Genomic DNA, 112,683 nt, shown 5'->3' with positions numbered 1-112,683 from the left:
CGGGACATCCTCGCTCGTCACGCTCAGGGCCGTACGGGCAACTCCGGGCCGGCGCCGGCCGGTCTCACGACGGCCGCAGGGCGGCTCGTCTCCTGCGGTGTCGTGGCCGTTCGGGGTGTCAGGCGGCCGTGTGCTGCCCAGTCCGGTCGTGGCACGCGCCCGACTGTGCCGCCCGGGCCAGTGAGCGGCGGTCGGGGTGGCTGCCTGCGGGGACGGGTTCCGGGACCTCCACCTCGGCCACCAGGCCGCGCGCCGACACGACCCGCCATACCGAGGCGAGCAGAGAGTCGTCGCCGATGAAGGCCGGTGCCGTGCTCGCCCCGCCCTCGACGAGGCGGTAGCGCAGGCTCACCGGCTGGACGGGCACCCCGGCGTCCAGGGCCGCCTGGAACACCGCGCGTCGGAACTCCCCCTGGGCGCGGCCGCACCAGGTGCTCCCCTCGGGAAAGACAGCGACCGCGGCCCCTTCACGCAGCGCTTCGGCGATGCGGGCGACCGTGTCCGGGAGGGCACGCAGCCGGTCCCGCTCGATGAACAGCGCGCCACTACAGGCCGTGAGCCGGCCCGCCACGGGCCAGTGCCGGATCTCGGACTTGGCGACCATCCGGGCGGGGCGTACAGCGGCGAGCAGCGGGATGTCCAACCAGGAGATGTGGTTGGCGACCAGGAGCACACCGCCCGCGGGCGCGGTGGCGCCGGTCATGCGGACCCGGACCCCCGAGGCACGCACCACGGTCCGGCACCACCACCGGACCGCGCCGGCCGGGACCCACCGGCCGGCCGGCAAGAGCGCGATCCCGGCGAGCAGCACCGCCGTGACCGCCACCAGCCGCAGCACGGCACGGGGTACGGCCGTGGCGGATCCCGCCGGTCCCACGCACGCGCCCGGGGTGCAGGGCGCGCTGGGCAGCCAGACGCTCATCCGGCCGGGGCGAGCGAGAGGAAGTGCCGCAGATAGCGGGCGTTGACCCGGCGCATCGACAGCAGCACGAACATGTCGGCGACCCCGAAGTCCGGGTCGTGGGCGGGCGGGCCGCACACCCAGGCGCCGAGACGGAGGTAGCCGCGCAGCAGCGGGGGCAGTTCGGTGTGGGCGGCGGGCATCCCGGTCCCGGGCTCCCAGGGCAGCAGGGGTCGTACCCGGAACTCCTCGGGAGCCAGGTACTTGGTGCGGACGCGGTCCCAGGTGCCCGCTGCGAGCGTCCCGCCGTCGGCGAGCGGGATCGAGCAGCAGCCAGCCAGCCAGTCGTGGCCGCGGTCCACCATGTAGCGGGCGATCCCGGCCCAGATGAGGCCGATGACGGCCCCGTCGCGGTGGTCGGGGTGGACGCAGGAGCGGCCGACCTCGACGAGGCCCGGGCGGAGGGCGGCGAGGGGCGCGAGGTCGAACTCGCTCTCCGAGTACAGGCGTCCGGCCACCGCGGCGCGCTCCGGGGGCAGCAGCCGGTACGTGCCGACGACCTGGCCGGTCATGTTGTCGCGGACGAGCAGGTGATCGCAGTGGGCGTCGAAGCCGTCGACGTCGAGGCCGGGTGCCGAGGTGGTCAGGAGGGCACCCATCTCGCCGGCGAACACGTCGTGCCGCAGCCGCTGCGCGGCACGTACGTCGTCCTCGTCGCGGGCCAGGGTGACGGTGTAGCGGGTGGGGGCAAGGCTCTGCGGGGGACGGTCGAGGGTGGAAACGCCGGTCATGGCACTCTCCAGGTCTCATACGGAGGCGGCGAGCGGTGCCGCCCTCCCTGTTGTGCCGATGCAGGTTGGCGTGTACGTGACCGGTTCCGAGAGCGCGGATGTGCGGCTGCTGAACGGCTCGGACAAGGTGTCCGGGGCCTCCGACTCCGCCGACCGGCCGGTGTCGGGCCGGTGGCCGCAGGGAGCCGGCCCTTGTGCCGGACCGCCGAGTGACCTTGGTGGGGCCGGACCTGAGCACCATGTCCGGCCCCACCCGTCCGCACTGGTCGGCGAACGTTCATTGCAGCGCCCCGCAGTCAACGCCCGCGCAAGGGCGCGGGGATCACGCGACCTGCCGCGACGCGGCGGCTACCGCTTCCCCACCTTGCGCGTGGCCCGCAGCCATTCCCTGTTCATGCTCGTGATGGACACCAGCGGAATCCCCTTGGGGCAGGCGGTCGCGCACTCGCCCGCCAGGGTGCACCCTCCGAAGCCCTCGTCGTCCATCTGCGCCACCATGTCCAGCACCCGCGTCTCCCGTTCGGGCGCGCCCTGCGGCAGCACGTTCAGGTGGTTGACCTTGGCCGAGGTGAAGAGCATCGCCGCCCCGTTGGGGCACGCGGCCACACATGCCCCGCATCCGATGCACTCGGCATGCTCGAAGGCGAAGTCGGCGTCCGGTTTCGGCACCGGCGTGGCATGCGCCTCCGGAGCCGCCCCGGTGGGCGCGGTGACGTAGCCACCGGCCTGGATGATCCGGTCGAAGGCCGACCGGTCGACGACCAGGTCCTTGATCACCGGGAACGCGGAGGCCCGCCACGGCTCGATGTCGATCGTGTCGCCGTCCGAGAAGGACCGCATGTGCAACTGGCAGGTGGTGGTGCGTTCGGGCCCGTGCGCGTCCCCGTTGATCACCAGCGAACACGCGCCGCAGATGCCCTCACGGCAGTCGTGGTCGAAGGCGACGGGGTCCTCACCGCGCAGGATGAGCTCCTCGTTGAGGGTGTCCAGCATCTCCAGGAAGGACATGTCGGACGAGATGCCGTCCACCTCGTACGTGGACATCGCGCCGTCGGCGTCGGCGTGGCGCTGTCGCCAGACGCGCAGGGTGAGCTTCATGCGTAGCTCCGCTGAGTGGGGTGGACATACTCGAAGACCAGGTCTTCCCTGTGCAGGACGGGAGCTTGGCCGGTGCCGGTGAACTCCCAGGCGGCCGCGTAGGTGAACTCCTCGTCCCTGCGGGCGGCTTCACCATCGGGTGTCTGGGACTCCTCGCGGAAGTGGCCCCCGCAGGACTCGGCGCGGTGCAGCGCGTCGAGGCACATCAGCTCGGCGAGCTCCAGGTAGTCGACGACGCGATTCGCCTTCTCCAGCGACTGGTTGAACTCCTCGCCGGTGCCCGGGACCTTGATGCGGCGCCAGAACTCCTCGCGGATCTGCGGGATGCGTTCAAGTGCCTTGCGCAGACCGGAGTCGGTGCGTGCCATCCCGCAGAACTCCCACATGAGTTCACCGAGTTCACGGTGGAAGGAGTCGGGGGTGCGGTCGCCGTCGACGGCGAGGAGCAGGTTGAGCCGGTCCTCGGTCTCCGCCAACACCTCCTGCACGGCGGGGTGTTCGCCGTTCACCGTGTCCTGGTGCGGGTTGCGGGCGAGGTAGTCGTTGATGGTCGCAGGCAGCACGAAGTAGCCGTCGGCGAGGCCCTGCATCAGTGCGGAGGCGCCCAGGCGGTTCGCCCCGTGGTCGGAGAAGTTGGCCTCGCCGATCGCGAACAGGCCGGGGACGGTGGTCTGGAGGTCGTAGTCGACCCACAGTCCGCCCATCGTGTAGTGCACGGCGGGATAGATCCGCATCGGCACCTCGTACGGATCCTCGTCGGTGATCCGCTGGTACATGTCGAAGAGGTTGCCGTACTTCGCCTCCACGGCCCCCCGGCCCATCCGCTCGATGGCGTCGGCGAAGTCGAGGTAGACGCCCTGTCCGCCGGGGCCGACGCCCCTGCCCTCGTCGCAGACGTTCTTGGCTGCGCGGGAGGCGATGTCGCGTGGGACCAGGTTGCCGAAGGACGGGTAGATGCGTTCCAGGTAGTAGTCGCGCTCGTCCTCGGGGATCCTGTTCGGCGGACGGTCGTCGCCCCTGGCCTTCGGCACCCAGATCCGGCCGTCGTTGCGCAGCGACTCGCTCATCAGGGTGAGCTTGGACTGGTGCTCGCCGGTGCGCGGGATGCACGTCGGATGGATCTGTGTGAAGCAGGGGTTGGCGAAGTGGGCGCCGCGGCGATGGGCCCGCCACACGGCCGTCGCGTTGGAGTTCATGGCGTTGGTCGAGAGGTAGAAGACGTTGCCGTAGCCGCCGGAGGCCAGCACCACCGCGTCCGCGAAGTAGGTGTCGATGCTCCCGGTGACCAGATCGCGCGCCACGATCCCGCGGGCCCGTCCGTCGACGACGATCAGGTCGAGCATCTCGGTGCGCGGGTGCATCTCGATGTTCCCGGCGGCAATCTGCCTGCTGAGTGCCTGGTAGGCGCCGAGCAGGAGCTGCTGACCCGTCTGGCCGCGGGCGTAGAAGGTCCGGGATACCTGCACTCCGCCGAAGGAACGGGTGTCGAGCAGACCGCCGTACTCCCGGGCGAAGGGCACGCCCTGTGCCACGCACTGGTCGATGATCTCCACCGAGATCTGCGCCAGGCGGTGCACGTTGGACTCCCGCGCCCTGAAGTCGCCGCCCTTGACGGTGTCGTAGAACAGCCGGTGGATCGAGTCGCCGTCGTTGCGGTAGTTCTTGGCCGCGTTGATGCCGCCCTGCGCGGCGATGGAGTGGGCCCGGCGCGGGGAGTCCTGGTAGCAGAACTGGACGACGTGGTAGCCCTGTTCGGCGAGCGTGGCCCCGGCGGAGCCGCCCGCCAGACCCGTCCCGACGACGATCACGGTGTGCTTGCGGCGGTTGGCGGGGTTGACCAGCTTCGCCTCGAAACGGCGCTTGTCCCAGCGCTCGTTGACGGGCCCGGCGGGTGCCTTGTCGTCTGTCAGCGCCGAGCCGGTCGTGTAGTCGACGTAGGTCATGTTCAGCTCACCACTCCGGTCATCACGCCCACGGGTACGGCGATGAAGCCGGCCGTGAGCAGCAGTGCGAGGGCGTCGGCGATCGCCCTCAGGGCGCGGTCGCGGGTGCGGCTGCCGACGCCGAGGGTCTGGGCGGCACTCCAGAAGCCGTGCCGGACGTGCAGGCCGAGAGCGAGCATCGCGACGATGTAGACGACGTTGCCGTACCAGGTGGAGAAGGTGTCCACGACGTTCTGGTAGGGGTGGCCCTCCTGGAAGCCGCCGGAGTGCACGGTGCCGGTCGTCAGGTCGAGGATGTGCCACACGATGAACAGGGCGAGGATGATGCCGCCCCAGCGCATGGTGCGGGTCGCGTAGCTCGCCCGCGGCTTCTTGTGCACGTACTTCCCGGGCCGCGCCCTGATGTCGCGGCGATTGAGCTGGTACGCCGAGGTGGCGTGGGCGACGACGGCGGCCACCAGCAGGATCCGGATGATCCAGAGCGTCCACTCGTAGTGCATGAACGGTTCGCCGACGGTGCGCAGCCAGTGCGCGTAGTGGTTGAACTCGCCCGCGCCGAAGAAGATCTTCAGATTGCCGATCATGTGGACGACCAGGTACAGCAGCATGATCAGGCCGCTGACAGCCATCACGGTCTTCTTTCCGACGGTGCTGTCCCACACGGTGCGTGCCATGGACGGCCGTCGGTCCGTCCGCGTTGCCAGAGCCATGGGTCAAGACGCTAGAGCCGAGGGACCCGATCGGTCCAAGACATGGTCCGGCTCGTTTCCATAGGGAACAGCTATCGTCAGGGGATGCAGTTCCAGCAGCTCCAGTACTTCGTGGCGGTCGCCGAGGCCCGTCACTTCACCCGCGCCGCCGACCTGGTCCACGTCGCGCAGCCGTCCCTCTCCCAGCAGATCAAGGCACTGGAGCGGGAGCTCGGGGCCGATCTGTTCCTGCGGGCGCGCGGCAACATCACCCTCACCGACGCGGGCGAGGCCCTGCTGCCGCTGGCCCGTCGCATCCTGGCCGACGCGGACACCGCCCGGCACGAGGTGCAGGAGCTGGTGCAGCTGCGCAGCGGCCGGATCCGGCTGGGCGCGACCCCGAGCCTGTGCACCGGCCTGCTGCCGGACGTGCTGCGGGGCTTCCACGACCGCTATCCCGGTATCCGGCTGATGATCGAGGAGGGCGGCTCCCACGATCTCGTACGGGAACTCGCGCGCGGCGCCCTCGACCTGGCTCTGGTGGTCCTCCCGCTGCCCACGCCGTCCCCGGCGCTGACGACGGTGGAGCTGCTGCGCGAGGACCTGGTCGTCGTCTCGTCGCCGGAGTCGCCCGCCCCCGGCGGTCCCGGCCGGCGCACCGTGCGCATCGCCGACCTGGAGAGCGAGCCCCTGGTGATGTTCCGGCACGGCTACGACCTCCGCGAACTGACCGTGGCCGCATGCCGCGCCGAGGGCTTCGAGCCGGACTTCGCGGTGGAGGGCGGGGAGATGGACGCGGTGCTGGGCTTCGTGCGGGCGGGCCTGGGGGTGGCCGTCGTACCGCGCATGGTCGCCACCCGCACGGGACGGGGACTGCGGGTCACCCCGCTCGCCCGGCCCGGTCTGCACCGGACGATCGCGCTGGCGCACCGCAGCGATGTGGCTCCGCCGCGGGCGGCACGGGAGTTGCAACGGATGTTGCTGGAGCGTTGAGCGGTCGTAGCATGAGGTTTTCGCGGACGGGGGTGGGCGGGGATGAAGCGGCGGATCGTCGCGGTGGGCGCGGCCTTGCTGGTGCTGGTGGGATGCGCGGGGAACACAGCGTCCGGCGGACCGAAGAGCCCGGCGGTCTCGTCGCCGTCCGGCGCCTCGGGGCCGACGGTGGAGACGACCTCGACGTCTGTCTCGGGCCCGTGGCGGGCGTGGACGGCGTCTCTCTCCAGCCAGGAGGCCCACGGCAGTTGCGGCGCGACGGCGCACCAGGTGGTGTGCGCGACCGACTCCGGCGGATTCGTGGGGCGTTCGCGGGCCGACGGCCGTGTCACCTGGACCGTGCCCGCAGGCGACCGCGGCGACAGCGCCGGACTCGTCGTCGACGCGGCCGACGAACGGGCCGTGACCGGGGTCGCGGGCAGGCTCCGTGCGGCGAACCTGCGCACGGGTGCGCAGGCGTGGACCCGTCGACTGCCCACCGGCCGCGGCCACTTCGCCCTCGGCGCCGCGGACGGGGTCGTCTACGCTCTCCACGCACCGGATCCCCTCACCGGCACCGGCGCCGCCCTCGACGCCGTTCGCGCGTCCGACGGCACAGCCCTGTGGCACCGGACCGTCGGCTGGAGCACGGGCGAACCCCTTGCCGCCTTCCGGGGCCGCGTCTACACGACCGACGGCACCCGGGTCACCGCCCGCGACGCCCGCACCGGCGACACGGTGGCGACCACCCCCACGGGCGTCGCGTGCCCGCACCTCGTCACCGGCGGCCACTACCTGGTCTGCACCGGCAGCCCGTTCTCCGCCGAGGACACCTTCCCGCCCATGCACCGCCTGGATCCGGCGACACTGAGGCCACTGCCGACCCCGCGCAACACGATCAACAAGCCCGTGCACGGGGTGATCTCCGACGACGGGGTCCTGGTGCTGTACGAGGCCGGCGCCGAGGACACGAGTGCGGGCGACTGGTTCGCGTACGACCTCGAGCACGACCGCAGACTGTGGAGCACGTACGCCACCGAGGCGGACGCCACCGTGACCGCCGGCCGGTTGGTGACCTTCACTCCCGTCAACGACCGCGCCACGCGGGGGCGCCTGATCACGATCGACCTGCACGCCGGTCCGCGAGGGACCGGAAGCGCCGCGCCGCGCATGTCACCGGCCTACGCGCAGACGAGGGGCGGCGAATACCCGGTGGTCGTCGTGCCGGGCGGGGACACGGGCCACGTCCTCGTCATGGCCCGCACCCACGGTTCCCTGCGCTCGATCCCGCTGCCTTAGTCCGAGGCGGGCCTCAGCCCGTCGCGTCCGTCAGTGCCAGTTCGTGCAGCCGGTCCGGCGGGCCCGGGCGGGCGTAGTACCAGCCCTGGGCCGTGTCGCAGCCCAGTATCCGCAACTGCTCGGCCTGGGCGCCGGTTTCGACGCCCTCGACCGTCACCGCGAGGTCGAGGCTGTGGGCGAGCGAGACGATCCCCTCGACGATCTTGAGGTCGACGGGATCGGCGGGGAACTGCTGCATGCTCTGGGTGAAGGAGCGGTCCAGCTTGAGGACGCCGACCGGGAGGCGGCGAAGGTTCGCCAGGTTCGAGTAGCCGGTGCCGAAGTCGTCGAGGGCGATGTCCACGCCCATCTCGGCGAGTTGGCGCAACGGCTTGAGGAGGTCGTCGTCGGCGCCGATGAGGGCCGACTCGGTCACCTCCAGGCAGAGCGCCTCCGGTTCGACTCCGGTGCGCTCCAGGATGTCCACGGTTTCCTGGACCAGGCCGGGGTGGGTGAGCTGGCACGGCGAGAGGTTGACGTTGATACGGAGAGGGCCGTTCACCTCGTCCGCACCGTAGCGTTCTCGCCACTCGCGGACCTGCCGCACCGACTGCTCCAGGACCCAGCGGCCCAGCGGCACGATCAGTCCGGTGTGCTCGGCGAGCGGGATGAACCGGTCCGGGCCGAGGACCCCGTGCTGCGGGTGCAGCCAGCGCACCAGCGCCTCGGCGCCCCGCACGCTGCCGTCACCGAGGTGCACCAGCGGCTGGTACTCGATGAAGAACTCGCCGCGCTCCAGGGCCGCGGGCAGCGCAGTGGTCAGCCCGTGCCGGGTGATGGCGCTGGCGTCGGCCTCCGGGTCGGCCAGCTCGAAGCGGTTGCCGCCCGCCGACTTGGCCCGGTACATCGTGATGTCGGCGCTGCGCAGCACCTCCGCGGGGCCGCGCTCCCCCGCCGGGCCCTCGACGATGCCGATGCTGCCGCGCACGGTCAGGTCCCGGCCCTCGATGCGGACCGGGGCGATCAGCACGTTCATGATGCGCGCCGCGAGTTCGTCGACCTCGGCCTCGGTGTCCGGGCCCGTGGTCAGCGCCACGAACTCGTCGCCGCCGAGCCGGGCGACCATCTCGCCGGGCGCGGTCGCGCAGGACTGGAGCCGGTCGGCGACCTCGACGAGGAGCCGGTCGCCGGCGGCGTGGCCCAGGCTGTCGTTGATGGTCTTGAAGCCGTCGAGGTCGAGGTAGCACAGGCCGAACCGCTGGCCCTCGCCGGCGCTGACCGCCTTCTCCAGTCGCTCGAAGAACAGCGTCCGGTTGGGCAGTCCGGTGAGGGCGTCGTGGGTGGCCTCGTAGCGCAGCCGGAGGTTGAGCAGCCGGCGCTCGGTGGTGTCCTCCATGAGGGCGAGCTGGTACTGCGGAATCCCGTCGGCGTCACGCAGCAGGGAGACCGTCAGGTTGGTCCACAGGACCGTACCGTCCGGACGGTAGAAGGCCTTTTCGAGGTGAAAGTGCTCGCGGTCGCCGCGCACGAGCTCGTCGTAGAGCGTCCAGGTCTGGGGTGCGTCGTCGGGGTGGGTCCACTCCTGGACCCGGCGCCCGCGCATCGCCCGGTCGGTGAGGCCGAACATGCGCAGCAGCGCTCCGTTGACCTGGAGGACGTTGCCGTCCAGGTCGGCGATGCCGATCCCTATGGCCGCGCCCTCGAAGACCGCCCGGAAGCGCGCCTCGGTCGCGTGCAGCGCCTGCGCCACGACGCCCTGCGCCTCCAACGCGGCCTGCGCGATGGCCTCCTGCTCGGCCAGCGTCCGCTCCCGCAGTGCCTGCGCGAACCCGGCGGCCATGGCGTGCTGGAGCCGCGCTGACCGGCTGCGCAGGTCCTCGGGGTCGCCGTCGCCGCCGCAGTAGAGCACCAGATAGGCGTCGACGCAGTCCAGGGAGCGGGTCAGCGCGTCCGGGTCCGTGCAGTGCGCGGCGACGAGGGCGGTGCCGACCGCCCGGCCCTCGTCCGTGTCGGGGATCCTGGCCCGCAGTGCCTCGCTCAACCGGCGGGCCAGCGGAAGCAGTTGCTCCTCGAACTCCGGGCGGGTCGCGGACGTCGACGTCACCGGGAACACGGCCCGGCTCCAGATCGTCACGAACCGGCGCAGTCTGTCCTCCGAGCTGTCCGGCTCCGCGCTCACGCCGTGCGTCCCACGCCGGCGAACCCGGTGAAGGCCCACGGATCCTCGTCGTCGGGGTCCCAGGTCGCCGACTCGGGCCGCCACCTCGGCGGCGACACCAGTCCCGGTTCCACCATGTCGTACCCCTCGAAGAACCGCGCGATCTCGTCGCGCGAGCGCATGATCAGCGGGTTGCGGATGTCCTTGTACACGTCCACCGCGCCCTCGGCCCGCTCGGGCGGAAGGGGCATTCCCTCGTACGAGGCATGGGTGAGCACCAGGAGGCTGCCCGGCGCGAGCGCGTCGCGCAACTCGGCCACCGCTCCGTACGGGTCGTCCGCGTCTTCCACGAAGTGCAGTATGGCAACGAGAAGCAGCGCCACCGGCCGGTTCAGGTCGATGAGGCGCTGCACCTCGGGGCTCGCGAGGATCTCCCCGGGCTTGCGGAGATCGGCGGCCACGACTCCCGCGTCCGCGTTGCCTGCGAGGACCGCCTGGCTGTGCGCGACGGCCACCGGGTCGTGGTCGACGTAGACGACACGGGCGCCGGGGCTCACACCCTGGGCGACCTCGTGGACGCTGCCGAAGGTGGGGATGCCCGAGCCGATGTCGAGGAACTGGGTGAGGCCCTGGTCGGCTGCGAACCGCACCGCCCGCCGCAGGAACGCCCGGTTGGCCTGCATGGTCTTCGGCAGTCCCGGCGCGAACTCCATGGCCCTGCGGGCGGCTTCCCGGTCGACCTCGAAGTTGTGCGAACCGCCCAGGTAGAAGTCGTAGATACGAGAGACACTCGGCACCGAGATGTCGATGTTCCGGGGAGCCCAGGCGGGACGCTCCATCTATCTCTCCAAGGCGTAGGCGATCCGGTGTTCGAGCTGAGGCTACTGATCGCCCGCCAATGGAGCGAGCGGAAACGGAAATTGACCGTCCGTTCCCGGTCACTGCCTGCGGCACGTGCCGCTGTGACGCCGCTGCGCAATCTCTACGAACAGTAGGCGCCGCACTGCGGAGAGTTCCGAAGTGGGCGCCGACTCGCGGGGAGTTGGGGGGAATGACGACAAACCGGTCCGACCCCTCCGTGCGGCGCGGAGAGGTCGGACCGGTGGATCGGTGAGGCCGGTGTCACTTGTCGGAGATGCCGACCATGTCTCCGTTGGGGCGGACGGCGTACCAGGTGCCGCCGACGCCCTGCCCGTTGGTGTCCCCGGCCGCCTTGTCACCCGCGAAGGTGTAGATCGGCGAGCAGTTGACCGTCTGCTGCTTGACGCCGTCGGAGCGGGTGAAGCTCATCAGGCCCTTCTTCTGTACGTCCTTGGTGTCGTTCGCCGACACGGGGCCCACGACCGGCCACTTCTCCAGGCAGGCGCCCGTGCAGTTGGAGACCGGCTCGGGCCAGGCCTTGTCCTTGGCGAAGCGGTAGACCGTCATGCCGTTCTTGTCGACGACGATCTCGCCCAAGTTGGGGTCGTTGCGCGTGGACAGTCCGGGCAGGCTGGCGAGCGTCGCCTTCTTGCCGGTGGGCGCCAGCGCGTACCACTTGCCACCCACGCCCTGGCCGGTCAGGTCGCCGGCCTTGGTGTCCTTCGCATAGCGGTAGGCCGGCCAGCCACCGATGGTCAGCTGCTTGGTGCCGTCGGTGCGGGTCACCTCACCGAGCAGCGCCTTGTCGATACCGGCTCCCGCCGAGGCGTCGTCCGCGGGCACCGGAGGCCAGGTGGTGGCGCAGGTGCCGTCGCAGTTGGACTTCGGCGGCTCCGCGGTGTCCTCGTCGAACCGGTAGAGGCTGAGGCCGTTGCTGTCGGTCAGCACCTTCCCGAGCTCGGCGTTCGCGGAAACCTCGAGCTTGCCGGCCGAGGCCGACTGGGCTCCCAGGTTTCCCTGGCCGATCGAGGTCGAACTCGCACTGGGGCTGGTCTCGGTCCCGAGACCGGAACCCACGCCGCCGTAGCCGCCCGCCGCCGCAGTGGCGCCGACATTCTGGCTGCCCACCGACGAGGTGCCGCCTTCCTGGCCACACGCCGTCGTCAGCGCCAGCACGACCGCAGCACTCGCCACGAGTGAGGCGTTCCGCCAGGAGGTCTTCATCGTCAACTCCCCATATTTCTTAAGGGTGTTGCAGCGCCCGTCTGCGCCGCCGCACGACCATGGATACGCACCGGAGCAGGGGTTGTGTTCAACCGCCCCGCATATTTCTTTTCGGAGACTGTGACCACACCCGCCTCAGGCCGCACACATGTACGCCTCTTCGAGGAACGAATGCCCGGGATTCAAACATCGCGCGACGGTTTATCCCTCCTTCGGAGCAATCTCTTCGCGCCCGCGCGTGAGACGGCGTGACAGGCCTCATGATCGCCGTCGTGCATCGACCCGAGTCACCTCAAGCCGCCTCCGCCATACGAGTGTTGGCCCTGTTGGCGTTGACGTGGGCGCTCGTCGGTCCGACGGCCGGGGTCGCCGAGGCGGACGCCTGCGCCTACGCCTCGGTCGGTCCCGAAGGCACCGAGGCCGTCGCGGCCGCCGGGAGCCTCACCTGGCCCACTGTGCCGCCGTGCCCGAAGCCGAAGCCCACACCCATCCCGACACCCACTCCACCCGAGCCGCCTTGCACTCCGACGCCCTCCCCCGACCTCACGCCGACGCCGCGCCCGACGCCGAGGCCCACGAAGCCGAAGCCGACGCCGACCCCGGAGCCACCGCCCGCACCCCCGCCCCCCGCACCGGCACCCCAGCCGCCGGCACCACGGGCGCGACCAACGCCGCCCTCCACGCCCACCCCGACCCCGACCCCGACGCCGACCCCCACCCGGACGCCCCCGCCCAAGCCGGCCCCCGGCCCCTCCGCGTCCCCGGTGACCTATCCGGCCTACCACCACGCGAAGGCGCCGGACCGGCCCACGCACAGCACGACCTCGCCCGTGATCTACGTCCTGCTCATCACCGCGCCCGCGGTGGTCGCCGTGGCCGCCCTGCGGCCCCGCTAATGCCGATCCTGGAGGCATCCCTTGCCGGAATGGCTTGTTCTCGTCCTCGCGATGGTGGCCGTCTGCGCCGTGGTCGTCACCATCACCCTCGTCCGTCACAAGACGGCCGCCGTGGACGAGGATCCCAACGAGACCCCGGACGTCATCGAGTACATGACGATGTGGATCGGGGTGGTCTACGCCATCGTCCTGGGCCTGGCCATCGCGGGCGTCTGGGAGGCGCGCAGCGCCGCTCAGGACCACGTACAGGCGGAGGCCCAGGCGCTGCACGAGATCTCGGAGCGGGTACAGGTCTATCCGGCCGACGTCCGTGACCGCATTAGGGCCGATGTCAACGCCTATGTCGGACACGTCGTCACCGTGGAGTGGAAGGAGATGTCCGACCACGACCGGACGACCGAACGCGGCGCCGAGCTCCTCGACCGGATCCGCACGGACGTCACCTCCTACCAGCCCAAGTCGGACTTCGAGGCGCAGGCCTACCAGCCGCTCGTCGACCAGGTGGCGGCCGTGGACCAGGCGCGCAACGCCCGCGCCGACTCGGTCTCGCCGACGATGCCCGGGGTCGTGTGGTTCGGTCTGCTGGGCGGCGGCGTCATCACCATCGGGATGATCTTCGCCCTGCAGATCCGGCGGACACCGCGCGAGCTGATCCTCGCCGCCCTGTTCTCCTCGCTGATCGCGTTCCTGCTCTTCCTGATCTGGGACTTCGACGCCCCCTACAGCCGTGGCATCACGGCCTCGGCGGAGCCGTTCCTCTCGCTCTTCCCGGGCATCAAGGGCTGACGGCGTCTCACCACGGGCACCTTCGGGGGACGTCCGGCGTCCGACACGCCGCCGGCGTCCCCTGAGCGGCCCACACGTGTGCCCCATTCGGCGCGACTGCGATCGCGCGGACGTACACCTGTTCCTAGCGTTTCGGTCATCGAGGTGCATTTCCGACGTAGGCGGAAAAGGTCCGCAGTTGCTCCTCGGGGACCGGAGGAACCACCATGCGCGCGATACGCGTCGCTTCGGCCGCACTGCTGGGCATCGCCGCCCTGACCTTCTCCGCACCGGCCGCCGTGGCCAAGAGCGGCAACATCACGCCCTTCGGTTTCAGTGTCCTGCCCTCGACCATCGCCGCAGGCGGACAGGTGACGCTGCGCCTGGAGCGGGACCACGGCGGCTGCAAGGGATCGGCGACGGTCACCTCGGCGGTCTTCGACACCATCACCATCCCGTCGAACAGGAACCAGGCCACGGCCGTCGTCGACTGGGACGCCAGACCCGGCGCGGCGTACCAGGTGACGTTCACCTGTGACGGCGTGAGCGGGTCCACAGGTCTGACCATCGCCGGCGGCCGCCCGGTCGGCCCCACACCGGTGCCGCTCCAGCCCGGCCGCGGTGTGCACGCCGGTGAGGGCGGCAGCCTCGCCGGGTTCGACCTCAAGGAGATCGGCATGGGTGCCGCGCTGATCGTGGGCTCGGTCGGGGCGGCGTACCACTTCTCCCGTCGCCGGACCGGCGAGGACGGCGGCTGACCGCGGCAACCACGACGGGCGTCCGCCCCGGCCCCTTTCGGAAACCGGGGCGGACGCCCGTGTCACGTGCGCTCGGAGCTCTCCGAGGGGGCGGAGATCAGATGTGCCGCTCGGACCGGCGACGCATCCAGAAGACCCCTCCGCCGATGACCGCCAGCGCCACGAGACCGCCGCCGATGGCCATGTCGGTCGGGGTGGCCCCGGTGGTGCTGCTGCCGCCGAGACCACCGCGGACACCACCGATGACGGTGAAGGCCGTGGGGTTGATCACGGTGCCGTTCCCACACAGGACGCTGATGCTGTGCGACCCCGTTGCGGCGTTCGTGTTGACCGTGGCGGTTCCCGTCGCCAGGTTGTTGGTGCCGGTCTTCAGCTTGGCCGCCGGGAAGGCGTCCGAGCTCGCGGTGGCGTCGCCGGTGCAGTTGTTGACGGTGATGGTCAGTTGACCGCCCCGGGCGATGACGCTGGGCAGGGCGACGGCATTGCTCGGGCTCAGGTTCATGCCGTCCCGCGCGACGGCCGTGGGAACGGCGAGTCCGAGCACGGCGACCGCGGCGCCGGCGGCCGCCAGGGCACGAGTAGTACGCATGTGATCCTCCGCGGAAGACGCCCCGGGAACTGTCCCCGGTTGATCGGCGAGAAAGCGCCTCCCAGACAGACCCTCAGATGCCTTGCGCCGGCCCGCATTTCGACACTGGTCCGTCCCGGTGAGAGGACACGCCGAGCGATTAGCCCACAATCGGATATCTCCGCAGGTCACGGACCGTCAGAAAATTCCTGTTCACGGCAACTCGGATGGCGCACCACGCGCATTCGGGGCCACCCGTTCGCGCCGGCCCCGTCGCCGCTTTCCCGCGCGGGACTTAGCGTTCTTGCATGCGCGCATGACGTGGCGACGGCCGTGTCGAGAGGGGAAGTCAATGTCTGCGTCCGAGCTGGCCGGTCTGGCCGAAGAGGAGGAGCAGCGCAAGAAGCGCGCTCCCTGGGGCGTGATAGCGCTTGTTCTGCTGACCGGCCTCGCACTCATCCGGAACGGCTCGGGGGAGTTCGACGTCGGGCCGCCGCAGCCCGCGTCGGCGGCCGCGGCGGACAGCCGGGTGGCGCCCGGCAGCACCTTCGGCAACTCCCCCGCTCCCTTGCCGTTCGCCGTGCCCGACCGGGTCTCCATCCCGGCGATCCGGGTCGACGCGCCGGTGACGCCGGTCGGACTGGACCCGGACGGCTGGGTCGGCGCGCCGCCGCCGGAGGACCCGAACCTGGCCGGCTGGTTCACCGGCGCGGTCTCCCCCGGCGAGAAGGGCACCGCCGTCGTCGTCGGCCATGTCGACAACAAACAGGGCCCCGCCGTGTTCTACGGACTCGGAGCCCTGAAGAAGGGAAATCGCATCGAGGTACGGCGCAAGGACGGAAAGACGGCGGTCTTCGAGATCTACGGCATCGAGGTCTTCGAGAAGAACGATTTCCCGGGCGACCGTGTCTACGGCTCGAAGGGCGCGCCCGAATTGCGGGTCATCACCTGCGGGGGCGGCTTTTCCAAGCAGAGCGGTTACGCCGGGAACGTCGTGGTCTTCGCCCGCCTGGCCGAGGTCCGCTGAGCGTTCCCCGGCCCGGCCGGCGTGTTCCGGTTATGCGTAATGCCGTCGCGGCACGGTGATGTGGTAGCCGGAATCGAGAAGCTGCGGAAGATAGTCGCGCAGCGCCCGGACACTCTGGGAACGGTTGCCCCCGGCGTCGTGCGAGAGCACCACGACGCCGGGGGCGGCGCCGTTCTCCACCCTGCCGACGATGGTGCGGGTGCCGGGGGTGGTCCAGTCGAGGGTGTCGACCGACCAGGCGAGGGGCTCCATGCCGAGTTCGGCGCCGAGTTGGAACGCCGCCCGGTTCCAGGCGCCGTAGGGGGCGCGGAACCACTCGGGCCGCTCGCCGTAGGCGTCCTCGATGACGTCGGAGGTACGTTCCATCTCGGAGCGCATGCGGGAGCGGGTGAGCCGGGTGAGCAGCGGGTGGGACCAGGTGTGGTTGCCGACGATGTGTCCCTCGTCCGCCATCCGGGCCAGCAGGTCCTGGTTGTCGACGGCCATCTCGCCGCACACGAAGAACATCGCGCGTACGTCGTACTCGGCGAGGGTGTCCAGGATGTGCGGGGTGTAGCGCGGGTCTGGTCCGTCGTCGAAGGTCAGCACCATGGTCCGGCCGCGTCCGGAGATCTTCAGGAACGGCTCGTGGCGTACGAGGGTCTTGTGGGGGGCGGCGGCGGGCGGCCCGTATCCGGTCAGGGGCTGGAGGCGGTAGGCCGAGGGCTTGGCCAGGCGGTGGGCCGGGGGGCCTGCGGCGGGGAGGGCCGGCCGGACCGGCTCCTCGCCGGTGACCGCCGCGAGCACACCGGCCGTGCCGGCGGACGCGACGGCGACCGTGCCGGCCAGCAGGGCCCGACGCCGTGTGAGCACCGCTGCCGCCTTCGACGACAGCCGTGTGAACAACTGATCCTTCGTCATGACTCATCAGTCGCCCGGCGGACGGCCGACGCACCTCAGCAACACCGGTGCGGCGGCACCAATACACCCGCCCGGCCCAGCGCGGGCGTTCCGCGCCGGTCGTGTGCGGCGCATGACGGGACCTCAGGACGACGTCGTACGAGGCCGTTCGGTGGTCGGCGCCCGGCCTCGTCCCCTCCGTCGGGGCCGGGCGCCGACGGGCTGCTGCGGACGTCGGTGACGGCCCGCTCGCGGCCCGCGCTTCGAGTGCCCCGTTCCGCCGACCTTGCGCCTCCCCGTTCGACGGGGGCCCGTATGCCGTCCGGACCTGCGGCTTCCGATAGCCTCACAGCCGTGACGGAACAGCACTCGCACCAGTTCGAGCGGGGCACGGACGGGCCCAAGGTGATCGTCGTCGGCGTGGACGGCTCCGACTCCTCGCTCCGCGCCGCCGCGTACGCCGGAGGTCTGGCCCGGCGACAGCACGCGCTGCTCGCCGTGGTGTACGTCCAGCCGGTGCTCGCCGCCGGCGCCGCGCTCGGCGCGCCGGTCGCGGAGACCACGGACGAGATCGCCGAGGACCTGGTCGCCCAGATCCGGCGCGCGACCGAGCAGAACAAGGGGATATTCGATGTGCGCTGGGAGTTCCACACCTTCCGCGGCGACCCCTACAGCGGTCTGACGAAGGCGGCGGACGAACTCAAGGCGGACGCGGTCGTGGTGGGCGCCTCGGAGCAGGCGGGTCACCGGATCGTCGGCTCCGTGGCGGTTCGGCTGGTCAAGGCCGGGCGGTGGCCGGTGACGGTGGTGCCGTAACCCCGGGCGGGCTCCGACGAGTACCACGGGCGCCCACAGGGGCCCGACGCCGCGTGTTCAGAGCCCGCGCAGGAACTCCAGGACGAGCGCGTTGAATTCCTCGGGCCTCTCCAGGTTCGGGAAGTGCGAGGTGCCCTCCACCAGGACCGAGCGGCCGTCGCGGGCGGTGCGTGCGAAGCGTTCCGCGTCGGCGAGCAGGTCCGGTGAGTCGAGCGAGCCGTTGACGGTGAGCACCGGGACGTCGATCTTCGGGACCCGGGCCCAGGTGTCGGTCATGGGTACGTGCCAGTTCCGCTCGCCCGGTGTGTGCTTGGCGATGGTGTGCAGGGCCATGTCGCGCAGGTGGTCCAGGATGCGCGGGTCGAGCTCGTCGGGCGAGCGGAACGGTCCGGCGGCGGACCCGAGGAAGACCTTCAGCCAGCCCTCGATGTCGCCCGATTCCAGGGCCCGTCGGGATTCCGCGACGACCTTCCGGGTCGCCTCGTGGGTGTACTGGAAGTCGCTGACGGAGGCACCGCTCAGGACGATCCCCCGGACCAGTTCCGGATACTCGATCGCCATGTCACCGGCGATGGCTCCGCCCATCGAGACACCGGCCACGACCGCGGGGCCCACGTCGAGGTGGCGCAGCAGGTCGGCGAGGTCGTCGGCCCAGCGGAACGGCTTGGTGGCGTTGGCGGTCCAGCCGTGGCCCCGGATGTCCACGGCGAGGACGCGGTGGTCGGCGGCGAGGACCGGCGTCTGGGCCGCGTAGAGGCGGTGGTCGATGTAGCCGGCGTGCAGGAGGACCACGGGGTCCCCGGTTCCGGCGTCGAGATAGGCGATCTCCCCGTCGGCAGATGCGAAGAAGCTCAGTTCCGAAGCAGCTGTCATGACAACCAAGGTGTCATCATCGCCCAAGTTTGGCAACCAAGGTGTCATAACTCGGCTGTCATGATGGCCGGGTGAACGACATCGACGAGCCGCTGCCACCGGACGATCTCGGCCACCGGGTCAGTGAGGTGTTCGACCTGATCGGCGCGCTCTACCGGCGCGGCCTTCGCAAGCTCGAACAGGGCCAGGACATCGAGGGGGTGTCCGTCGGCGTGCGCTCCGTTCTGGTCCTGCTGCACAGGTACGGGCCCATGACGGTGCCTCAGATGGGCCGGATCATGGCACTGACCCGGCAGTTCGTGCAGCGCATGGTGAACGACACCCTGGACCGGGACTGGGCGGAGACCACCCCCAACCCCGCGCACCAGCGGTCCTCGCTGATCCGGATCACACCGCAGGGCGAGGCCGTCATCACCGCGGTCCTCGCGCGGGAGCACGCCCTGAACCGGCAGGTCGGCGGCGGCGAGCTGACCGACACTGAGCTTCGGGCGTGCACTCGCGTACTCAAGGAGATGCTGCGGACGTTCGATCACGTGGACGTGGACTGACCCGGGCTACCGCCCCATGGTGAGCCCGTCCTTGCCCGCGCCCCGGCTCAGCACGACCTCCCGGATGCGGTCGCGCACGCCGTCCAGGTCCGCGCCCTGCGCGATCGCCCGGTTGAGGTTCACCACCCGGCCGGCGTCCAGGTCGAACATCTGGGGTACGAACTCCGCTTTCGTCACCCGCCAGCGCTCCCCGGGTCGGGCGGGCGGGGCAAAGGTGAAGCGGCCGAGGGTGGACTGGTTGCCGCGCGGGTCCTGGGCGCCCTCGTGGTTGAACATCTCACCGGCGATCTGGTCACCCATGCCGTAGACGACCCAGGTGCCGTTGACCTTCTCGTACGCCTGCGGGACATGGGCGTGGGTGCCGAGGATCAGGTCGATGTCGGGGCGGGAGCCGGTGCGGGCGGCGGTGAGGTCGCGGGCCAGCGCCATCTGCTGCTCGTCGGGCGCGTCCTGCCATTCCGTGCCCCAGTGCAGCGACACGACAACCACGTCCGCGCCCGCTTTCCGGGCGGCCCGGGCGTCCGCAAGGATCCTTTTCTCGTCCATCAGGCCGACCGCCCAGGGCTGCCCCTGGGGCAGCGGGAAGCCATTGGTGTCGTAGGTGTAGGCGAGGTGGGCCACCTTCGCCGCGCCCGCGCGCAGGACCGTGGCCGTGCGTGCCTCCTGCTCGGTGCGGGCCGATCCGGCGTGCCGTACGCCCGCGCGGTCGAGGGCGTCGAGGGTGCGGCGGATGCCGTCGGCGCCGTCGTCGAGGCTGTGGTTGGAGGCGGTGGAACAGCCGTCGTAGCCGGTGTCGGCGAGGGCCCGGGCCACCTCGGGCGGCGACTTGAAGGTGGGATAGCCGGTGTAGTCCCCGTTCGCGCCGTAGACGGTCTCCATGTGACACAGCGCCAGATCCGCGCGGGAGACGACGGATCGGATCCCGGCCAGCATCGGGCGGAAGTCGTAGCCGTTGCCGCCCGCGTCGAAGCGGGCCCGGTCGATGATCGAGCTGTGCGGCAGGACGTCCCCGGAGGCGACGAGCGTGAAACCGCGTGGCGCGGCGGCGGACGGGGCCGGATGCCCGGGCGTCTTGTGGTCGTGCGCCTGGCAGGCGGCCCCTCCGGCGAGAAGTGCCGTGAGGGCCAGGGCAATCTGCCGTCTGCGTGCAATCATCAGCTCACCCCACTGTGGTCATATTTACTGACGAATAGGTATGAGCTTCTCCGGATCCGCAAACGGCCCGGACGACTACTTGACCCGTCCGGGGCGGAAGCAACCGTTCACCGAACCGTTCGTCGACGCGATCGACCGTCCGCCGCAGATCCTTGTGCGGGCCCTGTCCCCCGGCCCCGGCCTGAGGTGCCATACGGCCATGACGGCCGGAACCACCCTCACGAACGGGACGACCGCCGAGCACGAGCTCGCCGCGCTTCAGCGGGAGCACGGCCGGCCCCTCTTCGCACTCCTGCTCCGGCTCAGTGACGGTGACCGGCAGCGCGCCGAGGACCTCGTACAGGAGACCCTCGTCCGCGCCTGGCAGCATCCCGAGGCGCTGCGCGCCGACGACTTCGACTCCGTACGGCCGTGGCTGCTGACCGTGGGACGGCGGCTCGCGATCGACGCGCGGCGGGCCCGGCAGGCACGTCCCGCGGAGGTCGGCGACGCGGTTCTCGAGAACGCGCGGGTGTGTGCCGATCACGCCGAACGGGCGGCCGCCACCCTCGATGTGCGCGAGGCTGTGAAGACACTCACTCCGGAGCACCGTGAAGTCCTGGTGCTGGTGTATTTCCAGGGGGCGAGTGTGGCGGAGGCCGCGGAAGTACTGGGGATTCCGCCCGGTACCGTGAAGTCCCGCGCGTACTACGCGCTGCGCGCCCTGCGCCGGGTGCTTCCGGGATACGCGGCCGACCTGCGGTGAAACCAATGGGAAAGTCAAACCTCCGTAAAGTGCCTTGCCGCGGACCCCTGTTGAGTAATCGGCTGTCCTCATCCGTTTTCCGGATGGGGCCCGGCGACGGGCGACGCGCACGCACCGGAGGAAGGCAGGAAGGGATGCTGCACAGAGGTCAAGAGAGCACGGACGGGGGCGAACTCGTCGTCCCCATGGCCTGGTTGTACGCCGAGTACATCGCCGACGAGCTGCTGCGTTCCGGCGATCTGATGCCGCCGACGTCCTTCGAGTTCCGCGCCGGACGCGACGCGCTCGCGCTGACCGTCTTCCTCGCCGACATCGAGGGCGAACTCTCCGGCATCCAGGTCGTCTCCCAGCTGGAGAACTGGCTGTCCCTGACGGCGTACGACCAGCCGTGGCAGGACTGGGTGTGCGAGCGGATGGCCGCGCTCACCGCCGAGGCGGTCGTCTCCGGCGAGCCCGTGCCGGATCTCGAACTCGCGGCGGAGGCCTGGCGTTGGCTGGAGGAGACGGAGCTGCTCGCACCCGATCTGAACGCCGTGCCGGGCGGCGGCTCGGGGCTCGGTGAGGACGAGGGTCCGAAGGTGTGGACCCCCGCGTGGCAGCTGGGTCTGCCGCTCGGCCACCTCGCCATCCACCTGTTCTAGATTTCTTTCGATTCGGACCAATCCGCGGGACCGCCCGCTCCGAATCCCATGGTCACGATTCTGTGCATGCCTTGAGTGATTCGGCGGGCTGGTGCGTACCGGTGGGAGCAAGGAGTAACACCACCCACACTCAACGGCACGAGGTTTCCGCATGAGGTCCTTGGAAAGGCATCGCGACGTCGGCGCGTACGCGCTCGGCGTGCTGGACGAGGCGGAGTCCTTCCGTTTCGAGGACCACCTCATGGAGTGCCCCAAGTGCGCGGCACACGTGACGGAGTTCGGTCCTGTGACCCGTCAGATGATGTTGTACCGACGGGCCACGCCCCGCGTGGTGCATCCCATGGCCCAGCCGGGCCCCCAGCTCCTGAACCGCCTCCTCGGCGAGGTCGCGGTCCGGCACCGGGCGCGCCGCAGGCGGGTGCTGTACGCCGTGGCCGCCTCGGTGGTCCTGGCGGTGGGCGGTCCCACGCTCGCGTTGACGGCGGGCGGCGACTCGGCGCCGGCCGCCAGTGTCGAGGCCACCGACGCCCGGTCCGGGGTGTGGGCGCAGGTCACCACCGAGGACGAGGACTGGGGCACCCAGGTGGAACTCAAGGTCAAGGACGAGGCCGGCCCTCGTGCCTGTCACCTCGTCGCGGTCGGCCGCGACGGCAAGGAGGAGACCGTCACCGGCTGGAACGCCACAGGCCACGCCACCGGCGACGACACCATGATGGGCAGCTCCACCTTCCACGCCGACCAGATCGACCACTACGAGGTCAGGACAGCGGGCGGGGAGCATCTGGTGACGCTGGACCCGAGCTGAGAGCGCCGGATCACTTGAGCAGTCTCGACATCCTCCGGTCCGCCAGTGGCTTGCCCCCCGTCTGGCAGGTGGGGCAGTACTGGAGCGAGGAGTCACTGAAGGAGACCTCGCGGATCGTGTCACCGCAGACGGGACAGCTCTCGCCGGTACGGCCGTGGACGCGCAGGCCGGACCTTTTCTCCGCCTTCAGGCGGCCCGCGGCCACCCCCCTGGAGCGCTCCACCGCCTCGGTGAGTGTCGTGCGCAGGGCCCCGTAGAGGGTGTGCATCTCCTCGGGCGTCAGGGACGCCGCCAGCTTGAAGGGGGACATTCTCGCCGCGTGCAGGATCTCGTCGCTGTACGCGTTGCCGACGCCGGCGATCAGTCCCTGGTCCCGCAGCGCGCCCTTCAGCTGCCGTCGCTCCTTCGCCAGAAGCGCAGTCAGGCGGGCCTCGTCGAAGTCGTCGGCCAGGGGATCCGGGCCGAGGCGCGCCACACCCGGGACCTCCAGCGGGTCCCGCACCACGTAGACCGCGAGGCGCTTTTGCGTACCGGCCTCCGTGAGGTCGAAACCCGCGCCGGTCTCCAGCGCTACCCGTAGGGCGAGGGGGCCCTTGCCGGGGCGGGGCGGGCCGTCGGGGAGACGGTCCTTCCAGTGGAGCCAGCCCGCCCGGGCCAGGTGGGTGACGAAACGGGGGCCGTCGGCGGTCTCCAGGTCCAGGAACTTGCCGTGCCGGTGCACGGCGACGACCTCGCGGCCCTCCATCGCGGCGAGCGGGGGGTCGTACGTCTTCAGAACGCTGATGGCCACCGGCAGTGCGCGCACGATCTCGTGGCCGACCAGGTTGTCGGTGAGGAAGTCCTTGAGTGCTTCCACCTCGGGGAGTTCCGGCATACGTCCAGAGTGCCACCGGGGACGGCCGTGGTCAGTTCCGATCCGGTACGACGAACTCGCACCACACGCATTTCCCGCCGCCCCGCGCCTCCACGCCCCACCTCTCGGACATCAGGTCGACCAGGAGCAGACCCCGGCCGGAGACCCCCGACTCCCCCGCCTCCCTGCGGCGCGGCAGGGCGCTGGAGGAGTCCTCGACCTCGACACGCATCCGCCGGTCGGTGCCGGTCAGGACCCGCAGGGTGACGATCGCGGGGCCCTCGGTGTGCATCAGGGCGTTGGTGATCAGCTCGTCGGCGACCAGTTCGATCTCGTCGGAGCGCCTTCGCGCGCCCCACGCGACGACCGCGGCCCTGATCATGTGCCGGGCCTGGGTGAGGGCCTCGGGGTCGCCGGGCGCCACGTGCTGCCTGAGACGGCCGCCGCTCTGCGGTGAGTCCAGTCCGCGGCGGCGCAGCAGGAGCAGCGCCACGTCGTCGTCGCCGCTGCGCTCCTCGGCCACGTCGATGAGCCGGTCGGCGAGTTCCCATACGTCGGCGGGGCCGGTGGCGACGAGGGCCGTGAGGGTCTGCACACCGTCGTCGAGGTCCGCGCCGGGCTGTTCGACCAGGCCGTCGGTGCACAGCAGCAGGGTGTCCCCGGGGTCGAGCTCGAGGGTGCTGACGGGATATTCGAGCTCCCCGAACTCCGCGGACAGCCCCAGCGGCAGCCCGCCGTCCACGGTCACCCGGTGACAGCTCCCGTCGGCCCGCCGGACCAGCGGGTCGATATGGCCCGCCCTCACCACCTGGACGACTCCGGTGGTCAGGTCGGCCTGCGCGTACAGGCAGGTCGCGAAGCGGGCGGTGTCGAGCTCGTGCAGGAACACGGAGGCCCGGGCCATCACGGTGGCCGGCGGGTGGCCCTCGGCGGCGTAGGCCCTCAGGACGATCCGCAGCTGGCCCATGACGGCCGCGGCGTGGGTGTCGTGGCCCTGGACGTCTCCGATGACGGCGCCGACGCGACCTCCCCCGGAGGGGGTACCACCGGGCAGCGGGATCAGGTCGTACCAGTCGCCGCCGATGTCCCGGCCCAGCGCGCCCTCGGTGGTGGCGGCCCGGTAGCGGACGGCGACGTCGGCGCCGGGCACGCTGGGGATGCTGCGGGGCAGCATGGCCTGCTGGAGGCCGGTGGCGAGGTCCTTCTCCTGCTCGTACAGCATGGCCCGCTGAAGGCTCTGGGCGATGCTGCTGCCGAGGGCGATGAGGACGTTGCGGTCCTCGGGGGTGAAGCCGTGCCGGTCGCTGTAGAGCAGGCCCATGGCGCCGATCGGGCGGGCCTCGGCGATGAGCGGGAGGTAGGCGGCGGAGGTGATGTTGAGGCCGGTGAGGTGGGGCCACAGGACCGGGTAGCGCTCCGCGAACTCGTCCGGTGACTCGATGAACCGCGGGCTGAGCGTGCGCACGGCCTCGCTCATCGGGTACGGCTCGTCGATCCGGGTGATGTCGGTGCCAGGCACGAAACTGCCCGCGGGGCCCTCGGCGATCAGCCTGATCCGGCCGGCCTCGACCAGGCCCATGACGAGGCTGGTGGCGCCGAGGTGGGTGAGTCCGTGGGTGTCCTTGAGGACGTCGATGACGTCCTGGACGGTCCGGGCGTGGGCGAGGGCGGCCGTGGTGAGCTGTACGACATTGGTCTGCCGACGCTGCGCCTCGTCCTGGGCCGCCTGCTCCCGGCGGCCGTCCAGCTCGCTCATCTCCTGGGTGGCGTCACGGACGATGCCGATGATCCGGCGCGGGCGGCCCGTCCCGTCGCGGCGGATGTAGCCCTGGGTGTGGGTCCAGCGCAGGCTGCCGTCGCGGCAGCGCAGGCGGAAGTAGGTGCCGTAGTTCTCGCTGCCGTCCTTCATGGCCTGGGCGACCAGGGCGTCGAGCCGGTGGGCCTCGCTGGTCGGGAACCGGAGGGCGAGGCTCGTGGGGTGTCCGTCGTATTCGTCGGGGCGCACGTCGAAGACCTCGTGGGCCTGGGCGTCCATGTGGAACAGACCGGTGTCCAGGTCCCAGTCGAAGCTGCCCATGCGGTTGAGCGCCAGGATCGGATCCGGGTGGGCGGGCCAGTCGTCCGGGAGTGACAGGGCGCTCGCTCCCCGATCAACCATGGGGCCACCTTGCCAGGATTTGTCCGATTCCTCGACCGGGAACGGGTACGCGGGGAGCCCGCACGCTCACCCGGGTTACGCAAGCGAGAGTGAGGTACACGGAGAGTCACGTGGGGTTCCGGCGTGACGATGGAGGCAGGAGCGCACGGCTGTGGACTGGTTCACCGCACCCGACTACTGGCTGAGCCGGCTGGTCTTCCAGCGGGCTCTGGCGGTGCTGTACGTCGTCGCGTTCCTGACGGCGGCCCTCCAGTTCAGGGCCCTGCTCGGAGAGCGCGGGATGCTGCCGGTCCCGCGGTTCGTGGCGCGGGTACCGTTCCGGCGGGCCCCGAGCCTCTTCCAACTCCACTACTCGGACCGCTTTTTCGCGGCATGCGCGTGGACGGGCTGTGCGGTGGCCGTGGCGCTGGCGGCGGGCCTCGACTCCCGGCTGCCGCTGTGGGGCGCGATGCTGCTGTGGCTGGTGCCGTGGCTGCTGTATCTGTCGATCGTCAACGTGGGCCAGACCTGGTACGGCTTCGGCTGGGAGTCCCTGCTGCTGGAGGTCGGCTTCCTCGCGGTGTTCCTCGGCAACGACGACGTGGCCCCGCCCGTCGTGGTGCTGTTCCTCCTGCGCTGGATCCTCTTCCGGGTCGAGTTCGGCGCGGGGCTCATCAAGATGCGGGGCGACGCCTGCTGGCGCAAGCTCACCTGCCTCTACCACCACCACGAGACACAGCCGATGCCAGGTCCGCTGAGCCGGTACTTCCACCATCTGCCCCGGCCGGTGCACCGGGTGGAGGCGGCCGCGAACCACGTCACCCAACTCGTCGTGCCCTTCCTGCTGTTCGCCCCGCAGCCGATCGCCTCGACGGCCGCGTCATTGATGATCGTCACGCAGCTGTGGCTGGTCCTCTCGGGCAACTTCGCCTGGCTGAACTGGATCACGATCGTGCTGGCGGTCCCGGCGCTTCGACTCCCCGGCGACGCACCGGACCTGTCCGCCACCCCGCTCTGGTACGAGGTCCTGGTCCTCACCGTCGCCGCGCTCCTCCTCGGCTTGAGCCGCCGCCCGGTCCGCAACATGCTCTCCCGCCGCCAGGTCATGAACCGCTCCTTCGACCCGCTCCATCTCGTCAACACCTACGGCGCGTTCGGCAGCGTCAGCCGGATCCGCTACGAGGTGGTCGTCGAGGGAACGGCGGACGACGTGCCGCGCGGGGACGCCGAGTGGAAGGAGTACGAGTTCAAGGGCAAGCCGGGTGATCCGCGGCGCAGACCACGCCAGTTCGCGCCCTACCATCTGCGCCTGGACTGGATGATGTGGTTCGCCGCCCTGTCCCCGGCGTACGCCGAGGCGTGGTTCGCCACGATGGTCGAACGGCTCCTGGAGAACGACCCCGCCACGCTGAAGCTGTTGCGCCGCTCCCCGTTCCCGCCGCACGCGCCGCCCCGCCATGTCCGCGCCCGCCTCTTCCGGTACCGGTACACGACGCGGCGGGAGCTGCGGGAGACGGGCGCGTGCTGGGAACGGACGTATGTGCGGGAGTTCTGGCCACCGACACGGTTGGCGCGAGAGGCGCAGCGGTCGTGACGCGGTGGCGGACGTTCCCGGGGCGACGGTCGGCGCACATCCGGACGACACGGAAGTCGGCTGCGGAGGCGCCTTGTCGCGCCATGCCGTCCAGGGCAGCGGCGGGGCTCGCCTCCCGACCGGCGGCGTCGACGTTCGGCGGTTCACGCCGCAGTGGTCGGCCGAACTTCCAGACCGTACGTCCGGATCGCGTTGTCACCGAAGACCGCCGCCCGTTCGTGCGAGGACAGTGGTCCCGTCAACTCACTTGCTGTTTCGACGACTTGCGCGTAGGTCGCCGCGAGCCTGCACACCGGCCAGTCCGAGCCGAACAGCAGGCGGTCCGGGCCGAAGGCGTCCAGGACCGTGTCGGCGTACGGGCGCAGGTCGTCGGGGGTCCAGGACGCGAGGTCCGCCTCGGTGACCATGCCGGAGAGTTTGCAGACGGTGTTGGGGAGGGCGGCGAGGGCGCGGACGTCCGTCGCCCAGGGTTCCAGGCCCTGGGAGGCGATGGGGGGCTTGCCCAGGTGGTCGAGGACGAACGTGAGATGCGGCAGGGAACCGGCCGCCTTGACGCAGACGGGCAGTTGGTGCGGGAGGACCACCAGGTCGTACACCAGTCCGGCGTCGGCCACGGCTGCCAGGCCCCGGTGGACGTCCGGGCGCAGCAGCCAGTCCGGGTCCGGCTCGCCCTGGACCTGATGACGGATGCCCTTGAGGTGGGAGCCGCCGGGGAGTTCGAGGAGCCTGGCCAGTTCGTCGGCGACGTCGGGGCGGGTGAGGTCGGTCCAGCCGACCACACCGGCGATCAGCTCGTGTCCGGCCGCGAGGGCGAGGAACTCCGGGGTCTCCTCCGGGACGGTGACCGTCTGGACCAGGACCGTGTGCCCGACTCCCGCCGCGGCGGCCTCCGGAGCGAGGTCCGCCATGGTGAAGTTCCGTCGCAACGGGCTGTCCGGGGCGATCCAGTCCTGGTCCCGCGTCGACAGGTCCCATACGTGGTGATGGGCGTCGACGACCGTCACGGCAGCTCCCACACGACGGGCAGACCGGCGTCGGAGCCCTCGCCGGAGTAGTCGTGCACGACGTCGAGGAGTTCGGCCATGCGGGCCTGCCAGGTGACGTTCACCGGCAGCTTCTCCAGCTCGGCGAGGAGGCGGCCGTAGTCCTCGCACTCCAGGACGTGGAAGAGGTCGGTGCCACTGCGCCAGATCGTCCAGGAGGTGGCGCCGGCGGCGCGGATCGCGTCGGTGAGTTCGACGGGCACCTCGCGGTGGGCGGCGTCGTACGCGTCGATGCGGTCCGCGCGGACCTTGGTGTGCAGGGCGACCCTCATGACGGCACCTCTGTGGTGAGCAGGCCGGTGTCCCGCAGCTCCTGCCAGAACGCGGCGGGCACGGGCGTCTCGAACTGGTCCGCCGCGTCCCGGACCTCGTCTGCCGAGCGGGCTCCGACGAGGACGCTCGCGACGGCCGGGTGGGCCGCGCAGAACGCCAGGGCGGCGGCACGCAGGCTGATGCCGTGTCGTTCGGCGATCTCCTTCATGCGCAGGGCCTTGTCCAGCACCTCCCCTGGAGGTTGCGCGTAGTTGTACGTCGACTCGGGCTTCGGATCCGCCAGCAGGCCCGAGTTGAAGGCACCGCCGACGACCACCGAGACGCCCCGCTCGACGGCGGCGGGCAGCAGTTCAGCGAGCGCGCTCTGGTCCAGCAGGGTGTAGCGGCCGGCGCACAGCACCACATCGACGTCGGTCTCGCGGACGAAGCGGGTGAGCATCGCCGTCTGGTTCATGCCGGCACCGATCGCCCCGACCACGCCCTCCGAGCGGAGCTTCTCCAGGGCCGGATAGCCCTCACGGAAGGCCTGTTCGGCGTGGTCGTCCGGGTCGTGGAGGTAGACGACGTCCACGCGGTCGAGGCCGAGCCGTTCGAGGGAGGCGTCCAGGGTGCGGCGTACGCCGTCGGCGGAGAAGTCCCAGACGCGCCGCCGAGTGGCGGGGACCGCGAAGGAGTTGGCGAGGTCGTCGCCGCCGCCCGCGGCCGGCTCCAGGCGACGGCCCGCCTTCGTGGAGATCGTGTACTCGGCGCGAGGGCACTCCCGAAGGGCCTCTCCGAGGCGCCGTTCCGACAGGCCGAGGCCGTAGTGCGGGGCGGTGTCGAAGTAACGGATGCCTCGCTGCCATGCGGCGGTCACCGCCTCGTGCGCCCGCTCGTCGCTGACCTCGGTGAAGAGGTTGCCGATGGCGGCGGCACCGAACCCGAGGCCGCCGACCCGGACGCCACTGTTGCCGAGCGTGTTCTCCGGCCCACCGGTCGCTGTCCCGGCGGTCACTGGCCCACCGGCCTCAGGCGCAGGCCCTGCATGCCGCCGTCGACGGCGAGGGAGGTGCCGGTGGTGGCGCCCGAGAGCGGGCTCGCCAAGTAGGCGATGGCGCCCGCGACTTCGTCCGCGGACACCAGCCGCCCTGCGGGCTGGCGGGCCTCCAGTGCGGCGCGTTCGGCAGCCGGGTCGGCGGCCTTGGCGAGCAGACGGCCGATCCACGGGGTGTCCGCCGTACCGGGGTTGACGCAGTTCACACGGATACCCTCGCGGACGTGGTCGGCGGCCATGGCGAGGGTCAGGGAGTGCACCGCTCCCTTCGTCGCGCTGTACAGCGCTCGCTGCGGGAGGCCCGCGGTCGCCGCGATGGAGGAGGTGTTCACGATCGCCGCGTGCGCGGACTCTCGCAGGTGGGGCAGGGCGGCGCGGGCCACCCGGACCATGCCGACGACGTTGACGTCCAGGACCCGGTGCCATTCCTCGTCGTCGTTGTCCGCCACGGTGCCCTGGGCGCCGATGCCCGCGTTGTTGACGACGACGTCGAGTCCGCCGAGGTCGGCCACGGCGGCGGCCACGGCCTCGCGGACGGAGGCGTCGTCGGTGACGTCTGCGCGGTAGGCGAGCAGCGGCTTCTCGACGGAGGACGGGTCCAGGTCGAGGACGGCGACCTGGGCGCCGCGTGCGGCGAGGAGTTCCGCGGTGGCCCGGCCGATGCCGGAGGCCCCGCCGGTCACCAGCGCCTTGAGACCCTCGAAGTCGCTCATGCGGCCTGCCCCTTCTTCTGTGTGTCATCGGCGAGGTCTTCTGCCCAGAAGGCGCCGCCGGGGAACGTGTACCGGGCGATGGACTCAGGGCGCATGGCGGCGGAGAAGCCCGGCGCGGTGGGTGCCGTGTAGTGGCCGTCCCTGATCACCACGGGGTCGAGGAAGTGGTCGTGCAGATGGTCGACGTACTCGATGACCCGGTCCTCGGTGGTTCCGGTGACCGCCACGTAGTCGAACATCGAGAGGTGCTGGACGAGTTCGCACAGGCCGACCCCGCCCGCGTGCGGGCAGACCGGCACACCGAACTTGGCCGCGAGCAGGAGGATGGCGAGGTTCTCGTTGACGCCGCCGACCCGGGCCGCGTCGATCTGGACCACGTCGAGGGAGCCGGCCTGCAGGAGTTGTTTGAAGACGACCCGGTTCTGGACGTGCTCGCCGGTGGCGACCTTGACCGGGGCCACCGCCCGGCGGATCGTGGCGTGGCCGAGGATGTCGTCGGGGCTGGTGGGCTCCTCGATCCAGTACGGGTCGAACTCGGCGAGTGCCTTGGTCCAGCGGATCGCCTCGTCGACGTCCCAGCGCTGGTTCGCGTCGATCGCCATGCGGATGTCCGGGCCGACGACCCGGCGGGCGACACGGCAGCGCCGTATGTCGTCCTCCAGGTCCGCGCCGACCTTCAGCTTGATCTGCCGGAAGCCGTCGGCGACGGCTTCGGCGGCGAGCCGGGTGAGCTTGGCGTCGTCGTAGCCGAGCCAGCCCGCGGAGGTGGTGTAGGCGGGGTAGCCGCGTTCCGACACGAGAACCTTGCGGTCCTGGGCGCCCTCCCGCCCGCGGCGCAGGATCTCCAGCGCCTCCTCGGGAGTGAGCGCGTCCGTGAGGTACCGGAAATCGACCTGGCGCACCAGCCACTCGGGCTCGGCGTCGGCCAGGAACTGCCACAGCGGCTTGTCGGCACGCTTGGCGGCCAGGTCCCACGCGGCGTTGACGACGGCGCCGATCGCCATGTGCATCACGCCCTTCTCGGGGCCGAGCCAGCGCAGTTGGCTGTCGCCGATCAGGTCGCGGTTCAACGTCCCCGGGTCCGCGCACAGTTCGTCGACGGACCGTCCCACCACGTGCCCGCGCAGCGCCTCGATCGCGGCGACCTGAACCTCGTTGCCCCGCCCGATGGTGAAGGTGAATCCATGCCCCTCGTGCCCGTCGGCCGCGTCGGTGCGCAGCACCACGTAGGCCGCCGAGTAGTCGGGGTCCGGGTTCATCGCGTCGGAGCCGTCGAGCTCGCGCGAGGTGGGGAAGCGGATGTCGTAGGTGTCTACCGCAGTGATGCGGGCGGGGGTCGAGGACACGGAAGACCTTTCGGTAGGTGACGGGGCGGGCGGACTCAGTCCTGCGCCCGCCCCGTCGTCACACGGGCGATCATGAGAGCGACCAGGATGATTCCGCCGTAGATGGCCTGGATCCAGAAGGACGGCACCTGGGCGAGGGTCAGCAGGTTCTGTACGACTCCCAGCAGGAGTACGCCGGTCAGGGCACCGAACATGGTGCCCTTGCCGCCGTCGAGGCTGATGCCGCCGATCACCGCGGCCGCGAACACGGTGAAGATCATGTTCTGGCCCTGGTTGGCGCTGATGGCGCCGACGTAGCCGGTCTGCATGATGCCGCCGATCGAGGCGAGGGCACCGGCGACGACGAACACCCCGAGCATCACGCGCTCGACGCGGATACCGGCGGCACGGGCCGCGTCGGCGTTGCCGCCGATGGCGTACAGGGAGCGGCCGATGCGGTGGTACTTCAGCACGAAGCCCGCGACGGCGAAGGCGACCGCGGCGAACCACACGGACATCGGGATGTTCAGGAACGTGGTCGTGGCCAGCGAGTAGAAGCTGTCCGGCATGCCGAAGAGGGTCTTGCCCTTGGTCGCGCCGACGAGCAGTCCGCGCAGCACGATCAGCATCGCGAGTGTGACGATGAACGCGTTGAGCTTGAGCTTGACGACCAGGATGCCGTTGAAGGCGCCGACCACCGCGCCGACGACGACGATCGCCAACAGGGCGAGTCCTGCGGGCAGTTCGGTGCCCCAGCCCGACTGGGCCGCGGGCAGGACGAGGAGTGCCCCCACGGCGGGTGCGATACCGACGACCGATTCGAGCGAGAGGTCGAACTTGCCGGTGATCAGGACGAGCGACTCGGCCAGCACCACCATCGCCAGGGCGGCCGAGGCGCCGAGGATGGAGATCAGGTTGCGCTCGGTGAGGAACGAGTCGTTGACGAACGCACCGAGCACCATGAGCAGCAACAGGGCGGGTACGAGAGCGAGTTCACGGGCTCGGCGCAGGACGACCGTCCGGGCCGAGCGGGGGGCCAGGGCCCGGGCGGACGCAGGCGGCCGGGCCGTCTTGGTGTCAGCCATGGTCCACTCCTTCGATGGAGGCGATCAGCTCGTGGTCGCGCCAGCCGGCCGGGTGCTCGGCGACCACACGGCCGTGGAAGAGAACGAGGACGCGGTCGCAGCGGCGCAGGTCGTCGAGTTCGTCGGAGACGACCAGGACCGCGGTGCCGTCCTCGCGGGCGCTGTCCACGCGGGAGAGCAGGGATTCCTTGGATTTCACGTCGACGCCCGCGGTGGGGTTGACGAGGACGAGCAGCTGGGGGTCGGAGGCGAGGGCGCGGGCCATGACGACCTTCTGCGCGTTGCCGCCGGAGAGGTCGGAGACGGGCTGGTCGGGGCCCTCGGTGTGGATGTCGAGGCGGTCGATCAGCTCGGTGGCGAAGCCGCGCTTGCGCTCGGTGCCGACGAAGCCGTAGCGGCCGAGGCGGTCCAGGACGCTGAGGGTGGCGTTGTCGCCGATGGTCATGCCGAAGACCAGGCCCTGGGCGTGCCGGTCACGCGGCACGAAGCCGACGCCGGCCTTCAAGGAGGCCTGGACATCGCCGAACGGCATGGGCCTGCCGTCGAGTCGGGCCGTTCCGCCTGTCGGGGTGTGCAGTCCCGTGAACGACTCGGCGAGCTCGATCTTGCCGCTGCCGCTGATGCCGGCGAGGCCGACGACCTCGCCGCGGCGGACGGTGAGGTCGACGTCCTCGTAGGCGCCCGAGGTGAGGCCGCGGGCGTCGAGCAGAACGGGAGCGCCCTCCTCGACCTCCCTGATGTCCACGGCCTGTTCGGCGACGGTCTCGCCGGCCATGGCCTCGACCAGGGCGGCCCGGGGCATGTCGGCCACCGGCGCCGTGGTGATCCAGCGTGCGTCCCTGAGGACCGTCACCGTCTGGCACACCTCGTACACCTCCTGGAGGTGGTGCGAGATGAACAGGAAGGTGACCCCGGAGTCCTGGAGCGCGCGCATCCGGCTGAAGAGGCGCTCGATCTCCCGCTTGTCCAGCTGCGCGGTCGGTTCGTCGAGGACGATGAAGCGGGCGCCGAAGCTCAACGCCCGTGCGATCTCCACCATTTGGCGGTCCTCGACCTTGAGCTCGGCGGTACGCGCCTGAGGGTCGACGCGGACGTCCCAGGTGTCGAGGAGCTCGGCGGCCTCCTTCTGCAGCCTGCGCCAGCTGATGAACCCCCGCCGCAGCGGCTGCCGGTTGATGAAGAGGTTCTCCGCAACGGTCAACTCGGGTACGACGGTGGGTTTCTGGTAGACGCAGGCGACCTTGCCGCGCCAGGCGTCCCGGTCCGTGAGCGGGGGTGCGGCCTCACCGTCGAAGCGGACGGTGCCCTCGTCGGGTGCCTGCAGACCGGTGAGGACGGTGACGAGGGTGGACTTGCCCGCGCCGTTGCGGCCGACGAGAGCGTGGGACTCGCCGGGCAGGACGGTGAGGCGGCCGTCGGCGAGGGCGGTCGTGGGGCCGTACCGCTTGACGATGCCCTGGGCTTCAACCAGTGGGGTGCTCATTTGGCGGTGTTGCCCCACAGCTTGGGGTCGTCGACGTTGTCCTTGGTGACCAGGGGCGCGGGCAGTTGGTCCTCCAGGATGCCGCTGGACAGCTTGACGATCGTGGAGTCGTGGTCGGTCGGCCCGGGCTTGAAGGTCTTCCCCTGCATCGCCGCCTTGATGTAGTACATGCCGTACTTGGCGTACAGGTCGGCCGGCTGGGAGACGGTGGCGTCGATCTCGCCCTTGCGGATGGCGTCGAACTCCTGCGAGATGCCGTCGTTGGAGACGATCGTGATGTGGCCCGCCTGCCCGGCCTTCTTCAGCATCCCCTTGGACTTGAGGGTCTGCAGGGTCGGCGCGAGATAGACGCCGCCGGCCTGCATGTAGATGCCCTTGATGTCGGGGTTGGCGTTCAGGAGGGTGCCCAGCTGCGAGGCGGCCGTGTCGGACTCCCACTTGGCGGGGATCTCCAGGACCTTCAGCTTCGGGAAGTTCTTCTTCACGCAGGCCCGGAAGGCCTCGGAGCGGTCGCGTCCGTTGACTGAGGCCAGGTCGCCCATGATCTGCACGACCTTGCCGGACGGGATCTGCTCGCCGAGGTACTGGCAGGCCTTCTCGCCGTACGACACGTTGTTCGCCCGTACGACCATGGCGACCTTGCCCTTGTCGGGGGCCACGTCGACGGCGACGACCGGGACGCCCTTGCGTTCGGCCTGGTCGAGTCCGGCCTCGATGGCGGCGCTGTCCAGCGGGGCGACCACCAGGCCCTTGACGCCCTGGTTGAGCTCGTTGTTGATGTCGGTGATCTGCTGGGAGGGGTCGCTGTTGGAGTTGACCGTCTTCAGCGCGTCCACCCCCTGCGACTTCGCCATCTTGGGCACGTAGTCGTTGTACGACTGCCAGAACGGCGAGGTCAGCAGCGGCAGGACCACGCCCACCTTGCCGGTTCCGTCGCCGCTCCCACTGCTGGTGCCGGCGGTGTCCTTGGTGCTGCCGCACGCGGCGAGCACGAGCGAGGCGCTCGCGGCCACGGCCACCGCGCCGACCATCCGAAATCTGTTCCGCTTCCCCACTGTCCTGACGGGCATCCTGTGGCTCCTCATCGAGCGTGTACGAACGTCATCGAGCATGAGCGAGTTCGAGCAATGACCGCATACTTATCAGACCACTCACCCCCCGCAATACCCTTCGACGGCATATTTTCCCGAGTTTCAGCCATAGTGGTCTGACCACATCGACGGTTAGACTGCGGCGCACCCGGTGATGTGGAGGAACGGCGTGGACCAGACAGCCCCGCAGAAGGGCACTGTGACGCAGCGCGCCATCGAGCAGATCAAGGCGATGATCGGCGGGGGCCGGCTGGAGCCGGGCCAGCGGTTGCCGACGGAACGCGATCTGGCAGTACAGCTGGGCATCTCCCGCAGCTCGATGCGGGAGGCGATCCGGGCGCTCACCGTCCTCGGAGTGCTGGAGGCACGGCACGGCTCGGGCATCTACGTCACCCAGCTGGAGGCCGGCGACCTGCTGGAGACCTTCGGGGTGGTCGCCGATCTGTCCCGGGGCCCGCAGCTGGTGGAGCTGCTGGAGGTGCGCCGCATCCTCGAGTCCACGGCGACCGCGCTGGCCGCCGCCCGGATCACGACCGCCCAGCTTGCAGAGGTCGAGAAGCACCTCACGGCGATGAACGCCACCGACGACCCCGAGGTGATCCTCGCCCACGACCTGGCCTTCCACCGCGAGATCGCCGGGGCGGCCGGGAACGACACGATGGCGGCGATCCTGGAGGGGCTGTCGTCCCGGACGTTCCGCGCCCGGGTGTGGCGGGGCTACCAGGAGGAGGGCGCCTTCGAGCGGACCCGGCGCGAGCACGCCGCGATCCACCGCGCCCTGGTCGCCCACGACCCGGAGGCGGCCCGGGCGGCGGCCGCCGCGCACGTGGGCGAGGTGGAGGAGTGGCTGCGGGCGCAGCTGGGGACCTGAACGACGGGGAGGCCGAGGCGGGACGCAGTGGTCACCGGGTCGCCGACACCCGGTGACCGCCCGCTCGCTCAGACCCGGGACCGGTACAGCCCGAACTCCTTGATGTGCACGGCACTTCGGGCCTGTGTCACCCGCAGTCGCCACCGGCGGGCGCGCACCGGAGCCGGCAGGAGCAGGATGCGGCTCGCGCCGATGGTTCCGGCCGCCGTGACCTGCGTCCAGGCGCCGTCACGGAACGCCTCGACGACGAAGTTCTCCACCTGCTGGCCGTGGTGGATGTCCTCCGCGAGGCGGACACGGTCCACCTCCAGCTCGTGGCCCAGATCCACCGTGACGCGGTCCGGTGCCGCGGTCCTGCGGGCTCCCTCTGCCAGATCGCGGGGCAGCTCGCGCTCGATCCGCTCACGGAACTCGCGCAGCCGCACGACGTCGGTGCTGTGCAGCAGGCCGTCGGTGTCCGGCGGGACATTGAGGAGCAGGACGGCGTTGCGTCCCACCGAGCCGAAGAAGATCTCCGTCAAGTAGTCCACGGACTTGGGCTGTTGGTCGGCGTGGTAGAACCAGCCGTCGCGGATGGAGACGTCGCACTCGGCGGGCCACCACTGCAGGTAGTCCGTCGCCGGCTGCGCCTTCACCAGCGCGGCACGGCCGCCCTCGTCGGGGGTGTCGTAGGACAGGGCCCAGTCGGTGCGGCCGTACTGGTTCTCCTTGACCGGGATGACGCTCCACTCGTCCTCGCGTGCGAGGCCGCTCTCGTTGCCGACCCAGCGCAGGTCGGGGCCGGTGACGGCGATCGCCGCGTCCGGGGCGAGGGTTCGCACCAGGGTGTACCAGCTGTCCCAGTCGTAACTCTCCACCTTGTCGGGTGGGATGTGCCCCTGGGCGCCGTCGAACCACACCTCGTCGACGGGCCCGTACTCGGTGAGCACCTCGTACAGGGTGTTGAGCATGTGGGCGCCGTAGTCGGTGGCGGCGAGGGTGTGGAAGCGGTCCGGCGCCCGGTCGTCGTCCGCCGTGAGGGTCGGGATCGTGCGCGGGGAGCGGGCACTGCCGTTGGCGTACACACCGTGCAGGAACTGGTTCTCGTCGGCGGGCGAGAGGTAGACGCCGACCTTGAGGCCGTACCGGCGCATCGAGTCGGCGAACGAACGCAGTACGTCCCCCCGGCCCTCCCGCCAACTGCTGGACGCCACCGTGTGGTCGGTGTAGCGGGAGGGGTAGAGGACGAAGCCGTCGTGGTGCTTGACGGTGAGGATGGCGAGCTTGAAGCCGCCGTCCTTCAGGGCCGCCGCCCACTGGTCAGTGTCGAGGCCGGTCGGCTGGAAGACGTCCGGGTCCTCGTCGCCGGTGCCCCACTCCAGACCGGTGAAGGTGTTCACGCCGAAGTGCAGGAAGGCGGTGCGTTCCAGGCCCTGCCAGGCGATCTGCCGTGCGGTGGGCCGGACTTGGGAGGCCTTGCGGACGAGGTCGGCCTCGGTGTCGTCCGCCGAGACGGGGATGCGGTAGAAGCGGTCGCCGGAGGCAGCCGCGGCAAGGGTGGGGACGCCGGTCACGGCGAGTGCGGTGGCGGCGGTGACGAACAGGCGTCTGGAGACAGTCATGGGGGAACTCCTCAGCTCAAGTGCCAGACTGCGGGGGTGCGTTGATCGGCCGGGTACTGCACGATCCGGCCGTCGTCCGTGATGGTGAGCGCCATCTGTGTGATCGCGTCGACGAGCCGGTAGCCGCCCGCCGCGGGCTCCAACTCCCAGCGCTGCAGGGTGTTCGTGGCGTCGCAGGTGTCCCAGGTCGCCTCGACACCGGGCTGCAGCGGCACGTTGAGGGTGAGCTTGCCGCCACTGATCGCGAGGCAGCCGGCCGCCGACCGGAGGGTCGCATAGCCGTCCGCCGTGCGCTGCACGGAGGCCGTGAAGGACCGCCCGAAGGAGTACGTCCCGTCCGCCACCGGCACCCGGGTCAGGTCCCGCCATGCGGGCGCGTGTCCGACGGCCGTACCGCGCGCCACGAACTCCGGGTAGGTCGCGTCGGGATGCGGATCGCCCCAGGTGGCCTGGGCGACATGCCGTAGCGCGGGCCAGAGCCTGACGGAGACCTCGTTCTCGGTCTCACCGCGCCCGTTGTCCGGCCACAGGCTGATCTTCGCCCCGGTCACGCCCTTGGAGGACGTCAGTTTCTCGCCCTCGAAGCTGCGCGGGTCCCAGCTCTGGTCGTACAGCGACCGGGTGTCGCTGTGGAAACCTCCGCGGATCAGGTACAGCGAGTACGAGGAGTTCATCACCGAGTAGCCCTGCGCGATGAGCCGGCTCGGCTTCACCGCCACGTCCAGCCAGTGTTCGACGGTGGTGTCGGTCTTCACCGGGACGGTGTTGGCGCCGGTCAGCCCGTCGTTCCAGATCCGCAGGCTGACGCCCTTGCTCGCCGCGTGGTCGTGGACGCGGTTGACGAAGTCGACGAAGGCGTCCTGCGGGGTGGCGCCCGGACCGTACTTCTCCTGGGCGTACCGGAGGATCTGCGGGTACTTCGCGAAGTCGGAGCCGAGCATGTACTCGTCGGCGCCCATGTGCCAGGCCTTCGCGGTGAAGACCTGGGCGTACTCGTCCATCAGGCTCGTGTAGTAGTCGAAGGCGGCCTGCTGGGTGATGTCGAGCCGCGAGGGCTGCTTGGCGCCGTCGGAGTCGGTGAGCTGGAGGTCGGGGCGGTTCTCGATCCACGGGTCGATGTGTCCCGGGGAGTTGATCTCGGGGATGATCTCGACGTGGTACCTGTCGCCGAGCGCGACGAGCTGCCGGATCTCGTCCTTGGTGTAGTAACCCCAGGTGTTGGCCTCGGGGTGGGCGTCGCTCTTGACCTTCAGTTCCACGAGCAGCTGGTTGAGCTTGTTGTAGGACATCTCGCGGACGAGGTTCTCCAGCCAGGGCAGCGAGACGTGAATGTAGCAGGCGCACACGCCGACGCCTCGCTCCTTGTAGCGCGGCACGTCGACGGTGTGTCCGGCGGGGATCCGGTCGCCCTGGGCGAGGAGCTGGAGGAGGGTCCGGGTGCCGTAGAAGGCGCCGGTCTCGGTGGCTCCGGTGATCGACAGGCCCCTGCCGGCCCGGAGTTCGTAGCCCTCGGCGGCGAGGGAGGCCCGGGACGGCTTGACGTTGATAACGATGTCACCGGCCCGGGCTCCGCTCCGGACGACGGGGACCGTGCCGTGCCCGGCCGCCCGCAGATCACCGGCCAGGGTGTCGGCGACCCGACGTTCGGCCGGTGCGTCCGCGACGAGCCGGGCCCCGGGACGGTAGGCATAGCTTCCCGGCTCCGCGGTCCACTGCGTCAGAGCGGGCACGGTGACCGGCGGACGCGGGGCCGCCACCTCACGCGCGACCGCCGGAACCGGCGCCAGGAGCAGCGTCAGCAACGCCACGACGGCGGCGAATCTCAGCCGTTTCCTCATGAGCGACTCCCCTATTCATCGGAGGCCTGATGATTGGGCCGAGCCTTGGACCTGTCAACGGGGCCGTTTGTAGCCAGAGTTGCCTCATTGATCGGACGACCTGCTCGTCAGTCGCAATCGCTCGACCTCGGGGCCGCCAAAAGTCCAAGAGGACCGGTCCGAATGTCCAAGCGCGAGCGCTCTCGACGTGACGGCCGCCTCCGGGCAGAGTTCTCCCCACGTACTCACCAGTAGCCCAAGGAGCGCACGTGACCAACTGGGTCGGCCGCACCGCCGCCGAGATCGCCGCCGCCGTCCGTGAGAAGCGGGCCACCCCACGGGAGGTGGTGGCCGAGCACCTCGCCCGGATCGAGCGGCTGGACGGCCGGATCGGGGCGTTCCGGCTGGTGCGGGCGGAGGCGGCCCTGGCCGAGGCCGACGAGGTCGGCTCCCGGGGTGACCTGGGCGAACTCCCGCTGGCCGGGGTGCCCGTGGCCGTCAAGGACAACCTCGCCGTGCGCGGCGAGAGCAACCGCGTCGGCACCGCCGCGACCCCGGACACCCCAGCCGACGCCGACCACGTCGTGGTGGCCCGGCTGCGGGCCGCCGGTGCGGTGGTCGTGGGCCTGACGAACGTGCCCGAGCTGTGCGTCTTCGGCACCACGGAGGGCGTCCACGGCACCGCACGCAACCCGTGGGACACCTCGCGCACCGCGGGCGGGTCATCGGGCGGCAGCGCCGCCGCGGTCGCCGCGGGCCTGGTCCCGGTCGCCCTCGGCAACGACGGCATGGGCTCGCTGCGCATCCCGGCGGCCAACTGCGGCCTCGTCACCCTGAAGGCGGGGTCGGGGGTGGTCCCCGCCGGCATCAGCGACGGCGACTGGTTCGGCATGTCCGAAAACGGCCCGCTCGCAACCACGGTCGAGGACACCCGGCTGCTGCTTTCGGTCATCGCCGACACCGGGTTCGTACGCCGGGACGCGCCCGCCACGCTCGACGTCGCGGTGTCCCTGCGCAGCCCGCTCGCCGGGGTCACGATCAGCGCGCCGTACGCGAACGCCGTCCGGGAGGCGGCCGCACTGCTGATCAAGGCGGGGCATCAGGTGCGGCGCGCCGACCCGCCCTACCCGCTGTCGCTGGGCGTCACCTCGCTCGCCACCTGGACGGCGGGCACCTCGGTGGACGCGGCAGGACTGGACCCGCGGCTGCTGGCACGGCGCACCCGGGTGCACGCGGCGATCGGCCGGCGCTTCGTCAAGGGAGTGCGCAAGGGTACGGCCCGGCAGGCACTGCGCGAGCGTCTGGAGCCGTTCTTCGCCGAGCACGACGTCCTGCTGCTCCCGGCGCTGGCCCGCCGCTCCCCCGAGGCCGGGCCCTGGCACGAGCGGGGCTGGCTGCGCAACGTCCTGGCCAACACCAACTACTCGCCGCTCACCCCGCCGTGGAACCTCACCGGCTGGCCGGCCATGTCGGTGCCGCTCGGGACCCTTCCCTCGGGCGCCCCCACCGCCGTACAACTGGTGGCGCGGCCGGGGTCGGAGGCGCTGCTGCTGGAGGTGGCGGAGGAACTGGAGCGGCGGCAGCCCTGGCGGCGGACGGCGCCGCTCGACTGAGCCCCGGCTCTAGAGGGCCTTGTACATGATGTGCAGGCCGACCCGTCCGTGCCGGGGGTGTGCGAAGGCGTCCGGCACGGTGCCGAGGATCGTGAAGCCGAACGAGGTCCACAGCTGCACGGCCGGGTTGGTCTCGACGACGGCGTTGAACACCATCGCGCGGTAGCCCTGCGCCGTGGCAGCGGCCAGAATGTGCCCGGCGAGCGCGCGGCCGAAGCCGCGGCCGCCCCGGTCGGGGTCGACCATGAAGCCGGCGTTGGCGATGTCGGCGCCCGGGCCGCCGTAGTTGGGGGTGAGGTAGGCCGAGGCGACGAGGTCGCCGGTCTCGTCCTCGACGACGTACACGCGCTTGGCCGGGCTCATCCACAGGGCCCGCGCGGCTTCTTCGGTGGTGTCGGGGTCCCAGGTGTAGGTCTCTCCGGCGGCCACGATCCGGTGCCAGAAGGGCCAGATGCGTGGCCAGTCGTCGGCGCCGGCTTCTCTGATCGGCATGGGCGTGAGTCTCGCACGCCCATGCCGTCGGCGATCGCGAAGGTCCTGCGGTCAGTCCACGCTGGGCAGGATGTGGGGCTCGGCGAGGTCGTCCTCGTAGCCCGCGAGACGGATGGGGGCGGAGCGCGCCCACACGTCGAGACTGCCGATGTCCCCGGGCCGTCGGCCCGCACGCTCCGGGCGTTCCTTGGTGGATTGATCGCGATTCGTCTTCTCCGGTGTCACCGCGCACTCCTTATGTGTCGGGCTCACCCTCGGGACGCAGGCTGTCCGTTGCTACGGCCGGGTGCCAGGGCGTCCGCTCGGGTCTTGTGTCGAGATCGGGTTCGGACGCGGTGGCGCCGGTAACTCAGGTGAGAGAAGGCCGTGGTGACCGGCTTGTCCCGGGACGGACTGTGGGTGTGGGTAGGACCCCGTACTGCCGTCCGTCCGCTACAGATTAACCAAATGAGCAGGGGTGCGCTCGATAGGGGCAGAAAACATGGTGTAACCATTGCGAGTCACCCGCCCACTTCGGCCATGTTCCGGTGGATTTCGCCCCGGTACAGGCTGTTTGGGGTTCACCCGCACGGCCTACACCGTCGCTCGGCTCCTCGACCGGCCGGAGGTACGCAGTTCAGGTCCCGTTGGCCGGATCGCAAGCCGCCCATGCTCTGCTGGCGTACGGCAACGGCTGGACCGATGGAAGGTCTGACGTATGGAGCTGCGCAGCATCGAAGAGCTGATGGATCTGCTGTACGCCTGCCGGCACCAACACGCGCTGCGCACCGCCGCGCTGCTGCGCCGGGGGCGCCCGGCCGACAAGGAGCTCCAGGTGGCGGGGCTCGTGCAGGGCATCGGGCAGCTGCTGTGCCCGGACGACGAGGTACTGCGGGCCTGGCGGACCGCCGAGGCCGTACGACCGCTGCTCGGCCGGCGGGTCCACCGGCTGGTGCGTCACCACGGCCCCACGACCGACGACGACCTGCAGCGCCTGCGCCAGGCCGCCGAGGAGAGCCGGACCACCGTGTTCGACGCGGGTGTCCTGGAGGACTGGCGCGGGGTGCTGGAGCTGGTCGCGGCACACAACTCCCGTCTGGAGTCTGTCGACTGACGGTCCGTCATGAGACGGTACGGCGATGACGTCGTCGTACGGACTGGCCGGGAGGGCCGCGGTCGTCACCGGTGCCACCCGCGGCATCGGCCTGGCCGTCGCCCGGCAACTGGCCGACGCCGGGGCGCTGGTGTGCGTGACGGCCCGGGACGCGGCGGACGTCCGTCGCACCGCCGCCGAGCTGGGCGGCATCGGGCTGGCCGGCGATGTCGCGGACCCGGAGCACGTGCGGGCGCTCGTGGAACTCGCCCTGCGCGAGTTCGGGCGGATCGACGTCCTCGTCAACAACGCGGCGACGAACCAGCCGTACGGCCTGCTCATGGACGTCGACCCGGACGCCTGGCGGGACGCGTTCACCGTCAACGTGGAGGCGGCACTGCGGCTCGTGCAGGGCGTCTGGCACGGCTGGATGCGTGAGCACGGCGGGGCGGTGGTCAACGTCTGCACGGAGGGCGCCGGGCATGTCGGACCGCGCGTCGGGGCGTACGGCACGAGCAAGGCCGCCCTGTTGCATCTCACCCAGCAGCTCGCGGGCGAGCTGGCGCCGGGGGTGCGGGTCAATTCCGTCTCCCCCGGGCTCGTCCGCACGGAGATGGCCCGTTTCGTGTGGGAGCCGGGCGAGGAGGAGGTCGCGGCGGGGCTGCCCCTCGGGCGGATCGGGGAGCCCGAGGACATCGCCCGCGCCGTGGTGTGGCTGGCGTCGGACGCGGCCGAGTGGATCACCGGAGCGGATCTGCTGGTGGACGGCGGGACCCGGGTGCGGGCGGCGTACTCCGCTCAGGCGTACGCCGTCCATGACCGTCTTCGCTCGGCCGCGCCGCCCCGGCCGTGACGGCCCCTGTCACGCCCCCGCGAGCAACGGTTCCCTGCGGGGGCCGGTCACCCGCACGGCCGGCGGCTCACCACTTGCCGGGCGCGTAGTCCTTCAGGAAGACGCCGTACACGTCCTCGCCGACCTCGCCGCGCACGATCGGGTCGTAGACCCGGGCCGCGCCGTCGACCAGGTCGAGGGGGGCGTGGAAACCCTCCTCGGCGAGGCGGAGCTTGTCGTAGTGGGGGCGTTCGTCGGTGATCCAGCCGGTGTCGACCGAGGTCATGAGGATGCCGTCGCTCTGGAACATCTCCTGGGCGCTGGTCCGCGTGACCATGTTCATCGCGGCCTTGGCGGCGTTGGTGTTGGGGTGTCCTGCGCCCTTGTAGCCGCGGCCGAAGACACCTTCCATCGCCGAGACGTTCACGATGTAGGCGCGTCCGCTCGTCGCCCTGCGCGCCGCGTCGGCCATGGCCGGGCGCAGTGCGCTGATCAGGATGAAGGGCGCCGTGTAGTTGCACAGTTGGGTCTCGAGGAGCTCCACCGGGGAGATCTGCTCGATGGTCTGCACCCAGGTGTTGCTGTCGACGACGTCCGGGACGAGGCCGCCCGCGTCGATGGCGGTGCCGTCGAGGTGCCGGGCGACGCTGGCGTTGCCCGCGACCAGGGCGAGGTCGGCGACCTGCTGCGCGTCGAGGCCGGAGATCCCGGCGGGCAGGGAGGCGAGCCCGTCGACCGCGCCCGAGCCGAAGGCGCCGATGACGTGGTGCGCGGGGAGCTCACCGGCGGGCAGCGGGGCGCTCTCGCCGTCGACCAGCGCGGCGTAGGCGGAAGGCAGTCGGCGTACGGTCTGGGTCGCGTTGTTGACGAGGATGTCGAGCGGCCCCGCCTCGGCGACCTGCTCGGCGAGGGCCACGGCCTGCGCCGGGTCGCGCAGGTCGATGCCGACGACCTCCAGGCGGTGCATCCAGTCCCCGGAGTCGTCCATGGCCTTGAAGCGGCGGATGGCGTCCTTCGGGAAGCGGGTGGTGATCGTGGTGTGGGCGCCGTCGCGCAGCAGCCTCAGCGCGATGTACATGCCGATCTTGGCGCGGCCGCCGGTGAGCAGGGCCCGCTTGCCGGTGAGGTCGGCGCGGACGTCGCGCTTGGTGCGGTTCAGGGCGGCGCAGTCCGGACAGAGCTGGTGGTAGAAGTAGTCGACCTCGACGTACCGGGTCTTGCAGGTGTAGCAGGAGCGCGGGCGCTGGAGTATCCCCGCGACCCGGCCCGCCTCGGTGACCGACGACGGCAGGATGCCCTCGGTCTCGTCGTCGATGCGCTGGGCCGAGCCGGTCGCCGTGGCCTCCGTGACCGCCTTGTCGTGCGCGGTCTTGGCGGCCCGGCGGTCCTGGCGGCGGCGCTGCTTGACGGTGCGGTAGACGCCCGCGGTGGCCCGGCGCACGGCGATGGCGTCGGGGTGGTCGACATCCAGCTTGTCGAGTTCCTCCAGGACGCCGAGGCAGACGGCCAGTCGTTCCGGGTCGATGCCGGGGCCGTGCACGACCTCGTCACCGGGCTCGTGCACGACCTCGTCCGTGATCGTCGCCGAGCCGTCGTCTGTCACCGTCATCGCGCTGCCGTTTCCCTGGTCACCCGCGCGGCCCTCTGGCCGCGTCCACCTGTCGAACAGGAAATTTTACTTCAGCGCCGGACCCCGCCCGCACATGCGGAACGATCAAGAACCGCAGGCGGTCAGCAGTTCCTTCACCTCCTCGCCCAGCGCCCGGGCGAACCGGTCCAGGTCGGGCACGGCCTCGGCGTCGGCGACGAGGCCGTAGTGCACCTGTCCGCGGTACGTCGAGATGGCGACCGCGAGCGACTGGCCACGGGCGAGCGGGGCGAAGGGGTAGACCTCCGTGACCGGGTTCCCGCCGAGCTTCAGTCCGATTCCGGGCAGCGGCACGCTGGTGACGAGGATGTCGAACCAGAGCCTGGCACCCTGGCCGGCCAGGGGCCCACCGAGGCGGTGGCCGAGGGCCGGGACGTGGTCGGCGAGCAGGGCGACCGCGCCCGCTCCCCGGTTGGGGCCCGCGTCCTTGTTGCGGTCCATGGCCGTGCGGACCGTGTCGAGGCGGGCCAGCGGGTCGGGGTCGAAGACCGGAAGCCGCATCAGGTAGCCGGAGAGCCGGTTGCCCTGAGGGTGCGCGGTGCGCGGACGGCGCCTGGAGACGGGGATCAGCGCCCGGGGCGCGACGCCCGCACTGCCGTCGCCGCGCTCGTCGAGCCAGCTGCGCAGGGCCCCCGCGACGACCGCGATCAGGACGTCGTTGACGGTGCCGCCCCGCGCCTTGCGGACGCGGTGCACGTCGTCGAGGTCGACGACGACTCCGGCGGTGCGGCGGGTGCCGCTGGGCTCGGCGGTGAGCGCCTCCGAGGAGCACACGCCCACGGAGGACAGGGCGACGGAGGCGCCGATGTCGAGGGCGCGGCCCAGGTCGGAGACGACGCCCCGGACGAGGTCGGGCAGCTTGCGCACGTCCGGCAGCAGGGCCTTGGGCGGCTCCTCGGGACGCGGCCTGCGCGCGGGCAGGTCTATCGGGTCCAGGACGGCGGCGGCGAGCGTCAGCGCCCGCAGTCCGTCGGCCAGGGCGTGGTGGAACTTGAAGAGCACGGCGAAGGAGGTGCCGTCCTCGCCCGGCAGCACATGCGCCTCCCACGGCGGCCGTTCGCGGTCGAGCGGCCGCTGCATGAGTCGGCCGGCCTCGGTGTGGAAGTTCGCGGTCGGGGCGTGCAGCAGGACGTGCCGCAGCGGGTCGAAGCCGGGGTCGGGCACCCGGGCGGCGCCGCCGAAGGCGTACGGGAAGCCGAGCGGCCACACGTCCTGGATCCGCATCCTGAGCCCCGGCACCGCGGCGGCCCGGCCTGCGAGCAGGTCGGCGGCGTGGGCTCCGGCGGTGGGCGAGTGCGCCGCGAAGACGCCGAGCGCTCCCAGGTGCATCGGGTGTTCGGCGGATTCCATGTTCCAGAAAGCGAGGTCGAGAGGTGCGAGCAGGTCAGAGGTCAATGGCTTGCCTCGCGTCGACGAAGGGTGAGCAAGCAGTCAACAGCCCCGCGGCGATTACGGTCAAGTACGATCAAGCTACACACAGTTAACGTCAGGTTAAGTCCCGCCCCTTACGAAAGAGGCGGGACTCATGGTGCGGATGTGATCATCCGTCAGTCGTCACGCAGCCCGCCGGCGTCCGGTTTCAGGACCCGCCGGTCGTAGGTGAGCAGCCCGTTGCGCTCACCCTGGACGTCCGGGGACATGTCGACAGCCCCGGTGCGCTGGTCACCGGGGCTGTCGACGGACGGCTACGACACCAGCTGGCCCTTTCCGAGGGCGATCACCCCGCCCTTGGAGACCGTGTACAGCTCCGCGTCCCGCTCCGGGTTCACACCGATCGTCGCGCCCGGCGGGACCTCGACGTTCTTGTCGAGGACGGCTCCGCGGACCACCGCGCCCCGCCCGATCTTGACGTTGTCGTGCAGCACCGAGCCCTGGACCACGGCACCCGGGTCGACCAGGACGCCGGGTGAGAGCACGGACCGCGAGACCTGGCCGCGGATGAGGCAGCCCGCGCTGATGATGGACTCGCTGGCCATGCCGCCCGCGTTGAAGCGGGCCGGGGAGAGCTGGCCGGAGTGGGTGTAGACGGGCCACTGCCGGTTGTACAGGTTGAAGGCGGGGCGCTCGGCGATCAGGTCCATGTGGGCGTCGTAGTAGGCGTCCAGGGTGCCCACGTCCCGCCAGTAGCCGCGGTCGCGGGTGGTCTCGCCGGGGACGTGGTTGGCGCTGAAGTCGTAGAGCTGGGCCTCGCCGCGCTCGGTGAGCTGCGGGAGGATCGAACCCCCCATGTCGTGGATGGAGTTCGGCTCCTCGGAGTCCCGCTGGAGCGCCTCGATCAGGGCCTTGGTGGTGAAGATGTAGTTGCCCATCGAGGCGAACACGCTCTCCGGGTCGTCCGCGAGGCCCGGCGGGTCGGCGGGCTTCTCCAGGAAGCCCTCCACCGTGAGGCCGTCCGAGCCCGGGGAGATCACCCCGAACGACGGGGACTCGGAGCGCGGGACCCGGATCCCGGCCACGGTGACGCCCGCGCCGGACTCGATGTGCTGCGCGAGCATCTGGCGCGGGTCCATGCGGTACACGTGGTCGGCGCCGAACACCGCGACGTACTCGGGGCGCTCGTCGTAGATCAGGTTCAGCGACTGCAGGATCGCGTCCGCGCTGCCCAGGTACCAGCGCGGTCCGAGGCGCTGCTGGGCGGGCACCGGCGTGATGTAGTTGCCGAGCAGGCTCGACATCCGCCAGGTGGTGGTGATGTGCCGGTCCAGCGAGTGCGACTTGTACTGCGTGAGGACGCAGATGCGCATGATGTCGCCGTTGACGAGGTTGGACAGGACGAAGTCGACCAGTCGATACGTTCCTCCGAAAGTGACCGCCGGTTTGGCGCGGTCGGTGGTCAGGGGCATCAGGCGTTTGCCTTCTCCGCCCGCAAGTACGATGCCGAGCACCGAAGGTCCGCCACGACGCATGGCCGCTCCCCTCAACCTGGTTTGACCCATCACTGCCCTCGCGAGGGGCTTAGTACGCCTGTTTGACGATCTCCTCGTATAGCCCGGCCGTGCGCCGCGCAACGGCGTCCCAGCCGAACTCGCCCACCGCTCGCTCCCGTCCCGCCTCACCCATCCGCCGCGCCGCCTCCGGATCGCCGATCACGGAGTCGAGTGCCCGCGTGAGGGCGGTCTCGAACCCGTCGTCGAGGGGTACGAGCAGTCCGGTCCTGCCGTGGTCCACGACTTCGGGGATTCCGCCGACCCGGGAGGCGACGACGGGAGTGCCGCAGGCCATCGCCTCCAGGTTGACGATACCGAGGGGTTCGTAGACCGAGGGGCAGACGAACACCGCCGCGTGGGTGAGCAGCTGGATGACCTCGGGGCGCGGCAGCATCTGCGGGATCCAGTGCACGCCCTCACGGACTCGGCTCAGCTCCTCGAAGAGCTCCCGGAACTCCCGGTCGATCTCGGGGGTGTCCGGGGCGCCCGCGCACAGCACGACCTGCGCCGCCGGGTCGATGTCCCGTACCGCGCGCATCAGGTGCGGCACACCCTTCTGCCGGGTGATGCGGCCGACGAACAGCACGAACGGACGATCCCGGTCCAGACCGATGCGGTCCAGTACCTCCGTGCCGTGGTCGGGACGGTAGAGGGCGGTGTCGATGCCGTTGTGCACGATGTGGACCTTGGCCGGATCCAGTGCCGGGTAGCAGCCGAGGATGTCCTCACGCATGGCTCCGGAGACGGCGATCACCGCGTCGGCGGACTCGATCGCGGTGCGCTCGGCCCAGCTCGACAGCGCGTATCCACCGCCGAGCTGTTCGGCCTTCCAGGGGCGCAGGGGCTCCAGGGAGTGGGCGGTCATCACGTGCGGGATGCCGTGCAGGAGTTTGCCGAGGTGGCCGGCGAGGTTGGCGTACCAGGTGTGGGAGTGGACCAGCTCGCGGTCTTCGAGACCCGCGGCCATGGAGAGGTCCACGGAGAAGGTGCGCAGGGCGTCGTTGGCGGTGTCGAGCGCCGACCAGGGCCGGTGCCGGATGACGCCGGCCGCCCTCTCCTTCACGGAGACCTCACCCCAGCAGTGCACCTCCAGGTCGACGAGGGCTCTCAGCTCCCGGGCGAGGAACTCGACATGGACACCCGCGCCGCCGTACACGTCCGGCGGGTACTCCCGGGTCAGTAGGCCCACACGCACCCAGAACCCCCTTCTCAGCAGCTGGTCGACTTCATGGTCACCCAGATGAGCCGCCTGGGGAAGAGCGCGGGGCTCGTGTGAAGCAACAGTCACCGCACACGCCACCGCCCGGCAACCGGTAGTACAGACAGCAACTGCGGCGCCGGAGGGTGCTGTCGTCGAGCGTGCCGGCGAGCAGGGGGTGGGCGAGGAGCTCCGCCGCGAGACCGCGGGCCGGGGCGGAGAGGTCCGTGCGGCGGTCCAGCTGACGGGCGGCGCCCGCGAGTGCCGAGGCGGCGTTTCCCCACAGCAGGCCGGTGGCGAGCCGGTACTCGGCCTGCAGCGCTGCCGTCAGCGGTTCGAGGTGACCGTGCAGGACGACGTCGGCGATCGTCCCGGCATCGCCCGGGAGCGGCCGCATCCCGTCCAGCCACAGGTCGTCGGGCGCGCTCGCGTCGGGGTCCCAGTGCAGCCGGTCCGGGGCGAGGTCGGGGATCCGGCCGTACAGGACCGCACAGCCGAGCGCCACCGACCACAGCCGCGCCACGAGCCCCTGATGGGCGATGGAGGCGGCGATCCGCAACTCGGGGGCGTTCAGGGCGTCGGCGACCTTCCGAACACGAAAAGTCATGGAATTTCGGTAAACATCCGACGCCTGGTTCTCGTAGACTTGTGCGAGGGTCGGCAGCGCCGGGTGCGATGCCCCGGGAGTGTCGCCGATCGTCCGTAGTACGAAGAAGGCGCCGAGCGGTCGCAGCGCCGCCAGATCCGGGTTCAGGTCCACGACCAGCAGTAGTACCAAGTCCCCTAGGGGTGTCCACCAGGGGGCCTCCACCCCGTGTCACCCGTCTTGGGGAGGACACGGACCCTTTTGTACTCCATCGGCAGTAGGACCCATTGCCTGCTCAGGTACGACGACGGGAAGAACTTTTCCGGGCATCGTGTTGTTCATGGAAGACGACCGTTCGTCGCGCCGGGCAGCCAGCCCCCGCCTCACGCAGAGGAGCAGCTCATGAGTGCCCTCGCGTTGTCCGTGCTCCTCTCCCTCGTCTCCGCCGTCGCCTACGCGGGCGGAGCGATCGTGCAGGAGCAGGTCGCGGTGTCGCACCCCGACGAGCAGTTCGCGCCGCTGCGCCGGCCGGGCTGGTGGGCGGCGGTCGCACTCAACGGCCTCGGCGGACTGCTGCACGTGGTGGCGCTCGCCTACGGCCCGCTCAGCCTGGTCCAGCCGCTGGGCGCCCTGACGATCGTGTTCGCGCTGCCGATGGCCGCGCTGTTCGTGAACCGCAAGGCCGGGGCCACCGCCTATCGGGGCGCGATCATGGCGACGGTGGGTCTGGCCGGTCTGCTCTCCCTGGTGGGCACCTCCGACGCGCAGTCGCTGAGCACGGCCCAGCGGGTGTTCGCCGGGCTGGTGACGGCCGCCGCGGTGGTCGCTCTGATGATCGCGGGCCGGGCCGCGCACCGGCACCCGGTGGTGCGCAGCGTGCTGCTCGCGACCGCGTCCGGCATAGCGTTCGGCATGTCCTCGGTGTTCACCAAGACGGTCGCCGTCGACTGGACCGGCGGCGTGTCGACGGCGGACCTGCCCGCGCTGGCCGCGATCGGCGTCCTGGCCACGGCAGGCCTGATGCTGTCGCAGGCCTCCTACCGCGGTGCGGGACTCGCGGCTCCGCTGGCCACGCTGACGGTCGTGAACCCGGTGGTGGCGGCAGCAGTCGGCATCACGATGTTCGGCGAAACCTTCCGCTACGGCGCCACGGGCACCATGCTCGCCCTGGGCTGCGGTGTGGTGGCGGCGGGCGGCCTGATCCTGCTGACGACGGAGCGGCTCCAGCGCACCCACGCCGAGCCGCAGCCCGCGGCCGCCGACCGCGCGGACGTGTTCGTCCCGGCGCCCGTCCAGGAGCCGGCCTCCGCTGCACTGCGCGAGGCCGACTTCGCCGAGGAGCACGCCGGAGCGGAACCGTCGCTACGGGCGGGCGTGCTCAGCGAGAAGGTCGCCGCCCTGCGCCAGGAACTGCTCGTCCCGGCCCCCGACTCACACGGAGCGGAACCGTCGCTACGGGAGGGCGTGCTCGCCGAGAAGGTCGCCGCCCTGCGCGAGGAACTGCTCGTCCCGGCACCCGCCTCACCGGAAGCGGCGTCGTCGGACGGTCCCGCACCGGAGCACCTGGAGCCTGGTGAGGAGCCCCCGGCGTACTACGGCCCCTTCTACGGCTCCGCGTACTTCCCGATGCCGGTACTCGACCGGCACCGTATGCGTGTCAAATCCTGACGCCGCCGCTCCTGAGATAGGCCAGCGGGTCGATGTCGGTACCGAAGCCGGGCCCCGTCCGCACCTCGAAGTGCAGATGCGGGCCCGAGCTGTTGCCGGTGGAGCCCGACCGGCCGATGCGCTGCCCGCCACCCACGCTCTGCCCCGACTTCACGGAGATCGCGGACAGGTGGGCGTACTGCGTGTAGCGGCCGTCGGCGTGCCGGATCACCACCTGGTATCCGAAGGATCCGCCCCAGCCGGAGCTGACCACCGTTCCGGCCGCCACCGCCTTCACGGTGGTCCCGGTGGGGACCGGGAAGTCGACGCCGGTGTGGTAGCCCTTCGACCAGGCGGAGCCCGCCTGGCGGTAGGCGGTACCGAGGGAGGCGTTCACGGGGGCGATGAGGCCCGTGTCCGTGGCCTTCCTCGTCGCCTTACCCGTGTCTGTGGACCTCTTCGTCGCCTTGCCGGTGTCGGAGGAGGACTTCTTCGTCGAGGTGGTGTCGGCGGTGGTGGCCGAGCCCGCGGTGGCGCGCAGGGCGAGCCGCTGCCCGGGCAGGATCAGGTCGGGGTCGGTGCCGACGGTCTTCCGGTTGGCGGCATACAGGCCCCGCCAGCCGCCCCGGACCTTCTGGGCGTCGGCGATCCCGGAGAGCGAGTCGCCGCGGACCACGGTGTACATCTCGGCGGTCCCGGCCCGGGACTGGGGTGTGGTCTGCGGCTGGACGTCCTGAACGGAGACCTTTTTCCTGGTCGTGCCCGTGGTCCCGGCGGGGTGTACGTCCGGGGCGGAGCCGCCGCGGGTGAGCCCGGCCCGCACCGAGCAGGCCGGCCAGGCGCCCGGACCCTGTCCGTCCAGCACCTTCTCCGCCACGGCGATCTGCTGGTCCTTGGTGGCCAGATCGGCGCGCGCCGCGTACCGGGTGCCGCCGTACGCCTCCCAGGTGGACTGGGTGAACTGGAGCCCGCCGTAGTAGCCGTTGCCGGTGTTGATGCTCCAGTTGTGGCTGGACTCGCACGCGGCGACCTTGTTCCAGGTGTCCACGTCGGCCGCGTGGGCCGTGCCGGTGCCGATGAGCGGAACCGCGATGCCGACGCCGCCCGCCGTGACGGTGAGCGATGCGCGGTTGATCCTGTTCGGCTGATACCGGCGGTGCCGGCCGCGTACGGCCATGAAGGGCCTCCCCCTACGACATACGTGATGCGCCAGGAGGGGCAAAAGTAAGCGCTACGAACAGGCCATGACAAGACGGCAACCAGCCGCCTGCGGCCACGCGCCGAACCGCCGTCCCGGCTGAACGCAAAGAGGAGCGCGAGCCGTATCCCTGGTGTGCGGACGGTCCCCCGACAGGCCAGGATGACCGGTGGACGATACTGACAAGCACGGCAGCAGCGATACATGACCTACGCGATCCACAGGATCTTTTGGGAGCAGGCGGTATGAGCACAACAGCGCAGATCGGCGTCACGGGCCTCGCGGTGATGGGCCGCAACCTGGCCCGTAACTTCGCCCGCAACGGCTACACGGTCGCCCTGCACAACCGGACCGCCTCGCGCACGCACGCCCTGGTCGAGGAGTTCGGCAGCGAGGGCGCCTTCGTCGCGGCCGAGACCGCCAAGGAGTTCGTGGCTGCCCTCGAGCGGCCGCGCCGGCTGGTCATCATGGTGAAGGCCGGTGAGCCGACGGACGCGGTGATCCAGGAGTTCGCACCTCTCCTCGAACCCGGCGACATGATCATCGACGGCGGCAACGCGCACTTCGCGGACACGCGGCGCCGGGAGCGCGACCTGCGCGAGCAGGGCATCCACTTCGTCGGCATGGGCGTCTCCGGTGGCGAGGAGGGCGCGCTGCTCGGCCCGAGCATCATGCCGGGTGGCCCGAAGGAGTCGTACGACTCTCTCGGCCCGATGCTGGAGAAGATCTCCGCGAAGGCGGCGGACGGGGCGCCCTGCGTGACGCACGTCGGTCCCGACGGCGCCGGGCACTTCGTGAAGATGGTCCACAACGGCATCGAGTACGCCGACATGCAGCTGATCGGCGAGGCCTACCAGCTGCTGCGGGACGTGGCCGGATACTCCCCCGCCCAGATCGCCGACATCTTCCGCACCTGGAACACCGGCCGCCTGGACTCGTACCTGATCGAGATCACGGCCGAGGTGCTCTCCCACGTGGACGCGGCGACGGGCAAGCCGTTCGTGGACGTCGTGGTGGACCAGGCCGAGCAGAAGGGCACCGGTCGCTGGACCGTGCAGATCGCCCTCGACCTGGGTGTCCCGGTGTCCGGCATCGCGGAGGCCGTCTTCGCGCGGTCCCTGTCCGGCCACGCGGAGCTGCGGGAGGCGTCCCGCGGTCTCGCCGGACCCACGGCGTCCCCTCTGTCGGAGTCCGAGGCCGGCGCCTTCGCGGACCGCGTCGAGCAGGCGCTGTACGCCTCGAAGATCGTGTCGTACACGCAGGGCTTCCACGAGATCTCGGCCGCCCGCGAGGAGTACGACTGGGACATCGACCTGGGTGCCGTGTCCGCGATCTGGCGCGGCGGCTGCATCATCCGCGCGGCCTTCCTGGACCGCATCCGGGCCGCCTACGACACCCGCGCGGACCTGCCGAGCCTGCTGTCCGACGACACCTTCGCCCAGGAGATCGCCTCGGCGCAGGACGACTGGCGTGACGTGATCATCGCGGCGACGCGCCAGGGGGTGCCGGTGCCCGGGTTCTCCGCGGCGCTGGCCTACTACGACGCGCTGCGCGCCGAGCGTCTGCCGGCCGCGCTCACGCAGGGGCAGCGGGACTTCTTCGGGGCGCACACCTATCAGAAGGTGGGCCAGGAGGGGTCGTTCCACACGTTGTGGGGTGGCGACCGGTCCGAGGTGACCTCGTAGCAGGGCCTCTGCGGGTGTGCACCTAGCGGTGCGAAAGTGGGGCGGCGTTCGCACGCCGCCCCATTCTTCTTTCAGGTGAGCGGAGGACCCGGTTCCGGGACCGGCAGCGGCTCCGGGCCGGGCGGGATGGGAGACGGGTCCGGTGTCGGGGCCGGGAAGGGATCCGGGGCCGGTACCGGGGGCGAGGGGGGATCCGGGACCGGGCCCGGGGTGGGGCCCGGTGGGACCGGTTCGGGATACGGGTTGGTCATCGTGTCCTCCAGCCTGTCGGTCGACGTCGGCTCTGGATCACTCCCCCGCGTACCCGTGGGCGGCGACGGCAGTCACCCGGTCGGAGGGCACCGGCTCAGAAGCCCTCGGGGTGGGCCCTCAGCCAGTCCTTGGCCGCGCGCAGAAGTTCCGGGTCGGCCGCGGGGGCCTCGTCGGGGTGGCGTTCGGCCCACTTGACGACGTACGGGCACAGAGGGGCGACGGCAACGCCTTCGCGCGCGGCGATGGTGTAGAGCTCGCGGGCCAGGGAGCCCGCGATGCCCTTTCCCTCGTGGGCCGGTTCCACGATGGTGTGGACCGGGACCAGGGCGCGCCCGGGGGATTCGAGGACGAAGTACTGGATGTGGCCGACGACTTCGCCTCCCCCGGAACCGAGGGCCTCCAGGCGCCCGGCCTGTCGGTCGTCGCGGATCTCGATGTCGCTCATGGGCACGCTCCTGGTCCGAAGGTCGTCGAGCAGCAGGGTCAGGCCGGCACCGACTGCGGGCTGCGCTCCTGGTCCGACCCCGGCACCGGCTCGGACGGATCGGCGCCCAGGGCCACGATGCGGTTGTCGCGGTCCACGTGCACGACCCGGGGTCGCAGTGCCCGCGCCTCGGCGTCGGTCACCTGAGCGTAACTGATGATGATCACCAGATCGCCGGGGTTGACGAGATGGGCGGCGGCACCGTTGATACCGATCACACCCGACCCGCGTTCGCCCTCGATGACGTACGTCTCCAGCCGGGCGCCGTTGGTGATGTCGACGATGTGGACGAGCTCACCGGGCAGCAGATCGGCGGCGTCGAGAAGGTCCGCGTCGATGGTCACCGATCCCACGTAATGCAGGTCGGCCTGGGTGACGGTGGCTCGGTGGATCTTGGACTTGAACAGGGTACGCAGCACTTTGGACTCCTGTAGGACGGCTCCCTGCCTGCTTTGTGCAGGTCAAGGGCGGTCTTCACTGTACATCCGCACGCCTTCGACTCGAAGAACTCGTACAACATCGTGCACCGTGGGGAGCAGGGCTTCTCACCTGCGCGATCTGCGCGACCGGCTGCCACGAAGCCGTCGACCGGGAGCACGGACGGAAGACTGCCTCGGTCCATTGCTGATGGAATGCTGACTTATCTGACGAGTCGTCAGGTAGGTCGAGAGGTCCAGAGCAAGTTGCGAACTGGGGTCATCGGCGGTGAGGCAGGGGACCATGACCGACCAGCACGCTGCTCCCCCGCACGACCAATGGCCTACGGACGCGAATCCGGGCCGGGAGGCGCTGCGGGCGTACACGAGGGCCAAGTCGGTCGTTATTTCCCTCGTCTGACCCCTCGGCAGGTCCCGCTCCGAGCATCCGGCCGCCGCGACGGGGCCCTCCTGGCCGGATCGGCCGGGTGAACTCCGTCCCCGGCTCTTAATAGCCGGAGATGAGCCGGGGGCATGGCGGCCTGACAGCAGGCGTTGCCGCCCGGGCCGTGGACGCCACCGTTGAAGGTGACCCGGTACGGGCGGTTCGGCGCGAAACGGCGGGCGATGGTGAAGCCGACCGCGTCCTCGTTGTGCATGCCGTTGACGATCTGGGCGCTCAGATGCCGACGCAGACCGTGGCCGGCGCTCAGGCCTGAAGAGGGAATGGGCGGTGAGGCCGACGCGGGACAAGGCGGTGGACTGCGGCGGTGGACGCCCTCGACGGCCTCAGCTCCTGCCTGAGCGGCGTCACTTTGCAGGAAGGTGAGCCTGCAGCTATCGTCATATTCAACAATGCGACTAGGTGCCTAGTTGTTTAGCGATGGCCGTGTGCCACTTCCATCAGCAGCGTTGGCGAGAGGCGGTCGACCCGTGTCGAGCAGTGGGTATCTGAGCTATGTCGCCCTGGGTGACAGTCACACCGAGGGGCTCGGGGACGGCGACGACGTCCGTGGCCTTCGGGGCTGGGCGGACCGGCTCGCCGAGCAGGTCGCCTGCCACAGCCCCGGACTGCGCTACGCCAACCTCGCGGTGCGTGGCCGTAAGGCCGGTCAGGTGCGCGCCGAGCAGCTGGCTCCGGCGCTCGCGATGCGGCCCGACCTCGCCACCGTGGTGGCCGGGGTCAACGACGTGTTGCGCCCGGGCTGCGACCTCGACGAGGTGGCCGGCAATGTCGAGGCGATGTTCGCCGCCCTCACCGCGCAGGGCGCCACCGTCGCGACCCTCATGTTTCCCGATGTCGGGCGTATCACGCCGTTGGCCCGCCCGATCAGTCACCGTGTTCTCGCACTCAACACGCGCATCCGGGAGGCCGCCGACCGCCACGGGGTGGTGGTGGCGGAGACGGCCGCGCACGCGGCGGCGACCGATCCGCGGTTGTGGAGTGCTGACCGGCTGCACGCCGGCCCGCTGGGGCACGCGCGCATCGCGGCTGCCGTGGCCCAGGCGCTCGGTCTGCCGGACAGCGACGACACATGGACCCTCCCCCTTCCGGCCGAGAGAACAGACATCTCCGGCTGGAGGACCGTGGGTGCCGAACTGCGCTGGGCCGGCACCTTCCTCGGCCCCTGGGTCGGCCGCCGCCTGCGTGGCCGCTCCTCCGGCGACGGCCGCCAGGCCAAGCGGCCGACCCTGCTTCCGGTGGCCGCGTCCACCGGGGACACCCCCTCAGCCGTATGAGGCTCCGCCCGCGACGACGCCGGCGGCTCCTCCTGCACTTCTCTCTTCCTCGTACCGGAGCTGGAAATGAGTAACGCCCACCCCTTCCGCGTCCTGCGCGCGAAGCGTCTGTGGACCGTCAACGGCGTCATCGTGGGCTTCGTGGCACTGCTGTTCACGGTGTTCTACGTCGGCGCCAACATCGACCCTGCAGGTCACCTGCACAAGCTGCCCGTCGGCCTGGTCAGCGCCGATGAGGGGGCGAAGGTCGGTGGCAAGCAGACCGACCTCGGTACACAGATCACCCAGTCGATCAAGAAGTCGTCCCAGGGCGGAGACAGGATCGACTGGAAGCTGATGGACGAGGAGGAGATGAAGGAGGAACTGGGCAAGGGCAAGTTGTTCGGCGCGCTCGTCGTGCCCCGTGACTTCACCGCCACTGTCGCCGCCCTCACCGGCCCCGGGGTGGCCGGCAAGCCCGTCCGCCCGACACTCACCGTGCTGACCAACCAGTCCGCCGGCAGCGTGGGGTCGAGCATGGCGCGGCAGGCCACGACGACGGCCGCACAGTCGGCCTCCGCGCAGGTGGGTGAGCAGCTGACCGCTCAGGCCGAGGCCGCGCAGGCCCAGCTGCCCGCTGCCGCGCGCCTGCTGTTGGCCGACCCGGCCGTGGTGCAGATCGAGGACGGACATCCGCTCGACTCGCACAGCGGCCTCGGTCTGAGTGCCTTCTACTACTCCCTCGTCCTCGTCGTCTGCGGCATGCTCGCCGCCAACGTCATCAGCGGTCAGGTGGACCTCGCCCTCGGCTACACCCACAGCGACATGGGCCCGTTGCGGGTCCACAACCCGCTGCTGCGCGCGACTCGCGTCCAGACCCTGGCCATCAGTAGCACGCTCATGATCGGTCTGTCCCTGCTCATGGGCAGCCTGGCCCTGGCCGGTGCGGTGGGCATCATGGGCATGGACGCCTCTCACCTGCCCCTGCTGTGGCTCTTCTCCGTGTGCACGATCGCGGTTGTCGGCATCGGCGGGCTCGGACTGCTCGCTGTGTTCGGCACGCCGGGGATGCTGTTCATCACGATCTTCTACATCGCCATGGCGGTACCGACGTCCGGCGCCACGGTCCCCCTCCAAGCCCTCCCCGGTTTCTACCGCGTCCTCGGCGAGTTCGAGCCCCTGCGCCAGATCACGGGCGCCGTCCGCTCGATCCTCTACTACGACGCCCAGGCCGACGCGGGTCTGACCCGGGGCTGGGTGATGCTGGGCGTGGGACTCGCGGTCGCAGGCCTCTTCGGCTTCGGCGTGACCCGGTTCTACGACCGCAGGGGACTCCATCGCATTCCCGCCGACGAGGAACCGCAGCCGCTCCTCGCCCGGGCATAGTCCGACGACCGGTGAGGGGTGGAGTCGGGCACGATCGCCCCACCCCCACTTTCGTGACTGATCGCGCAGGTGGGGTCGTCGCTGTCAGCCGTCGGCCCGCTGTGCCGCTGTGCGCTGCTCGATCCTGCGCAGCGCCACGTCCCCCCACTGGAGGTTCTCCCGCTCGAACGACATCCCGCGCAGCAGGGTGAGATACGGGCCGATGCGCTCGGCCTCGGCGAAGTACGCCTCCTCGGAGCGCCCGTCGAGCAGGCGCTGCCGGAGCTGCTCGTAGCGGGCCAGCTTGGCGGCGGCCCACTCCATGCGCTCGGCGATGGCGGTCCGGACCGCTTCCATGTCGCCCGCGTCCAGGCACTGCACCTTGACAAGCAACTCGTCCCGAATCACCGCCGGCTTACCCAAGGGTTCGGCGGTGTAGGCGTGGACGGCCTTCCGCCCGGCCTCCGTCAAGGAGAACAGTCGCTTGTTGGGGCGGCGCTTCTGCTCGACGACGCGGGCCGTGACGAGTCCTTCGGCCTCCATGCGATCCAGCTCCCGGTAGAGCTGCTGAGGTGTCGACATCCAGAAGTTGGCGACCGTCGCATCGAACGCCTTCGCGAGGTCGTACCCGGACGCCTCGCCCTTCAACAGCGCGGCCATCACCGCGTTCCGCAAAGCCATGGATGCACGCTAACAGATTAATCAACAACGTGACTGATAGTCACGTACTCCCCCGTAGACAAGAACTAGCGGGCCCTCTATTCTCTAACACACCTATTCACATTTTTGCATATTGGAGGTGGGCTCATGCATCCCTTCCGCAAGGCCGTCGAGAGCCGCGACCTGGACGCCGTGTCCGCTCTGCTGGCTGACGACGTCGTCTTCACCAGCCCCGTCACCTTCAAGCCGTACCCGGGCAAGGCGATCACCGCGGCGATCCTGCGCGGCGTGCTGCGGGTCTTCGAGGACTTCACCTACGTCCGTGAGATCGCCAATTCCGACGGCCGCGATCACGCCTTCGTCTTCACCGCCACTGTGGCCGGCAAGCAGCTCCAGGGATGCGACTTCCTGCACTTCGACGACGACGGGAAGATCGACGAGTTCACGGTGATGGTGCGCCCGCTCTCCGCCGCCCAGGCGCTCGGCGAGGCCATGGGCGCCCAGTTCGAGCAGATCGCCCGAGAGGCCGCCGAACGGTAACCACGACGACAGACTTCGACGCGGTGGTCATCGGCGCGGGGCAACGCCGGATGGTCGCCCCCTCCGGATCCGGCCGCGTCATCGCAGGCCGGTCGAGCGGAACCTGGTCGGTCTGCCGACCGAGGAATCTTCACCGCGGCGTTTGCCGAGGGGCAGGCGCCCCTGGGAGGTCATCGCCTCCGCCGAAGGACGCCTGCGGCGCTTCGACCGAGCCGGCATGGCTACTTCGGCGCCCTTGCCCACCGGAGCAACGGATCGGCGGGCTCTCCCATCGCTCCCGGTCAGGCTGAAGGCACCACGGGCAGGACGATGCGCGAGGGGCATGCGGGGTCGTGGAAGACCTGCTGGCGGGCCACCCGGCCCGTGGTCGCGGTTTCCTCGGGTTCACCCGTGTTGAGATTCCGGTCCCAGCGGGGGGAGTTGCTGGAGGTGACCTGGACCCGAATCCGGTGACCAGCCCGGAAGACGATGCTGGTCGACCACAGGTCCACGACATTCTCGGCCGCCTCGCCCGGTGTCGCCGCACGCACCCGCACGATGCCGTCGGCCACATTGCGGGAGACACCGTTCTCGTCGACGTCGCACAGTCGTGCCACCCAGTCGGTCGAGGGTCCGTCCGTGGCGGCGAAGAGCACTGCCTTGACGCGGCCGGTCACCTCGACGTCCTCGGTGAGCGGTGCGGTGGTGAAGACCAGGACGTCCTCGCGCGTCTCCAAGGCCGTCTGGTCGAGCGGACCGGGACGGAACTCGTCAGACAGCAGGAGCGCTCCGCCGGTGGTGAGTACCGGGTTCATGGGGTCGTAGGTGAACTTGTCGGGCAGCTCGCCGGTGGACGGCGGTTCAGGGGTCAGGTGTCCGTCGGCGCGCAGGTGGAAGTCGGTGTCCACGGCGCGGGACAGGGGCCATTCCGTCTCCTCGCGCCACTGGTTGACGCCCATGACGAACAGCAGCACCTGGCCGGTGTCCGGCTCCAGAGCCTCGCCATCGCGGGAGCAGTGCGGAGCAGCTCGGCGAAGGCGTCCTCCCAGACCTCGCGGATGTAGGGACTGATCAAGCGCCGCAGCACGGGCCACTGCTCGGTGAGCAGCCGGTGATGCAGGAGTGCCACCAGGTCCTCACTCAGCCCTTCGGCGAGGACGGTCCGGTAGAGCGTCATGCGGGACTTCGGACGGTCCAGGCTGTAGCTCGTCCGCCCGGACCAGACGATGTGGAGCGGCAGGTCCACGTCGCCCTCGACGGGGCCGTCCAGCTCCTGCAAGCGCTCGGGCAGTCGGCTGCGGTAGCGGTCCCGCAGCACCTCCGCGCGGGGGGCGGTGATCGTCGTGTCCATGCATCCAGTATCGCTGCTGGGAGGCGGCGGCATGGCAGAAAAGCCACTCACTCAGTACCCATGTAGCGAACGAAGGAGGCATCACTCGTGCGAATGTTGCACGACCTCACGCCGTCACGACCTCAGGGGTAGCGGCTCGTCTGCCGGATACTCGGCTGTGACGGTGACCCCGAACCACGGCGCGCCAGATCACGAAGTGGTCCGGATCAATGCCTCCGGAACGGGCTCCGCGCGTCGATGTGACTTCCGCACCGGCACACGGGGCTCGTCGCGTCCTGGCCCCGCCGCGTGACGCCGGCGCCGGCCGGGGAACGGGCCGCTGTGGCGCGAGGAGGCCGGGCATGCGGGTTCAGGCCAGTTCCACGCGGTCGATCAATCCGGCTTCGGTGAAGGCGCCCACGAGCTGCTCGCGACCCTCGGTGAAGTGGGCCCAACTGTCGAAGTGGACCGGCACGATCCGGCGGGCGTCCAGGATGTGGGCGGCCTCGGCGGCCTGAGCACTGTCGAGGGTGAGCAGCCGGCGGTCCAGGAGATCGGTGCGGACGGCGCCGGCGAAGAGCACGGCCGTGTCCACCGGGCCGAAGCGGTCGGCGATCTCGCGAACCAGGGAGAGCTGGGCGTTGTCGCCGCTGACGTAGACGGTGGGCAGGCCGTCGCCGCTCAGGACGAAGCCGACGACCTCCCCGACGACCGGTTCGAGGTCCTCGCGGGCGCCGGGGCCGTGCAGGGCCGGGACGCCGGTGACGGTGACCGTGCCGCCGCCCGGGCGGTCCAGGTCGACGGACTCCCAGTCCTGCAGGGGGCGTGCGGTGCCGCCCAGCCTGCCCGCACCACCGGGTGTGGTCAGGGTCAGGGGTACCTCAGCGAGCAGCGCACGGCCCGACACGTCGAGGTTGTCGTCGTGCTCGTCGTGCGACAGCAGCACCACGTCGATGCGGCCCAGGTCGGCCGGCGTTGCGGAGGCGGGGGCGGTCTTGGCCAGCCCCGAGGGGTACGTGCCGGGAGCGTCGAAGGTCGGGTCGGTCAGGAACCGCAGGCCGCCGTACTCGATGAGCGCGGTCGGACCGCCGAAGGCACGGATGGGGACCTGTCCGCTGGACGCGTCGGTTGCAGCCATGATGGAACCACCTCACGGATAGATTGGCCTACATCCGTGACAGTAGGCGTTTGTCACGGATGAAGGCAAGCTGTAGCGTGAGAAACGTGAGTGAGACCGAGACCGCCTCCACCGCGAGCCCCGCCGACCACGGGCTGCCGCCGGCTCCGGGCGCCGAGCTCTACCCCGCACTCGACTTCGCCAACAGCGCCATCGCCGTGCCCGGCGGCCAGTTCCTCGACATGCTCGGCACCCCGACCGGCGCGGGCCAATGGCTGGCCGACCACGACTTGGCCCCCGCGGACGCCGGTCTGCAGGAAATCTGCGCGGCCCGCCTGCGCTCCCTACGCGAACAAGTACGCGTCCTGCTCGCCGCGCAGGTCGACGGACTCCCCGCCCCCGCTGCCGCACTGACCGCCGTCAACGACGCCCTCACCCGAGTCCCCACCGCCTCCCCGCTCGGCTGGGACTCCGTCCGTGGCATGCACCGCACCGCCCCGCACCCCATCGACCAGATCGTCGACCAAGCCCTCGGCATCCTCGCCGCCGACGCCGCCGACCTGCTCACCGGCCCCGACGCCGAACGGCTGACGGCCTGCCCCTCCGCCCCCTGCAACCGCTACCTGCTGCGCGCCGGACGCCGCCACTGGTGCTCCGTCCGCTGCGGCGACAGAGCCCGGGCCGCCCGCGCCTACGCCCGCCGCACCCGGACCACCGCTGACTGAGCTCAACCACCCCCGCCCCGCCGACGGTTCACGAGACCCGCGCCGGGGCGCGGCTTCGCGCATCCCCGCATCCCCACGCCCGCGCCAACGCCCGCACCTCCGAGCTGAAAACTCGCTACGAGTTCAACCACATCCGCCGCCACGCGGACAAGGCCCGGCTGTCCTCCATGGCAACCGCCCTGAAGGCGGCCGAGGCCGTGGCCCCGACCCGCCCCCACCCCGGGACCGAGTCGGCGGCCAGGAACATGACCCTGGGGCCGGTCGCCGCTCTGGTCGACCGCACCCGGGACGCCGTACGCAAGGCCATGGGCAAGGACGGCTGACCGGTCGGCACCCTGCTCCAGGGCGCGATCCGACTCCTGGGCCGCAGCCTCCGACGTGACCGCTGCGGCCCAGGAGTCGTGCGTCCGGTCCCGGCTGACCGGCTCCGACGATGGCGCCGTCCCTCAGGCCACGGCCTCGCTCGCCGCCCCGATCCCCGTCGCCCCTTCGCCGTGTGACGCGAACTGGGTCCGGTACAGCTCCGCGTACCGGCCGTCGAGTACGAGCAGTTCCTCATGGGTGCCGCGTTCCACGATCTGCCCGTCCTCGACCACCAGGATCTGGTCGGCCGCGCGGACCGTCGACAGCCGGTGGGCGATCACGATCGCCGTCCTGCCCTCCAGGGCCTCGGTGAGTGCCTCCTGGACGGCGGCCTCGGAGGTGTTGTCCAGGTGGGCGGTGGCCTCGTCGAGGATGACGACGCGCTGGCGGGCCAGCAGGAGCCGGGCGATGGTCATGCGCTGGCGTTCGCCGCCGGAGAGCCGGTAGCCGCGCTCGCCGACCACGGTGTCGAGGCCGTCGGGCAGGGAGCGTACGAGGGCGTCGAGGCGGGAGCGGCTCAGGGCGTCCCACAGCTCCGACTCGACGGCCTCCGGGCGGGCCAGCAGCAGGTTCGCGCGGACCGTGTCGTGGAAGAGGTGGCCGTCCTGGGTGACCATGCCGAGGGTTGCCCGCAGGGAACCGGCGCTCAGGTCGCGGACGTCGACGCCGCCGATGCGGACGGCGCCCGCGTCGACGTCGTACAGCCGGGGGAGCAACTGGGCGACGGTCGACTTGCCGGCGCCGGACGAACCGACGAGTGCGATCGTCTGGCCGGGTTCGGCCCTGAAGGAGAGGCCGTGCAGGACCTCGGCGCCGCCGCGGGTGTCGAGGGAGGCGACCTCCTCCAGGGAGGCCAGGGAGACCTTGTCTGCGGAGGGGTAGCCGAAGCGGACGTCCGAGAACTCGACGGCGACGGGTCCTTCGGGGACCTCGCGGGCGTCCGGCTTGTCCTCGATCAGCGGTTTCAGGTCCAGTACCTCGAAGACCCGCTCGAAACTGACCAGCGCGCTCATCACCTCGACGCGGGCTCCGGCCAGTGCGGTGAGCGGGGCGTACATGCGGGTCAGGAGCAGCGCCAGGGAGACCACCGCGCCGGGTTCCAGGCTGCCGCGCAGGGCGAACCAGCCGCCGAGGCCGTAGACCAGGGCGAGGGCCAGGGCGGAGACCAGCGTCAGGGCGGTGATGAACACCGACTGGGCGGTGGCGGTCCGTACGCCGATGTCCGCCACCTGGCGGGCCCGGGCCGCGAACTCCTCGGACTCCTGCTCGGGGCGGCCGAAGAGCTTGACCAGGGTGGCGCCGGGCGCGGAGAAGCGTTCGGTCATCCGGGTGCCCATGGCCGCGTTCAGGGTGGCGGCCTCCCGCTGCATGCGGGCCATCCGGCTGCCCATGCGGCGGGCCGGGATCACGAACACCGGGAGCAGTGCGAGGGCGAGCAGGGTGATCTGCCAGGAGAGGGTGAGCATCACCACAAGGGTCAGCAGCAGGGTGACCAGGTTGCTGACCACGCCGGACAGGGTGTTGCTGAAGGCGCGCTGCGCGCCGATGACGTCGTTGTTGAGACGGGAGACCAGCGCTCCCGTACGAGTACGTGTGAAGAACGCGACCGGCATGCGCTGCACATGATCGAACACAGCCGTCCGGAGATCGAGGATGAGGCCCTCCCCGAGCGAGGACGACAGGCGTCTGGCGACGATGCCGAGCGCCGCCTCCGCGACCGCGATGAGGGCGATGAGCAGGGCCAGGCGTACGACCTTGCCCTCGTCGTCGCCCGACACGATCGCGTCGACGATGTGCCCGGCCAGTACGGGCGTGGCGACGGCGAGCAGCGCGGTCGCCACCCCGAGCACGACGAAGCGTGCGATGCGCCTGCGGTGCGGGCGGGCAAACTCGCCGATGCGGCGCAGCGTCGCGCGGGCGAAGGGGCGGCGTTCCTGCTCGGCGTTCATGACACTGTGCAGCTGTGTCCAGGCTGTGGTCTCCATGCTCATGGGAGACAACGTAGGACCTCAAGCGTCGTTGAGGTCAATGCTCGAACATCGACTGCCCCACCGAAGGACTCGATGACCGTACGTAAGACCCTGGCCCCGCTTCCGCAACCCGCCGTTGGCGCGGTCCGGAGAACCTCTCCTGGTGTGACAGCGGTAGAACTCCCCCAGGGACGCCCTCTCGAGCGCCTCCCCGCCCGTCGAATCCGCCAGATCCTGTGTCTGGTCCCGCTTCTGCTGGTCACCGTCGTCGCGGTGCGGCACCGGTCCGTGCTCGCCGAGGGCTTCGGTCATCTGCGGCACGCCGAGTGGCCGTGGCTGCTCGCCGCCGCCGGTACCACCTGCCTGACCTGGGTGGCGGCCTCCTTCACCCGGCAGGGTGCCGTCGTGGAGCGGCTGCCCCGGCGGCGGCTGCTCGCTACGCAGTTCGCGGCGGGCGCGGCCAACCACCTGCTGCCGACCGGACTCGGCGCGGGCGCGGTGAACCTGCGCTTCATGACCGTGTGCGGGGTCCCGCTCGCCCGCTCCTCGGCCGCGCTCGCGCTCTATCTGCTGGCGGAGTCGATCGGCCGGCTCACCCTGCTGGCCGCGCTCTTCGTCGCCTTCCCCGACGCACTGCGGCTCGGCACGCTGCTGCCCGACGCGAGCGCCGGTCCGCTGCTGCTGGGGCTCGGCGGAGTGCTGGTGGTGGCCGTGGGCGTGCTCGTGGGTGTCCGCCGGGTCCGGACGGCCCTGTGCTCCTTCCTGCGGACCGCGCTGCGCGAGGCCCGCTCGGTGCACACCCGCCCGTCCCGGGTGCTGGCGCTGTGGGGCGGTTCGCTCGCCTTCCCCGCGCTCCAGGCGGCCGGTCTGGCCGCGGTGGGGCAGGCGCTGGGGCTGTCGGTGCCGCCGGTGCACATGGCCCTCGCCTACCTCGCGGCGACCTGCGCGGTGGCGCTGGTGCCGACGCCCGGCGGGGTCGGTTCGGTGGAGGCGGCCCTGGTGATCGCGCTGGTGGCGGCCGGCGGCCCGGCGGCCGTGGCCACGGCGGTGGTGCTCGCCTACCGGATCATCACGGTCTGGGTACCGCTGGTGCCGGGCGCGCTCACGCTGGGCGCGCTGGTCCGGCTGAAGGTCATCTGACCCGGACGGCAGCCGTCGGTCGCCCGCCCGTGAAGGCCCTGCCGGGCTCGGCCCTTCGGTGGCGGAGTGCTGGACCGGCCGCAGGTCATCCGACGACCCGGGCGGCACGGATCGGTCACCCGCCGGCGAGGGCCCTGCCGGACCCGGTGCTCCAGTGACAGAGCGCCGGACCGGCCGAAGGCCATCCGACCCGGGCGGCACGGATCGGTCACCCGCCGGTGAAGGCCCTGCCGGGCTCGGCGCTCCGGTGGCAGCGGCGTGCGGGGGCGGTTTTCGGCCGGGTCCGTGGAGCTCGGGTCGGTGGGGCAGGACCAGCGGACGGGCTGCTGTGACGTGGGGGGCGGTGGACGCAAGGGAGCGGGAGTCCGGCGCCCGGCCGGGAGCAGGCACGACGTGCCGAGGACATCGTCCGAAACACGGCGATCCGGTGCCCGGCCAGGTACGAACTCCCGTACCGGATACGGCAGGATGAGCGGTCGCGTCGGCCACGGAACCTTCACACGGCCGACGCGATCGCACTTCCCGCACTTTCGAACAGGTGGCAACGTGACGGCATTTCAACGGGAACTCACCATGGACGACATGGTCGGCGCCGGCATCGCCGTGATCGCGGGCCTCTTGGCGGCGTTCCTGCTGCGCATGCTGCTCAAGTGGCTCGGCAAGCACGCGGACCGTACCAAGTGGGGCGGTGACGACGTCCTCGTGGCCGCGCTGCGGACCGTGGTGCCCTCGGCGGCGATCGCGGGCGGCATCGCCGTCGCCGCGGCGGCGCTGCCACTGACCAAGGGCGTCCAGCGCACGGTCAACCAGGTGCTGACCGTACTGCTGATCTTCGTCGTCACGGTGGCGGCGGCCCGGCTGGTCGCCGGACTCGTGCGGACGGTCACCACCTCCCGCTCCGGGGTCGCCGGCTCAGCCACGATCTTCGTCAACATCACCCGGGTGCTGGTCCTCGCGATCGGCTTCCTGGTGGTGCTCCAGACCCTCGGCATCTCCATAGCGCCGATGCTCACCGCCCTGGGCGTCGGCGGTCTCGCGGTCGCGCTCGCCCTGCAGGACACCCTCGCCAACCTCTTCGCCGGCATCCACATCCTGGCCTCCAAGACCGTGCAGCCCGGCGACTACATCCGTCTGAGCAGCGGCGAGGAAGGGTACGTCGAGGACATCAACTGGCGTCAGACGACGGTCCGCGCGCTCTCCAACAACCTGATCGTCGTCCCCAACGGGGAGCTCGCCAGGACGAACATGACCAACTTCATGCGTCCCGAGCAGCAGTTGACGATCCTGGTGCAGGTCGGGGTGGCCTACGACAGCGATCTGGAGCACGTCGAGCGGGTCACCTGCGAGGTCGTCGCCAAGGTCATGAAGGAGGTCGAGGGCGCGCTCCCGGAGCATGAACCGCTGGTCCGCTTCCACACGTTCGGCGACTCCCGCATCGGCTTCACGGTGATCCTGGGCGTCGGGGAGTTCAGCGACCAGTTCCGGATCAAGCACGAGTTCATCAAGCAGCTGCACAGGCGCTACCGCGAGGAGGGCATCCGGATTCCGGCGCCCACGCGGACCGTGGCCATCCAGCAGGGGTCGGTGTCGATTCCGCACCAGCGTGGCCATGAGACGGTGATCGAGCCGGGCGAGGTGTCCTCCGCCCGGTTCGACTGACCGGGGCTCGGCCCTTACAGGGTGGCCGAGTTGTCGTGGGAGCCGCTGGGCCGGCTCTGCGGTGTGCGCAGCGTCGACGTCACCGGGGTCACGGTCCAGTCCGGGTGGCCGGGCATCCTCGGGGTCTTGGTGCCGAGGAGCCAGTCCCGCAGGAAGCCGGACTGGTCCGTGCCGGAGACCTCCGAGGCGACGGCGATGTAGTCGTCCGTCGACGCCGAGGAGTTGCGGAAGCGCTCCAGGAAGGTGAGCTCGATGGCGCTGAAGACCGTCTCGCCGACCTGCTGGCGCAGCGCGTACAGGACGAGGACGCCGCCGAGGTAGCGCTGGCTGTCGAAGAGGTTGGCCTCGTTCGGCGCCGCGACCGGGCCCGAGGACTTCCGCCACTGGTCGCCGCGCGCGTACGTGTCCTTCATGCGCGCTTCCATCGTGGTCAGGCCGAGGGAGTCGGTCCAGCCGCGCTCGTAGCGGTACAGCAGTCCGTAGAAGTCGGCGTGGCCCTCGTTGAGCCACAGGTCGGCCCATGAGGCGGGGCTGACGCTGTTGCCGAAGTAGGAGTGGACCAGCTCGTGCATCATGTGCGAGCCGATGCTCTTCTCCGCCTGGAGCAGGAAGTTCGGCTTGTACAGGGTGAGGGTCTGGGTCTCCAGGCCGGTGAAGTCGAAGGCGTTCGCGTCGTCGGAGTTGCAGGGCAGCAGGCCGTACGTCTCGAACGGGAAGGCACCGAGGCGCTGTTCGAGCCAGCTCACCAGGTTCGGGGTGAGGGCGAGCGCGGGCTCCAGGGCGGCGGCGCGGGCGGCCGGGACGACGTCCCGCAGCGGCAGTCCGTGCGGCCCTGCCCGGTCCTTGATGACGTAGTCGCCGACGGTGATCTGCACGATCTCCGTGGCGATGGGCTCCCGGGAGCGGTAGCAGTACGCGGTCCGCCCGTCGCCGAGGTCCTCGGTGCTCACCAGGTGGCCGCTCGCGACGCCCTTGAGGCCCGCCGGGACGGTGACGCGGAAGGTGAAGTCCGCCTTGTCCGAGGGGTGGTCGTTGCACGGGAAGACGGTGTGCGCCGAGTTCGGCTGGGGGCAGATCGCGAACCCGTCCGGGGTGGGGACCCAGGCGGTGTGGGCGAGGGAGCGGCGCGGGTCGGCCGAGTAGGCCACGACGACGGTGACCGTCTCCTGCGCGGGCAGCGGGCCGGCGGGCGTGATCCGCAGCTTCTCGCCCACCTGCTCGAAGGCGGCCGCCGTACCGGCCACGGTCACGGTGCCTATCTCCAGGCCCAGGGCGTCCAGGGAGAGACGGCTCAGCTCCTGGGTGGCGGTGACCGTGAGGGTCGCCGTCGCGTCGACGAGCCGGGTCGTGGCGTCGTACGCGATGTCCAGGTGGTACGCGGAGACGCGGTAACCGTCGTTGCCGAGGCTCGGGAAGACGGAGTCCCCCAGGGTCTCCGGGCCAGGGGTGCCGGTCTCCGGGTCCGCGTGCGCCGGGGAGGCCAGGGACAGGGCCGCCATGGTGCCGAGCAGAGCTGCCGGTGCCGTCACTCTGGTGCGATATCTCATGGTCCGCTTTCGCTCAGGCGGCCGGATGGTCGGGTCCGGCCGTCGGATGGGTGTGATCAACATGCATGACCACCGGATCGGACGCATGAGTTGCCTCGGAGGATGTACGGATTCTCGGACAGCCTGCGCGGACCCCTGTCGAGGCGGAGTCGAGCACGAGATATCTTGATGTCGAGCAATGTTGCAGACGTGGAGCGGAGCACCCGGTGACTGACTCGACCATCATCTATACGCACACTGACGAGGCCCCGGCCCTGGCGACGTATTCGTTCCTGCCGGTGGTCAAGGCGTACGCCTCGCAGGCGGGTGTCTCCGTGGAGACGCGGGACATCTCGCTGGCCGGGCGCCTCATCGCGGTGTTCCCGGAGTACCTGGCCGAGGACCAGCGGATTCCGGACGCCCTGCAGGAACTGGGCGAGCTGGCCAAGACGCCCGAGGCCAACATCATCAAGCTGCCGAACATCTCGGCGTCGATCCCGCAGCTCAAGGCCGCGGTCGCCGAGCTGCAGGCCCAGGGCTACGCGCTGCCGGACTACCCGGACGACCCGAAGACCGACGAGGAGCGGGACATCCAGGCCCGCTACGACAAGGTCAAGGGCTCCGCCGTGAACCCGGTCCTGCGTGAGGGCAACTCCGACCGCCGCGCCCCCGGCTCGGTCAAGAACTACGCCAAGGCGCACCCGCACCGCATGGGTGCCTGGTCGGCCGACTCGAAGACGAACGTCGCGACGATGGGTGTCGACGACTTCCGTTCCACCGAGAAGTCCGTCGTGATCTCCGAGGCCGGTTCGCTGCGGATCGAGCTGGTCGGCGACGACGGCTCCACCAAGGTGCTGCGCGAGTCGGTACCGGTCCTCGCGGACGAGGTCGTAGACGCCTCGGTGCTGCACGTGGCCCCCCTGCGGGAGTTCCTCACCGCGCAGATCGCCCGCGCCAAGACCGAGGACGTGCTGTTCTCGGTGCACCTGAAGGCCACGATGATGAAGGTCTCCGACCCGATCATCTTCGGTCACGTGGTCCGCGCGTTCTTCCCGAAGACCTTCGCGCGCTACGGCCAGACGCTCGCCGCGGCCGGCCTGACCCCGAACGACGGTCTGGGCGGCATCCACAAGGGCTTGGAGTCCCTGCCCGAGGGTGCCGAGATCAAGGCCTCCTTCGACGCCGAGCTCGCCGAGGGCCCGGCCCTGGCGATGGTCGACTCCGACAAGGGCATCACCAACCTGCACGTGCCGTCCGACGTGATCGTCGACGCCTCGATGCCGGCCATGATCCGCACCTCGGGCCACATGTGGGGCCCGGACGGCCAGGAGGCGGACACCCTCGCGGTGCTGCCGGACTCCAGCTACGCGGGCGTGTACCAGGTCGTCCTCGACGACTGCCGTGCCAACGGCGCCTACGACCCGTCGACGATGGGCTCCGTCCCGAACGTCGGCCTCATGGCGCAGAAGGCCGAGGAGTACGGCTCCCACGACAAGACCTTCGAGATCCCGGTCACCGGCACGGTCCGCCTCGTCGACCAGGCCGGCAACGCGGTGATCGAGCAGGCGGTCTCCGCCGGTGACATCTTCCGCGCCTGCCAGACCAAGGACGCGCCGATCCGGGACTGGGTGAAGCTGGCCGTCACCCGCGCCCGCGCCACCGGGAACCCGGCCGTGTTCTGGCTGGACGAGACCCGCGCGCACGACGCCAACCTGATCGCCAAGGTCAACGCCTACCTGACGGAGCACGACACCGAGGGCCTGGACATCCGGATCCTCAACCCGGTCGAGGCCACCAAGCTGTCGGTGGAGCGCATCCGCCGCGGCGAGGACACCATCTCGGTGACCGGCAACGTCCTGCGCGACTACCTGACCGACCTCTTCCCCATCCTGGAGCTGGGCACCAGCGCCAAGATGCTGTCGGTCGTGCCGCTGATGGCGGGCGGCGGACTGTTCGAGACCGGCGCCGGCGGCTCCGCGCCCAAGCACGTCCAGCAGCTCGTCAAGGAGGACTACCTGCGCTGGGACTCCCTCGGTGAGTTCTTCGCGCTGGTGCCGTCCCTGGAGCAGTACGCGGCGGCCACGAACAACGCCAAGGCCAAGGTCCTCGCCGACACCCTCGACCGCGCCACGGCGACCTTCCTCAACGAGGACAAGTCCCCGACCCGTCGCGTCGGCGGCATCGACAACCGGGGCAGCCACTTCTTCCTGTCCCTGTACTGGGCGCAGGAACTGGCCTCGCAGACCGACGACGCGGACCTGGCGAAGGCCTTCGCCCCGCTCGCCGAGACCCTCGCCTCGAACGAGCAGAAGATCGTCGGCGAGCTGAACGCCGTCCAGGGCAAGCCGGCCGACATCGGCGGCTACTACCAGCCCGACCCGGCCAAGGCCGCGAAGATCATGCGCCCCTCCACCACGTGGAACGAGGTGCTCGCGTCCCTGAGCTGACGCGGACCCGCTGTGCGACACCGCCCCGGTCGGCCTGTGCCCGGCCGGGGCGGTGCGCGTCTCACCAGTCGCGGGGAGCGATCAGCTCCTCGACGTCCGCGTCCGCGAAGCCGTAGGCCCGGGACACGAACCAGAACTCCCCGGCCAGCTCCTCGCGGGCCACGGTCTCTATGTCGAAGTCCTCGTCCTGGAGGTCGTTGAGCTCCTCGGTGGCCGCGTGGGTCAGGACGTACAGCGCGGCGAGGTCGGCGGGCCGCTCGGCCTCGATGCGCGCGCACAGGCGCAGCAGGATGTCCTTGCCCCGGTCCACCGCGTGGTCGGGGTAGTAGCCGTCCTCGTAGAGCGCCTTGAGGAACGGGTGGGTACTCACCTGTGTGTTGCTGAGGGTCATGCTGAGATGGTGCACCACGCCACTGACAACGCCCCGGGAGCGGCCGTATGCCCTCGTTCGACCTGTTGCCCGGTGCCGAGCAATCGCCGGTGATCCTCCATGTGCCGCACTCGGCTCGGGAGATACCGGCCGAGGTGCGGGCGCAGATCGTGCTGGACGACTCCGCGCTGGAGCGGGAGCTCGACCACATCGTCGACGCGCATACGGCGGAGCTCGCCGACGAGGCGGCCGGTCGGGCCCACCTGATGCCGTGGCGGTTCGTGAACAGGCTGTCGCGGCTGGTCGTCGACCCCGAGCGGTTCCCGGACGGGCGGGAGGAGATGCTCGCCGTGGGGATGGGCGCCGTGTACACGCAGACCACCCACCGGGAGGCGCTGCGGCCCGCGGACACCGACCCCGAGCCGCTGATCGCGCGCTACTTCCGGCCGTACGCCCGGGCCATGACCGAGGCCGTGGCACAGCGGCTGGCCGCCACCGGGCGGGCCGTGATCATCGACGTGCACTCCTACCCCGGTGAGCCGCTGCCGTACGAGTTGCACGGCGACGGGTTCCGGCCGCCCGTCTGCCTCGGCACCGACCCCTTCCACACTCCGCCCGAACTGCAGGCCGCGGCCCGGGAGGCGTTCGCGTCCTGGGAGGTCGGGCTGGACAGTCCGTTCAGCGGGACGTACGTACCGCTGGAGGTCTACGGCCGTGATCCCCGGGTGAGTGCCCTGATGGTGGAGATCCGGCGGGACACGTACATGACGGAACCCGGCGGGCCCGCCGGGCCGGGGCTGCACGGGCTGGCCGGGGCGCTGGCCGCTCTCGTGGACGCCCTGGTCTGACCTCCGCCTGGAGCACTCCGGCGCGACACGCGCCCGGGGGGCGGTGAGGGTGGGTGGCATGACCGAGGAGACCACCACGCTGGCAGAGCAGGCCCCGCCCCCGGTGCGGGAGTGGCCCGCGCTCGACCTGGCCGGGACCGAGTTCGACCCGGTGCTCGCGGAGCTGATGCGCGAGGGACCGCTCACCCGGATCCGGCTGCCGCACGGCGAGGGCTGGGCGTGGCTGGCCACCCGCTACGCGGACGTCAGGGCTGTCACCAACGATCCGCGGTTCAGCCGCGCCGAGGTGACGAACCGTCAGGTGACAAGGCTGGCCCCGCATTTCAAGCCCCGGCCGGGCTCTCTCGCGTTCGCCGACCAGCCCGACCACAACCGGCTGCGCAAGGCGGTCGCCGGGGCGTTCACCGTGGCGGCGATGAAGCGGCTGCGGCCCCGGGCACAGGACATGCTCGACCGGCTCGTCGACGGTCTCGTCCAGGTCGGGCCGCCCGCGGACCTCGTCGAGCGCGTCCTCGAACCCTTTCCCCTCGCCCTGGTCAGCGAGGTCATGGGGGTGCCCGCCGCCGATCGCGAGCGCGTGCACGGCTGGACCCGGCAGATCATCTCGACCTCCGGCGGGGCCGAGGCCGCCGAGAAGGCCAAGAACGGGCTGTACGGCTGGATCACGGACACCGTACGGGCCCGCGCCCACAGCAGCGGCGACGACGTGTACTCGCTGCTCGGAGCCGCCGTGCGGCGGGGTGAGATCGGTGAGACCGAGGCGGTCGGGCTCGCCGGGCCCCTCCAGATCGGCGGCGAGGCCGTCACCCACAACTGCGGCCAGATCCTGTACCTGTTGCTGACGCGGCCCGAGCTGATGGAACGGATGCGCCATCAGCCCGAGGCGCGCGCCGCCGCCCTCGACGAGCTGCTGCGCCACATCCCGCACCGCACCTCGGTCGGCCTCGCCCGGATCGCCCTGGAGGACGTCGACCTGTACGGACTCCGGATCCGTGCGGGCGACGCCGTGTACGTCTCCTACCTGGCCGCCAACCGCGACCCGGACGTCTTCCCGGACCCGGACCGCATCGACCCCGACCGGGACCCCAACCCGCACCTGGCCTTCGGCAACGGCGCGCACTACTGCACGGGCGCGGTGCTCGCCCGGCTGCAGACCGAGCTCCTGGTCGACACCCTGCTCGACCGGCTGCCGGACCTGCGGCTCGCGGTGTCGGCCGACGACGTCGTCTGGCGCCGGAGGACGATGATCCGCGGGCCGCAGACCCTGCCCGTCAGCTGGTGAGCGGGCGCGGCCGGATCAGACGGTCAGCCAGTCGGTGACGATCACCTCGTCACCGGTCCGCAGCCGAAGGGCGAAGGGACCGGCGGGGGCCGTCTCGTAGGTGAAACGGCCCATGTCGTCGGTGGTCAGCGGGGAGCCCGCCTGCGGACCGCTGAGCACCTCGATGCGGGCCGTGCGCGGCGGCAGCACCTGCCCCATCAGGCCCTGCGCGGTGAGTTCGACGTCGACCGTCACCTCACCCGCGTGGAAGGTCAGCATCCGTGGCGCTCCCGTCGCTCCCCGCACGGGGAGGGCGTCCACCACCGAGTCGAAGGTCAGCTCGGCGATCCGGCTGTCCAGATCGTGCAGCGCGAACGCCTCGACGGCGATCTGCCGCAGGGCGGGCGGGACGGGGTCCAGGATCGCCGCGGCCTGCCGCAGCTCCTCCTCCAGCAGGTCGAGGGCGAACTCCTCGTCCGGCAATGCCTCTTCGTCGAAGACGCCGTCGTCGCCGAGGTCGTCGTTCATGTCGCTCATACCGCCCCCCGGGCTTCGAGTCGCGCCCGCAGCCGCCTCAGACAGCGCTGGCGCAGTGGTCCGATGCTGCCCACCGCGATACCCAGGGCGGCGGACACCTCCTGGTAGCCGGGCTTCGGCGAGGCCATCAGGATGCGCAGCAACTGCCTGCACCGCTCGCCGAGTTCCTCGAACTCCTGCCACAGGTACCGGACGCGCTCGCTCTGGGCGGCGGCCTCCTCGGAGTCGATGAACGACTGCTCGGGCGTACGGTCCTCGCTGATCCGGTCCAGCAGGCGCGGATCGTCGGTGACGGTAAGCCGCCTTAAGTTCTTGAGCACCTTGAGGCACTCGTGGCGGGCGGTGCTCGCCAGCCAGGACTTGGCCTTGTCGGGTTCGCGGATCCGCCCGAGGTGCTGGGCGAAGCGGAACCACACGGTCTGGTACACCTCGTGCGCGTCGGCGTCGGAGAGCCGGTGTGCGCGCGCGACGGACCACACCAGTGGGCTCAGCCCTTCCACGAGCGCCTTCCAGGCCGCCGCGTCACCGTCGACGGCGGACTGGACCAGCCCACCGACATCTTCTCGGTCCACGGTCCCACCCCTCGTGTACGGCCAGTCATCGTACGCCGTGGAGGGGACCACTCCGGCCGTCATGCGCCGACAGGGCGCTGCACGACCGGCACCGGGTGCCAGCCGGCCGGCCTCAGCGCCGGTACGTGCGCCCCGCGCACTTCGGCGAACTGCGTGCTGCCGGCGAGGAGTTGTCGGCGGGCGGTGCGTGGGGCGGTTTCCTTGTTCGCGCTCATGTGGGCGGCGACCAGGCCGGCGACGACGGGGGTCGCGAAGGAGGTGCCGCTCCAGTGCGCGTATCCCTCGAACATCACCTGGTCCGGCTTGGCGGTGGTGCCGTCCTCGCTCAACAGGCCGACGTGGGACGGGGACTGGCAGGTGCACACATAGGTGAAGCCGAACCGGCAGGCCTCGTACGTGGAGTGCTGGTAGACGTACGGCACGGGCGCGTCGAAGCCGGTGAGGGTGCTGGTGAGGCGCTCGCCGGGGGCGAAGACCTTCACCCAGGGGCCGTGGTTGCTGAAGCAGGCGCCGAACTCCCCGTCGCCGCGCAGCGCGCCGACCGACAGCACGACGTCCTGGTACTCGGGCAGGTCGGCGTACGCGGCGGGCCAGAACGGGCTGGCGCTGGCGTTGTTGCCGGCCGCGGCCACCAACAGGGTGTCGTGGGCGCGCAGTTCCTGCATGAAGGCGTCCATGCCGAGCAGGCCGTCCGTGCGACCGTTGGAGGTGCCGGCGGAGAGGCTGATGATGTCGGGCCAGCCGTCGGCGACGGCCTCGAAGAGCTTCTCGCCGAGCTCGGACTCCAGGATGGCGCCCGCGTCGTTGAGGGTGCTGCGGACGGTGATGTCGGTGTTGGGCGCGACGGCCGCGAGGATTCCGGCGATGAACGTGCCGTGGCCGACGTACTGGAGCAGGTTGCCGGCCCCGTCGGTCTCGGTGCCGTGCGGGTCGCCCTCGACGTGGGCGAGCAGCGGGACCAGGTTGTGGTCGTGGGTGAGGCCGTTGTCGACGACCAGGACTCCCACGGCGGTGTCGGCGTCGTAACCCGCTTCCGCGGGGGCCGGGTTGGTGCCCTGGCTGAGCGCGGCGGGCACGGGCTCGTCGCCGGGGCAGGAGTTGACCGCGATCGACACCACGTGGTTGCGGCTGACCAGTCGGCGTCCGGCGCGTCCCTCGCGTTCACTCAGGGCGCGCAGGGCGTGGGTGACGGCGCGGTCGCCGCGCCGGTCGCCGTGGCCCGGGTCGCCGACCTTGATGCGGGTGATGCCCGAGCGGTTGGTCTCCGGGCTGTCCCGGCGCACAAGGTCGCCGGTCAGACCGGTCGCCTCGGTGAAGTGGGTGCGCACGGTCTGTTCCACGAGCGCGGCCTCCTGGCCGTCGCGAGCGAGGACGACACCCTTCTCATAGATGAACTCCGAGGCGTCGTCGGGTCCCAGGGCGAGGGGGACGTCGGGCATGGAGCGCTGGATCTGGTCGAACTGCTCGTGGAATCGCTGTGGTGCCATGGCGTGTCCTCCCAGTGGGGCGGCGGTCGTCAGTCAGAGCCGCGGGACCGGTGATTGATACAGCGCCAACCGGTGTGGCCCGCCACCTGGGCCACTACCATCCATGGAGTGACAGCGGGAAGCGACACGGTTCTCGAACTTCTGCCGATGGTGTTCGCCGCCCCCAACCAGGCGCTGGCGAGGGCAGAGGAAGTACTCGGCTCGGATCCCTCACCGCTGCACGCCTCCGTCGCCCATCAGGTGATCGGCATCTGGCAGCGGGACTGGGGCGACATGCGGATCGCGCTGGACCATCTGCGGCGGGCCCGCGACCTCGCGGCGCGCTCGGAGTCGGCCGACCGGGAGGCCGACGTCCTGGCCGCGCTGGGCGTGGCCCTGGTGCACGCGGGGCGGACCCGGCAGGGTCTTGCGGCGCTGGAGCGGGGTGTCGAGGTCAGCAGCGGCCACACCCGCGCACGCGTCCTGTTCCGCCGGGCCTACGCGTCCTGGGTGCTCGGCCATCACCGGGCGGCGCTGGACGACGTACGGCGGGCGGTGCCGGTGCTGCGGCAGGCCGACGACGTGATCTGGACGGCGCGGGCGCTGACGCTGCGGGCCACCGTGCATCTGGCGCTCGGCGCGGTGGAGCGGGCGGATGCCGACTTCACGGCCGCGGAGGCGCTGTGGGACACCACGGGCCAGGAGCACGACAAGGCCGACGCGGTGGAGAGCCGGGGTCTTGCCGCGTACCGGTCGGGGGACATTCCCGCCGCGCTGCGGCTGCTCGACGAGGCCCAGGAGCGGTATGCCAAACTCGGCACGCCGACGTTCATGCTCACGGTCCGGCGCTGCGAGGTCCTGATGGCCGCCGGGCTCGCCCCCGAGGCGCTCGCGGAGGCGGACGCGGCCGTCAGGATGCTGGACGGGATCGGCGGGCAGTCCACCCTCAAGGCGGAGCTGCTCCTCGCCGCCGCGCGGGGGGCCCGGCTGGCGGGCGACGCGCACACCGCGATCGCGCGCGCCGACATGGCCGTACGGCTGTTCGCGGGGCAGCGGCGCACCTGGTGGGAGACGCACGCGCGCCTGGTGCTGATCGAGGCGCGGGTCGCCGCCGGGCGCGGCTCGGGCCGGCTCGTCGCGGACGCGGCCGCGGTCGCCGACCGGCTGGCATCCTTCGGAGCGCCCGCCGCCCCGGAGGCCTCGCTGCTCGCGGGCCGGATCGCGCTCGGCCTCGGTTGGCGGGAGGACGCGCAGCGGCATCTGGAGGTCGCCGCCCGCAGCCGGCACAGCGGGCCCCCGTTGGCGCGGATGACGGGCTGGGCGGCGCGAGCACTGTGGGCGCGGGCCGTGGGCTCCGACCGGGGGGTCCTGGAGGCCTGCCGCCGGGGCCTGGACGTGCTCGACGACCACCGTACGACGCTGGGCGCCTCGGAGCTGCGGGCGCGGGCCACCGCGCAGGGCGCGGAGCTGGCCGGTCTCGCGGCGCGGGCCTCGCTCACCTCGGGCGGGCCGCGGCGGCTGCTGGTGTGGAGCGAGCGCTGGCGGGCCACCGTCCTGTCCGCGCCGCCGACCCGCCCGCCGGCCGATCCTGAACTGCTCGGCGAGCTGACCGCGTTCCGGGAGATCGCGGCCCGCGCGGAGGCGGCCAGGATGGAGGGCCGGCCGATACCGACGCTGGAGCGTGAACAGCGGCGCCTGGAACGGGAGATACGCTCCCGCACCCTCCGCATCCGCGGCGACGCGCCGGGCGACGGATACCGGTTCGACCCCGCCAGGCTGCTGGAACGGCTCGGTGACGACGTACGGCTGGTCGAACTCGCCGTGCTCGACGGGCGGGTTCAGGTTCTGCTGTGCGGGCAGGGGCGGGTGCGGCGGTTCGAGGGCGGGCTGCTGGCCGATGCGGAGCGCGAGGCGGAACACGTCCAGGCGGGGCTCAGACGGCTGGCTCACCCGGGGGCGGAGGCACGGCTTTCGGTGGTGGAGGCGGCGGGGCGGCGGCTGGAGGAGCTGCTGCTGGGACCCGCCGCGGCGCACCTCGGCTCCGGACCGGTCGTGGTGGTGCCGCCGGGACGGCTGCACCGGGTGCCGTGGGCGCTGCTGCCGTCGCTGCGGGAGCGGGTGTTCAGCGTGTCACCGTCGTCGAGCAGCTGGCTGCGGGCCCTGGACACCGTGCCGCCGCCGGACGGCGGTCAGGTGCTGGTGCGCGGGCCCGGTCTCGCGACCGGGGGTGCCGAGGTACCCGAACTGGCCGGCCGCAACGGCTCCGCGACCGTCCTGGAGTACGACGAGGCCCGCGCGTCGCGGGTGCTGGCGGAACTGGACGGGGCCGCGCTGGCCCATATCGCCGCGCACGGCACGTTCCGCGCGGACAGTCCCCTGTTCTCCTCGCTGCGGATGGCCGACGGGCCGCTCATCGTCCACGACTTCGAGCGCCTGGACCGCAGCCCGTACCGGATCATCCTGTCCTGCTGCGACACCGCCCGGTTCGCCTCCGTCGGTGCGGACGAACTGCTCGGCCTGGTCACCGCGTTGCTGCCGCTGGGCACGGCGGGCGTGGTGGCGTGCAGCGCGCCGGTCAACGACGAGGCCGTGGTACCGCTGATGCTCGCGCTGCACAAGGGGCTGAGTACGGGGTTGTCGATGGCTCAGGCGCTGCGCGATGCGCGGGCCGCGCTGCCGGGGGACTCGGTGCATCAGGCGACAGGGTGGGCGTTCTCGGCGTTCGGGGCGGCGTGACACGGGTGGGGTGCGTGATGTGTGGGGCGGCCTGACCCCTCCCCCGAATACTGGGGGTCAGACCGCCCCGGTCCGGTGTGCGGCTCAGGCCGGCTGTGCCTCGGGCAGGTCCACCAGGCAGGGCAGCGCGTCGCGGTCGCTCGCACCGAGGCGGGCGTACGCGCTGTAGAGGTGGTTGCCGACGGTGCGGATCGACAGGGTGAGCTGCTCCGCGATCTGGCGGTTGCTCAGTCCGGCGGCCGCGAGGGTGACGATCTGCCGCTGGCGTGCGGTGAGTTCGCCGAGGACCAGCCCGGACAGGGCCGGGGTACGGGCGCCCTGGCAGCGGCGGGCCAGGGCGACGGCGCGGGTACGTGAGGTGCGGGCGGCGCCGGGGTCGCTGTGCGCCCGTACGGCCTGGGCGTACGCCTCGGCCGCGAAGAGCAGGAAGCCCCGCTCCTCCAGTGCGTGTGCCGTTCGGTCGAGGGCGGGACCGTCACCGCGGGCGAGCGCCTCGGCGTGCGCGGCGAAGACACCGGTCAGCCGGCCGACGGCCCGGTCGGGCACGCCGAGGCGGACGGCGTCGTACGGCTCCTCGGTGACCGTGTCGAGGGCCGCGCCGAGGTCACCGCGGGCGGCGGCCCGCCAGGTGGCCGCCGAACCGCCCGCGATCTCCCGCGAGTCGACCGCGCCGCCGGACGGAGTCGGGTCGGCGGCGAGCCGGGGGGTGCCGCGGTCGCCCGCAGCCGGGGCGAGCTCGAAGGTGGTGGCGGCGGCGCCGAGCCGGCTGCGAACGGGCCCGGGTGGGTGAGCGTGAAGCCGGCGGTCACCGGACGGCCCCTCGCCGTGGTGCGCGCCGGGCCCGGGCTCTCCCGACTGTGCCGCGGCCAGGGCGAGTTCGAGACGGCAGGCCGGATCGTCGGCCGTGGCTCGCAGCCCCTCCCTCGCCCAGGCCACGGCCTCCCTCAGCTCCCCCCGCAGACGGGCGAACCGGGCCCGTACGGCGGCGTGCCGGGCCGGGACGCCGGCCCCCTCGTCCAGGAGCCACTCCCCCACCGGCGCCGGAACGTCCCGTACGTCGGTCCCTGCGATCGCCCTGCTCAGCGTGGCCGTCTCGGCGTCCAGGGCGGCCGCGCAGCCGGCCGGGGTGCGGGCCAGGCGCCGGGCCCGCAGGCGTCCGGCGGCCGCTCGCAGTGCCGGGCCGTGGAGGGGGTGGGCGAGGCGGACGGTGCCGTCGTCGCCGACGTGGACCAGGCCGTCGGTCTCCAGGCCTTCGAGGGCGTCCAGGTCGAGGCTGTCGGCGTGCATCGGGAGCGGTTCGCCGAAGGCCAGCCGCTCCAGGGTCTCCCGCTCGCCGGGACCGGTGCGCCCGACGAGGTGTGTGGTGCGTTCGCGCACGGCCGCGGTGACCGGCACCGGGCCCCGCCACTCCCACTCGGCCGAGTCCGCGACACGCTCCAGCAGCCCCAGCTCGCGCACCGCGCCCACCAGTTCGCGCAGCAGCCGCAGATCGCCCCGGCACAGGCGGTGCAGCCGGTTCACGGTGAGGGCTTCGAGGCCGCCGGCGCCCGCCGCGAGCAGCTGGGCGGTCTCCGGTCGGGGCAGCGGCTCCAGGGCGAGTCGCGGCAGGAGCTCTCCGGTCCACAGGCGGGAGACCGCGCCGGGTGCCTGGGCTCCGTCGGTGGCGGCCACCAGGAGCCGGGTGCGGCCGTGCACGGCGAGCTGGTGGACGAGGGCGGCCGAGGCGTCGTCCAGCAGATGGGCGTCGTCGACGAACAACAGCCGAACGCTGGAGAGTAGTTGGACCGCCTCGTGCAGGGACACGGTCTCCGGAAGGAGGTGCGCGAAGGGGGCGAACGGCAGCGTGCGGGTCTCGGGCGTACCGGTCACCCTGGCGCAGTCGGTGCCGCGCACGGCCTCCGTGACGAGCCGGGTCTTGCCCCGGCCCGCGGGACCGGTCACCACGATACCGTGCCGTCCCCCGGCCACGGACCCGCGGACCAGGGCGAGTTCGTCCTCCCGGCCGGTGAAAGGCCAGGGCAGGTCCAGCGTCTTGATGTCCCGTTCGAAAGTCGTCACGGAAGCAGGAGCACCGCTACTCAAGTCTGATACACGGGGACTTGAGTAGCCCCCGACTCAGGCGCCCCGGGACGCCCGACGGCAGGCTGAACCCCATGACCGCACGCTACTGCTCCCTCGCGCAGCAGTCGGCTCCGGTGTTCGCGCCGGGTCTGGCCGCCGAGCGGTTGAGTGCGCTCGTCGGCGGAAGCCGGATGTGGGTCAACAGCACGATCCTGCACTACTGCTTCTTCGACGGCGACACCGACGGGTCGGTCATTCCTGTTCCGGGGACCGGGCAGTCCCGGCAGGTGTCGTGGGTCGGCGCCAAGGAGCAGCGGGACGTGGTGCGCGAGTGCTTCAAGGAGTGGCAGGACCTCGGTATCGGGGTGAGGTTCACCGAGGTCGGTGACCGCTCGGAGGCAGAACTGCGCATCGGTTTCCAACTGGGCGACGGCTCCTGGTCGACCGTGGGCAGGGACGCTCTCCAGGTGGGTCTGAACGAGCGCACGATGAACTTCGGATGGGACCTGACCGCGCCGGGGGAGCGCGGGACGGCCCTGCACGAGATCGGGCACGCGCTCGGCATGCTGCACGAGCACCAGAGTCCGTTCGCCGGCATCCACTGGGACGACGAGGCCGTCTACGCCGATCTGGCGGGCCCCCCGAACTTCTGGAGCCGGGACCGGACGTTCTTCAACATCCTGCGCAAGCTCGACCCGGACGAGGTCAACGGCTCGGTCTGGGACCCGCAGTCCGTCATGGAGTACCCCTTCGAGGCGGGGCTGATCCTGGAACCGGAGCAGTTCCGTGCGGGCCTCAACCCGACCGGAGCCCTGTCCGCCGCCGACAAGGAGTACGTCCTGCGCCGGTATCCGCCGACCGAGCAGACCCGGCCACCGGCACTGGTGCCCTTCCGGTCCGCGCCGCTCGGGCTCGGACCGGGCGAGCAGGCCGACTTCGCCGTCGACCCGCCGGAGACCCGCGAGTACACCGTGGGCACCTTCGGCGACGGCGACACCGTCGTCGTGGTCTTCGAGGAGCGGGACGGAGAAGCCCGCTACCTCACCGGCCGCGACGACGGGGGAACTCCGCACAACGCAACGATCAGGGCCCGTCTGGTCAAGGGCCGCCGCTACTTCGTCCGTGTGCGCCTGTACTCCGCGTGGGGTTCGGGGGAAACCGCGGTCATGTGCTGGTGACAGCACGTACGGACCGCACACGGGCGAGGCTGGACCAACTGTCCGGCGCCGGGGGAATGGCCGGTGCTCGTCACCTTCGGGGGAGGGAGACGAGCACCGGCCACACCGCGTTCACAAGGGCTCCCGGGCAGCAGGGAGACAGCACGTGATCACCGGATACGTCATCGGCGAGAGCTTCCGGGCCGGCGCGGTGTTCGAGCCGCGCGGGCTGCGGTTGCGGAAGGTCAGCCGCGTCGGGATCGACGGGGCGGCCGACGGGCAGCCGGCCGTGTGGACGCTGGTCGAGTGGGAGTCGGACGGCGAGGACATCGGTGCCCTCGCGGACGCGCTGGCCGACGCGTTGGAGCCGGAGCTCGGGTGGTACGCCGACTTCACCGCCGGGGACGAACGGGTGGTGGTCTTCGCCCGCAAGGTGTTCCGCTATCGGCGCGGCGACGAGGCGGGCCGCGCCGAAGCGGTGGCGTACGGACGGTCGGTGGGGACGCCGGAGCATCAGCTCGACTGGGAGGAGTGACCGCGCCTTCGCCACTCCTGCGCGAGGAGTTCGTAGGAGCGCACCCGGTCCGGGTGGCCGTGTGTGATGGTGGTGATGAGCAACTCGTCGGCGCCCGTGGCCTCTTGGAGCTGCTCCAGCTGGTCGGCGACCCGGGTGGGGGAACCGACGAACTGGGTGTCGACGCGGTCCTGGACCAGAGCCCGGTCCTCGTCGGTCCAGGTGTGGGCGCGGGCCTCCTGCGGGGTGGGGAAGGCGATGGCGCCCTCGGCGGTGCGGATGCTGCGCACCCAGGCGCCGTAGCCGGTGGCGAGTTCGCGGGCGGTGCCGTCGTCCTCGGCCACGACGACGTCGGCGGAGACGCTGACGTACGGCTTCTCGAGGATGCCGGAGGGCTTGAAGGCGGCACGGTAGCCCTCGGCGGCCTCCAGGACGGTGCCGGGGCTGACGTGGTAGTTCGCCGCGAAGCGCAGTCCGCGGGCGCCCGCGACCTCGGCGCTCTCGCCGCCGCTGCTGCCGAGGATCCACACCTCGACCTCGGCGCCCTCACCCGGCACCACATGCGCCTCGATGCCCTCCGGGGAGCGGTAGGTGCCCGCGAGGAGGGCGAGGACGTCGTCGATCTGCTCGGCGTAGTCCTGTGACTCGGCGCCCGGCAGCAGAAGCAGCTTGCGCTGGAGGGCTATGCGGGGCGAGCCGAGCAGGTACTCGAAGGAGAAGCGGGGTGGGACGCGCAGGCCGTTGGGGGCGCGGCCGTCCACCACGGCGGTCGGCAGCGGCGTCTTTGGCGCTCCAGGCGGACGGCCGCCGGAGCGGCCGAGGCCCAGGTCGAGGCGGCCGGGGTGCAACGCGTCGATGAGTCCGAACTCCTCGACCGTGCTGAGCGCGGTGCGGTGTCCGAGCTGTACGGCGCCGGAACCGAGGCGGATCGTGGAGGTGGCGGACGCGGTGAGCGCCAGGACCACCGCCGGGGACGTGCCCGCGACGCCCGGGTTGAGATGGTGCTCGGCGAACCAGTAGCGGGCGTAGCCGAGGCGTTCGGCCTGCTGGGCGAGGTCGATGGAGTTGCGCAGGGCGTCGGCCGCGGTGGATCCGGACGGGATCGGCACCAGGTCGAGGATGCCGAGAGGGATGTCAGGCATGGGCGGGCTCCCCCAGTACGGGTCCCCAGGAGAAAGGCGGGTCCGGGATGGTTCGGCGCAGCTCGGGGGCGACCTCGGACTGGAACAGTTCCAGCGAGTCCCGGTGCTGAGTGTCCGTCAGTCCGCCTGCGTCCGCGTGCAGATGGAGGACGGTGTGCCCGAACTGCTCCTGATAGCGGTGGACTTTGTCGGTGATCTGCTGCGGGCTGCCGATCAGTGCGGAGCTGCGCTCGACGAAGTCCTCCAGTGTCTCGAAGACGACGGGGAGGCCGGCCTTCTCGTAGAAGGCGAGGTTGGCCTCGAAGAGGGGCCGGTAGATCCGGCGTGCCTCCTGGGAGGTGCGGGTGACCAGGAGCCCGGCCGTGCCGGCGCCGACCGCGATGTCGGCCGGGTCGTGGCCGTAGTGCTCCCAGCGCTCCCGGTAGTGGCGGATCAATTCGGCGTACGGCTCTATGGGGTTGGTGACGTTGGCCGAGAACAGCGGGTCGCCGTAACGGGCGGCCAGCTCCACAGACTCCTTGCTGGTGGCGCTGCCGTGCCAGACGCGGACCGGGTGCTGGTAGGGCCGCGGCCACACCTCGGCGTCCTTCAGCGGGGGCCGGAAACGGGTCCGGGCGGTGACCTTGTCCTGGCGCCAGATCTGCCGGAACACCTCGTAGCTCTCGGCATTACGGTCCCACTGGTCGTCGGGCGTGACCTGGAACAGGTCACGCTGGGCGGCGCCGTTGCCCTTGCCGATGATGAGGTCCAGGCGGCCCTCGGAGAGGTGGTCGAGGGTGGCGTAGTCCTCGTAGGCGCGCACCGGGTCGAGCAGGCTCAGGGTGGTCACCGCGGTGAAGAGGCGGATGCGCTTGGTGAGGGCGGCGATGTGACTGAGGACGACGGTCGGCGAGGAGGAGATGAACGGCCGTTCATGCCGCTCCCCCACACCGAAGCCGTCGAAGCCCAACTCCTCGGCGAGCACCGCGTTCTCGAGCACCTCGCGAAAACGGTCGTGCGTCGACTTCTGGACGCCCGTGACCGGATCGGGGCGGTGCACGATCAGTGTGATCGCGAGGAACTTCACGATGCCGCCCGCTGCTCGCCGCGGACATCGTCCGGGTGGGCCAGGCCGAGCTGGTGGCGCAGGGTGGGGCCCTCGTACTCGGTGCGGAAGACGCCCTGTTCCTGCAGGAGCGGGACGACCTTGTCGGCGAAGTCGTCGAGGCCGGTCGGGGTGATGTGCGGGACGAGGATGAAACCGTCGCTCGCGTCGGCCTGCACGTACTCGTTGATGGTGCGGGCGATGGTCCCGGCCGAGCCGATGAAGTTCTGCCGGTTGCCGGTGTTGATGACGAGGTCGCGGATGGACCACTTGTTGGCGGCGGCCAGCTCACGCCATTCGCGGGCGGTGGCCAGCGGGTCGCGGTACATGCGGACCTGGGCGCGGCCCTTGGAGATGTGGTTGTCGCTGACATCCGGGTCGATGTCGGGCAGCGGCCCCTCGGGGTCGTAGGAGGACAGGTCCCGGTTCCAGACGAACTCCAGGTGTTTGAGCGCGGTGGCTCCGCTGACCTGCTGGCGTCGGACGATCCGTGCCAGCTCCTCGGCCTCCGCGTCGGTGTCCGCGAGCGCGAAGGACGCGGCCGGCAGGATCAGCAACTGGTCATGGCGGCGGCCGTACTTGGCGAGGCGGTTCTTGACGTCGGTGTAGAAGGCCTGACCCTCGTTGAGGGTGGCGTACCGGCTGAAGATCGCGTCGGCTCCGGAGGCGGCGAACTCGCGGCCCTCCTCGGAGTCGCCGGCCTGGAAGACGACCGGGCGGCCCTGCGGGGAGCGCGGCACGTTGAACTGGCCCTGAATGTCGAAGTGTTGACCGTGGTGGACGAAGGAGCCCGCCTTCGCGTCCCGCAGGAACACCCCGGACGCCTGGTCGGCGAGGATCTCGTCGCCCTGCCAGGAGTCGAAGAGCTCCTGGGTGGTGGCGAGGAACTCCTTGGCGCGGGAGTAGCGCTCGTCCTGGGGCAGGAAGCCGCCGCGGCGGAAGTTCTCGCCGGTGAAGGCGTCCCAGGAGGTGACGACGTTCCAGGCGGAGCGGCCGCCGGAGAGGTGGTCGAGGCTGGCGAACTGGCGGGCCACCTCGTAGGGCTCGTTGAAGGTGGAGTTGATGGTGCCGGTCAGCCCGAGGTGCTCGGTGACGGCGGCGAGTGCGGCGAGGATCGTGAAGGTGTCCGGGCGGCCCACGACGTCCAAGTCGTAGATTTTGCCGCCCTGTTCACGCAGGCGCAGGCCCTCGGCGAGGAACAGGAAGTCGAACTTGGCGCGTTCGGCGGTCCGCGCGAAGTGCGCGAAGGAGCTGAACTCGATGTGGCTGCCGGCCTCGGGGGCGCTCCACACGGTGGTGTTGTTGACGCCGGGGAAGTGGGCGGCCAGGTGGATCTGCTTCAAGGGCTTGGACATGGGTGCGGGGATCCTTCCGGCTCAGGCGGACGCGGCGGAGTAGCGGTTGGCGGGGCGGGCGAGGCCCAGCAGACCGCGCAGGGTGTCGGCCTCGTAGGCGGTGCGGAAGGCGCCCCGGCGCTGGAGTTCGGGGACCAGGCCGCGGGTGATCGCCGGCAGGTCGTGGCCGAGGACCGCGGGTCGCAGCCGGAAGCCGGTGAGTCCGGCCGCTTGGAACTCGCCCAGCAGATCGGCGAGTTGGGCCGGAGTGCCGGTGAAGACACGGGCGTCGCTGCGGTACCGCTCCCCCGCGAGCGCGTCGAGACGGTCCCTGCGGGCGGCCGCCTCTGCCGGGTCGTCGTCGAGGAAGACGACCAGGTCGCCGAAGATGTGCAAGGGTTCGCCCGCACGACCGGCCGTTTCCTGTTCGGCGCGGATCTCGGCGACGATCGCGCGCGCCTGGTCGGTGTCGTGCGGGGTGACGTAACCGACGTCGGCCTGGCGGGCGATGAGCCGGTAGGGGACGCTCTGGTGGCCGAGGGCGGTGACGAGGGGCTGCCCCTGCGGCGGGCGGGGCGTGATGGAAGGGCCCTTGACGCTGAAGTGCTTCCCCTCGAAGTCGATGTAGTGCAGCTTGTCCCGGTCGACGAAGCGGCCGGTGGCGGCGTCGCGGATCTCGGCGTCGTCCTCCCAGCTGTCCCAGAGGCGGCGCACGGCCTCCACGTGGTCGGCGGCCTCATCGAAGAGGTCGGTGACGACGGGGCCGTCGTAGTCCTCGATCGGGGGGATGGTGCGGCGGCCGAAGTGCGCGGCCTCGTTCGGGCGCGCGGTGATCTGGACGCGCACGCCGGCCCGGCCGGTGCTGACGTAGTCGAGGGTCGCGATGGCCTTCGAGAGGTGGAAGGGCTCCGTGTGGGTGACCACGGCGGTCGGGACCAGGCCTATGTGCCGGGTGAGCGGGGCGATGCGGGAGGCGATGAGCACGGCGTCGAGGCGGCCGCGGACCTGGTCGGTGCGCTCGTCCGGGTCGAAGGGGTGGGAGGACTGCGGGCCGAGGCCGTCCTCGATGGTGACGAAGTCGAGCAGACCGTGCTCGGCCTCCGTGACCAGATCGGCCCAGTATCCGGCGGTGAGCAGCTCATGGGGCCGGGCCACCGGCTCGCGCCAGGAGGCGGGGTGCCAGCCGGTGCCGTCGAGGGCGACGGCGAGATGCAGAGAAGAAGGGGACACGAGTGGGTGCCTTCCTGGAAGTCCGTACAGGTGGGCCGGCCCGCGGGTGGGCGGGGCGAGGCTGCTGGGGCAGGTGACGGGTCAGGAACAACAGAGCGCGGCGGACACACGCTGGAGATCGATGTGGGGCCGGGAATGGAGGTGGGCGGAGCGGAGTGGGTGCGTCACGCCGGTCACCTCCTGCTTCTGGGCACGCGACGGCGCCCGGCGGATCTCGTCATGAGTCACAACCGCGTGGCCGCGCGGGATGTTCCTGGACTGCGGACCAGGAGGGTCGGCGATCGGCGGCTCCGCCACTGCGGGCTTCGGTCTGCTGAACCACGGAGGCGGGGTCCCCTTCTCGACGGACGTGCGGGTACGGCGGGCTGTTCGGTGAGGCGTCAGGAGTTGTCGAGGGGCAGCCCGGGCGGGTTGACCTCCGACGTGGTGACGGCGTCGGTGGAGAGGTTCCACGCGGTGAGCCACTTGGCGTACTGGCCGTTGTCGATCAGGTAGTTGATCGCGTCGGCGAGGGGCTTGGCCAGGCCGCTGTCCTTCTTGGCGGTCGCGGCGATCAGGCCCTGGAGCGTCTCGCCGGCACCGGAGTACTGGCCCGCGATGCGGGTCGCGTTGGGCGTGCTCGCCGTCTGGGTGACGTGGTAGGCGGAGTTGGGGCTGGGGCCCAGGTAGGCGTCGATCTTGCCGCTGCTCAGGGCCAGATAGATGCTGGGGCTGTCCTGGAAGTACTTGATGGTGAGCTTCTTGCCCTCCTTCTTCAGTTTGGCCTGCCACTGCAGCAGGATCCGCTCCTGGTTGGTGCCGGCGCCGACCGAGACGGTCTTGCCCGCGAGCGCCTCGTAGTCGCCGTCGAAGCTCCACTTGGAGGTCTTGAGCGTCTCGAAGGCGAGGTCGTCCTTGCGGTAGGAGGCGAACTCGTACTTCTGCTTGCGCTCCTCGGTGTCGGTGATGTTGGAGAAGCCGACGTTCACCTTGCCGCTGTCGATGCCGACGAACAGGTTCTCCCAGGTGAACTGCTTGGTCTCGGGCTTGAGGCCGAGGACGGCGGCGACCAGGCGAGCCAGGTCGGTCTCGGAGCCGGTGAGGGTCTTCTGGTCGCTGCCGATGAAGCCCAGCGGCGGGGAACCGGAGGGCAGGGTGCCGGAGCCGATGACGAGCTTGCCGCTCTTCTTGACGGCGTCGGGGAGTTCGGCGCTGATGGACTTGACCTCGGCGACCTTGAGGGCGGTCTCCTTGGCGGCGCCGTTGGACAGTCGGCCCACGGTGACCGTGCCGGCGCTGTCGGTCGTCCGGGTGGCGGCGTCGCTGTCACCACCGCAGGCGGCGAGCCCGGTGGCGAGGGTGGCGACGGCGGTCGCCGCGGTGATGCCGCGTATCAGGCTGCGCCGGGAGGGGTGGATGGGCATGGCTGTCCTTAGGAGTTGAGATAAAAGGGGCAATGGGGACGAACAGGGTTCAGAGAACCTTGCTCAGGAAGTCCCGGGTCCGCTCGTGCTGCGGCTTGTCGAGGACCTCGGAGGGCGGGCCCTGCTCGACGATGCGGCCGCCGTCGATGAAGACGACCCGGTCGGCGATCTCGCGGGCGAAGCCGATCTCGTGGGTGACGATGACGAGAGTGGTGCCGCTGGTCGCCAGGTCCTTGATGACCGCGAGGACTTCACCGACGAGTTCGGGATCGAGGGCGGAGGTCGGCTCGTCGAAGAGGATCACACCGGGGCGCAGGGCGAGGGCCCGGGCGATGGCCACGCGCTGCTGCTGGCCACCCGACAACTGGCGTGGGTAGGCAGTGGCCTTGTCGGCGAGGCCGACCCTGTCGAGGAGTTCACGGGCCAGCTCCTGGGCCGCCGCCCTGGCGAGCTTCCCCGTCGCGACCGGGGCGGCTGCCACGTTGTCGAGCACGGTCAGGTGCGGAAAGAGGTTGAAGTTCTGGAAGACGAACCCGATGCGGCTGCGCTGGGCCAGGATCGCCCGCTCGCTGAGCTCCTTCAGACGGTCGCCCTGCCGACGGACGCCGATCAGCTCGTCGTTGACGCTGACATGGCCGATCTCCGGCTTCTCCAGGTGGTTGATGACCCGCAGCAGGGTGGACTTCCCGGAGCCGGACGGGCCCAGGATCACGGTGACCTCGCCGGGGCGCACGGTGAGGTCGACGCCGTCCAGGACGCGGTGGGTGCCGTACCACTTGTGCACGCCGTGCACTTCGAGCGCGACGGGCGTGATGTCGGTGACGGTCATACGGCGGTCTCCCTGCGGATGCGGGCTCCGAGACCGGTGAGGCCGGCCCGCAGTTTCTGGAGCGGGGTCGGCGGCAGGGAGCGTGTGGCGCCCCGGGCGTAGTACCGCTCGACGTAGAACTGGACGACGGAGACGGCACTGGTCAGGATCAGGTACCAGACCGTGGCGACCAGCAGCAGCGGCACGATGTCGCCGGGGTAGGTGGAGCCCATGGACTGCACGGTGCCGAACAGGTCGAGCAGGGAGACGTAGAAGACCAGTGAGGTGCTCTTGATGAGGCCGATGAGCTGGTTGACGTAGTTCGGGGTGATGGAGCGCAGCGCCTGCGGGAAAGCGATCCTGCGGAACTGGTAGCCCCTGGGCAGGCCGAGCGCGGAGGCCGCCTCGTGCTGGCCCTGGTCGACGGAGAGGATGCCGCCGCGGACGACTTCCGCCGCGTAGGCCGCCTCGTTGAGGCTGAGGCCGATGACGGCGATGACCATGTCGGTGGCCAGCCGGGACTCGTCGAAGGAGAAGAAGGCCGGCCCGAAGGGGACGCCGACGCTCAACGTCCTGTACAGGGCCGAGAAGTTGTACAGGAACAGCAGGAGCACGATCAGGGGGATCGAGCGCAGCGCCCAGATGTAGGTCCAGCTCACCGCGCGCAGCACCGGGCTCTTCGAGAGCCTGGCCAGAGCGAGCAGGATTCCGCCCAGGAGTCCCAACACCGCGCTGTAGGCGGTGACTTCGAGGGTGATGAGGAGCCCGTCGAGGACGGCCGGCCGCAGGAACCAGTAGCCGAACCGGTCCCACTGGTAGAAGGGGTTGGTCGCCAGGCCGTGGACGAACTGGGCCGCCAGGACCAGGACGACGGCGGTGGCGATCCAGCGTCCCGGCCGCCGGAGCGGCAGAACCCGCTGTGCGGCGAGGGGTCTTGACGGGGTGTCGGTCTGCGGCGGCGCCTCGGTGACGGAGACGGCGGCGCCCGGGGGTTCACTCATGCGGGGGCTCCGGCGGAGTCGGTGTTCCCCGGGGACACGGCGGGCTCGGCGTACTACGGCGGTAGGACGCGAACGCACGGGCACCGGGGCTGGGCGGGTGACGGCACACCGCGAGCGCGGTGTTCGTCAGGAACGCGGGGGCTGGAGAGGAGAAACGTCAGCCCTGACAGCGGGCACGGCCCGGTGCGGTACACAGTGCGCTGCTGACTCGGAGGAGATCGACGCTCCGGTCGGCCACGAGCACATCGCTGTACGGCTGTACGCAGCTCTGGGCGCGGCGCATGGCCGTCCTGGAGGCTGCGTACATGTCCGTCACCGTGCTCTTCCGGCCCCGTGGGCCCTCGCGCTTACCGAAACGTGATCCGGTCCGGTCGTCACCTGGGGCACCCCACCGCGGAGCGAGGGTTGCCGGTCAGCAAGCCAGGGCTTGTCGCTGACACTCATGACCGTTCTGAGCCGTAGTTAAGACAAATGCCCGAACGAATGTCAATCACGGTCCGACAGTTGAAACGGGTCCAGCGGTCGAAACGGTCAGGACGAGCGGCCGGTGTGCGACGCCCAGTCCAGGATCTGCACGGCGGCTCCGGCGGCCTCCAGGCCCCGGCAGTGGGCGTGGTGCCGGCGGGCGATGCCGTCGAGGTCGAGGTGGGTGCCGAAGGCCGGGTGCGCGGCCAGGCGGCGGGCGTAGGCCCACAGGGTGGGGTGGTCGGCGATGCGCTGCACCGCGGCGGCGTCCAGGTGGTCGCGGTGCACTGTGTCGAGTTGGACCAGCGCGACCCACAACTCCACGTCGGAAGCGGTGAGGTGATCCCGGATCAGGTACTCGCGTCCGTCGAGCCATCGCTCCAACGAGCCCAGCGCATCGAGCAGTTGCTCCAGCGCCGCGGCACGCTCGTCCTCGTCGCCGCCCGCCGACCCGGCATGCTGGGCGGACCGCTCGATGCCCGCGCACATCCGCTCGACAGCCTCGGTCTCCGACTCCGCCCCGCACGGGTACAGCGCCGGGCGCCCGCCGCCGAAGTGCCGGGCCAGGTCACGGGTGATGTCGGGGGCGTGGGTGCTGACGATCCGCCCCGACCAGTCGTCGCTGAGCACCGGCGCGAGGGCCGCGCCGGTGTACCGGTGCGCGCTGGCCTCGTAGAGCGGGCGCAGTGTGGAGTGTCCCCCGTCGGGACAGTCGGGGACCGGGTCGAGGAAGGTCACCGGACAGACGTCGTCGAGACCGAGCAGGCTGTGCACGACGGCGATGCGCAGACCGTCGGCACAGGCGGCGGCCAGATGAAGCCGGTAGCGGAGCGGCACGGCGTAGTGCCCACTGCGCGCGTCCTGGCCGATCCGGCCGCGGAACGCGGGGGCCGGGTGGGTGGTGGGGACGTGGGCGAGCGGTGTGACGGTCATGGGTCTCCCCGGAGTGTCGGTGCGCAGACGTACGCGCGGCGGAAGCGTCGTCGGGCGGGAACAGACGGCCGTCCCCGTGCGTGACGGCGAGGGCGTGCCGTTCGGGCACGGAACGGGGTCGGGAGCGGCCGGGCTCAGGCCCGGGGTCCGATCGCACTGCAGACCCGCTGCAGATCGATGTGACGGCGGGACGTCAGAAGAGGGGAGGGCCGAGAGGTACGGCTCACTCGGCCGACGGCCGGCTCAAGGCGCCCCATGTTTCCCTACCTGTTCACTAGGATTCCCACCATGGAGTCTCGATCTGCCGTGGGCCCACGTCAAGAGGGCGTCCACTGGGCGGGCAGGGCGTGCGTCACGAGAGGGCGCCAAGGGCGCGAGCGGCCCGCCCGCCGCCGCTTCCGGGGCCACATGCGGCACGACGGTGCCGTACGCAGTGCCGTTCGGCCGTCACAGACGCGGACCATGTCCCGCACGTCCTGCTCCAACAGCTTGGTGGGGAGCGGCAGGCTGGGTCGGCCGGGCCGGGGTCCGGCTGGTCGGGCGGGACGGCGAGCCGGGCGGCTGGCAGTGCCCGGAGTCGGGTGCGCTGTACGACGAGGAGGACGGCCACCTCGTCGAGCGTGCATGACACCTGTCTCCACCAGGACGCCTCCGTGGTGGCGCTGCCGCCGATGTGACCGACCGGCCACGGCTGTCTGCGCCTTCCGATAGCGTGTCGTGCGTGATCACGGGCGAGATCAAGGGCAGGACCAACAGTCGCGGCAAGCCTGATCCGGACCTGTTCTTCACCGAGGACCGGGTGGGCGTGTGACCGGCCGGCCGACGACCGCGGTGCTGCCCCCGTCGCTGCGCGCGCGGCTCGGGCTGGTCGCGGCCCTCGCCTCGCTGGCTGTCGTAGTGCTCGGTGTCCTGTATGCCGACCACAGTCGGCCAAGCAGGGTGGACAGGTGGATCGTCCCGCCGACGGCGGACAGCGTGCGACCTCCGTTGCGGTACGTCGCTGTGACCCTGGACTTCCTGGGAGAACCCGCGGGATCGGTGATGGTGGTCGTGGCCGCCGTGACGGGTTGCCTGCTGCTTCGACGTCCTCGCGCGGCCGTACTCATGGTTGCCGGCGCCGGCCTCGCCGTGGGAACGGCCACGCTGCTCAAGCAGCTGGTGGGCCGTACCATCCATGGCGCCGACAACCTGTCCTACCCGAGCGGGCACACCGCCTTCCTCACGGTGCTCGCCTTCGTCGCGGCGCTCCTCGCGACCGACCGGCTCGGCCTCGGCGCTACGGCCGGCACGTCACTCGTGATCGCCGCGGCGCTGGTCGCCGGCGCCGCGATGGGATGGGCGGAGGTCGCCCTGGGCGCGCACTATCCGACCGACGCGCTGGGTGGCTGGTGCACCGCGCTGGCGGTGGTTCCGGCGACCGCGTGGCTGGTCGACCAGGCAGCTGACCGGTTGGTCGATCGGACGGCCGGCGTCGGTCGGCGAGAGCGGCGCTGACGTCACGCCAAGCGACGGAACACCGGCTTCACCGGTCGTCCGCCCATCCAGAGGCTGGGGTCGGCGGCGTCCAGTGCCTTCCGGTACACCGCACACGCCTGGGCCACCACCTCGACGGTGTGATCGATGTCGGCGTCGCTGAGCGCGCTGCTCACCACGAACGACGGGGCCAGCACCCCGCCTTCGAGGAGCCGGCGCAGGAAGAGAGTGCGGTACTCCTGTGACGGCTGCCCGTTCTCGTCGAGGGTGGCGAAGACCAGGTTGCTGGCCCGGCCCCGGACGACGATGTGATCGCCGACGCCCATGCCGGCCGCCGCGGCGCGGACACCGGCGGCCAGCCGCTCGCCGAGGGTGTGCAGCCGCGCGGTGACGCCCTCTTCGGCGTAGACGGTCTGCACGGCCATCGCGGCGGCCAGCGAGTGCGTTTCCGCGCCGTGCGTGGTGGACAGCAGGAACACCCGCTCGCCGGAGTGCCGCAGCCCGCCCCGCTCCATCAGGTCGCGGCGCCCGGCCAGTGCCGAGACGGCGAATCCGTTGCCCAGCGCCTTGCCGAACGTCGAGAGGTCGGGGACGACGCCGTACAGGCCCTGAGCGCCCGCCTCGGACCAGCGGAAGCCGGTGATCATCTCGTCGAAGATCAGTACGCAGCCGTGCCGGTCGGCCAGTTCGCGCAGGCCGGCCAGGTACCCGGGCGGCGGCTCGGTGTGGGTGGCGGGTTCGAGGATCAGGCAGGCGATGTCGTCCTGATAGCGGGTGAGCAGTTCCTCGGTGGCTGCCAGGTCCCCGTAAGGGAACGCCACCGTGAGCTCGTTGGTCGCCGCCGGAATGCCGGCGGACATCGGAGTGGTGCCGATGAACCAGTCGTCGGTGGAGAAGAACGGCTGGTCGGCACACAGGCCCACCCGCCGACGTCCGGTGGCGGCGCGGGCCAGGCGTACCGCGGCCGTGGTGGCGTCGGAGCCGTTCTTCGCGAACTTCACCATATCGGCGGTCGGCACCGTGGCCAGGAATCGTTCGGCGGCTTCGGCCTCCACGATGGACGGCCGGACGAAGTTGCTGCCGCGGTCGATCTCCCGCCGCACCGCCTCGGTGACCCGTGGGTGGGCGTGTCCGAGGCTGACCGACCGCAGGCCGGACCCGTACTCGATGTACCGGTTGCCGTCGACGTCCCACACGTGGGCACCGCGGCCGTGGCTGATGACCGGGGCCGCGTTCTCGGGGTACTGGTCGTCGCCCTTGGCGTAGGTGTGGGCGCCGCCGGGGATCAGGGCGTGGAGCCGTTCGTTGGCCGCACGCGACCGGGGCAGTTGGAAGTCTTCGCTGTGCAAGCCGACTTCACCTTTCCTTGTGCTTCAGGACCTCGGCGAGGCTCGGTGCCTCTCGGTCCCGCTGGGACATCGACGTGACCGGCAGTGGCCAGGGAATGGCGAGTTCCGGGTCGTCGAAGGCGATCGTCACGTCCTCGGAGGGATCGTGCTCTCTGTCAATACGGTAAGAGGTATCTGTGAATTCGGTAAGAGCCTGGAAGCCGTGAGCACATCCCGCCGGGATGTAGACGGACTTCTGCGTCTCACCGGACAGCTCGAAGAAGGCCCGGTTCCGGTACGTCGGCGAGTCCGGCCGTAGGTCCACGACGACGTCGAAGATCTTCCCGTACGAGCAGCGCACCAACTTGGCCTCGCCGGCGCCGGAGCGCAGGTGCAGGCCACGCAGCACGCCCCGGACCGAGCGGGACACGCTGTCCTGGACGAATGCGTGCGGGTCGAGGCCCACCGAGCGGATCACGTCGACGTCGAAGGTGCGGCAGAAGAAGCCGCGTTCGTCGGCGTACGGCGTGGGCTCGAACAGGTACGCGCCGGCGATCTCGGGGACTTCGGTCGCTTTCATCGGGCCTTCCGCGGGGAGCCGGCGTGGGAGTTCGCCGGGAACAGGGTCGTGGTCAAGTCGGTGAACTGCTGGGCGAGTTGCTCTGCGGCGACCCGGTTTCGCTCGGTGAGCGTCCGCCGTACCTCCACCGCGTGCTTCTCCAGGTCCCGGAACTGTTCGAGCAGCCGGTCGGCGTCGACCTCGCGTGCCGGGTGGCAGTACGCGCCGAGGCCCATCCGGTCCATGAGCGCGTCGCTCTTGGCCGCATAGCTGAGGGCGAGCACGGGCGTTCCGGTCTTCAGCGCGCAGATCAGGTTGTGGTAGCGGACGGCCACCACGGTGTCGGCGGCCGCCATCTCGTTCATCAGGTCCGCCAGTGAGGCCGGTTCGGCCGCAGTGACCAGCGGCGAGTCGACGGCGTCGAGGATCGCGGCGACCACCGACAGATCGCACTGGTCGCCGGTGAGGAGCCGGACCGGCCTGCCCTCCTCGACGAGCGCGCGGACGAACGTGATCGTCCCGTCGAGGTAGCGCCGGTATATCTCCTCCGCCCGGGCACGGTCGTCGTTGCCTCCGTGGAAGTCCATGACGCCCAGACAGACGGGACCCGGTGTGCCGGTGGGCTCGCTCGCCTGCGGCGCCGGCAGTAAGAACGCGAGGTCCGGGTAGACCTGGTCGCGCGCGGTGTCCACGCCCATTGCCCGCATCGCGTCGCGGGACTGGGCGTCCCGGTATGAGCGGTACGCGGCGAGCCGCGCCGACCAGCGCACCAGGGCCCGGGTCGGGCGGTTCTTGATCTCGGCGGCGCCGACGCTGACCAGCGCGACCCGGGTGCCCAGCAGCCGGCCGCTCGCGCAGAGCAGGAACAGCGAGTAGGGGAAGCCCCACGGCCGCAGCGGCAGCGTGGCCTCCAGGACGCCCATGCCCGGAATGATCACCACGTCGTGCCGGCGCACCCATGCGGCGGTGCGGAAGATGTCGACGAGTTTGCCCACACCCTTGCCCGCGATCGCCGCCGCGCGTGACGCGGTCCGGTACTCCCCGCGGTACCAGTGCAGCCGTGTCGCGGGGATCCCGAACCGAGCCGTGACGGCCTCGGGTCCGCCGCACAGCGCGTCGACGACTGCCTCCGGATGCTCGGCGCGAAGGTATTGGAGGACAGCCTCGAGCGACCCGTCGTTGCCGAGGTTGCCGGAGCCGAGCAGGCCGAACACTCCGACGCGCGCCGGGGTCTCGTCCGTCGGTGTCATGCCCGCTTCCCCTCACGGCCGGCGACGACGGCATCGACGGAGACGGTCAGCTGGGCCGGGTCGACCGGGGCCCGGTCCTCGACCCGCTCACCGGCGCCCGGCCGGACCCGGCTGGTCATCCACGCGGCCAGGTGGCGGTAGCACTCACGCCGGTCGGCCGGGGACAACGGGGACCGCCGGATCGCCGAGGCGAAGCCCCAGACGTACTCGGCGAGCAGCCGGGGCGTCGGGTGCAGCAGGCCTGCCCGGCGCGGGTCCAGGTTGGCGCACCGGGAACGTTTGGACGGGTTCGCCCGCTCGGCGCGGGTGGGGTGGTCGCGGCGGAAGTACAGGAGTTCCGGCACCTGGTGGAAGCGGCCGTGCAGGGTGATCTCGGCGACGTACGTGCGGTCCGCGTGGTGGTAGCTGTCCATCGGTTTCACCCGGCGCAGCACGTCGGTCCGCATCACTCCGTAGAAGTCGTCGCCACCGGGCTCGAACAGCAGACTGCGGAAGCGGTCCGGTGCGTGCGGCGAATCGGTGGCGAGCGTGTACTCGTAGGGGACCGTCACCTGGCCGTCGCCGTCGATGACCGCCTGGTCGGTGTGCGCGAGGATCACGTCCGGCCGCTCGTCCAGAGCCTCGATGCAGCGCCGCAGCAGGTCGCGGCCGTAAAGGTCGTCGTGCGAGGCCCACTTGAACAACTCGCCGCGGGCTTCGTCGAGCACATGGTTGTGGTTCGGTGTGGCACCGATGTTCCGGGGCAGCCGGAGGTAGCGGAGGCGCGAGTCCTGCGCGACGTACTTGCGGCAGATGTCCTCGGTCCCGTCGGTCGAGGCGTTGTCGGAGATGACCAGCTCGAAGTCCTCGTAGGTCTGGCCGAGCAGCGCGTCGAGCGACTCGGCCAGGTACTCCTCGCCGTTGTACACGGGCAGGCCGATGGTCAGCCTCGGTCGGTCGGTCATGAGGTCCTCACTTCGGGAACGGAGTCGTGGTGGCGCTCGCGCAGGGCGGACCGCAGCTGCAGCCACCACACGGCCGAGCCGCCGACGGTCGCGGCCGCGACACCCCAGGCCGAGCCGACCGTGCCGGCCAGGGCCGCCCCGCCGAGCCCGCCGCTGACATAGAAGGCGGAGGCGAACAGTTGGCAGCGCAGGCTGCGCCGGGCGGCGCCGAGGGCCCGCAGTCCGGCCGCCGCGCCGGTGCCGAGGCCCGCGCCCGCGACGCTGAAGGTGATCGGCACGATGAGATGCGAGGAGGAGTGCCAGACGTCGCCGAGCAGGAGGTCGCCGAGCCGGTTCGGCAGCAGGAGCAACGAGCCGCCCCACAGCAGAGCGGCGGCGGCCTGTCCGCCGCCCAGCAGGAGACAGAACTTGGCCAGGCGGTGCGGGGACTGCCGCAGCACCCGTGCCGCCTCCGGGACGGTGACCAGCGACAGCCCCATCAGCACGGCGAGGAACGGGCCCATCATCAGCTCCGCGCCCCGTACCGCACCCACCGCGCCGAGCCCGACGATCGCGCCGAGCCCGTAGGCCCGCAGCTGGCTCGCGCCGCTGAGGCTGACGTTCTCGACCAGGTACCGGTAGCCGAGGTCGCGCTGCTCGCGAAGCCACCCGCGCGCCTTGGTCATCCGGGGCCGGATGCCGGACTGGTGGCAGCCGTACGCGGCGGCCACCGCGGCGGACGCGCCCCAGGCCAGCACGAAGGCGCCCACGGTGCCCGCATGGGCCGCCGCCACCATCGCCGGGACGAGCGCCACGCACCACACGACGTCGTTGACGAAGGCCTTCCGCCCGTTGCCCGCGGCGAAGAACGAGAACCGCCAGGCGTCCTGCAGCAGCAGTCCCGGCAGCATGACGCCCAGGCAGGCGAAGGCGGCCCCCAGCCGGCCGCCGAGAGCCAGCCCGATCACCAGGGACAGCGCGCCCATGGAGGTACCGACGCCGAGCGCGGTACCCGTCGACCGGGCCACCGCCCCCCGCCAGGACGCCTCCGGTACACCGCTGAAGCGCACCACGAGGGGGTCGGTGGACAGGCCGCGCGAGACGTTCAGTACCACGCCGTAGGTGACCCAGGCCAGGCTGAACACGCCGAACGCGGTCACCCCCAGCGATCGGGCCACGTAGATGCCCACCGCGAAGTTGCTGATGCTCGAGGCCGCCTGGTCGGCCAGTCCCCAGGACAGCCGGCCGACGAGGGCCCGCCTGGCGGATCCGGCCCGTGGCGCCGCCGGCGGCGGATTCTCCCCCTCGACGGGCATCGACGTCATGTCTTGATCAGCCCTGCCTCGTGCAGTGCGCCGGCCGCGTCGGCGACGGTGTCGAAGGGCAGCCCGGACCGCTCGGCGACGTCCAGCAGACTGTGCTCGCCGTCGGAGAGGTTGAGGACCCAGAGCATGGCCATCTGGGCCTGCTTGGTGTCGCTGCGGCCGCCGAGCGCGTCGTACAGGCCACGGCGGCCCAACTGCGGTTCGCCGTAGGGGCTGATGTTGAGGTACCGCCGGTTGCGGTCCAGGACGGCGAACGCCTCGCGGCAGACGGCGAGAGTGTCCGCCATCGCCTCCGGGGAGACGAAGTCCAGGTTGTCCGCCGAGGTGTGGTACTCGGGATAGCCCGCGTACGGGGTCCGGGTGAGCGAGCCCACGCCGAGGTTGAACCCGGGCGAGCAGTACTGCCGCTCGTCGTAGCCGTACGGAGTGAACTCGTTGACCTGGTGCGGGCGTTCGGAGGCGGCCAGCACGTGCCCCAGCACCCGGTCGATCTCCGCGTCGCCGCGCCTGCTCTGCTTGTACGTCAGTTGCCCCGGGTCTCCGGCGCAGGCCAGCACGAGCCCGTGCTTGACCCGCTCCACCCGCTCCGCGTTGCGGGCCAGCCAGGTGATCGCCCCGATGGTGCCGGGCGCGAAGATGAACCGGTAGGTGTAGTACGGCGTCTGCCGCGCCAGCTCCCGGGCCAGGTACGTCGCCACCGCGACGCCGGCCATGTTGTCGTTGGCCAGTGACGGGTGGCAGATGTGGCAGGAGACGATCACCTCGTCGGGGACCTGTCCGGGGACCACGTGCTCGGCGTAGGTGAGGTGACCGTCGGCGAGTGTGGAGTCGATGCGCACCTCGTAGTCGCCGTCCGGCATCGCGTCCAGGGTCTCCTGGGCCAGACAGAACCCCCACTCCGGCTTGTAGTAGCTGGTGCGGTACGGCACCCAGCTCGGGTGGTCCGGCAGGGTGTGCAGGTGGTCACGCAGCTCGGTCAGCGGCATCGTCGCCGACACGGGCACGCTGTAGCCGAGCACGTGCAGGCTGGACGCGGCGAAGTCGACGACCCGGTGGCCGGTGCCGTCGGCGATGTACGCGTCGCGGATGTTCCACTCCTGCGGCACCGTCCAGTCGAGCACCTGCGTCCCGGTCGGCACCTCGTGCACCTGCAGCGGGAGGTACTCGCCGACGATGTCCAGGGTGGCACGGACACCATCGCCGGTGATGCTCCGGCACAGCGGGTACAGCCGCTCCACCAGGGAGTGCATTTCTTCGCCGACATGGGTCATCGGCGCCACCGCAGGGTGTCGTCGACGTTGCCGGCCTCGGTCGCCGCGCGCAGCACGGCGAGCCGGGTGAAGCGCTGCTCGAAGTCCTCCTTGGTCAGGTCGAACTTCCGGTAGGCGTCCGCGAGTTCGAGCGCGCCGCGCTTGACCGACCACTCGATGTCGAAGCCGGGGATCGCGGCGCGGAACCGGGAGAAGTCCACCCGGTACGAGCGCGGGTCGGCCCCGTTCTCCCCGGTGATCCGCACCTTCGCTCCAGGTACCGCCTCGGCGACCTGATCGGCGATCTCGGCGACCGTGACGTTGTTGGTCTCGCTGCCGATGTTGAACGCCCGGTCGTGGACCGCCTTGCGCGGCGCGGTCAGCGCGGCCGTGAAGGCCCGTGCGATGTCGGCGGCGTGCACCAGCGGGCGCCAGGGGGTGCCGTCGGAGAGCACCAGCACCTCGCCGGAGAGCAGCGCGTGGCCCACCAGGTTGTTCAGCACGATGTCGGCGCGCAGCCGGGGTGAGTAGCCGAAGGCGGTGGCGTTGCGCATGTACACCGGGGTGAAATCGTCGTCGGCCAGCGCGTGCAGGTCGTCCTCCACCCGCACCTTGGACTCGGCGTACGGGGTCACCGGGCGCAGCGGGGCGTCCTCGGCGACCAGGTCGTCGCCGCCGGCGGCGCCGTATACCGAGCACGTCGACGCGTAGAGGAAGCGCCGCACTCCTGCGTCGCGGGCGAGCTGGGCGAGGCGTACGGACGCGTGGTGGTTGATGTCGTAGGTGAGTTCCGGGGCCAGCGATCCCAGGGGGTCGTTGGAGAGCGCGGCCAGATGGATCACGGCGTCCACCCCGGACACGTGCTCGGCCGTGATGTCGCGCAGGTCCACCCGGTACCCCTGCGGGTCCGCGGGTGTCTCGCCGAGGACGGAGTCGGCGAACAGGCCGGCATCGAGGCCGACGACCTCGTGTCCTGCGGCTGCGAGGACCGGAGCCATGACGGTCCCCAGATATCCCTGGTGTCCGGTAAGCAGTACGCGCATGGTTCAACCTCCCAGGTTGAGCGTGATTTTGGTGGCGGCGAACGCTTCCGCGTACCGCTCATGGCATTCGATGCCACGGATCCGGGCGAGGCCGAGGAAGGCCTCCCGGTCGTACCAGGGCCGGTGCCGCTGCGAGGCGTAGTGCTCCTGCAGCAGCCGCACCTTCTCCTCGGCGATCTGTGCCGACAACGGCTGGTACGCCGTCATCCGGCCGAGGTCGCCGTCCCACTTGACGATCTCGTAACCGAGGACGAGGTGGTCGCGGAAGGCGGTGGGTATCAGCTGTGCCAGGCCGCGGTGGTCCTGGTGGGCGTCGTCGGTGCGCGGGGCCAGGATCAGATCCGGGTCGGTCCGGGCACGCAGTTCCTCGACGGCGGCCTTGGCCTCCTCCCAGTGCACCGGCATGCGGCCGTCCGGCAGTTTGAGCACGGTCAGTCGCAGGTCGGCATCCGGGCAGAAGGCGGCCAGCGCGGCCTGCTCCTCCTGCTCGCGTTCGGTGCCGCCACCGGAGAGCACCAGCGCGTCGACGCGGATACCCGGCCGCGTGTGGCACAGCGTCAGCAGCGTGCCGCCGGCGCCGATGGCTATGTCGTCGCAGTGCGCGCCCACCGCGACGATCCGGTCCGGGCGGCCGGCCCCGAGGCCGATCACGCGCCGACCCCGGCGTCGTCCCGTTCCCACACGGCCCACGGGCGGTCGCCCAGGGTGTAGGCGGTGTCGAGCGCGGCGCGCTCCTTCACGGTGTCGGTCGGCTTCCAGAAGCCGCGGTGCTGGTGCGCGACCAGCCGCCCGCGCTTGGCGAGTTGGCCGCATCCGTCGGCGACCAGGTCCCCGTTCTCCGGTATGTGGTCGAAGACCTCCTGGCGGAGCACGAAGTAGCCGCCGTTCTCCCACAACGGCATGTCGCTCACCGCGGTGATGCCGCCGACCAGGTTGTCCTCGCCCAACTCCACGCAGTGGAAGGAGGACTGGGGCGGCACGACCATCATCGAGGCGCCGGCGTCGCGCTGGGAGAACTTCTCGATCATCTCGGGCAGCGGGGCGTCGGTGAGGACGTCGGCATAGTTGGCGAGGAACATCTCGTCGCCGTCCAGGTGGTGCCGCACACGGCGCAGCCGCTCCCCGATCGGCGACTCGATGCCGGTCTGCGCGAACGTGATGGTCCAGTCGGCTATGTCGGTGGACAGCAGCTCGGTCTGCCCCTTGCGCAGCACGAAGTCGTTGGACGTCGTCTCCTCGTAGTTGAGGAAGAAGTCCTTGATGTGGTGGGCGCCGTACCCGAGGCACAGGATGAACTCCGTGTGCCCGAAGTGCGCGTAGTAGCGCATGACGTGCCAGATCAGGGGTCTCGGGCCGACCATCGCCATCGGCTTGGGGACGTCGTCGGAGGTTCCGTTGCGCATCCGCATCCCGTAACCGCCGCAGAACAGAACGACCTTCATGCTGTGACCTTTCGGGACGCGACCTCGACAACACTCAGTTCCGGGATGGGAAAGACCAGTCGGCCGCCCCAGTCGTGCACGTAGGACAGCTGCTCGACCAGCTCGGCCCGCAGGTTCCACGGGAGGACGAGCACGTAGTCCGGCTTGTCGGCGGCTATCTGCTCGGGCGGCAGGATCGGGATGCGGGTGCCCGGGGTGAACCGGCCGTGCTTGTAGGGGTTGCGGTCGACCGTGTACGCGAGCAGGTCGGGCCGGATACCGCAGTGGTTGAGCAGGGTGTTCCCCTTGCCCGGGGCGCCGTAGCCGACGACCGTCTCGCCGCGCTCGGCCGCCTCGATGAGGAACTTGAGGAGGTCGCGGCGCACCTTGGCCACCCGGGCGGAGAACTCGGTGTAGCCGGACAGTTCCTGAAGCCCGGCGGCCTTCTCACGGGCCAGCACGTCGGCCACCCGCTGCGTCGGCTCGCCGGCCACCTCGGCCGGGCGGGCCCACAGCCGGATGGAGCCGCCGTGCGTGGGCAGCAACTCCACGTCCACGAGCGTGAGTCCGCCGCTCGCCAGGGCTCGGATCGCGGACGCGACCGTGTAGTACTGGAAGTGCTCGTGGTAGATCGTGTCGTACTGGTTCTCCTCGATCAGGGTCAGCAGGTGCTGCACCTCGATGGAGACCCAGCCGTCGTCGGCGACCAGGGCGCGCAGCCCCTGGGTGAAGCCGATCACGTCGGGGATGTGCGCGTACACGTTGTTGGCCACGACCAGGTCCGCCGGGCCGTGCTCCGCGCGGACGGCCGCGCCGGTCTGTGGGCTCAGGAACTCCGTGAGCGTGGGCACGCCCTTGTCCCGTGCCGTCGCGCCGACGTTCACCGACGGCTCGATGCCGAGGCAACGGATCCCGCGGTCCACCACGTGCCTCAGCAGGTACCCGTCGTTGCTGGCGACCTCGACCACGAAGGCGTCGGAGCCTTCGGCGCCGAGTCCGACCCGCTGCACGGCGTCCGCGACGAACGTCCGCGCGTGCTCCACCCACGAGGTCGAGTACGAAGAGAAGTACGCGTACTCCGTGAAGGTCTCCTCCGGCTTGATCAGCGGCGGTATCTGCGCGAGCCAGCAGTCGGTGCAGACCTGCAGGTGCAGCGGGTACGCGGGCTCCGGCCGGTCGAGTTGGTCCGCGGCGAGGAAGCTCTCGCATGGTGGCGTCGCCCCGAGGTCGACCACGCTCGCCATCGCTTCCGAGCCGCACAGTCGGCATCGTGTCATCTGCTGTTCCCATCCCCCCAGCTCGCGCGGGTGTCCCCGCCGCGAGGCAGTGCTGACCGACCCGCGATCGCGGTGCGGTACTCATCAACCAGACGGTCAAGGCCGACCGTCGGGCTGAAACTCTGTTCGTAACGGCGCCGGGCCGCCTCGCCCATCTCCCGGTTACGGGCCGGTTCGGCCGCGATCCGGCGTATGCATGACGCGAGCGAGGCGGACTCGCCCGGGCGGTGGAGCAGCCCGGTCATCCCGTCCTCGACGAGTTCGACGAAGGCGCCGTGGCCGGCGGCGACGACCGGCACTCCGGCCGCCATCGCCTCCACGACCACCAGGCCGAACGCCTCCAGCCACGTCGAGGGAGCCACCACGGCGACCGAGCGCGCGATGGCCTTCTGGCACTCCGCCGTGTCGTACAGGCCGACGTACTGCACGTCGTCCCGGCCCGCCGCCCAGGCGGTGACCTCGGCCTCCAGTGGTCCCGTGCCGGCGATCACGAGCGGTACTCCCACACCGCCGCTCGCTGCGATCTCGTCCCACGCGGCCATGAGCAGCCGTACGCCCTTGGCCTCCGCGAGCCGGCCGAGATAGAGCAGATGCTCGCCGGCGTCCGTTCGGCGCGCGTCCGGGTCCGGCACGAAGTTGTGCTTCACCGCCAGGCGCTCGGCCGGCATCCCGGCATGCACCAGGACGTCACGCTGCGCCGCGGAGATGCAGAAGAAGCGCTCCACGCCGGACCACCACCGCCGCCGGTTGGCGGACAGGCTGACCGCGAGCGGCACGGTCGCGAGGCGGGAGCCCCGGTAGCAGCCGTGCCGGACGGCGGGCAGCGGTGTCGAACCGACGCACTCGGTGCACGGCCGGCCGTCCCGCTGCAGGGTGCCGGGCGGGCAGACCTGGGTGTAGTTGTGCAGCGTCGCCACGGCGGGCACGCCGGCGTCGGCGCAGGCGGCGAGCACCGCGGGCGACAGGAGCGGGAAGACGTTGTGGACGTGGACGATGTCCGGCCGCTCGGTGCGGAGCCGGGTGGCGAGTTCGGTGCGGACCGCCGGGTTCCACGGCACCCGCAGGGGCACCGCGACCTTGGCGAGGAGGGACATGGCGCCGATGTCGTCGCTGCGCCGCTCGAACATCTCGACCCGGTGGCCGCCCTCGCGCAGCAGCTCGGCCTCCTGGTCGACGACCTTGTTCTCGCCGCTCGGCTGCGCCGAGGCGTAGCGGTTGTGCACCACGAGGATGTGCATGCTCACCTCACTTCCGATTTCTGGGCCCAGCGCGGGATGCGTTGTCGAGGGACGACGGGCGTCGCGAGGGGGCCGGCCTCGGCAGGTGCCGCCAACAGCGAGACGGCCAGGGCCAGATGCAGCAGATACGGCGAGGCATCACCGAGGCCGGCCTCGGTGTACGACGCGATCGCGCAATAGCTGATCAGGAAGATCGCGCAGGCCCGCTGCAGCGACGGTGGCCGCAGCAACGCCACGCCGCCCAGCACGATGAGGAACGCCGCCACGAGGGTGACGCCGATCAGACCCTGCTCGTTGTAGACGGCCAGCCAGCTGTTGTCGATCGGCAGGCCGCCGAACGACTTGTCGCCCAGACCCACGCCGAGCCACTTCTCCCCGGTCGACCGGGGTGCGGACAGCAGGGCGTCCCAGACCTTGGCGCGACCGGTGAGGCTGGAGAAGTTGTCCTTGCTCTGTCCGCGCAGGAACCACGCCTGCAGCGCGCCGGCGAACCCCACCGCGGCCACCGTGGCGCACACCACCGCCCAGGTGAAGAAGCGGCGGGCCGCGGCGCTGGTCAGCAGGAGCGAGCCGATCGCCAGCACCAGCCCCAGGAGCAGGCCGAGCGTGGCCGTCCGGGTATGGGTCAGCGCGAGCAGGACGAGGGAGGGCACGATGACCACCACCGCGCTGGTCCTGTCGATCCGGCGCCCCAGGAGGAGCAGCACGGTGAGCCCGATGATCACCGCGGCGTACTGGCCGATCTGCGGCGGGGTGAGCGGCCACAGCGCGCCGACCAACCGCCCGCCGTAGACGTCGGGCAGGGCCGCGCCCGGTGAGATGGCAAGGCCGAGGGCCACCGACCCGAGCACCGCGAAGTACATCCGGATGTGGTGCCGTACGAACGTCAGGCTGCCGTCCCACCAGCGGCTGAGCAGCCACAGCGTGCTGACGAAGAGGGTCAGCCGGAAGCAGCGGAACAGCGCGCCGAACCCGGACTCCAGGTGAGCGCTGGAGATCACGCTCGCCACCAGCAGCAGGGTGAGCAGGAACATGTACGCGCCGGGTCGGATCCGCAGACGGGCATTGACCGCGAGCGCCAGCGCGAACGCGGCGACCAGTGCGCCCATGGTGACCATCTGGATGAGGGAGCGGGGCAGCGGGATGATGGTCTTCGCCCCGGCGGAGCCGAGCGTGTTGAGGACCAGCAGCCCCCAGACCACCCCGACGATCTTCGGCGTGCGCTCTGTCTCCATCTCAGCCACCGGCCTTCGGGTCGGGGGCGAGGGTGCTGCCCGTGTCCTGCTGGTACGGCGTGCCCTGCCATTGCGTGAAGTCGAGCACGCGGGCCGGGTCGTGGGCGACGAACTTCCATGGTCCGACGTAGACGTTGTCGTGCCAGCGGTTGTGCTGCTCGGTGGTGATCGCGTCGGCCACGCTCTCGCCCTTGTACGGCGACCAGTCCGGATAGGTGCCGTAGTTGGACAGCACCGCCATCCGGTCGCACTTCGTCGTGCACTTGACGACGGACATGTCCAGCACGAAGCGGTTGTCGTGGATGTCCACCCGCTGGGTCTTCCACCGGCAGTCGGAGTAGAGCGGCGCCTTGGCGATCGCCGGCTTCGCGCAGCTGTCGGTCTTCTTCACCAGCAACGTGCAGTCACCGGACGAGGTGTTGGCCGGGCTGTTGCAGAACCGGTCCGCGTTCTCCCACAGGGTGATCCCGGACCAGTTGTTCTCCAGCAGGTTCCGGTAGATCTCGATCTTGTCGGTGCGCGCCTTGACCCGTGCTTCCCCGCCCGACTCGGACAGGTAGACGGTCGCGAAGGGGAAGCTGTCGCCGTTGTCGGCCGCCTTGCTGCCCTCGACCCAGTTGTTCCGCCGGATCGTGTTGTTCCGGATGATCGCGTTGTAGCTGATCTCGTAGATGAGTGCGGCACCGTCGTTGGCCTCGATCACGTTGTTCTCGATGAGGAAGTCGTTGTTGTTGGTGTCCGCCCACAACCCGGTTCCCCGATTGTCGTGCACCCAGTTCCCGCGTACATCGGCGCCGTTGACGGCCCAGAACTTGATGCCTCCGGTGCACCCGCAGCCCGGCTTGCGCCGCTCCCAGTCGCCGGTGTTGTTGCCCACGATCTCGTTGCCCTCGACCACCAGGCCGGTGATACGGCCGTTGCCCTTGTACGCGTTCATGCCGTACTGGCCGTTGTTCCGCAGGCAGTTGGCGCGGACCTGCTGGCGGGCACCGGCCATCAGCCCGGCACCGTCGTTGTCCTGGATCGTCGAGTCCTCGATCACCCACCCGTCGGCCGAGTCGTGGTTGACCACGCCCTCGTCCGACGGCGCCGCGAAGCGCTGCACGGTCAGGTAGCGGATGGTGACGTCGCGGGCGCTGCCGCTGAACGCGTACTGGTTCTTCTTCCCGCCGTCGAGCACCGCGCCCGGCGCACCGAGGTAGCGGTCCCCCTTCTTGGGGACGACCTGTGCGTAGCGGTCCGGGTCGAGCCTGTGCTTGCCCGGTCGGAGCCAGAACGTGGTGTTCGAGGGGTTGCTCCGGGTCTTGGCCGCCAGGTCGCCGACCTTCGCGGGGTCGACCGTCACCGCACCCGCCGGTGCCTTGACCGGCCCGGCCGCGGGGTTCGCGCACACCCGGGCCAGGGACGTGGAGCGCGCCCCGGACGTGGTCGGCACGACGGTCGGGTCCGCGCTCGTGCGGGCGTCGGGTGCACTGTCACAGCCGGCCGCCGCCAGCAGGGCCAGCGCCAGCGGTGCCACCGCCAACGCCCAGGGCCGCCTCTTGATCCCCATCCGCCCCCCTAGCCGCGGAACCTGAGCACGGTGGTGAAACCCTCCGCGCCGTCGGTGGAGCCGGTGCCGATCAGAGTGGTGGCCGGTTCCTTGCACCCGAATCCGGCGGAGTACCAGCCCAGCGGCGGCTCGGTCTCGCCGCGGTACGCCTGCCAGGACAGTTGCGCGGGCAGGTCGAGTACGGCGGAGCGGTCCTCGCCGTCGCGGGTCCAGGTGAGCTGTGCCCGGTTCCCGACCAGGTCGGCGGTGATGGCCGGGCCGAGGTGGAACGCCAGGCGTGCCTCCCGGCGCGGGCCGCGCACCTCGTCCACGATCCTCAACTCCTGGATCTCCGCGGTCAGTTCCACCTTTCGTTGGTGCACAGTGCCCTGGTAGCCGTCATGTTCGGCACTCCAGCGGGCCGTTTCCGCCGTCAGGACCCGGCTTTGCGCATGCCGGGTCCACAGGAAGGGGCCGCCGGAGACGGACTGGTCACCGCCGTCAAGCTGCAGGGTGTTGTGGCCGAGGGTCGACCGGAAGTACTGCCGCCATTCGGGCTGCCCGTGGTAGCAGTACGTCCCCGGGTCGGCGAGCACGTCGACCCCGTCGTGCCGGACCTCCACGGACAGCGCGTCCGCGTGGGCGTGCGCGGCGATGGACAGGAACCCGTGCGGACCACCGTCGCAGCGGCACCAGATCTCCTCCGGGCCGCGCAGGATGGTCATGCCGGCGTCGGCGAAGTGGGCCGGCCTGCTGTCCGGGCGGGACACGGCCGGTCCGGTTCCGTTCTTCGCGTACGGCTTGATGAGCGCGGCCAGCAGCGGGGTGCGCACATCGGTGGCGGTCACCCCGGGCCACCAGTCCAGCCGGCCGAACACGGCCTCCCCGGTGGCCAGCAGTGAGCCCCAGCGGTCGGTGCCCGCGCCGTCCACGATCAGACCGTGCCCGTCGTCCGCGTCCCCCTGACGCGGCGGCCGCAGCCGGTTGTCCACGATGGCCGCGAGCGCGTCGGTCATGCGCAGCAGCACAAGACGGACGGATGCGGGGACCGGCACCGCGGCGGCATCCGCCTCGGCCAACGCGGCCAGGCCGAGCTCCAGGACAAGACCGTGGTACTCGGTGGCCAGCTCTCGGTTGAGGCCGGAGCCGTAGGTGTTGCCGCGCAGATGCCGATCCAGCGAGCGCAGCGCGTCGGCCCGCCAGCGCGTCGAGGAGGGGAACCAGTCGAACGCACAGGCCGCGGCGAACTGACCGGCGGTCTCCGCGATGACGTGGTTGTTCGCCGAGGAGCCCCGGCTGGGGAAGGCGGCCAGCCAGCGCTGGTGGTGCCAGATCTGGTTCCGCGCCACCGGGTTGCCCTCGAACAGGTCGGCCGCGCCCGGCCAGCCGTCGAGCAGTCGGCGGATCCACACCCAGGACAGCAGCCGGATGCCCAGCTCGATGCCGCTGATCCAATGGACACCGCTCAGCGGCGGGTTGGCCGACCACCACGACCGCAGGTGCTCGGCCACGCGCTCGGCGTACCGCTCGTTCCCGGTGATCGCGTAGGCGGCCGCGAGCTGCGTGAGGTACTGGTGCCGGGACGGCTCCCAGATCTGTTTGATGTCCCCGACCGCATCCTCACTGCGGTACGGCACGTCGAAGGCGTAGCCCGAGGGGGCCCGGCGCCCGGTCTTCGGGTCGCGCCACCAGTCCGGGTCGGCCAGGTCGTCGCGGAGCACGCCGAAGAACTCGGCGTGCCCGTCCATCAGCCGGTCCGCCTCGGCGATGAGGCGTTTCGCGGCGTCGGCGGGTACGGCGGCGATCGTCCCGGCGGGCAGTACGGCGGTGAACCGGGCGCCGGTCGTGCTCGGGCAGTCGGGCGGCGCTGACCGCCAGCGCCGCCTGCGCACCGTGTCGCCCACCCGGCCCGCGACCTCCTGCGGCCCCATCCGGGACAGCCGCCGGAGGTACCAGCCCACGCTCATGGTCATCAGGGCCTCGCCAATATCACCGGCACGCCACCGGCCAGACCGACCTGCACCGCGAGGGTGGCCGCCGTGGTGGCGACCAGCGACTCGAGCGGCACCGGCATCGGCCCGCCGGTCCGAACCGCCTTGATGAACGCCGCCAGTTCGGCGTTCTGGCCCTTGTCCCGCGCTTTGGGCAGCCGCGAACTGACCCACTTCTTACCGCCGTACACCGAGGCACGCACGAAGTCGTCGAGTCGCAGCGCGCGGCCGTCCGCGACCAGGTCCAGCGTCTCCTTGGGGAAGCCGGACGGGCCGGTGGTGACGTAACTGACGGTGGCGGTGGATCCGTCCGGGTAGCGCAGCACGACCTGCAGGTCCTCGTTGCCGGACGTGGCGGTCGCGTACACCGAGACCGGGTCCGCGTCGAGCAGCCAGCTCGCCGTGTCGATGAAGTGTCCACCCTCGCCGGCGAACCGCGAGCCCTCGGTGCCCTGCTGGAGGTACCAGCTGCCGTGCGTGAGGCGGCCCGCGTTGACCAGGTAGCGCAGGTGCGCCGGACCGGTCCGGGGGCCGAACTGCTTCCTGGCCTCCTGCAACAGCGGCGCGAACCGGCGGTTGAAGCCCACCTGGAGCCGGTCGTTGCCGGACTCCTCCACCGCCGCGAGCACGCCCGCCAGTTCGTCCTCGGTGAGGGCCAGGGGCTTCTCCACGAACACGGTCTTGCCTGCCAGGAGGGCCTGCCGGGTCAGTTCGGCGTGCGAGCTGTGCCGGGTGACCACGAACACCGCGTCGATGGACTTGTCGCCGAGCACGGCGTCGAGGTCCGTGGTCGCCTCGGCGAAACCGAACTTCCGCTGCGCGTTGGCCGCGGACAGCGCCGTCGTGGTGACGACGGTCGACAGCTCGACGCCCTCGCGCTGCGCGAGGTGCGGCAGCAGCATCGACGTGGCGTAGTTGCCGGCGCCGACGAACGCGAGGCGCACCGGCGTGTTGGCGGCCCGGGCCGGACGTGCCTTCACAGCCACCGCGGGCACGGTGACCGCCGGGGCCTTCGCCTGCTCCGCTTCCCCCGCCTGTTCGGGGTACCGGAACAGCGCGGTGACGGCCTTCAGCTCGCCGTCCTTCAGGCGCTGGTAGGTCTCGACGGCGTCATCGAAGTCGGCGACGTGGGAGATCAGGGGCTCCACGTCGACCTTGCCGCGGGCGGCGAGGTCGAGGAAGCAGGCCAGGTTGCGGCGCTCGGTCCAGCGGACGTAGCCGATCGGGTAGTCGCGGCCCTGCAGCTCGTACTCCGGGTCGTAGCGGCCGGGGCCGTACGAGCGGGAGAACCTGACGTCGAGTTCCTTCTCGTAGTACGCGTTCCACGGCAGGTCCAGGCGGCACTTGCCGATGTCGACGACCCTGCCGCGGTCCCGGGCCAGCTTGGCGGCCAGTTCGACGGGCTGGTTGCTGCCGCCGCCGGCGGCCAGGTACACCTGGTCCACGCCGTGTCCGTCGGTGAGTTCGGCGACGGCGTTCTCCACGGCGGCGGAGGCGGGGTCGCCGCAGGCCGCGGCGCCCAGGCGCTCGGCCAGCTCGCAGCGCGCCTGGTCGGGGTCGGCGCCGACGACGCGGACTCCCGCGGCGGCCAGGAGCTGCACCACCAGCTGGCCGATCAGCCCGAGGCCGATGACCAGGGCCACTTCGCCGAGCTGCGGCTCGCCCTGGCGAACGCCCTGCAAGGCGATCGATCCGACGGTGCCGAAGGCCGCGTGCTGCGGCGCGAGGCCGTCCGGCACCGGGACGTAGAGGTTCTTCGGCACCCAGTTGAGCTCGGCGTGCAGCGCGTGCTCGTTGCCGGCGCAGGCCACGAGATCGCCGGCCTTCACGTCGTCGATCCCGGCGCCGACCTGCTCGACCACCCCGCACAGCGAGTAGCCCAGCGGCGTGTAGGAGTCCAGCTTGCCCATCACCTTGCGGTACGTGGCGGGCACCCCGTTGGTGGCCACGCTCTGCATGACCTTGGCCACCTGGTCCGGGCGGGAGCGGGCCTTGCCCAGCATCGACATCCCGGCCT

General features: G+C 71.0%; 100 protein-coding genes, 3 pseudogenes and 1 riboswitch (1 of these 104 only partly in view). Of the genes and pseudogenes, 33 read left to right on the top strand and 70 right to left on the bottom strand.

All coding sequences use genetic code 11. The features are described 5' to 3' along the window. Nucleotides 1–118 precede the first annotated feature (118 nt). The 5 genes from OHT57_RS42235 to OHT57_RS42215 form a co-directional block, all read right to left on the bottom strand. Entirely contained in the window at nt 119–922 is an 804-nt protein-coding gene (locus OHT57_RS42235; RefSeq protein ID WP_328752241.1) for a lysophospholipid acyltransferase family protein, read from the bottom strand. Continuing rightward, nucleotides 919–1,692: a GNAT family N-acetyltransferase gene (locus tag OHT57_RS42230; protein WP_328752240.1), complete on the bottom strand. Its 774-nt coding sequence runs from the start codon at nt 1,690–1,692 to the stop codon at nt 919–921. The genes OHT57_RS42235 and OHT57_RS42230 overlap by 4 nt, the downstream gene beginning before the upstream one ends. A gap of 348 nt (nt 1,693–2,040) precedes the next feature. Continuing rightward, nucleotides 2,041–2,790, bottom strand: a complete 750-nt coding sequence (locus OHT57_RS42225) for a succinate dehydrogenase/fumarate reductase iron-sulfur subunit (protein WP_328752239.1) — start codon at nt 2,788–2,790, stop codon at nt 2,041–2,043. Beyond that, nucleotides 2,787–4,733, bottom strand: coding sequence for a fumarate reductase/succinate dehydrogenase flavoprotein subunit (locus OHT57_RS42220; RefSeq protein ID WP_328752238.1), 1,947 nt, complete (start codon nt 4,731–4,733; stop codon nt 2,787–2,789). Before OHT57_RS42220 ends, OHT57_RS42225 begins: the two co-directional genes overlap by 4 nt. A gap of 2 nt (nt 4,734–4,735) precedes the next feature. Continuing rightward, nucleotides 4,736–5,407 carry a succinate dehydrogenase gene (locus tag OHT57_RS42215; RefSeq protein ID WP_328752237.1) on the bottom strand — a complete coding sequence of 224 codons (672 nt, stop codon included), beginning with the start codon at nt 5,405–5,407 and terminating at the stop codon, nt 4,736–4,738. Nucleotides 5,408–5,527: 120 nt separating this feature from the next. Between OHT57_RS42215 and OHT57_RS42210 the strand changes: the two genes are divergently transcribed. Beyond that, on the top strand, nt 5,528–6,415 hold the full coding sequence (locus OHT57_RS42210) for a LysR family transcriptional regulator (RefSeq protein WP_328752236.1): 888 nt from the start codon (nt 5,528–5,530) through the stop codon (nt 6,413–6,415). Nucleotides 6,416–6,457: 42 nt separating this feature from the next. Next, a complete protein-coding gene (locus OHT57_RS42205) occupies nt 6,458–7,693 on the top strand; it encodes an outer membrane protein assembly factor BamB family protein (RefSeq protein WP_328752235.1) in 1,236 nt (411 codons plus the stop codon). A 13-nt stretch (nt 7,694–7,706) separates the two neighbouring features. On the opposite strand, the gene OHT57_RS42200 is transcribed toward OHT57_RS42205, so the two are convergent. From OHT57_RS42200 to OHT57_RS42190, 3 genes are all read right to left on the bottom strand, one after another. Beyond that, nucleotides 7,707–9,851 carry a putative bifunctional diguanylate cyclase/phosphodiesterase gene (locus tag OHT57_RS42200; RefSeq protein ID WP_328752234.1) on the bottom strand — a complete coding sequence of 715 codons (2,145 nt, stop codon included), beginning with the start codon at nt 9,849–9,851 and terminating at the stop codon, nt 7,707–7,709. After that, a complete protein-coding gene (locus OHT57_RS42195; RefSeq protein ID WP_328752233.1) occupies nt 9,848–10,669 on the bottom strand; it encodes an SAM-dependent methyltransferase in 822 nt (273 codons plus the stop codon). The genes OHT57_RS42200 and OHT57_RS42195 overlap by 4 nt, the downstream gene beginning before the upstream one ends. Before the next feature lie 283 nt (nt 10,670–10,952). Then, entirely contained in the window at nt 10,953–11,915 is a 963-nt protein-coding gene (locus tag OHT57_RS42190; RefSeq protein ID WP_328752232.1) for an SCO0930 family lipoprotein, read from the bottom strand. Nucleotides 11,916–12,679: 764 nt separating this feature from the next. Here OHT57_RS42190 and OHT57_RS42185 point away from each other — a divergent pair. From OHT57_RS42185 to OHT57_RS42175, 3 genes are all read left to right on the top strand, one after another. Continuing rightward, a complete protein-coding gene (locus OHT57_RS42185) occupies nt 12,680–12,811 on the top strand; it encodes a hypothetical protein (protein WP_266511426.1) in 132 nt (43 codons plus the stop codon). Between the two features lie 21 nt (nt 12,812–12,832). Then, entirely contained in the window at nt 12,833–13,597 is a 765-nt protein-coding gene (locus OHT57_RS42180; RefSeq protein ID WP_328752231.1) for a bestrophin-like domain, read from the top strand. 206 nt (nt 13,598–13,803) lie between these two features. After that, on the top strand, nt 13,804–14,334 hold the full coding sequence (locus OHT57_RS42175) for a hypothetical protein (RefSeq protein ID WP_328752230.1): 531 nt from the start codon (nt 13,804–13,806) through the stop codon (nt 14,332–14,334). A gap of 97 nt (nt 14,335–14,431) precedes the next feature. Here OHT57_RS42175 and OHT57_RS42170 read toward each other — a convergent pair whose 3' ends face one another. Next, the gene (locus OHT57_RS42170) at nt 14,432–14,923 is read right to left on the bottom strand and encodes a hypothetical protein (protein WP_328752229.1); all 492 of its coding nucleotides are present in this window, start codon (nt 14,921–14,923) and stop codon (nt 14,432–14,434) included. 331 nt (nt 14,924–15,254) lie between these two features. On the opposite strand from OHT57_RS42170, the gene OHT57_RS42165 reads away from it, so the two are divergent. After that, a complete protein-coding gene (locus tag OHT57_RS42165) occupies nt 15,255–15,929 on the top strand; it encodes a class F sortase (protein WP_328752228.1) in 675 nt (224 codons plus the stop codon). Nucleotides 15,930–15,959: 30 nt separating this feature from the next. Here the strand turns inward: OHT57_RS42165 and OHT57_RS42160 are convergent, their stop codons facing one another. Next, complete coding sequence (locus OHT57_RS42160) at nt 15,960–16,829, bottom strand: polysaccharide deacetylase family protein (protein WP_328752227.1); 870 nt, start codon at nt 16,827–16,829, stop codon at nt 15,960–15,962. A 333-nt stretch (nt 16,830–17,162) separates the two neighbouring features. On the opposite strand from OHT57_RS42160, the gene OHT57_RS42155 reads away from it, so the two are divergent. Continuing rightward, nucleotides 17,163–17,624, top strand: coding sequence for a universal stress protein (locus OHT57_RS42155; RefSeq protein WP_328752226.1), 462 nt, complete (start codon nt 17,163–17,165; stop codon nt 17,622–17,624). A gap of 57 nt (nt 17,625–17,681) precedes the next feature. Here OHT57_RS42155 and OHT57_RS42150 read toward each other — a convergent pair whose 3' ends face one another. Beyond that, nucleotides 17,682–18,497, bottom strand: a complete 816-nt coding sequence (locus OHT57_RS42150) for an alpha/beta fold hydrolase (protein WP_328752225.1) — start codon at nt 18,495–18,497, stop codon at nt 17,682–17,684. A gap of 71 nt (nt 18,498–18,568) precedes the next feature. Between OHT57_RS42150 and OHT57_RS42145 the strand changes: the two genes are divergently transcribed. Continuing rightward, nucleotides 18,569–19,045, top strand: a complete 477-nt coding sequence (locus tag OHT57_RS42145; protein ID WP_328752224.1) for a MarR family winged helix-turn-helix transcriptional regulator — start codon at nt 18,569–18,571, stop codon at nt 19,043–19,045. Nucleotides 19,046–19,051: 6 nt separating this feature from the next. Here the strand turns inward: OHT57_RS42145 and OHT57_RS42140 are convergent, their stop codons facing one another. Beyond that, a complete protein-coding gene (locus OHT57_RS42140; protein WP_328752223.1) occupies nt 19,052–20,200 on the bottom strand; it encodes a CapA family protein in 1,149 nt (382 codons plus the stop codon). A gap of 199 nt (nt 20,201–20,399) precedes the next feature. On the opposite strand from OHT57_RS42140, the gene OHT57_RS42135 reads away from it, so the two are divergent. The 3 genes from OHT57_RS42135 to OHT57_RS42125 all read left to right on the top strand — a co-directional run bounded on the left by OHT57_RS42135 (nt 20,400) and on the right by OHT57_RS42125 (nt 22,391). Continuing rightward, nucleotides 20,400–20,945, top strand: coding sequence for a sigma-70 family RNA polymerase sigma factor (locus OHT57_RS42135; protein WP_164422272.1), 546 nt, complete (start codon nt 20,400–20,402; stop codon nt 20,943–20,945). A 134-nt stretch (nt 20,946–21,079) separates the two neighbouring features. After that, nucleotides 21,080–21,586: a hypothetical protein gene (locus OHT57_RS42130; RefSeq protein WP_328752222.1), complete on the top strand. Its 507-nt coding sequence runs from the start codon at nt 21,080–21,082 to the stop codon at nt 21,584–21,586. A 151-nt stretch (nt 21,587–21,737) separates the two neighbouring features. Then, nucleotides 21,738–22,391, top strand: coding sequence for a zf-HC2 domain-containing protein (locus tag OHT57_RS42125; protein WP_328752221.1), 654 nt, complete (start codon nt 21,738–21,740; stop codon nt 22,389–22,391). A 10-nt stretch (nt 22,392–22,401) separates the two neighbouring features. On the opposite strand, the gene OHT57_RS42120 is transcribed toward OHT57_RS42125, so the two are convergent. Both OHT57_RS42120 and OHT57_RS42115 read right to left on the bottom strand, forming a co-directional pair. Beyond that, complete coding sequence (locus OHT57_RS42120) at nt 22,402–23,265, bottom strand: Fpg/Nei family DNA glycosylase (protein ID WP_328752220.1); 864 nt, start codon at nt 23,263–23,265, stop codon at nt 22,402–22,404. Nucleotides 23,266–23,296: 31 nt separating this feature from the next. After that, complete coding sequence (locus tag OHT57_RS42115; RefSeq protein ID WP_328752219.1) at nt 23,297–25,402, bottom strand: SpoIIE family protein phosphatase; 2,106 nt, start codon at nt 25,400–25,402, stop codon at nt 23,297–23,299. Between the two features lie 151 nt (nt 25,403–25,553). Here OHT57_RS42115 and OHT57_RS42110 point away from each other — a divergent pair, with 151 nt between their 5' ends. After that, a complete protein-coding gene (locus tag OHT57_RS42110) occupies nt 25,554–26,975 on the top strand; it encodes a lipase maturation factor family protein (RefSeq protein WP_328752218.1) in 1,422 nt (473 codons plus the stop codon). 143 nt (nt 26,976–27,118) lie between these two features. Here OHT57_RS42110 and OHT57_RS42105 read toward each other — a convergent pair whose 3' ends face one another. From OHT57_RS42105 to OHT57_RS42070, 8 genes are read right to left on the bottom strand one after another with little or no spacing between them, the layout of a single operon-like run. After that, on the bottom strand, nt 27,119–27,979 hold the full coding sequence (locus OHT57_RS42105) for an amidohydrolase family protein (protein WP_328752217.1): 861 nt from the start codon (nt 27,977–27,979) through the stop codon (nt 27,119–27,121). Then, nucleotides 27,976–28,290: an L-rhamnose mutarotase gene (locus OHT57_RS42100; protein WP_328752216.1), complete on the bottom strand. Its 315-nt coding sequence runs from the start codon at nt 28,288–28,290 to the stop codon at nt 27,976–27,978. The genes OHT57_RS42105 and OHT57_RS42100 overlap by 4 nt, the downstream gene beginning before the upstream one ends. Continuing rightward, nucleotides 28,287–29,285, bottom strand: coding sequence for an aldo/keto reductase (locus OHT57_RS42095; RefSeq protein WP_328752215.1), 999 nt, complete (start codon nt 29,283–29,285; stop codon nt 28,287–28,289). The genes OHT57_RS42100 and OHT57_RS42095 overlap by 4 nt, the downstream gene beginning before the upstream one ends. Continuing rightward, nucleotides 29,282–30,037 carry an SDR family NAD(P)-dependent oxidoreductase gene (locus tag OHT57_RS42090; protein WP_328752214.1) on the bottom strand — a complete coding sequence of 252 codons (756 nt, stop codon included), beginning with the start codon at nt 30,035–30,037 and terminating at the stop codon, nt 29,282–29,284. The genes OHT57_RS42095 and OHT57_RS42090 overlap by 4 nt, the downstream gene beginning before the upstream one ends. After that, nucleotides 30,034–31,383, bottom strand: a complete 1,350-nt coding sequence (locus OHT57_RS42085; protein WP_328752213.1) for an L-fuconate dehydratase — start codon at nt 31,381–31,383, stop codon at nt 30,034–30,036. The genes OHT57_RS42090 and OHT57_RS42085 overlap by 4 nt, the downstream gene beginning before the upstream one ends. Before the next feature lie 35 nt (nt 31,384–31,418). Next, the gene (locus tag OHT57_RS42080; RefSeq protein ID WP_328752212.1) at nt 31,419–32,447 is read right to left on the bottom strand and encodes an ABC transporter permease; all 1,029 of its coding nucleotides are present in this window, start codon (nt 32,445–32,447) and stop codon (nt 31,419–31,421) included. Beyond that, nucleotides 32,440–33,930 (bottom strand): sugar ABC transporter ATP-binding protein, encoded by a 1,491-nt coding sequence (locus OHT57_RS42075; RefSeq protein WP_328752211.1) that lies wholly within the window; start codon nt 33,928–33,930, stop codon nt 32,440–32,442. The genes OHT57_RS42080 and OHT57_RS42075 overlap by 8 nt, the downstream gene beginning before the upstream one ends. After that, nucleotides 33,927–35,000 carry a sugar ABC transporter substrate-binding protein gene (locus tag OHT57_RS42070; protein WP_328752210.1) on the bottom strand — a complete coding sequence of 358 codons (1,074 nt, stop codon included), beginning with the start codon at nt 34,998–35,000 and terminating at the stop codon, nt 33,927–33,929. The genes OHT57_RS42075 and OHT57_RS42070 overlap by 4 nt, the downstream gene beginning before the upstream one ends. Nucleotides 35,001–35,190: 190 nt before the next feature. Here OHT57_RS42070 and OHT57_RS42065 point away from each other — a divergent pair, with 190 nt between their 5' ends. After that, complete coding sequence (locus OHT57_RS42065; protein ID WP_328752209.1) at nt 35,191–35,892, top strand: FadR/GntR family transcriptional regulator; 702 nt, start codon at nt 35,191–35,193, stop codon at nt 35,890–35,892. Between the two features lie 68 nt (nt 35,893–35,960). Here OHT57_RS42065 and OHT57_RS42060 read toward each other — a convergent pair whose 3' ends face one another. Together OHT57_RS42060 and OHT57_RS42055 are read right to left on the bottom strand one after the other, a co-directional pair. Next, the gene (locus tag OHT57_RS42060; RefSeq protein WP_328752208.1) at nt 35,961–37,493 is read right to left on the bottom strand and encodes an alpha-L-fucosidase; all 1,533 of its coding nucleotides are present in this window, start codon (nt 37,491–37,493) and stop codon (nt 35,961–35,963) included. An 11-nt stretch (nt 37,494–37,504) separates the two neighbouring features. Further along, the gene (locus OHT57_RS42055) at nt 37,505–39,331 is read right to left on the bottom strand and encodes a family 20 glycosylhydrolase (protein WP_328752207.1); all 1,827 of its coding nucleotides are present in this window, start codon (nt 39,329–39,331) and stop codon (nt 37,505–37,507) included. Nucleotides 39,332–39,579: 248 nt separating this feature from the next. Between OHT57_RS42055 and OHT57_RS42050 the strand changes: the two genes are divergently transcribed. Continuing rightward, complete coding sequence (locus OHT57_RS42050) at nt 39,580–40,923, top strand: amidase (protein ID WP_328752206.1); 1,344 nt, start codon at nt 39,580–39,582, stop codon at nt 40,921–40,923. A 9-nt stretch (nt 40,924–40,932) separates the two neighbouring features. Here OHT57_RS42050 and OHT57_RS42045 read toward each other — a convergent pair whose 3' ends face one another. Beyond that, nucleotides 40,933–41,415 (bottom strand): GNAT family N-acetyltransferase, encoded by a 483-nt coding sequence (locus tag OHT57_RS42045; protein WP_328752205.1) that lies wholly within the window; start codon nt 41,413–41,415, stop codon nt 40,933–40,935. Nucleotides 41,416–41,466: 51 nt separating this feature from the next. After that, complete coding sequence (locus OHT57_RS42040; RefSeq protein WP_328752204.1) at nt 41,467–41,640, bottom strand: hypothetical protein; 174 nt, start codon at nt 41,638–41,640, stop codon at nt 41,467–41,469. 472 nt (nt 41,641–42,112) lie between these two features. Here OHT57_RS42040 and OHT57_RS42035 point away from each other — a divergent pair, with 472 nt between their 5' ends. Then, nucleotides 42,113–42,508 carry a hypothetical protein gene (locus OHT57_RS42035; protein ID WP_328752203.1) on the top strand — a complete coding sequence of 132 codons (396 nt, stop codon included), beginning with the start codon at nt 42,113–42,115 and terminating at the stop codon, nt 42,506–42,508. 25 nt (nt 42,509–42,533) lie between these two features. Further along, nucleotides 42,534–43,340, top strand: a complete 807-nt coding sequence (locus OHT57_RS42030) for an SDR family oxidoreductase (RefSeq protein ID WP_328752202.1) — start codon at nt 42,534–42,536, stop codon at nt 43,338–43,340. Nucleotides 43,341–43,407: 67 nt separating this feature from the next. Here OHT57_RS42030 and OHT57_RS42025 read toward each other — a convergent pair whose 3' ends face one another. The 5 genes from OHT57_RS42025 to OHT57_RS42005 form a co-directional block, all read right to left on the bottom strand. Further along, nucleotides 43,408–44,928, bottom strand: a complete 1,521-nt coding sequence (locus tag OHT57_RS42025) for an SDR family NAD(P)-dependent oxidoreductase (RefSeq protein WP_328752201.1) — start codon at nt 44,926–44,928, stop codon at nt 43,408–43,410. Between the two features lie 105 nt (nt 44,929–45,033). Continuing rightward, nucleotides 45,034–46,362 carry a wax ester/triacylglycerol synthase family O-acyltransferase gene (locus OHT57_RS42020; protein WP_328752200.1) on the bottom strand — a complete coding sequence of 443 codons (1,329 nt, stop codon included), beginning with the start codon at nt 46,360–46,362 and terminating at the stop codon, nt 45,034–45,036. 290 nt (nt 46,363–46,652) lie between these two features. Further along, entirely contained in the window at nt 46,653–47,873 is a 1,221-nt protein-coding gene (gene glgC, locus OHT57_RS42015) for a glucose-1-phosphate adenylyltransferase (RefSeq protein ID WP_328752199.1), read from the bottom strand. A 49-nt stretch (nt 47,874–47,922) separates the two neighbouring features. Continuing rightward, nucleotides 47,923–49,089, bottom strand: coding sequence for a glycogen synthase (glgA, locus tag OHT57_RS42010; protein WP_328752198.1), 1,167 nt, complete (start codon nt 49,087–49,089; stop codon nt 47,923–47,925). A 37-nt stretch (nt 49,090–49,126) separates the two neighbouring features. Beyond that, nucleotides 49,127–49,870 (bottom strand): (2Fe-2S)-binding protein, encoded by a 744-nt coding sequence (locus OHT57_RS42005; RefSeq protein ID WP_328752197.1) that lies wholly within the window; start codon nt 49,868–49,870, stop codon nt 49,127–49,129. Between the two features lie 210 nt (nt 49,871–50,080). On the opposite strand from OHT57_RS42005, the gene OHT57_RS42000 reads away from it, so the two are divergent. Continuing rightward, nucleotides 50,081–51,346 carry a DMT family transporter gene (locus OHT57_RS42000; RefSeq protein ID WP_328752196.1) on the top strand — a complete coding sequence of 422 codons (1,266 nt, stop codon included), beginning with the start codon at nt 50,081–50,083 and terminating at the stop codon, nt 51,344–51,346. Here OHT57_RS42000 and OHT57_RS41995 read toward each other — a convergent pair. Further along, on the bottom strand, nt 51,336–52,502 hold the full coding sequence (locus OHT57_RS41995) for a transglycosylase family protein (RefSeq protein WP_328752195.1): 1,167 nt from the start codon (nt 52,500–52,502) through the stop codon (nt 51,336–51,338). The two genes, OHT57_RS42000 and OHT57_RS41995, sit on opposite strands and share 11 nt — an antisense overlap. Nucleotides 52,503–52,768: 266 nt before the next feature. Here OHT57_RS41995 and gndA point away from each other — a divergent pair, with 266 nt between their 5' ends. Beyond that, a complete protein-coding gene (gene gndA, locus OHT57_RS41990) occupies nt 52,769–54,208 on the top strand; it encodes an NADP-dependent phosphogluconate dehydrogenase (protein WP_328752193.1) in 1,440 nt (479 codons plus the stop codon). A gap of 346 nt (nt 54,209–54,554) precedes the next feature. Here gndA and OHT57_RS41985 read toward each other — a convergent pair whose 3' ends face one another. Both OHT57_RS41985 and panD read right to left on the bottom strand, forming a co-directional pair. After that, nucleotides 54,555–54,905, bottom strand: coding sequence for a GNAT family N-acetyltransferase (locus OHT57_RS41985; RefSeq protein ID WP_328752192.1), 351 nt, complete (start codon nt 54,903–54,905; stop codon nt 54,555–54,557). Between the two features lie 38 nt (nt 54,906–54,943). Next, a complete protein-coding gene (gene panD, locus OHT57_RS41980; protein WP_328752191.1) occupies nt 54,944–55,363 on the bottom strand; it encodes an aspartate 1-decarboxylase in 420 nt (139 codons plus the stop codon). 930 nt (nt 55,364–56,293) lie between these two features. On the opposite strand from panD, the gene OHT57_RS41975 reads away from it, so the two are divergent. Further along, complete coding sequence (locus OHT57_RS41975; protein WP_328752190.1) at nt 56,294–57,100, top strand: SGNH/GDSL hydrolase family protein; 807 nt, start codon at nt 56,294–56,296, stop codon at nt 57,098–57,100. 66 nt (nt 57,101–57,166) lie between these two features. After that, complete coding sequence (locus tag OHT57_RS41970) at nt 57,167–58,465, top strand: DUF3533 domain-containing protein (protein WP_328752189.1); 1,299 nt, start codon at nt 57,167–57,169, stop codon at nt 58,463–58,465. A gap of 84 nt (nt 58,466–58,549) precedes the next feature. Here OHT57_RS41970 and OHT57_RS41965 read toward each other — a convergent pair whose 3' ends face one another. Further along, nucleotides 58,550–59,125 (bottom strand): PadR family transcriptional regulator, encoded by a 576-nt coding sequence (locus tag OHT57_RS41965; RefSeq protein ID WP_328752188.1) that lies wholly within the window; start codon nt 59,123–59,125, stop codon nt 58,550–58,552. Between the two features lie 126 nt (nt 59,126–59,251). Here OHT57_RS41965 and OHT57_RS41960 point away from each other — a divergent pair, with 126 nt between their 5' ends. Beyond that, complete coding sequence (locus OHT57_RS41960) at nt 59,252–59,644, top strand: nuclear transport factor 2 family protein (RefSeq protein ID WP_328752187.1); 393 nt, start codon at nt 59,252–59,254, stop codon at nt 59,642–59,644. Nucleotides 59,645–59,925: 281 nt separating this feature from the next. Here the strand turns inward: OHT57_RS41960 and OHT57_RS41955 are convergent, their stop codons facing one another. The 3 genes and pseudogenes from OHT57_RS41955 to OHT57_RS41945 form a co-directional block, all read right to left on the bottom strand. Then, nucleotides 59,926–60,597, bottom strand: a complete 672-nt coding sequence (locus OHT57_RS41955) for a CocE/NonD family hydrolase (RefSeq protein WP_328752186.1) — start codon at nt 60,595–60,597, stop codon at nt 59,926–59,928. 32 nt (nt 60,598–60,629) lie between these two features. Then, nucleotides 60,630–60,974 (bottom strand): annotated as a pseudogene (locus OHT57_RS41950) (hypothetical protein); the annotation flags it as partial. Nucleotides 60,975–61,323: 349 nt separating this feature from the next. Then, nucleotides 61,324–62,091 carry an MBL fold metallo-hydrolase gene (locus tag OHT57_RS41945; protein ID WP_328752184.1) on the bottom strand — a complete coding sequence of 256 codons (768 nt, stop codon included), beginning with the start codon at nt 62,089–62,091 and terminating at the stop codon, nt 61,324–61,326. Nucleotides 62,092–62,177: 86 nt separating this feature from the next. On the opposite strand from OHT57_RS41945, the gene OHT57_RS41940 reads away from it, so the two are divergent. Together OHT57_RS41940 and OHT57_RS41935 are read left to right on the top strand one after the other, a co-directional pair. Beyond that, the gene (locus tag OHT57_RS41940) at nt 62,178–62,795 is read left to right on the top strand and encodes a CGNR zinc finger domain-containing protein (protein ID WP_443053546.1); all 618 of its coding nucleotides are present in this window, start codon (nt 62,178–62,180) and stop codon (nt 62,793–62,795) included. Between the two features lie 53 nt (nt 62,796–62,848). Next, nucleotides 62,849–63,118: pseudogene (locus OHT57_RS41935) on the top strand (hemerythrin domain-containing protein); the annotation flags it as partial. A gap of 123 nt (nt 63,119–63,241) precedes the next feature. On the opposite strand, the gene OHT57_RS41930 reads toward OHT57_RS41935, so the two are convergent. Further along, nucleotides 63,242–65,143, bottom strand: a complete 1,902-nt coding sequence (locus tag OHT57_RS41930; RefSeq protein WP_328753487.1) for an ABC transporter ATP-binding protein — start codon at nt 65,141–65,143, stop codon at nt 63,242–63,244. Nucleotides 65,144–65,293: 150 nt separating this feature from the next. Here OHT57_RS41930 and OHT57_RS41925 point away from each other — a divergent pair, with 150 nt between their 5' ends. Both OHT57_RS41925 and OHT57_RS41920 read left to right on the top strand, forming a co-directional pair. Further along, entirely contained in the window at nt 65,294–66,268 is a 975-nt protein-coding gene (locus OHT57_RS41925; protein WP_328752182.1) for a lysylphosphatidylglycerol synthase transmembrane domain-containing protein, read from the top strand. Nucleotides 66,269–66,841: 573 nt separating this feature from the next. Continuing rightward, nucleotides 66,842–67,927, top strand: a complete 1,086-nt coding sequence (locus OHT57_RS41920; RefSeq protein WP_328753486.1) for a mechanosensitive ion channel family protein — start codon at nt 66,842–66,844, stop codon at nt 67,925–67,927. A gap of 14 nt (nt 67,928–67,941) precedes the next feature. On the opposite strand, the gene OHT57_RS41915 is transcribed toward OHT57_RS41920, so the two are convergent. Further along, nucleotides 67,942–69,474: a M1 family metallopeptidase gene (locus OHT57_RS41915; RefSeq protein WP_328752181.1), complete on the bottom strand. Its 1,533-nt coding sequence runs from the start codon at nt 69,472–69,474 to the stop codon at nt 67,942–67,944. A gap of 206 nt (nt 69,475–69,680) precedes the next feature. Here OHT57_RS41915 and OHT57_RS41910 point away from each other — a divergent pair, with 206 nt between their 5' ends. Next, nucleotides 69,681–71,900, top strand: a complete 2,220-nt coding sequence (locus OHT57_RS41910) for an NADP-dependent isocitrate dehydrogenase (RefSeq protein ID WP_328752180.1) — start codon at nt 69,681–69,683, stop codon at nt 71,898–71,900. 61 nt (nt 71,901–71,961) lie between these two features. On the opposite strand, the gene OHT57_RS41905 is transcribed toward OHT57_RS41910, so the two are convergent. Further along, nucleotides 71,962–72,291, bottom strand: a complete 330-nt coding sequence (locus OHT57_RS41905; protein ID WP_328752179.1) for a DUF5713 family protein — start codon at nt 72,289–72,291, stop codon at nt 71,962–71,964. 47 nt (nt 72,292–72,338) lie between these two features. Between OHT57_RS41905 and OHT57_RS41900 the strand changes: the two genes are divergently transcribed. Together OHT57_RS41900 and OHT57_RS41895 are read left to right on the top strand one after the other, a co-directional pair. Next, the gene (locus tag OHT57_RS41900) at nt 72,339–73,118 is read left to right on the top strand and encodes an N-formylglutamate amidohydrolase (protein WP_328752178.1); all 780 of its coding nucleotides are present in this window, start codon (nt 72,339–72,341) and stop codon (nt 73,116–73,118) included. A gap of 58 nt (nt 73,119–73,176) precedes the next feature. Beyond that, the gene (locus OHT57_RS41895) at nt 73,177–74,400 is read left to right on the top strand and encodes a cytochrome P450 (RefSeq protein WP_328752177.1); all 1,224 of its coding nucleotides are present in this window, start codon (nt 73,177–73,179) and stop codon (nt 74,398–74,400) included. 15 nt (nt 74,401–74,415) lie between these two features. On the opposite strand, the gene OHT57_RS41890 is transcribed toward OHT57_RS41895, so the two are convergent. The 3 genes from OHT57_RS41890 to OHT57_RS41880 are packed head-to-tail and all read right to left on the bottom strand — an operon-like array spanning nt 74,416 to nt 76,975. Continuing rightward, nucleotides 74,416–74,907 (bottom strand): hypothetical protein, encoded by a 492-nt coding sequence (locus OHT57_RS41890; RefSeq protein WP_328753484.1) that lies wholly within the window; start codon nt 74,905–74,907, stop codon nt 74,416–74,418. Between the two features lie 5 nt (nt 74,908–74,912). Further along, on the bottom strand, nt 74,913–75,488 hold the full coding sequence (locus OHT57_RS41885; protein ID WP_328752176.1) for an RNA polymerase sigma factor: 576 nt from the start codon (nt 75,486–75,488) through the stop codon (nt 74,913–74,915). Nucleotides 75,489–75,547: 59 nt separating this feature from the next. Further along, nucleotides 75,548–76,975 (bottom strand): S8/S53 family peptidase, encoded by a 1,428-nt coding sequence (locus tag OHT57_RS41880; RefSeq protein WP_328752175.1) that lies wholly within the window; start codon nt 76,973–76,975, stop codon nt 75,548–75,550. A 147-nt stretch (nt 76,976–77,122) separates the two neighbouring features. Here OHT57_RS41880 and OHT57_RS41875 point away from each other — a divergent pair, with 147 nt between their 5' ends. After that, on the top strand, nt 77,123–79,690 hold the full coding sequence (locus tag OHT57_RS41875) for a CHAT domain-containing protein (protein ID WP_328753483.1): 2,568 nt from the start codon (nt 77,123–77,125) through the stop codon (nt 79,688–79,690). A gap of 84 nt (nt 79,691–79,774) precedes the next feature. Here the strand turns inward: OHT57_RS41875 and OHT57_RS41870 are convergent, their stop codons facing one another. Then, a complete protein-coding gene (locus OHT57_RS41870) occupies nt 79,775–81,748 on the bottom strand; it encodes a LuxR family transcriptional regulator AbsR2 (RefSeq protein WP_328752174.1) in 1,974 nt (657 codons plus the stop codon). Nucleotides 81,749–81,843: 95 nt separating this feature from the next. On the opposite strand from OHT57_RS41870, the gene absR1 reads away from it, so the two are divergent. Next, a complete protein-coding gene (absR1, locus tag OHT57_RS41865; protein WP_328752173.1) occupies nt 81,844–82,929 on the top strand; it encodes a beta-glucuronidase AbsR1 in 1,086 nt (361 codons plus the stop codon). A 145-nt stretch (nt 82,930–83,074) separates the two neighbouring features. Beyond that, entirely contained in the window at nt 83,075–83,443 is a 369-nt protein-coding gene (locus OHT57_RS41860) for a hypothetical protein (RefSeq protein WP_328752172.1), read from the top strand. Here the strand turns inward: OHT57_RS41860 and OHT57_RS41855 are convergent. The 10 genes from OHT57_RS41855 to OHT57_RS41810 all read right to left on the bottom strand — a co-directional run bounded on the left by OHT57_RS41855 (nt 83,422) and on the right by OHT57_RS41810 (nt 93,079). Then, nucleotides 83,422–84,564 carry an LLM class flavin-dependent oxidoreductase gene (locus OHT57_RS41855; RefSeq protein WP_328752171.1) on the bottom strand — a complete coding sequence of 381 codons (1,143 nt, stop codon included), beginning with the start codon at nt 84,562–84,564 and terminating at the stop codon, nt 83,422–83,424. The two genes, OHT57_RS41860 and OHT57_RS41855, sit on opposite strands and share 22 nt — an antisense overlap. Next, entirely contained in the window at nt 84,557–85,630 is a 1,074-nt protein-coding gene (locus OHT57_RS41850; RefSeq protein ID WP_328752170.1) for an LLM class flavin-dependent oxidoreductase, read from the bottom strand. Before OHT57_RS41850 ends, OHT57_RS41855 begins: the two co-directional genes overlap by 8 nt. Then, nucleotides 85,627–87,003, bottom strand: coding sequence for an NtaA/DmoA family FMN-dependent monooxygenase (locus OHT57_RS41845; protein WP_328752169.1), 1,377 nt, complete (start codon nt 87,001–87,003; stop codon nt 85,627–85,629). The genes OHT57_RS41850 and OHT57_RS41845 overlap by 4 nt, the downstream gene beginning before the upstream one ends. 21 nt (nt 87,004–87,024) lie before the next feature. Next, nucleotides 87,025–88,212, bottom strand: coding sequence for an LLM class flavin-dependent oxidoreductase (locus OHT57_RS41840; protein WP_328752168.1), 1,188 nt, complete (start codon nt 88,210–88,212; stop codon nt 87,025–87,027). A gap of 81 nt (nt 88,213–88,293) precedes the next feature. Then, nucleotides 88,294–88,380, bottom strand: a complete 87-nt coding sequence (locus OHT57_RS41835) for a putative leader peptide (RefSeq protein ID WP_328753482.1) — start codon at nt 88,378–88,380, stop codon at nt 88,294–88,296. Between the two features lie 212 nt (nt 88,381–88,592). Next, complete coding sequence (locus tag OHT57_RS41830; protein ID WP_328752167.1) at nt 88,593–89,615, bottom strand: transporter substrate-binding domain-containing protein; 1,023 nt, start codon at nt 89,613–89,615, stop codon at nt 88,593–88,595. 49 nt (nt 89,616–89,664) lie between these two features. Beyond that, complete coding sequence (locus tag OHT57_RS41825; RefSeq protein WP_328752166.1) at nt 89,665–90,444, bottom strand: amino acid ABC transporter ATP-binding protein; 780 nt, start codon at nt 90,442–90,444, stop codon at nt 89,665–89,667. Next, a complete protein-coding gene (locus tag OHT57_RS41820; RefSeq protein WP_328752165.1) occupies nt 90,441–91,424 on the bottom strand; it encodes an amino acid ABC transporter permease in 984 nt (327 codons plus the stop codon). The genes OHT57_RS41825 and OHT57_RS41820 overlap by 4 nt, the downstream gene beginning before the upstream one ends. A 338-nt stretch (nt 91,425–91,762) precedes the next feature. Then, a riboswitch (SAM riboswitch) is annotated at nt 91,763–91,872 on the bottom strand. 83 nt (nt 91,873–91,955) lie between these two features. Next, nucleotides 91,956–92,822: a glutathione S-transferase C-terminal domain-containing protein gene (locus OHT57_RS41815; RefSeq protein WP_328752164.1), complete on the bottom strand. Its 867-nt coding sequence runs from the start codon at nt 92,820–92,822 to the stop codon at nt 91,956–91,958. Nucleotides 92,823–92,956: 134 nt separating this feature from the next. Further along, entirely contained in the window at nt 92,957–93,079 is a 123-nt protein-coding gene (locus OHT57_RS41810; RefSeq protein ID WP_328752163.1) for a putative leader peptide, read from the bottom strand. 248 nt (nt 93,080–93,327) lie between these two features. Between OHT57_RS41810 and OHT57_RS41800 the strand changes: the two are divergent. Together OHT57_RS41800 and OHT57_RS41795 are read left to right on the top strand one after the other, a co-directional pair. Continuing rightward, nucleotides 93,328–93,450, top strand: a pseudogene (locus OHT57_RS41800) (N-acetyltransferase); the annotation flags it as partial. A gap of 179 nt (nt 93,451–93,629) precedes the next feature. Continuing rightward, complete coding sequence (locus OHT57_RS41795; RefSeq protein ID WP_328752162.1) at nt 93,630–94,316, top strand: phosphatase PAP2 family protein; 687 nt, start codon at nt 93,630–93,632, stop codon at nt 94,314–94,316. A gap of 2 nt (nt 94,317–94,318) precedes the next feature. Here the strand turns inward: OHT57_RS41795 and OHT57_RS41790 are convergent, their stop codons facing one another. The 15 genes in view from OHT57_RS41790 to OHT57_RS41720 are tightly spaced (at most 8 nt apart) and all read right to left on the bottom strand, a layout consistent with a single transcriptional unit that may run on beyond the window. Beyond that, nucleotides 94,319–95,644, bottom strand: a complete 1,326-nt coding sequence (locus tag OHT57_RS41790) for a glutamate-1-semialdehyde 2,1-aminomutase (protein WP_328752161.1) — start codon at nt 95,642–95,644, stop codon at nt 94,319–94,321. A gap of 7 nt (nt 95,645–95,651) precedes the next feature. Beyond that, a complete protein-coding gene (gene rfbC, locus OHT57_RS41785; RefSeq protein WP_328752160.1) occupies nt 95,652–96,203 on the bottom strand; it encodes a dTDP-4-dehydrorhamnose 3,5-epimerase in 552 nt (183 codons plus the stop codon). Further along, nucleotides 96,200–97,432, bottom strand: coding sequence for a polysaccharide pyruvyl transferase family protein (locus OHT57_RS41780; RefSeq protein WP_328752159.1), 1,233 nt, complete (start codon nt 97,430–97,432; stop codon nt 96,200–96,202). The genes rfbC and OHT57_RS41780 overlap by 4 nt, the downstream gene beginning before the upstream one ends. After that, on the bottom strand, nt 97,429–98,376 hold the full coding sequence (locus OHT57_RS41775; RefSeq protein ID WP_328752158.1) for a glycosyltransferase family 2 protein: 948 nt from the start codon (nt 98,374–98,376) through the stop codon (nt 97,429–97,431). Before OHT57_RS41775 ends, OHT57_RS41780 begins: the two co-directional genes overlap by 4 nt. Then, a complete protein-coding gene (locus tag OHT57_RS41770) occupies nt 98,373–99,680 on the bottom strand; it encodes a hypothetical protein (RefSeq protein ID WP_328752157.1) in 1,308 nt (435 codons plus the stop codon). The genes OHT57_RS41775 and OHT57_RS41770 overlap by 4 nt, the downstream gene beginning before the upstream one ends. Then, the gene (locus OHT57_RS41765) at nt 99,677–100,960 is read right to left on the bottom strand and encodes a DUF4910 domain-containing protein (protein WP_328752156.1); all 1,284 of its coding nucleotides are present in this window, start codon (nt 100,958–100,960) and stop codon (nt 99,677–99,679) included. Before OHT57_RS41765 ends, OHT57_RS41770 begins: the two co-directional genes overlap by 4 nt. Continuing rightward, the gene (locus OHT57_RS41760) at nt 100,948–101,973 is read right to left on the bottom strand and encodes an NAD-dependent epimerase/dehydratase family protein (protein WP_328752155.1); all 1,026 of its coding nucleotides are present in this window, start codon (nt 101,971–101,973) and stop codon (nt 100,948–100,950) included. The genes OHT57_RS41765 and OHT57_RS41760 overlap by 13 nt, the downstream gene beginning before the upstream one ends. Before the next feature lie 3 nt (nt 101,974–101,976). After that, entirely contained in the window at nt 101,977–102,624 is a 648-nt protein-coding gene (locus OHT57_RS41755; RefSeq protein WP_328752154.1) for a PIG-L deacetylase family protein, read from the bottom strand. Further along, a complete protein-coding gene (locus tag OHT57_RS41750; protein WP_328752153.1) occupies nt 102,621–103,415 on the bottom strand; it encodes a glucose-1-phosphate cytidylyltransferase in 795 nt (264 codons plus the stop codon). Before OHT57_RS41750 ends, OHT57_RS41755 begins: the two co-directional genes overlap by 4 nt. After that, on the bottom strand, nt 103,412–104,671 hold the full coding sequence (locus tag OHT57_RS41745) for a class I SAM-dependent methyltransferase (RefSeq protein ID WP_328752152.1): 1,260 nt from the start codon (nt 104,669–104,671) through the stop codon (nt 103,412–103,414). The genes OHT57_RS41750 and OHT57_RS41745 overlap by 4 nt, the downstream gene beginning before the upstream one ends. Next, nucleotides 104,668–105,909: a glycosyltransferase gene (locus OHT57_RS41740; RefSeq protein WP_328752151.1), complete on the bottom strand. Its 1,242-nt coding sequence runs from the start codon at nt 105,907–105,909 to the stop codon at nt 104,668–104,670. Before OHT57_RS41740 ends, OHT57_RS41745 begins: the two co-directional genes overlap by 4 nt. 2 nt (nt 105,910–105,911) lie before the next feature. Continuing rightward, nucleotides 105,912–107,144, bottom strand: a complete 1,233-nt coding sequence (locus OHT57_RS41735; RefSeq protein ID WP_328752150.1) for an O-antigen ligase domain-containing protein — start codon at nt 107,142–107,144, stop codon at nt 105,912–105,914. A gap of 1 nt (nt 107,145) precedes the next feature. Beyond that, nucleotides 107,146–108,696, bottom strand: a complete 1,551-nt coding sequence (locus OHT57_RS41730) for a right-handed parallel beta-helix repeat-containing protein (protein ID WP_328752149.1) — start codon at nt 108,694–108,696, stop codon at nt 107,146–107,148. Between the two features lie 8 nt (nt 108,697–108,704). After that, a complete protein-coding gene (locus OHT57_RS41725; protein ID WP_328752148.1) occupies nt 108,705–110,648 on the bottom strand; it encodes a heparinase II/III family protein in 1,944 nt (647 codons plus the stop codon). After that, on the bottom strand, nt 110,648–112,683 hold the 3' portion of the coding sequence (locus OHT57_RS41720) for a bi-domain-containing oxidoreductase (protein WP_328752147.1). The gene runs 142 nt beyond the window's last position; only the last 2,036 of its 2,178 coding nucleotides appear in the window; its start codon lies off the right edge, out of view — the gene reads right to left on this strand; it ends in the stop codon at nt 110,648–110,650. The genes OHT57_RS41725 and OHT57_RS41720 overlap by 1 nt, the downstream gene beginning before the upstream one ends.

It is taken from the genome of Streptomyces sp. NBC_00285 (assembly GCF_036174265.1).
In the GTDB taxonomy this organism is placed as follows: Bacteria; Actinomycetota; Actinomycetes; order Streptomycetales; family Streptomycetaceae; genus Streptomyces.
The sequence above is the reverse complement of the archived record's forward strand: the minus strand, read 5'-3'. Positions and strand labels throughout refer to the sequence as shown.

Excerpts from the sequence above, each read along its gene's own strand:
- OHT57_RS41970 (WP_328752189.1), top strand. The coding sequence starts at position 57,167 with ATGAGTAACGCCCACCCCTTCCGCGTCCTGCGCGCGAAGCGTCTGTGG.
- OHT57_RS41725 (WP_328752148.1), bottom strand. The coding sequence starts at position 110,648 with ATGACCATGAGCGTGGGCTGGTACCTCCGGCGGCTGTCCCGGATGGGG.
- OHT57_RS41745 (WP_328752152.1), bottom strand. The coding sequence starts at position 104,671 with ATGACACGATGCCGACTGTGCGGCTCGGAAGCGATGGCGAGCGTGGTC.
- OHT57_RS42025 (WP_328752201.1), bottom strand. The coding sequence starts at position 44,928 with ATGACGGTGACAGACGACGGCTCGGCGACGATCACGGACGAGGTCGTG.
- OHT57_RS42000 (WP_328752196.1), top strand. The coding sequence starts at position 50,081 with ATGAGTGCCCTCGCGTTGTCCGTGCTCCTCTCCCTCGTCTCCGCCGTC.
- OHT57_RS42045 (WP_328752205.1), bottom strand. The coding sequence starts at position 41,415 with ATGCCGATCAGAGAAGCCGGCGCCGACGACTGGCCACGCATCTGGCCC.
- OHT57_RS41900 (WP_328752178.1), top strand. The coding sequence starts at position 72,339 with ATGCCCTCGTTCGACCTGTTGCCCGGTGCCGAGCAATCGCCGGTGATC.
- OHT57_RS42135 (WP_164422272.1), top strand. The coding sequence starts at position 20,400 with ATGACGGCCGGAACCACCCTCACGAACGGGACGACCGCCGAGCACGAG.
- OHT57_RS41825 (WP_328752166.1), bottom strand. The coding sequence starts at position 90,444 with ATGACCGTCACCGACATCACGCCCGTCGCGCTCGAAGTGCACGGCGTG.
- glgC (WP_328752199.1), bottom strand. The coding sequence starts at position 47,873 with ATGCGTCGTGGCGGACCTTCGGTGCTCGGCATCGTACTTGCGGGCGGA.
- OHT57_RS42120 (WP_328752220.1), bottom strand. The coding sequence starts at position 23,265 with ATGCCGGAACTCCCCGAGGTGGAAGCACTCAAGGACTTCCTCACCGAC.
- OHT57_RS42080 (WP_328752212.1), bottom strand. The coding sequence starts at position 32,447 with ATGGCTGACACCAAGACGGCCCGGCCGCCTGCGTCCGCCCGGGCCCTG.
- OHT57_RS42230 (WP_328752240.1), bottom strand. The coding sequence starts at position 1,692 with ATGACCGGCGTTTCCACCCTCGACCGTCCCCCGCAGAGCCTTGCCCCC.
- OHT57_RS42130 (WP_328752222.1), top strand. The coding sequence starts at position 21,080 with ATGCTGCACAGAGGTCAAGAGAGCACGGACGGGGGCGAACTCGTCGTC.
- OHT57_RS42090 (WP_328752214.1), bottom strand. The coding sequence starts at position 30,037 with ATGAGCGACTTCGAGGGTCTCAAGGCGCTGGTGACCGGCGGGGCCTCC.
- OHT57_RS42150 (WP_328752225.1), bottom strand. The coding sequence starts at position 18,497 with ATGACAGCTGCTTCGGAACTGAGCTTCTTCGCATCTGCCGACGGGGAG.
- OHT57_RS42140 (WP_328752223.1), bottom strand. The coding sequence starts at position 20,200 with ATGATTGCACGCAGACGGCAGATTGCCCTGGCCCTCACGGCACTTCTC.
- OHT57_RS42055 (WP_328752207.1), bottom strand. The coding sequence starts at position 39,331 with ATGAGGAAACGGCTGAGATTCGCCGCCGTCGTGGCGTTGCTGACGCTG.
- OHT57_RS41810 (WP_328752163.1), bottom strand. The coding sequence starts at position 93,079 with ATGGGGCGCCTTGAGCCGGCCGTCGGCCGAGTGAGCCGTACCTCTCGG.
- OHT57_RS42160 (WP_328752227.1), bottom strand. The coding sequence starts at position 16,829 with ATGACGAAGGATCAGTTGTTCACACGGCTGTCGTCGAAGGCGGCAGCG.
- OHT57_RS41920 (WP_328753486.1), top strand. The coding sequence starts at position 66,842 with ATGGACGACATGGTCGGCGCCGGCATCGCCGTGATCGCGGGCCTCTTG.
- OHT57_RS41760 (WP_328752155.1), bottom strand. The coding sequence starts at position 101,973 with ATGCGCGTACTGCTTACCGGACACCAGGGATATCTGGGGACCGTCATG.
- OHT57_RS41930 (WP_328753487.1), bottom strand. The coding sequence starts at position 65,143 with ATGGAGACCACAGCCTGGACACAGCTGCACAGTGTCATGAACGCCGAG.
- OHT57_RS41855 (WP_328752171.1), bottom strand. The coding sequence starts at position 84,564 with ATGCCTGACATCCCTCTCGGCATCCTCGACCTGGTGCCGATCCCGTCC.
- OHT57_RS42115 (WP_328752219.1), bottom strand. The coding sequence starts at position 25,402 with ATGGTTGATCGGGGAGCGAGCGCCCTGTCACTCCCGGACGACTGGCCC.
- OHT57_RS41965 (WP_328752188.1), bottom strand. The coding sequence starts at position 59,125 with ATGGCTTTGCGGAACGCGGTGATGGCCGCGCTGTTGAAGGGCGAGGCG.
- OHT57_RS41815 (WP_328752164.1), bottom strand. The coding sequence starts at position 92,822 with ATGACCGTCACACCGCTCGCCCACGTCCCCACCACCCACCCGGCCCCC.
- OHT57_RS41875 (WP_328753483.1), top strand. The coding sequence starts at position 77,123 with ATGGTGTTCGCCGCCCCCAACCAGGCGCTGGCGAGGGCAGAGGAAGTA.
- OHT57_RS42060 (WP_328752208.1), bottom strand. The coding sequence starts at position 37,493 with ATGACTGTCTCCAGACGCCTGTTCGTCACCGCCGCCACCGCACTCGCC.
- OHT57_RS41945 (WP_328752184.1), bottom strand. The coding sequence starts at position 62,091 with ATGGCTGCAACCGACGCGTCCAGCGGACAGGTCCCCATCCGTGCCTTC.
- OHT57_RS41740 (WP_328752151.1), bottom strand. The coding sequence starts at position 105,909 with ATGCACATCCTCGTGGTGCACAACCGCTACGCCTCGGCGCAGCCGAGC.
- rfbC (WP_328752160.1), bottom strand. The coding sequence starts at position 96,203 with ATGAAAGCGACCGAAGTCCCCGAGATCGCCGGCGCGTACCTGTTCGAG.
- OHT57_RS42035 (WP_328752203.1), top strand. The coding sequence starts at position 42,113 with ATGGAGCTGCGCAGCATCGAAGAGCTGATGGATCTGCTGTACGCCTGC.
- OHT57_RS41735 (WP_328752150.1), bottom strand. The coding sequence starts at position 107,144 with ATGGAGACAGAGCGCACGCCGAAGATCGTCGGGGTGGTCTGGGGGCTG.
- OHT57_RS42125 (WP_328752221.1), top strand. The coding sequence starts at position 21,738 with ATGAGGTCCTTGGAAAGGCATCGCGACGTCGGCGCGTACGCGCTCGGC.
- OHT57_RS41820 (WP_328752165.1), bottom strand. The coding sequence starts at position 91,424 with ATGAGTGAACCCCCGGGCGCCGCCGTCTCCGTCACCGAGGCGCCGCCG.
- OHT57_RS42070 (WP_328752210.1), bottom strand. The coding sequence starts at position 35,000 with ATGCCCGTCAGGACAGTGGGGAAGCGGAACAGATTTCGGATGGTCGGC.
- OHT57_RS42215 (WP_328752237.1), bottom strand. The coding sequence starts at position 5,407 with ATGGCACGCACCGTGTGGGACAGCACCGTCGGAAAGAAGACCGTGATG.
- OHT57_RS42075 (WP_328752211.1), bottom strand. The coding sequence starts at position 33,930 with ATGAGCACCCCACTGGTTGAAGCCCAGGGCATCGTCAAGCGGTACGGC.
- OHT57_RS42235 (WP_328752241.1), bottom strand. The coding sequence starts at position 922 with ATGAGCGTCTGGCTGCCCAGCGCGCCCTGCACCCCGGGCGCGTGCGTG.
- OHT57_RS42220 (WP_328752238.1), bottom strand. The coding sequence starts at position 4,733 with ATGACCTACGTCGACTACACGACCGGCTCGGCGCTGACAGACGACAAG.
- OHT57_RS41915 (WP_328752181.1), bottom strand. The coding sequence starts at position 69,474 with ATGAGATATCGCACCAGAGTGACGGCACCGGCAGCTCTGCTCGGCACC.
- OHT57_RS41880 (WP_328752175.1), bottom strand. The coding sequence starts at position 76,975 with ATGGCACCACAGCGATTCCACGAGCAGTTCGACCAGATCCAGCGCTCC.
- OHT57_RS41890 (WP_328753484.1), bottom strand. The coding sequence starts at position 74,907 with ATGAACGACGACCTCGGCGACGACGGCGTCTTCGACGAAGAGGCATTG.
- absR1 (WP_328752173.1), top strand. The coding sequence starts at position 81,844 with ATGACCGCACGCTACTGCTCCCTCGCGCAGCAGTCGGCTCCGGTGTTC.
- OHT57_RS41905 (WP_328752179.1), bottom strand. The coding sequence starts at position 72,291 with ATGACCCTCAGCAACACACAGGTGAGTACCCACCCGTTCCTCAAGGCG.
- OHT57_RS42100 (WP_328752216.1), bottom strand. The coding sequence starts at position 28,290 with ATGAGGGTCGCCCTGCACACCAAGGTCCGCGCGGACCGCATCGACGCG.
- OHT57_RS42190 (WP_328752232.1), bottom strand. The coding sequence starts at position 11,915 with ATGAAGACCTCCTGGCGGAACGCCTCACTCGTGGCGAGTGCTGCGGTC.
- OHT57_RS41750 (WP_328752153.1), bottom strand. The coding sequence starts at position 103,415 with ATGAAGGTCGTTCTGTTCTGCGGCGGTTACGGGATGCGGATGCGCAAC.
- OHT57_RS41960 (WP_328752187.1), top strand. The coding sequence starts at position 59,252 with ATGCATCCCTTCCGCAAGGCCGTCGAGAGCCGCGACCTGGACGCCGTG.
- OHT57_RS42165 (WP_328752228.1), top strand. The coding sequence starts at position 15,255 with ATGTCTGCGTCCGAGCTGGCCGGTCTGGCCGAAGAGGAGGAGCAGCGC.
- OHT57_RS42205 (WP_328752235.1), top strand. The coding sequence starts at position 6,458 with ATGAAGCGGCGGATCGTCGCGGTGGGCGCGGCCTTGCTGGTGCTGGTG.
- OHT57_RS41995 (WP_328752195.1), bottom strand. The coding sequence starts at position 52,502 with ATGGCCGTACGCGGCCGGCACCGCCGGTATCAGCCGAACAGGATCAAC.
- OHT57_RS41985 (WP_328752192.1), bottom strand. The coding sequence starts at position 54,905 with ATGAGCGACATCGAGATCCGCGACGACCGACAGGCCGGGCGCCTGGAG.
- OHT57_RS41830 (WP_328752167.1), bottom strand. The coding sequence starts at position 89,615 with ATGCCCATCCACCCCTCCCGGCGCAGCCTGATACGCGGCATCACCGCG.
- OHT57_RS42225 (WP_328752239.1), bottom strand. The coding sequence starts at position 2,790 with ATGAAGCTCACCCTGCGCGTCTGGCGACAGCGCCACGCCGACGCCGAC.
- OHT57_RS41775 (WP_328752158.1), bottom strand. The coding sequence starts at position 98,376 with ATGACCGACCGACCGAGGCTGACCATCGGCCTGCCCGTGTACAACGGC.
- gndA (WP_328752193.1), top strand. The coding sequence starts at position 52,769 with ATGAGCACAACAGCGCAGATCGGCGTCACGGGCCTCGCGGTGATGGGC.
- OHT57_RS41770 (WP_328752157.1), bottom strand. The coding sequence starts at position 99,680 with ATGACGTCGATGCCCGTCGAGGGGGAGAATCCGCCGCCGGCGGCGCCA.
- OHT57_RS41730 (WP_328752149.1), bottom strand. The coding sequence starts at position 108,696 with ATGGGGATCAAGAGGCGGCCCTGGGCGTTGGCGGTGGCACCGCTGGCG.
- OHT57_RS41780 (WP_328752159.1), bottom strand. The coding sequence starts at position 97,432 with ATGACACCGACGGACGAGACCCCGGCGCGCGTCGGAGTGTTCGGCCTG.
- OHT57_RS42170 (WP_328752229.1), bottom strand. The coding sequence starts at position 14,923 with ATGCGTACTACTCGTGCCCTGGCGGCCGCCGGCGCCGCGGTCGCCGTG.
- OHT57_RS42195 (WP_328752233.1), bottom strand. The coding sequence starts at position 10,669 with ATGGAGCGTCCCGCCTGGGCTCCCCGGAACATCGACATCTCGGTGCCG.
- OHT57_RS42210 (WP_328752236.1), top strand. The coding sequence starts at position 5,528 with ATGCAGTTCCAGCAGCTCCAGTACTTCGTGGCGGTCGCCGAGGCCCGT.
- OHT57_RS41895 (WP_328752177.1), top strand. The coding sequence starts at position 73,177 with ATGACCGAGGAGACCACCACGCTGGCAGAGCAGGCCCCGCCCCCGGTG.
- OHT57_RS41845 (WP_328752169.1), bottom strand. The coding sequence starts at position 87,003 with ATGTCCAAGCCCTTGAAGCAGATCCACCTGGCCGCCCACTTCCCCGGC.
- OHT57_RS42030 (WP_328752202.1), top strand. The coding sequence starts at position 42,534 with ATGACGTCGTCGTACGGACTGGCCGGGAGGGCCGCGGTCGTCACCGGT.
- OHT57_RS42175 (WP_328752230.1), top strand. The coding sequence starts at position 13,804 with ATGCGCGCGATACGCGTCGCTTCGGCCGCACTGCTGGGCATCGCCGCC.